Source organism: Kribbella alba (assembly GCF_039529635.1).
Lineage (GTDB): Bacteria > Actinomycetota > Actinomycetes > Propionibacteriales > Kribbellaceae > Kribbella > Kribbella alba.
On sequence record NZ_BAAANE010000011.1, the window covers coordinates 1 to 112,027 of the forward strand.

Genomic DNA, 112,027 nt, shown 5'->3' on the forward strand with positions numbered 1-112,027 from the left:
GCGAGGCGTTCTGGATGAAAAACGCCGACCACGGCCTGAAATTCGGCGGGTTCCTCGCCAACGAAAACGCAGAACTGCTCAACACCCTCATCGACGCCAACGCCAAACCCCACAAGACCATCGACGGCGAACAAGACCCCAGATCCCGTGAGAAGCGCCAAGCCGACGCGTTGACGACAGTGCTGAACGCCGCCGCCGGTGCCGGTACCACCGGTCACGGCGCCATCAAGCCCCACATCACGGTCACCATCGACCTCACCGACCTCCAAAACGCCCTCACCGCCACCGGCAGGCACGCCCGGAACGGCGAGAACGCCGAAGGCAGCGGGAACGGCGCGAACGACGGGCTCGGCGGGCTCGATGGAAACGGCGGGCACGCTGGAAACGGCGGGTTCGAGGGGTTCGAGGAGCTCGCCGGGCTCGGCGGGCCGGGCGGGTTTGATGGGCTGGGTGCCCTCGACCACACCAACCCGGGGTTCGGCCGGTTCGTCTACGGCGGCAACCTGTCCGCCGCCGCCGTCCGCCGACTCGCCTGCGACGCCGGCGTCGTCCCCATCATCCTCGGCACCGACTCCGAACCCCTGGATGTCGGGAAGGAGGAACGGTTCGTCAACCGGGCGATGCGCCGCGCGTTGAACTTCCGCGACAAGGGCTGCGTCGTGTGCGGAGCACCACCCATCCAGTGCGACGCCCACCACCTGATCCACTGGATCGACGGCGGACCCACCGCCCTGTCCAACCTGGTCCTGCTCTGCCGGGCCCACCACATCCAGATCCACCACGGCCACTGGAACATCACCATCACCCGCGGCCGCGTCACCGTCACCCGCCCCACCTGGGCCGAACCCCCACCAGCCCGCCTCAACCGGAAACGACCACCCGGCGCACCCGGCGCAACGGGCGACGAACGGCCACCCGGCGACGAGGGGCCACCGCGCCCGGCTCCGGCCTGGCCGCACACCAGCGACATCCCCTGGATCACCGCCGAGGAAACCGCACGCCTCAACCCCTGGGGCGACGAACCCCACCAGACCACACAGACACGCACCCTGACCCAACCGAAGAACGACACCACCTGGAAATCCCCATGGGACGACGACAACAACGCGGAATCCCCCGGCCCGTGACCCCGGTCAAAGCCGCCACGCCACACCCACTGCCCTCACCCCGCGACCTCACCACCCGCGGCGCCCCGGCCGCCTACAGCTACTTTCAGCTCTCGTTGCCCTTGGCATCTGCCGACCTCGGCCGCAGGAGTGGGCAACCTTGCCTGTTTCGTTCGAGAACTGATCGGCACCACCGCGTACCCTCGCGGGCCGACGGACGGAGCTACCGCACCTGTAGGACTACCAGGTGGCCCGACGAGCCGCCATGGTTGAGCGGTGCAGACCACCCCGGCGTCGCGCCGCCACCTCGGTGTACGAGTGATTCACGGCTGGAGCACGCGAAGCCACCTCCGCAGTGGATCGAGCTGCGACGGAGGAGCGGCGAGCCGAGGTGGGCCGAGGTAGCGACGAAGGAGCAGCCGTGTCGGCTGCTCCTTCGTCGTACTAGTGGAAGAAGTGTCGGGTACCGGTGAAGTACATGGTGATGCCGGCCTTGTTGGCGGCCTCGATTGCCTGGTCGTCGCGGATCGAACCGCCGGGCTGGACGACGGCACTCACGCCGGCCTCGATGAGGACCTCCAGCCCGTCCGGGAACGGGAAAAAGGCATCCGAGGCGGCGACGGATCCGGTCGCGCGGTCGCCGGCGCGGGAGACGGCGAGGCGGCAGGAGTCGACGCGGTTGACCTGGCCCATGCCGACGCCGACCGAAGCGCCGTCGGCCGCGAGCAGGATCGCGTTCGACTTGACCGCACGACAGGCCTTCCAGGCGAATTCCAGGTCAGCCAGCACAGACGCCGAGACCGCTTCACCAGCGGCCAGTTGCCAGTTGGCGGGGTCATCGCCCGGTGCCTGGAAACGGTCGCGGTGCTGCATCAGTACGCCGCCGCTGATCGGGCGGAACTCGACGGCGTCCGCGTTCTCGTCGGGCGGGCACACCAGCAACCTGATGTTCTTCTTGCCCTGCAAGATCTCAACGGCGCCGTCTTCGTACGCAGGCGCAACCAGCACCTCGGTGAAGATCTCCGCGACCTGCTTGGCCATCTCCACCGATACTGGCGCGTTCGTGGCGATCACGCCGCCGTACGCCGAGACCGGATCGCACTCGTGGGCGCGTCGGTGGGCCTCGGCGATGTCCTTGCCGACGGCGATGCCGCAAGGGTTGGCGTGCTTGATGATGGCAACAGCGGGCTCGGTGAAGTCGAAGGCTGTACGCCGGGCCGCGTCCGCGTCGACGTAGTTGTTGTACGACATCTCCTTGCCGTGCAGCTGCTCAGCGCCGGCAAGTCCCCCACGCCAGTGCCGGTAGAGCGCCGCCGGCTGGTGCGGGTTCTCGCCGTACCGGAGCACTGCGGCCTTCTCCCAGGTAGCGCCGGTCCAGGCGGGGAAGCCGGTGCCTTCGCTGGTGTCGGTGAGCACGCTGCCCATCCACGAGGCGACAGCGACGTCGTACGACGCGGTGTGGGCGAAGGCCTCGGCGGCAAGGCGCTGACGCTGCTCCAGGGAGAAGCCGCCGTCGGCCAGCGCGCCCAGGATTTCGTCATAGCGCGAAGGCGACACGACCACAGCGACGTTCGCGTGGTTCTTCGCGGCGCCGCGGACCATCGACGGACCGCCGATGTCGATCTGCTCGATGCACTCCTCGGTGGACGCGCCGGATGCGACGGTCTCCGTGAAGGGGTAGAGGTTGCTCACCAGCAGGTCGAACGGCTCGACGCGCATCTCGGCCAACTGCTCGACGTGCTCGGTCTTCCGGACGTCGGCGAGCAGACCGGCGTGCACCTTCGGGTGCAGGGTCTTCACCCGGCCGTCCAGGCACTCGGGAAAGCCGGTGAGGTCCTCCACCTTGGTCACCGGGACCCCTGCTGCGGCGATCCGGGCCGCGGTCGAGCCGGTCGACACCAGCTGGACGCCGGCGTCGGACAGCGCCTTCGCGAGCTCCTCCAGACCGGTCTTGTCGTAGACGCTGATCAGCGCCCGGCGGATCGGCCTGCGGTCGGTGCTCACTTCGTTCTGACCTTTCGTCCGGTGATGGTCCAGCCGTTGCGTACCAGTTTGCCGACCCAGTCCACCAGTTGGCGGCGTTCGACGTCCTTGATCCGCTCCGTCAGGGTTTCTTCGGTGTCATCGTCCTCGACGGGCACGACCACCTGGGCGATGATCGGCCCGGTGTCCACTCCGCCGTCGACGAAGAACAGGGTCGCGCCGGCCACCTTGACGCCGTACTCAAGCGCGTCGCGCGGTCCGTGGATGCCCGGGAAGGCCGGCAGCAGCGCGTTGTGGGTGTTGATGTAGCGGTCGCCGAAGCTGCCGAGGAAGTCGTCGCCGACCAGCTTGAGGAACCCAGCGGAGATGACCAGATCGGGCTTGTACTCCGCGACGGACGCGGTCAGGGCGCGATCCCAGTCAGCCCGCTCGGCGTGGTCCTTCACCTTGTGCACGAAGGTCGGGACTCCCGCGGCGGCCGCCCGGTCGAGTCCGGCGGCACCGTCCCGGTCCGCGCCGACGGCGACCACCTGGGCGCCGTACGCCGGGTCGGCACAAGCGTCGAGGAGCGCCTGCAGGTTCGAGCCCGAACCGGAGATGAGCACGACGAGACGTGCGGGCTCAGGGGCGGGCGCAACCGGGTCTGTCACGCCGCAAACCTTATCGCCCGGCGCCCGCCCCACCGTCAGCCGGTCAGTCCGGCCGCCGCTCGATGACGGTCAGCCGGTCGGTCCGGCGCCGCTCGGTGACGGTCAGCCGGTCAGCTCTGGCCGCCACGAGGTGAGGATCAGGGAATGGGTTGGGGACGGCGGGCAGCCACCAGGGCAGCTGTGACCGCTGCGCCGATCGCCATCCCAGCGGCGAGCACTCCGGCCGCAGGCAGCGCACCAGGGATCCCTACCTCGGCCATCCGCCCCGGACCGGCAGCACCGCCCGCCAGGACCATCAGCACCAGCAGAGCCAGCCCTGCAACCAGTGCAGCCATACCGCCACGCAGCGCGAACGCGTCCCAGCCCAGCGCATCCGAGTCCTCCGCCGCGATCCCCCGCCGAGCTACGACCAGCCCGGCTACCGCACCGGCGACCAGCGGAACCAGCGCAGTAAGAGCCAGCAGGTACGACGGGGTTGCCCCGTCAGCCGGTACTGCGGCAAGCAGCGGCAGCGCCGGGAGGTTCCCCACGTCCACCCCGGTCGGCGCGATCGACGTGCCCACGCCCAGCTGGAACCCCGGGCCCGCGATGAACGACACGACGTACAGGAGGACGTTCGGGAGCAGCATCAGGCAGATCGCGAACAGCACGACCGACCCGACCACACCGGCGTCCAGGAGTTCCAGCATCGAGGTGACCCGGGAGAAGTGCAGGACCAGAATCACGGCGTACACGAGTGAGGCAACAGCAACCACTGTCAGGACCGCAGCAGCAGCGGCCGGTACTGCGTCGCGCAGGCCGGCCGGGGTGGCGTCGGCGATGTCCTGCGCGGCACCGGACTCCACTAGGACCCCGGTGGTTCCGGCGACGATCGCAAGCGACGCCGCACCGAGGAAGGCCGACAGCGGGGAGACCTTCACGGAGCCGTTCGAGGTGAGCAACGCGATGATCAGGGCACCCAGGCCGTAGCTGACAGCGAGCACCGAGGACGCCAGGACCAACTCCTTGGTCCGGTCGGCGCCGCTCACCCGGGCAGTGAACCTGCCGCCGCGGTACAGGCACCAGGCCAGGAACAGTGTCAGGCCGAGCGGCGCGATCGTGATCGAGCCGCCACCAAACGTGGCACCGGCCTTGTGAGCGATCAGCCACACGGTGGCGCCCGCCCGGACTGCTCCGGACGCACCACCGAAGGAGGCGGCGAGCCAACCGACCACAGCGACGGCCGCGCAGGCGAGCAGACCTGTCAGCAGGCACGCACCCGCGCCGATCACCGCCGAAAGGACCACCGGCTTCGTCGGGACGGCCACCTCGGGGTCGGCGGGTCCGGGCGCCTGGTGTGGTCCGCCGTCACGGGCGCCCGGACGGCTCAGCATGTCGGTCATCTGGCTTCCATCGTCGCCCGCTGCCGGGGGACTGCTCGTTCTGACACGCCGGATATGGAAGACTTCGGGCCCTGCTGGCTCGCTGTTGGTGTCCAGGCTGGGATTGATCGCGCTGTGCCACCGGGTACCGTCGGGTGGAATCAGTCAGGAGGTCAAAGAAGTAGATGACCGGTTCCCACCGCGCACCGCGGGGCGGTAGCCGTGCCGCCGCGCGCGAGGCACGCCGTCAGCAGGCCCGCCGCCGGAACCAGCTGATCGGCGCCGGAGCGGCCGCCCTGCTACTGGTCGGTGGTGTCGGCATCGTAGCGGTGAACGCGTTCGGCGGTGGCGGCTCTCCCGGCAACGCGAAGTCCAGCTCCTCCGACGACAGGTCCGCTGGCGACTCGAACCTGCTCGGCGACGCGAAGGCCCTGATCGACGCCCCCACGGCCAAGACGCTCACCACTGCCGGCGCCTGGGCGATCTCCAGCACGGCCGACGGCAGCAGTGCGCCCGACCGGTCGTTCGTCTGCCAGCCCCAGCGGTTCGCCGACCCAGCCGGTATCCGGACCTGGGTGCGCACCTTCCGCAACGCCACTACCAAGGACACCGCGGTCCAGTACGTCGAGGTCTCCAACGACGCCACGGCCGCTGCGAAGACCTACACCACGATCACCGGCTGGCTGAGCCAGTGCTCCACCCCGCAGGTGCGCCTGGTCACCAGCTACACCACCAAAGGCCTCGGCGATCGCGGCGTCGTGGCGGTGTTCGGCCAGCCCACGGGCACACAGACCAGCAAGTACCGGACCGTCTCGGTGACGACCGCTGGTCAGGCCACGATGGTGCTCGAGCACGACAGCGCCGGTGCTACGCCGCCCAAGCCGGACGCGATCCTCAACACAGCGAGCGCCGGGCTCAAGCGGATCTGCAGCCAGGCCGGCGCGAACTGCAGCACGGGCACCCCGACTGCTACAGCGGCCCTCCTCCCCAGCAAGGAATCACCCGGCTTCATGGCGCCGATCGACCTTCCGGTCCTCTCGACCGTCGACAAGCCTTGGGTGAGCGCCAGCACGACGTCGAGCACCACCAAGAGCGGAACCGGCTGCGAGAAAATCGACCTGAAGAAGTCGAAGGCGACCAAGAGCAAGTCGCTGACCTACGTCACGCCGGACGCCACCGTCCCGCCCGAGTTCGGTCTTGACGCGCTCGTCACGGAGTTCGCCAACGCGACCTCGGCGAACGCGTTCGTCACCGGCACCCGCAGCAACATCGACGGCTGCGCGAAGACCAACTCCGTCGCCACGGTGAAGACGACCGGTGCGTTGTCTTCGGGTGGCATCAAGGGTGAGACGTGGCGGCTCGCCTACGACACCGGCGGCGGCAAGATCTTCACCTACCGGGTTGGTCTCGCGTCGAACGGCACGCACGCCGTCTACCTGGTCTATCCGGTGCTGAAGAACCTCGACATCACCAATACCGCCTTCGCGGAGGTCGTCACCCGCGCTGCCGAACGCTCCGCCCTCTACAAGTAGCCCGTCCGCACGCCCGGCGCTTTCGACTCGCGGCAAGCACGCCCGCAACCGGGGGGCACACGGAACTGGTGTGGGTTCCCCCGGTCATAGACCCGGGGCCCGAACGAGGGGTATGCCCCTCCAGCGGCGCGATCCGGAATTGAGAGGCGGCCCCGGAGCGGATGCTCCGGGGCCGCCTTCTGTGCCGGTGCTACTTCGTCAGGTTCTGCATGATCTCGCGCATCAGGTTGGCCGTCTCGGTCGGCGTCTTGCCGACCTTGACGCCGACGGCCTCGAGGGCGTCCTGCTTGGCGGCTGCCGTGCCGGAGGAGCCGGAGACGATGGCGCCGGCGTGGCCCATCGTCTTGCCCTCGGGCGCGGTGAAGCCCGCGACATAGCCGACGACCGGCTTGGTCACGTTCTCCTTGATGAACGCGGCCGCACGCTCCTCCGCGTCGCCGCCGATCTCACCGATCATCACGATCGCGTCGGTGTCCGGGTCGTCCTGGAACGCCTGCAGCGCGTCGATGTGCGTCGTCCCGATGATCGGGTCGCCGCCGATGCCGATCGCGCTGGAGAAGCCGAAGTCACGCAGCTCGTACATCATCTGGTAGGTCAGCGTGCCCGACTTCGACACCAGGCCGATCCGGCCCGCCCCGGCGATGTCCGCCGGGATGATGCCGGCGTTCGCCTCGCCGGGGGTGATGATGCCCGGGCAGTTCGGCCCGATGATCCGGGTGGTGCCGGAGGCCTGCGCGTGCGCGAAGAACGCGGCGGTGTCGTGCACCGGCACGCCCTCGGTGATCACGACCACGAGCGGGACGCCCGCGTCGATCGCCTCGAGCACCGCGCCCTTGGTGAACTTCGGCGGCACGAAGACGACCGACACGTCGGCGCCGGTCTCCTTGACGGCCTCGTCGACCGAGCCGAAGACCGGCACGGCCTTGCCCTCGAAGTCGACCGATTGGCCGCCCTTGCCCGGCGTCACGCCGCCGACGATGTTGGTGCCGGAGGCAAGCATCCGGGTGGTGTGCTTGGTGCCTTCCGAGCCGGTCATGCCCTGGACGATGACCTTGCTGTCCTTGGTCAGGAAGATAGACATTTCAGCGATCCCTTACTTCGCAGCCAGCTCGGCGGCCCGCTTGGCGGCGCCGTCCATCGTGTCGACCCGCTCGAGTCCGGCCAGGCCGGCCTCGTCGAGGATCCGGCGACCCTCTTCGGCGTTGTTGCCGTCCAGCCGGACGACCAGCGGCTTGGTCACGTGCTCGTCGCGGCCGGCCAGCAGTTCGAACGCCTGCACGATGCCGTTCGCGACGGCGTCACACGCGGTGATGCCGCCGAAGACGTTGACGAAGACGCTTTCGACCTGCGGGTCGGAGATGATGATCTCCAGCCCGTTGGCCATCACCTCGGCGGACGCGCCGCCACCGATGTCGAGGAAGTTCGCGGGCTTGACGCCACCAAACTCTTCCCCGGCGTAGGCGACCACGTCGAGGGTGGACATGACCAGGCCGGCGCCGTTGCCGATGATGCCGACGGAACCGTCCAGCTTCACGTAGTTCAGGCCCTTGGCCTTCGCCTTGGCCTCCAGCGGGTCCTCGGCGGACGCGTCGGCGAACTCGGCGTGATCCGGGTGCCGGAACTCCGCGTTCTCGTCCAGCGTGACCTTGCCGTCCAGCGCCTCGAGGTTGCCGTCCTCGAGCTTGACCAGCGGGTTCACCTCGACCAGCGAGGCGTCCTCGGAGATGAAGACCTCGTACAGCTTGGCGATCTCGACCGCCGCCGCGTCCAGTACGTCGGCCGGGTAGCCCGCGGCCTCGGCGATCTCACGGGCCTTGGCCTCGTCGACACCGGTGGCCGGGTCGATCGAGATCTGGGCGACCGCGTCGGGGTTGGTGTGCGCGACCTCCTCGATCTCCATGCCGCCGGCGGCGGAGGCGATGCACAGGTAGTTGCGGTTGGCCCGGTCGATCAGGAAGGAGAAGTAGTACTCCTCGGCGATCGCGGCGGCCGGGACGATGTTCAGGGTCCGGACGATGTGGCCCTTGATGTCCAGGCCGAGGATCTCCCGCGCCTTCTCCTCCGCCTCGTCGGGCGAGGAGGCCAGCTTGACGCCGCCGGCCTTGCCGCGGCCACCGGTCTTCACCTGGGCCTTCACGACCACTCTGCCGCCGATCTCCTCGGCGGCCGCGCGGGCTTCTTCCGGCGTGGTGACAACCGCACCGACGGTCGTCCGCACTCCGTGCTTGGCAAAGACCGTCTTCGCCTGGTACTCCATCAGATCCACGACTGTGGTCCCTCTCTCGCCTGTTTCGAGTAGGCCGCGGCAGGCTGCGGTGCGTTGAACAGGCACGGTCGCCGGCGCGTTCCGTCGGCCCGAGACTAGCCACCCCCGTGTGTGCCGCGACAGTCGGGGTACCACGCTGAGACGACCATCACAGCCTGCTTGCCGACTCGTGAAAGGCTGATGACCATGACAGAGCAACCGACCAGACCAGTGGACGACTGGTGGCGTAGCGCCGTCGTGTACCAGGTGTACCCACGGTCGTTCGCCGATGCGGACGGTAACGGGACGGGCGACGTGAACGGTATCCGGGCCCGGCTGCCCTACCTGGCCGACCTGGGCATCGACGCGATCTGGATCAGCCCGTGGTACCCGTCCCCGCTGCTCGACGGCGGCTACGACGTGTCCGACTACCGCGACATCAACCCGATGTTCGGCACTCTCGCCGACGCGGACGCGCTGATCGCCGAGGCACACGAGCTCGGACTGCGGATCCTGATCGACCTGGTGCCGAACCACTGCTCCTGGGAGCACCCGTGGTTCAAGGCCGCGCTCGCCGCCGGCAAGGGATCACCCGAGCGGGACCTGTTCTGGTTCCGTGACGGCAAGGGTGAGGACGGGTCCATACCGCCGACGAACTGGCCTGCCGCGTTCGGCGGACTTGCCTGGACCCGGATCGACGACGGGCAGTGGTACCTGCACCTGTTCGACGTCAGCCAGCCCGACTGGAACTGGGACAACCCGAAGGTGATCGAGGAGTTCGACTCGATCCTGCGCTTCTGGTTCGACCGCGGCGTGGACGGCTTCCGGATCGACGTGGCCGACTCGATGGCGAAGGACCCGTCGCTGCCCGACATCGTCCCGGCCGCGGATGGCGCCGTCACGCGGGACAAGTACGTCGGCCACCCGACGTACGACCAGCCCGCGGTGCACAAGATCCACCAGCGCTGGCGCCGGATCGCCGACGAGTACGCCGACACTCCGCAAGGCCCGCGGATCTTCGTCGCCGAGGCGTGGCTGTCCCCCGCCGACCGGCTGGCGATGTACGTCCGGCCGAACGAACTGCACTCGGCGTTCAACTTCGACGCCTTGCGCTGCCCGTGGGAGGCCGACGAGCAACGAGAGGTGATCGACCACACGACCGAGAACCTCTGGGCTGTCGGGGCCCCGGCGACCTGGGTGCTGAGCAACCACGACACGATCCGCCACCGCACCCGCTACGGACGGGACCAGAAGGAGGCCGGGGCGCCTGCGGGCACCGTGCCGACCGATCTTGAGCTGGGCCGGCGGCGGGCTCGCGCGGCCGCGCTCCTGGAGCTGGCGCTGCCTGGTGGCGCGTACGTCTACCAGGGCGACGAACTCGGCCTGTACGAGGTCGAGGACCTGCCCGAAGAGGTACTGGACGATCCCACCTGGGAGCGGTCCGGACACACCATCCGCGGTCGCGACGGGTGCCGGGTGCCGATCCCGTGGAGCGGCACCGAGCCGCCGTTCGGGTTCGGTCCCGGGCAGGGCCAACCATGGCTGCCGCAGCCGGCCGATTGGTCTGCGCTGACCGTCGAGGCCGAGGTGAAGGACCCGGACAGCCACCTGTCGCTCTACAAGGAAGCGCTCCGGATCCGCCGCGAGCAGGAGGCCCTGGGCGAGGGCCGGCTGAAGTGGGACCGCAATTGCCCGAGTGACGTGCTCTCATTCACCCGCGACCCGGGCTTCCGGTGTGTGGTGAACCTGGGCGCACAGCCGTATGACCTGCCGGCCCAGTCCGAAGTACTGCTGTCCAGTGAGCCGCTGGACGACGGCAAGCTGCCGGGAGACACGGCCGTCTGGCTGAAGGTCTGACACCAGAGACAGGAAGGAGGCCCGGGGTCAGCTGCCCCGGGCCTCCTTTTGGCTTTCCTGTCACCTACCGCCGGGCGCCGTCCTCCTGATCGCGACGGTCCTTCTCCTCGCGGTCGCGCTTGTCCTGCTCCTGCTGCTCGCTTGCGGCCCGGCGTTCCCGGTCCTGGCGATCGCGGCGATTCCGCTCGTCTCCGTAGCTCACTTCACACCTCCGGCTGTCAGGCCTGCGACGATACGCCGCTGGAAGACGAGCACCGCGATCACGAGGGGGATCGTGACCACCACACCGGCGGCCATCTGGCTGCCGAACGGCTGGTCCCGGCCGGTGGTGCCGGTGAACTGCGAGATGATCACGTTCGCGGTCTGGATCGACTTCTTGTTGGTCATGCTCAGCGCGATCAGGAACTCGTTCCACGCGGCGATGAAGGTGATGATCGCCGTGGTGAAAACACCTGGCGCCGCCAGCGGCAGGATCACCTTGCGGAATGCCTGCGCCGGCGTACAGCCGTCGACCATCGCCGCCTGCTCGAGCTCACGCGGCATCTGCCGGAAGAACGCGGTCAGGTTCCACACCGCCAGCGGCAGTGCGAACGAAAGGCTGGGCACGATCATCGCCTGGTAGGTGTTGATCCACTTGATGTCGATGAACAGCTTCAGCAACGGGATCACGAGCGAGATGCCGGGGAACATCGAGGTGGTGATGATGATCGCCAGGACGACGTTCTTGAAGCGGAAATCCAGCCGGGCCAGCGTGTAGGCCGCGACCATCCCGATGACCAGGGTCAGGATCGTCACGGTACCGGCCACGATCAGGCTGTTCAGCAGACCCCGGCCGAAGCCGTTGCCCGCGCTGAACACGTCCTTGAAGTTCTGGATCGAGAACGGCGCCGGGATGATCTTGTTCGAGAACTGGTCGCTCGGCCGCCGGAACGCCGAGACCGCCATCCAGTAGAACGGCGCCATGCAGTAGAGGATGATCACTGCGACGCCGACCAGCGGCGCCCACCGCCGGATCGGACTCGCCTCCGCAGCCCTGATCACCTCGGGCGGCGGCACGGTCTTCGTCTGCACCTCGGTGGCCATCAGACCCCACCTCCTACGCTGGTCAGGCCGGGCTCGGGCACAGCGGCCGGCGCCGCGGCCCGCTTACGCTGCTTACGGCCGCCGCCGCCGGGCTTCTTCGCGCGGGCCTCACCGATCACGTCAGCGCCGAGGAGCCTCACGAACACATAGGCCACTGCCGCCACGTAAAGGAACAAGACGGTCGCGTACGCCGCGGCCGGGCCGTATCGGGTATTGAACGCCTCGTCGTAGCCGAGCATCGACAACGTCTCGACCGAGCCCTTGTGCGGCCCGACCAGCACGAACGGCAGGTCGAAGATCCGCAGCGTGTCCAGGAGCCGGAAGAGCACCGCCACCAGCAGCGCCGGTTTCACCAGCGGCAACGTGATCCGGCGGAACGTCTGCATCACATTCGCGCCGTCCACCTTCGCCGCCTCGTACACCTCGGCCGGGATCGTCTGCAGGCCGGCGAGCACCAGCAACCCGATGAATGGTGCCGTCTTCCAGGTGTCGGCCACGATGATCGACAGCTTCGCCTGCCAGCCGTCGGTCGACCACAGGATCTGAGTCCCGAGGATGTTGTTCGCGACGCCGTCGGCCTGGAAGATCCACTTCCACAGCAAGGCCGACACCACCGTCGGGATGGCCCACGGCACCAGGATGCTGGCCCGGACGACCGAGCGGCCCTTGAACGCCTTGTTCATGATCAACGCCATCGCGACGCCGAGCACGGTCTCCAACACGACGCACGTGACCGTGAAGAAGGTCGTGTTGTAGAACGCGGTCCAGAACCGGTGGCCGGTGTCGCCCTTGAAGATGGCCGCGTAGTTGTCGAGCCCGACGAACGTCGAACCCTTCACGATGAAGCCGTTCGCGTCGAGCTTGGTCCCACTGGTGTAGAGGGACTCCCGTAGCGCGGACAGGATCGGGTACAGCACCACGAGGGCCAGCACGATCAGGGTCGGCGACAACAGGACCGCAGCGAGCCCGGCCGTCCCCTGGTTGAACCTCGTCTGACCCTTTCCTGGCTTCGGTTCCCGTCTGGTATTGACCGGGGCGATATCACTCATCTCTGCCTCCTTCTGATTCCCGGGCAGCCCGGGGTAGGGACAGGTCGGGGCCGGCGCGTAGCGGGATCGCCACACACCGGCCCCGTCCGGTTACGTCACTGAGTGATGAGTGAACTCAGCTTGGTCTGCAGGTCGGTGAGTGCCTGCTTGGGTTGCGTCTTGCCGCTCAGAGCGTCGTACGCCGACGCCTGGATCGCCGCGGTCACATCGCCGTACTTGACCACGCGCGGACGCGGCTGCGCGCCCAGGATCGAGGCCTTCAGCGGAGTCAGGTACGGGAACTGCTTGTTCAGTGCCGGGTCGTCGTACAGGGACGCCCAGGTCGGCGCCTGCGAGCTACCCGTGAGGTTCGCCTTCTGGCGGGCCTCGCTGGCCATGAAGTTGATGAAGTCGACCGCCGTCGCCTTGTTCTTGGCGAAGGCGCTGATCGCGTAGTCGTGACCGCCTAGCGACGAGACGCCGGGACCGGTCTTGCCCGGCAGCGGCGCGACGCCGAACTTGTTGACGATCTTGGACGAACCGTCGGTCTTGCTGGCCAGTGCGTACACGTAAGGCCAGTTCCGCAGGAAGAGCAGCTTGCCCTCCTGGAAGGCGCGCCGGCTCTCCTCTTCCTTGTAGGTGATCGCGGCCTTCGGGATCGCTCCGGTCGTGAAGCCCTTGGTGAGCTCTTCGAGACCGGCCAGCGCCTCGGGGGTGTCCACGTTCGGCTTGCCGTCCTTGCCGACGACAACACCGCCCGCCGAGTTGATGGCCTCGGAGAAGTTCACGGTCAGGCCCTCGTACTTCTCGAACTGCCCGGAGTAGCAGTTCATGCCCTTGCCCTCGGGAAGCGCCTGCACCTTGACGCAGGCGGCGAGCATCTCGTCCCACGTCTTCGGCGGCTCCACGCCCGCCTTGGTGAGCAGGTCCTTGCGGAAGTAGAGGAGGCCGCCGTCAGACGTGATCGGCACCGCGTACAGCTTGTCGCGGTACTTGGCCGTCTCGACCGTCGCCGGGATCAGCTTCGACAGATCCGGGAACTTGTCCTCCGGAAGCTGCACGATCCACTGGTTCGCCGCGAACTCCGAGGTCCAGACGACGTCCATGTTGAGGACGCTGAATGCGTCCGACTGGTTCTGTGCGTTCTGCACCATCTGCTGACGCTGGGCGTCAGCGTCTTCGGGCAGCTCCTTGATCTCGACCTTCTCGGTCGGGTGCTGCGAGTTCCATGCCGCGACCTGCTTCGGCAGGAATCCGGAGGTGTCCTTGCCGGTGGCAAATGTGATCGGCCCGCGACCCTCGAGCGCTGCCGCTCCACCCCCGGTCGTGCTGCTACCACTGCTCCCGCTGTCACCGCCACACGCGGACGCGAGCAGCACCAGGCTGCCCGCGACAGCCGCTGCTACGGCCCGCCGTGTGGTTGATCGTTCAAACCTCATCGTGTACCTGCCCTCTCCCGATGGGACGTTCACTAGGTCCTGCGCCGGCCGATCACAGTCCCCCACCGCACTGCGAGCGGCCCTGTCCGGACAGTAACCGAGATCCGCTTCGATGTGTCCTGAGCCACACATCCTTGTTACATCTCGGCGCGGTGAACAGACAACGCATGGCTGTATGCGACCGCGATTCGACAGCGGGCACAACCAGGTGCTTCTTAACGATTCGGTATTACCGATTAGTAACATCGCTGAAACCGGCAGAACCGTTCAGATCGACTGCACACGGTCGCCACTACGCTCCGGAACGGATCCGTCGCAGCACAAAGTCACAAAGAACCACCCGCCCGTACTACGCGCGCGGGCACGCTGGCGGCGGCGTCCGGGACGCGGGCTCAGGCGTCCTGGACGCGGGCTCAGGCGTCCTGCGTGGTCCCGGCTGACTCGGCACCGGCCGGCTCGACCGCGGTCGGCTCGGCCTCCTTGGACGCAGCCTCCAAGGGCTCAGCCTCGGTTGCGGAGGCGTCGCCGACGTTGGCGCGAACCCACGCGACGATCTCGACCGTGGTCGCCCCCGGGGTGAAGATCTTGTGCACGCCGAGCTCCGCCAGCGGCTGCAGGTCGGCCTCGGGGATGATCCCGCCGCCGAACACGACGATGTCGTCCGCGTCCCGCGCCGTGAGCAGCTCGCGGACCTTCTTGAACAGCGTCATGTGAGCACCGGACAGAACCGACAGACCGACCGCGTCGGCGTCCTCCGCGATCGCTGTCTCGACGATCTGCTCGGGAGTCTGGTGCAGGCCGGTGTAGATGACCTCCATGCCGGCGTCGCGAAGTGCTCGCGCGACCACTTTCGCGCCCCGGTCGTGGCCGTCCAGTCCCGGCTTGGCGACGACGACTCGCAGTGGGCTGGTGGCTGGCATGGTGATGGCCTTTCCGTACCGGGGCGCTGCGTTGCGTCCAGATTCGCAGGCTATCCGAGCCGGACCTCACGGATAAGACACGGAGGTGTGTGTTCCCGGCCACGCGGAGCGGGAACCGGTTACCGTGGAAGAGATCGGACCAGTAGCACGGGGGGTCTGATGCAGTGAGGAGACGCCGATGAGCTCCGAAGCCATCGAGCAGCCTGAGGAGTCGGCCGCTGACCTGGCGGAACAGGCGACCCGGAGCAGCATCCGGGAGGCCCTCGACGGGCTGCGCTATGGCGCCCAGGCGGCCATCACTCCCCGAGTCCTCCAAGGTGCGGCGGTCGAGCTCGGCTGGCTCACCACCCACCTGGCGATGTACCCGCTCGGCCTGGTCGGCGCCGCCCGGCACCGCGCCGACCGGCTCAACCTCAGCGGCCTCACGCCGGCCCAGCGCAGCCTGCTCGTCGGCGACGTCAGAGCCGCCGGTACGCCGATCCTGCTCGCCCACGGGATCATCGACAACCACACGGTCTTCACGTTGATGCGCCGCCAACTGCTCCGCCGGGGATTCACCCGGATCCACACGTTCTCGTACTCACCGCTCACGCTCGACGTCCGCAGTACGGCGGAACGGCTGGGCGCCGAGGTCGAGGCGCTCTGCGAGGAGTCCGGCTCCGAGCAGATCCATGTGATCGGGCACAGCCTGGGCGGGTTGATCGCCCGGTACTACATCCAGCGACTCGGCGGTGATCGCCGAGTCCACACCTGCGTAACGCTGGGGACCCCGCACGAGGGCACGGTCGCCGCGCGGCTGCTGGCTTGGCCGTTGGTCAAGCAGGTCCGGCCGGACAGCGACCTGATGATGGAGCTGGCTGAGCCGGCGCCCGGCTGCCAGACCAGATTCGTCGCCTTCTACAGCGACGTCGACCAGCTGATCGTGCCGCAGCGCAGGGCCCGGATCCGTCACTCTGATCTGACGGCGCGTAATGTCAGGGTCCGCGGCGTGGGCCACCTTTCCCTGCCGTTCCACGGCGAGGTCGTGCACCAGATCACCGGCATGCTGGCGCATCTCGACGAGCAGGACACCGATGCCTGACCCGGCAGCCGGTTTGTCAGGATCTGCGGATGCACGTGCAGCGGCTCGTGCAAAGGTTTCGTGAAGGAGACGCAGAAAAGGGGGTGGCGGGGTTTGTAGCCTCGTGACCCATCCGTTATGGTGCATGAGCCCCCGGGGGGAATAAATCTCCCGGGAGCGGACAGTGCCCCTCCCCTGTGACCGAAAGGCCACGTTGTGTCCCAGCACCGTGCCGCGGCTAGCCGCGTCACGCCAGGCAACGCTGCGCGGAAGACCAGCGCATCGCGTCACAGTGCGAAGCATCGTGTAGCCCGGCGTAACACCCCGAGTAGTACTCAGATCGTCGGTTTGACCGCAGCGCTGGCAGCTGCGGCAGGTGCTGTGGGCTTCAGCCACAGCACGCTGGCCTCGCCGACACAGGCCAACTCCGCGGTCAACCTCGCTGCGCTCAGCTTGGGCAACGGTCAACTCTCCGGCATCACCACCGCCCGGATCGAGGCCCGTCAGCTCGCCACCAGGGATTCCTCCCGCGTCGCCCTCACCGGCGCCGACGCGAACAAGAAGCAAGCCGCGGCCGATCGGTTCGCGAAGGCCCGGGCCGCCAAGCTCGACGCCACCAAGGCACTGACGGCCAAGCGCGCCTCCGCCCTCGCCACCGCCAAGGCCGCGGCCCAAGCCGCCGCGGAGAAGGCGCGGGCCTCCGCCAGCCGCTGCGAGATGATGATCTCCGGCTACCACATCACCGCCGGCTTCGGCCAGGGCGGCAGCCGCTGGGCCAGCGTCCACACCGGCACCGACTTCGCCGCCCCGATCGGTACGCCGATCCGTAGCGTGATGAAGGGTGTCGTGGTCGCCGCCGAGTTCGCCGGGCCGTACGGCCGGCAGGTCCGGATCCGGCACGTGGACGGCACCGAGACCTGGTACAACCACATGTCGAAGTTCAGCGTCACCGTCGGCGAGACCGTGTACGCCGGTGACCAGGTCGGCGCCGTCGGCGTCACCGGCAACACCACCGGACCACACCTGCACTTCGAGGTTCGCCCCAACGGCGGCAGCCCCATCGACCCGATGCCGTGGCTCCGCAACCACTGCGGCCTCAACCCCTGATCTCGGCCGGATCCCCCGGCTGTGATCTCTGGCCGGGAACCCTTGACCGACGCGGAAAGCCTTCGCGACGACGGCCGGGTTCTGGCTAGGCTGCCGCGCATGCGTCCGGCGCCTGGTGAAGTCCTGCGTTCTCCGAAGATCCGACCATCCGCGTCATCCGCCCGCACGTCGCTCCGACGGCGTTGCAGACCAACGCCTACGTCTGGGCGGTCGGCTATGACTGACGCCGCGGTCGTGGCAACCGCCGAGGTGACGCCACTGGGACCACCGGCGCGTGTCGGCGACATCTTCGCCCTGCACGCGGAGGCGGAGATCCGGCTTCGAGTTCTCCCGCACCTGCACGACTTCTGGGACGCGGTGATCGCGAGCACCCTCGAGTTCAGCGGCATCCGCCTGCGCAACGCCCTGCCGAGGACAGCCTGATGGCCGACGCGACGACCTACCGGGAGTTCGCTGACGCCGCCTGGCGCTGGGTGCTCGTGCAGGTCCGCTGGGACGACGGCCCGTGGATCCCCGAGTCGGTGCCCAGCGCCAAGGAGCCGGTGACGGCGGAGGTTCCGGAGCACCGGGACGGGATGCACAGCGGGACGGGTGGTCTCGCCCATGTGCTGTCCGAGATCCGGCTCAGCCGGCCGTGGACCGCCGAAGAAGAGGCCCTGGCGACCGCGATCGCCGACCGCATCCGCGCCGGGATTCCGGGCAGCACCGACTACACCTATTTCGACGGGCTCGTCAGCGACCTCGGCGTGCTCACCGCGCTGAAGGCTCCGGGCTCGGCAGCAGCCGTGGAGCGACTCAAAGAGCTGTCCACAGCCGACGGCTGGCCGCAGCCGTTCGTCGTTCCCCCGCGCTTCCTTCCAGACGCCCGGCTCAACGACATGACACTCGGTACCGCCGGAGTGCTACTGGGCGCGGTGTGGGCCCAGCGCAACGGCCTGACCGGCACGCGCGAGCTGGCCGACCACGCGGCCGCAGTACTCCTGGCAGAGGCCGTTCAAGTGCCGACCGGCACGGACTGGCCGTTCGTACCGGAACGGTTCTGCACGAAGCCCGGCACGCAGATGCCCAACCTCTCCCATGGCGTCGCCGGCATCGCCGCCACCCTGGCCGCTGCCGGCGCCGAACTCGACCGCCCGGACCTCATCTCGGCCGCCCGCAGCGGCGCAGAGCACCTCGTCGCTCTGGGACTCGTCACCAGGGGAAAGGGAGACGGCGACAGCTTCGTCGTACCGCGCTACATCCCCAGCGAGGGCTTGGACGAGGACGAGTTCACCTACACCTGGTGTCACGGTGCTTCCGGGACCTCCCTGCTCTTCGCCGCGCTGGACCATGCCGGTGTCGCCGAGGTCGCTGGTGAGCCACCGCTGACGTGGCACCGCCGATGCCTCAACAGCGTCCGTACTTCGGGTCTGCCCGAGCGGCTTCACCCTGGATTCTGGGACAACGACGGCAGGTGCTGCGGGACAGCGGGGGTCGGCGACATCTTCCTGGACTCCTGGCACCGGTCGGGTGACGGGCAGGACCTCGAGTTCGCGCTCCGGCTCGCTGACGCGCTGGTCGACCACGCCGTGCGGGACGGAGAGCACGCGTACTGGCAGTTCGTCGAGCATCGGAACCCGGACCCGCTGCTGCCACCGGGAGTCGGCTGGATGCAGGGAGCCGCCGGGATCGCGGCCTTCTTATTCCGGATCAGCCGCGTGCTGACCGACGGCCACGCGGCCGAGGTGGTCCCCCGGATGGACACCTGGTGGGCCGTCGGCAGGCCGTAGTACGGGCTAGCGGCGCCAGACCTCGGCGGTGGTGAGGAAGGCGGACGAGCCAGGGCGATCCGCGGAACCGTCGACCTGGACGAAGCCCGGGACCGAAGCGCCGCCGATGGAGACCGTGGCGGAGCGGACCGGCGCGATCACCACGCTGAGGCTGTGGGTGCCTTCGGCCAGCTGGAAGTTGTCGGTGGCGAACAAGCGGCGGTCGAGGACGCCGCCCATCTCGATCTGGATGTCGGCCGCCTTCGCGCTCAGCCCCTCCGCGAGGTTCATCGACACCTGCACCAGGTCGCGTTCGACCGCCGGCTCGTGCCAGGGCAGACCCTGGACCTCGAGGAACGAGCGGACGAAGTACCGCTCCAGCCAGGAGGCCAGATCCACGTCCTCCGAGACCACCCGGACGACGCCGTCGAACCAGAGCACGACCGCGGTACCGGAGCCGCAGATCGACCAGTCGACCATCCAGATCGACGCGAACGCGGTGACCTTGCCGTGCTCGTCGAACAGCCGCAGCCCAGGGTTGGCTCCCGCCAGGATGATCCGGCGGTTACTGCTGTCTGGTGCCTTGGGCATGGGCAGGGACCTTCGTCCGGGGAGGGCCGAAGGACCGATTGTCGCAGTCCGCAGTCAAATCGGCACGCCGTGGTCTGTTAAATCTTTTCGACCGGTGCGTACCTCAGCAGCAACCGCTTCACACCCTCGGAGCCGAAGTCGATGTCCGCCTGCGCCTGTTGGCCCTCGCCACGAACCACGACCACGGTGCCCATGCCGAAGCTGTCGTGCACCACCCGATCACCGGGGTTCAGGCTGAGCACCGGCTTGTCGGACGCCGTACGACGGGCCGGCTCCCAGCGGCTGGTGACTCCGCTGGACCCTGAGGTGCCGGTCCCGGACCAGCGAGTGATCGCGGACTCGTCGCGGCGCCAGTCGAGCAGTTCCGCCGGGATCTCGTCGAGGAACCTCGACGGCGGGTTGTGCTGCGGGGCGCCGTAGGCGCTACGGACCGCGGCCCGGGAGATCGCCAGCCGCTGTCGCGCGCGGGTGATCCCGACGTACGCGAGCCGACGCTCCTCCTCGAGCTCCTTCATGTCCGTGAGCGAGCGGGAGTGCGGGAAGACCCCGTCCTCCATGCCGGTCAGGAACACCACGGGGAACTCCAGGCCCTTGGCGGTGTGCAGGGTCATCAGCGTGACGACACCACCGTCATCCGCGGCATCGGGGATCTGGTCCGCGTCGGCGACCAGCGCGACCCGCTCGAGGAAGGCCTGCAGATCGGCGGGTTCGCCCGCGGCCGTGCGCTCCTCGACGAACTCACGGGCCACCGAGATGAACTCGTCGAGGTTCTCCAGCCGGGTCTCGTCCTGCGGATCCGGTGACTTCTGCAGCTCCTCGTAGTACCCGCTGCGGTGCAGTGCGACGTCCAGGATGTCGTCCGGCGGCGCACCCGAATCGACCATCGCCGTGAGCTCGTCGAGGATGTCGACGAAGGCCTGAACGGCGTTGACGGACCGGCTCGCCATCGCGGGGGCATCCTCGGCCCTTCGCACTGCTTGCGAGAAGGGAATTCGGTCGCGCTGCGCGAGCGCTTCGATCGCGGCCTCGGCCCGGTCGCCGATGCCGCGCTTGGGAACGTTGAGGATGCGGCGCAACGAGACGGTGTCCTCGGGGTTCACCAGCACCCGCAGGTAGGCCAGCGCGTCGCGGACCTCCTTGCGCTCGTAGAACCGGACGCCGCCGACGACCTTGTAGGGATGGCCCGTGCGGATGAAGACTTCCTCGAACACCCGGGACTGCGCGTTGGTGCGGTAGAACACGGCCACGTCCGAGGGCTTCACCCCGTCGGCATCCGTCAGCCGGTCGATCTCGTCCGCGACGAACTGTGCCTCGTCGTGCTCGTTGTCCGCGACATAGACGGCGATCTGCTCGCCCTGGCCGGAGTCCGACCAGAGGTTCTTCGCCTTGCGGCCCTCGTTGCGGCTGATCACCGCGTTCGCCGCGGTCAGGATCGTCTGCGTGGAGCGGTAGTTCTGCTCCAGCAGGATCGTCTCGGCGTTGGGGAAGTCCTCCTCGAACGCGAGGATGTTGCGGATCGTCGCGCCCCGGAAGGCGTAGATCGACTGGTCCGCGTCACCGACCACCATCAGTTCGGCCGGCGGTGCGGTCGGCCCGTTGCGGCCCGGCTCGTCCTCGCCGCAGAGCTCACGGATCAACGTGTACTGCGCGTGGTTGGTGTCCTGGTACTCATCCACCAGCACGTGGCGGAACCGTCGGCGGTAGTACTCCCGGACCTCGGGGAACGCCTGCAGCAGGTTGACCGTGGTCATCAGCAGGTCGTCGAAGTCCAGTGCGTTCGCCTGCGCGAGCCGCTCCTGGTAGATCCGGTAGCACTCGGCGTACGTCTCCTCGAGGTGGTTCGAGGTCTTCGACGCGGCCGTCTCGTGATCGATCAACTCGTTCTTCTGGGTGCTGATCCAGTTCAGGATCGCGCGCGGGTTGTACCGCTTCACGTCCAGGTCGAGCTCCCGGCAGACCAGCGTCATCAGCCGCCGCGAGTCGGTGTCGTCGTAGATCGAGAACGTCGAGCTGATCCCGAACCGCTTGATGTCACGCCGCAGGATCCGCACACAGGAGGAGTGGAACGTCGACACCCACATCAACTTCGCCCGCGGCCCGACCAGCTCCACCACCCGCTCGCGCATCTCGGCGGCAGCCTTGTTGGTGAAGGTGATCGCCAGGATCGAGCCGGGATGCGCATCCCGCGCCGCCAGCAGATACGCGATCCGCCGGGTCAGCACCCGCGTCTTGCCCGACCCCGCACCGGCGACCACCAGCAACGGTTTCCCGGAGTGCACGACAGCCGCCCGCTGCTGCGGGTTGAGCCCCTCGAGCAGCGATTCCGGGTCGGTCCGGTGCTTCTTGGGCTCCTCGAGCGGCATCGGGAGTTCATCTGGAGAGAAGAGCGTTGTCATCGTCACCCAGCCTAGGCGCTCCTTCCGACAGTCCGCGTACGACGGTCCACAGGCGCAGCCCGGCACCGTCCTGCCGGCGCGGACCACCCACTCGCCAGAAGCTCCTACCCAGCGACCCTCCGACAAGCCGACGATCCGGCCCGGCGAGTCGCGGATCTGGAAGTCGTTGTTGCCGCCCAGCGCGGCAGGCACTGCAAGAGTGGGGACCTGGGACAGGTAGTCGGGGCCTTGAACACGTTATTTCATGTCCGCGGTCCCCGTTTGGTGTTCAAGGCCGCCGCTTCTCGTCTTCCCTGCCGCGATCGGTGGACTCGGCACGCCAACCCTCTTCGACGGACCCGAACTGACCGACGGCGAGACGCCGGCCCGTCTCCGACTGCTCTTCGCCCACACCGGGAGCGACGGGATGCTCTGGCTGCGGTACGAGGTCATCCATCCCGGTTAGTGGCCGGCGCCGAGCTTTCCGGCCAGGCGCTGGTGTCGTTCGGCGCTGGAGGCGTTCGGCGCTGGAGGCGTTCAGGCCGACGATCTCCACGGTCTTGCCGTACCGCGCGTACTTGGTGGTGATCGCATCCAGCGTCGCGACCGTCGACGCGTCCCAGATGTGCGATTCGCTCAGGTCGATCAGCACCCGACCGGGATCGTTGACATAGTCGAACTGGTAGACCAGATCGTTGCTGGAGGCAAAGAAAAGCTCGCCGGTGACCGCGTAACAGGCCGGTGATCACGTTGGAGGCGCCCTGACCCCACGCTTCCCGGGTCTTGACCGAGTGGGTGTCGGTGACATCGTCGACGAGCTTGGCCGTCATCAGGGATTCCAGCAGTCCGACCAGCGCCACCGCCACGGCGTACGGCGCGATGATGCGCAGGGTGTCGAGGCTCAGCGGTACGTTCGGCCAGAACAGCGACGGCAGGCTGTCCGGCAGTTTGCCCTCGTCGCCGACGGTCGGCACGGTGACTGACGTCAGCAACACGAACCCCGTGACGCCGGTGGGGGCAGGTCGCCTGTGAGCAGACCTGCTAGGAGCAGAAAGGCTGGGGTTGGCCGGTCGTGGTCGGACACGCTGGGGACATGTCCGATGAGAACAAGGTCCTACTGTTCAACGAGCAGTCCCGGCAGCAGTTGTTCCGGCAGCGGATCGTCGTACTGGACGGTCAGCTGAACGACGACAACGGCACGCTGCTCGCCACCCAGATCCTCACCCTCGCGGCCGAGGATGCCGATACCGACATCGCTTTGTGGATCCACTCGCTCGGCGGTTCGGTGCCGTCGATGCTCGCGATCCGGGACGTCATGCGGCTCGTGCCCTGCGATGTCTCGACGCTCACGCTGGGGCTGGCGTGTAGCGCCGGGCAGTTCCTGCTGTCCGCTGGTACGCCGGGGAAGAGGTTCGCGCTGGCACATGCGCGGGTCCTGATGCACCAGGGGTCGTCCGGGATCGGCGGGTCGGCGGTGGAGATCGAGATCCAGGCCAACGACCTGCGCCACATCAGGGACACGGTGCTGGGCCTGATCGCCGCGGATACCGGTCAACCGATCGAGACCGTGTACGAGGACTCGCTGCACGACCATTGGTACACGGCCGAGCAGGCCCTCGAGTACGGATTCATCGACCACATCGTCGATTCCTTCGACCAGGTCATGCCCCTCCAACCGGCCAAGGTGAGCGTGGGGGTAGTGGCCCGATGAGCAGCTACACCATCCCTAACGTCATCAGTCAGCACCCGCGGGGCGAACGCATCATGGACGTCTACTCGCACCTGCTGACCGAACGCGTCATCTACCTCGGTACTGCGATCGACGCCGGCGTCGCCAATGCGCTGATCGCCCAGCTGTTGCATCTCGAGGCTGACAAGCCGGATCAGGACATCAACCTCTATATCAACTGCGAGGGTGGTGACATGACCGCGATGCTGGCGATCTACGACACCATGCAGTTCATCCAGTCCCCTGTCGCGACCGTCTGCGTCGGACAAGCCATCGCTGCCGGCGCTGTTCTGCTGGCCGCCGGCGAGCGTGGTCGCCGCTCGGTCCTCCCACACGCCCGGGTCGTGCTGCATCAACCGGCGGCGCGCGGGCAGGGCGCCATCCCGGACCTGATCCTCCAGGCTGACGAACTGGTCCGGGTCCGGAGCCAGGTGGAGTCGATCCTCGCCGTCCACACCGGGCAGTCCGTGGAGCGGTTGCGGCACGACACCGACCGGGACCACGTGCTCACGGCCGACACGGCCCGCGAATACGGCATCGTCGACGAGGTGATCCAGCACCGCGCGCCCGCGGCCGTCTTCCAACACCCCGGATCCCACCCAACAGCCGCAACCGCCTGACACCGCTCGACCACCGCCGGCCCGGTACGTCGTACGGGCGGAGCGGACTCGTTGACTGTGACCGGGGCCACGTCGGGGGGACGAATGGGATCCGGAAGCGCCGGGTACCGCGCGGGACGCATCACCTTCCACGGTGTTTCGGACGCCGGGGCGTGTGCGGCCAGTGGGGCGGGCCGGGTCACGCTCCGGCGTCTTTGCGGTGGTGAGCGGTTAGGACACTAAGGTCACTGGCGTGAGCGTGCCCGTAGCGAATCCCCGCCCTGATGCCGAGATCGAGCGTGTACTGGCTGTTGTCGCGCATCCGGACGACATCGACTTCGGTGGCGCCGGGACCATCGCGCAGTGGACCCGCGCCGGGATCGAGGTCAGCTACTGCATCGTGACGGACGGCCAGGCCGGCGGGTTCGAGGCGGACCGCGACCGTGCGGAGATGCCGGCTGTTCGTCGCGCCGAGCAGACCACCGCGGCGAAGCACGTCGGTGTCCACGACCTGCATTTCCTCGGGTATGAGGACGGATCGGTCGAGCCCACCAGGGACCTCGTTCGCCGGCTCGTCCGGGTGATCCGTGAGGTCCGCCCGCAACGCCTGCTCGGCCAGTCACCCGAGCGCAACTGGTCCCGCCTGCGGGTATCGCACCCCGACCACCTCGCCACGGCCGAAGCCACGGTCCGCGCGTTCTACCCGGCGGCGGGCAACCCGTTCGCGTTCCCCGAGCTCGAGGCCGAGGGCCTGAAGGCCTGGGACGTCGGTGAGCTCTGGATGATGGAGCACCCGGAGGCCAACCACTACGTGGACGTCACCGACACCTTCGACCGCAAGCTCGCGGCCCTGATGTCGCACGCCAGCCAGCACCCCGACCCGGACGGCCTCCCGGCCAGGATCCGCCGCTGGATGACGCAGAGCGCCACCGCGGCAGGCTTCCCCGCCGACCACCTGGCCGAACCGTTCACTGTCATCCGCCTCAGCTGACCGAAATCCACGAGCGTAGACCTGGCCGACTGAGAAAACGCTGTGAAATAATGCAACGGAACACATATTCACGCATAACTGTGTAACCGCTGAGAATGTATTGACCACAGTCCTTACAATTTAGGTATGCATGAAACCGTAACCCTGGCGATTACCAAGTCGGCGGCCGCTCTGAGCCGGGCGCTTGGCCGTGGCGGGGGGCACGCACTGCCCGGGCTGATTGCTGAACGGATCGACCCGAAATTGATCCGTAAACTAGCTTCCAGATTGCCCCACGGCATTATTCTGGTGACCGGGACGAACGGCAAGACGACCAGCACCAAACTCATCGCCGCCGCCCTCGAAGCCAGCGGTGAACGGGTGCTCACGAACAGTACCGGTTCCAACCTCGTGCGCGGCGTCACCTCGGCGCTGATCAGGGCAGCGGACATCCACGGCACCATCGACGCGACCATCGGCCTGTTCGAGGTGGACGAGGCGAACCTGCGACTGGTCGCACCGGACTTGCAGCCTCAGCACATCGTGGTGCTGAACCTGTTCCGCGACCAGTTGGACCGGTACGGCGAACTGGACACGACCGCGGCCATGATCGGGCAGGGAATCGCCGCGACGAAGGCGAAGGTCTACCTGAACGCGGACGACGCACTGGTGGCGAGCCTGGCCCGCTACGCGGCGTCGCCGGACCTGGTGAGCTACTTCGGGATCGAGGAACTGCCTTTGAAGGCGCCGACCCCTCATCAGGCGGCGACCGATTCGGACCGGTGTCCACTGTGCGGTGAGCGAATGAAGTTCAGCCAGGTGTTCTACAGCCATCTCGGGCACTACGAATGCCCGACCGGGGACTATTCGAGGCCACAGCCGGATGTCTCGATCGCCCACGTCGACGGCGCCGATCTGGAAGGGGCTCGATTCGAGGTCGCGATCGGCGGAAAGCGCAGCGAGGTGAGTTTCTCGCTGCCCGGCACCTACAACTTGTATAACGCCCTGGCCGCTATCAGCCTGACGGCCGGGCTGGGCATCGAGCAATCCGTCACGGCGAAGACACTGGAGACGACCGAGGCAGCTTTCGGGCGGCTGGAAAAGGTGCGGCTTGACGGCAGAACGTTGTATGTGCTGCTCATCAAGAACCCGGTCGGATTCACCCAGGTGCTGGACACGTTCTTGATCGGCCGGCCGAACCTGCGGGTGCTGATGGCGGTGAATGACCTGGCTGCGGACAGCCGCGACGTCTCCTGGCTGTGGGACGTGCCGCTGGAAGCCCTTGCCCAGAGTCGACCCAAGGTCATCACGGCCGGCACCAGGGGCGCCGACGTGGCCCTCAGACTTCACTACGCCGGCACGGAGGCCGAAGTCGCGACAAGCCTGGAGGACGCCGTGACGGAACTGGTCCGGGATACGCCGCCGGGCGGCGGCGCCTATATCCTGCCGACCTACACCGCGATGCTGCAGATACGCAAACTGCTGGCCAGGCGCACGCAATTGCAGGACGTGTGAAAATGACAAAGCTCAGGATCGCGCATTTGTATCCGCGTGAATTGAACACGTATGGCGACCTCGGCAATATCATCACGCTGGTGAAGCGACTGGAGTGGCGCGGTTACGAGGCCGAGGTGCTGAATGTGGAGCGCGGTGAGCCTTTCGACTTTTCCGGCGCCGACCTCGTTTTCGGCGGCGGCGGGCAGGATTCCGTCCAGGTGGCGATGGGAGAAGATCTGTGCCGGCGCGGCGAGGAGCTCCGGCAATTGGTGTCGGACGGCGTTCCGATGTTGCTGATCTGCGGCAGCTATCAACTGTTCGGCCGGGCATTCACGACGGTCGCCCGGCGGGTGGTGCCCGGGATCGGCGTCTTCGGAGCCGAGACTACCGGCAGTAGCAGGAGATTGGTCGGCAACATCGCGGTGGACAGCCCCTTCGGGCGCCTGATCGGATTCGAGAACCACTCCGGCGAGACGGTCCTGGAGCCGGGGCAGGCGGCCCTGGGCACGGTCCGGATGGGTTTCGGGAACAACTCGACCAGCGGCAAGGAAGGGGCGATCTCGGGCAACGCCATCGGCACCTACATGCACGGCCCGCTGCTACCCAAGAACCCCGCACTCGCGGACCATCTCCTGCTGTCGGCCCTGAGCCGACGCCACGGGGTGGAGGAACTCGAACCGCTGAACGACGAACTGGAGCACCTGACAGCCCGAGTAGCCGCCAGCCGCCCCCGCGGCCCCAGCGGACGCGGCCCAGCGGCGCTGCATCGCCCTAACCGCCTTCACCACACCGCCTCATAGCGAGATCATGGGTCAACGGGAACCAATCGCCACCCGCCCAGTTCGCCGTTGATGTGACCGCAGACAGCCACTGCGTCACTGCCCCGTTCATCGAGTGTGCGGACCTGGTTGCCTGTAAACGTTTACAGGCAACCAGGTCCGCACAGTCGCGGGCACAGCCGGCACAGTTGCTGATTCAGGAGGGCGGAGAAGGGTGTGGACAAAGGATTTGCGGGGGGTGGCCGGAGGGGTCACCCTTCTGGGATGACGATCTTTCATCGGGTGGTTGGGGATGGGCCCGCGGTGCTGCTGGTGCACGCGGGGGTTGCCGACGGACGGATGTGGGACCGTCAGATCGAGGATCTGAGCCGGGACCATCGGGTGATCGCCCCGGATCTGCGGGGGTTCGGCGAGACGCCGCTCGAGGTGGCCGAGAAGTACTCGGACGCAGGAGATCTGCTGGACCTGCTGGACGAGTTGCGGCTGGACAACGTGGCGGTGGTCGGCGCGTCGTACGGGGCGAACGTCGTCCTGCAGGCGGCGAGCAGGGCGCCGGAGCGATTCAGCCGGCTGGTGCTGATCGCGCCGCCGGTGTTCACGGTGGAACGGACCCCCGACTTGAAGGCGTTCGGCGCGGAGGAGGACCGCCTGCTGGAGGCGGGTGATGTGGACGGCGCGACCGAAGCGAACGTGCGGACCTGGCTCGGGCCGGAGGCGGACGACGAGGCCCGCGAACTCCTTCGGGTGATGCAGAAGCGGGCGTTCGAGATCCAGTTGGCCGCCGGGGACGACGTGGAGAACGAGGACTACGAAGTACGGCCCGAGCTGCTCACGATGCCGGTGAAGTTGTTCACCGGGGCTCATGATCTGCAGTTCTTCCGCGACTCGGCCGCCTACCTCGTGGAAGCACTGCCTTCCGTCGAACACGTGGAACTCGCCTGGGCCGGGCACCTCCCGACCCTCGAACGCCCCGCGGACGGGATCGAACTGGTCCGCACCGCACTCACCGCGGACGCCTGACCCCCGGCGCTCAGCCCGCAGTACGGGCTGCCGCCAAACCCACCGTCGCAACCACCGTCGGCAACTGCTGTGAGGCCCCTGGACGTGACGAAGGACCCCAGGCCATGCGGGCCTGGGGTCCTTGAGCGAAAGCGAGGTCAGTCGGCGAGGGCGCCCATCGGGTCCCAGGCGGGGAGGACGATCGGGGCGTCGTCGAGGCGGGCCTGCAGGTCCGCGGGCAGCGCGGACCGGCGGACGGCGATCTCGAAGACGTGCTCGCCGAACCACGAGTCGTTCATGGTCCAGAAGCCGTTGTCGGCCTTCTCGTCACCCCAGCTGTTCTCGACCCGCCAGCGGCGCGGCTTGCCGTCGACCAGGTCGACACCGGTGAAGAGCATCGCGTGCGTCATCAGCGTCTCGTGGTGCAGCAGGCGCTCGGCCTTGCTGAGCGAGAACTCGGTGTCGTAGACGGAGCCGTAGTCGTACAGCTTGGCGTCCCAGAAGCCGAGGTCAGCGTTCATCTGCTTGCCGACATCGCAGCCGAACCAGACCGGCTCGCCACCGACGATGGCGTCCTGGGCGAGCTGCTTCATCAGGTCGATCTCGACGTTCAGGTAGACCACCGGCGGCGCGTCGATGACGTTGCCCAGGTAGTCGACGGTGAAGGTCTTGCCGGTCGGGCTGGACGCACGCGGGTCGTGCACGATGCAGACATACTCGTCGACCGGCAGCGTGACGTACTCCGCGGCGAAGTCGGCCGGGGTGGTCCAGCCGTCGCGGTGGAAGCCCTTGTCGCTGTCCTTCCACTGCCACAGGAACTTCTGCGGCGGCGTGCCGAGGTGGATGCTCAGCACCCGGTGGATGCCGGTCAGCAGCTCCTGCTTGTGGGCGCGCTGGGCCTCGACGCCGTCGAGCTTGCGCAGGTCGCGGGCGCCCTGGCGGAGCAGCTTGCGCAGGGTGTCGTTCATCTGGGCGGTCGCCGAGGAGCTCTCGGTCTCCGGCATCGCGGTCTTCGGCACCAGACCGTGCTTGCGGACCAGCGCGACGAACATGTTCCACTGGCCGCCGTCACCGATCGGGTCGGACAGCAGGTGTGCCACCGTCCGGTCGTCGACGTCGCGGTCGGCGGTCTCGATGATCGCCTCGAGGAAGAAGTTGGCCCGCTCGAACTTGTCCCAGAACAGCAGGTAGTTCTGGGAGAACTCGAAGTCCTTGACGCCGAGCTTCTCGGCGGCGCCGGCCCGGAGCAGGTTCAGCCCGGCGAAGAGCCAGCACCGGCCGCTCTTCTTCTGGTTCGTGACCTTCCAGTCGTCGAGCAGGTTCGACACCGAATGGTCGATCCCGGTCACGACCTGGCGGTCCAGAGCGATCGTATTGATCGGCGTCTGCGTGACGGCGTTCTGCATCACCCGGTATGACGGGTGCGCTGCGAACTCCTTCTCGAAGAGCTCGAGTTGTTCGGCTGTGAGATTCCGCTCCATAGGAGACGACGGTATAACAGCGCCAAAGCTGTCTGCGCCTCTGTCTGCGTGGCGAATGTGTGACCTGTCCACAACCCGCCACTCCCAGCCGCTCGCCACCCCCCCGCCTTCCGCTGACCGGAAGGCGGGCCCGTCAGCCGAGTTGGTTCTGAGGCGGTCGGGTCAGACCAGGCGGCGGTCGGTGGCCCAGCGGGTCAGTTCGTGGCGGTTGGAGAGCTGGAGCTTGCGGAGCACGCTGGAGACGTGCGTCTCAACCGTCTTCACGGAGATGAACAGCTCGCGCGCCACTTCCTTGTAGGCGTAGCCGCGGGCGATCAGGCGCAGCACCTCGCGCTCGCGCTGGGACAGCCGGTCCAGGTCCTCGTCCACCGAGGCGATGTCGATCGCACCCGAGAACGCGTCCAGGACGAACCCGGCCAGCCGCGGTGAGAAGACCGCGTCGCCGTCGGCCACCCGGCCGATCGCGTCCACCAGTTCGGTGCCGCTGATGTTCTTGGTGACGTAACCGCGGGCACCGGCGCGGATCACGCCGATGACGTCCTCGGCCGCATCCGACACCGACAGCGCCAGGAACTTCACCTCGGGGTGCCGCTGGTGCACCTGCTTCATCACCTCGGTGCCACCGCCGCCGGGCAGGTGCACGTCCAGCAGCACGACATCCGGTTCGCCCGCGATGATCGCCTTCACGGCCGTGTCGACATCGGAGCCTTCGCCCACGATCTCGACCGCGGTACCGATCTCGCTGCGCACGCCGGCCCGGAACATGTCGTGGTCGTCCACCACGACCACTCGCCTCTGTGTCATCTGTCCATCTCCAGTCGCACTTCGGTGCCTGTTTCCGGGTTCGACCGAACTGTTGCGCGGCCGCCGTGCCGTTCCATCCTGCCCATCACGCTGTGCCGCAGTCCGAGCCGGTCCTCGGGCACACCGTCGGTGTCGAAGCCCTTGCCGCGGTCCCGGACGAACATCTCGGCCCGGTCCCCGTCGACCTCGACGAACACATCGATCTTGTCAGCTCCGGAGTGTTTCGCGGCGTTGACCATCGACTCGCGAGCCGCGCGGACCATCGCCGACAACCCCTCGGTCAGCTCGCAGTCCCCGACGGTCACCACCTCGACCGGGACGCCGTGGGAATCCTCGACCTCGGCCGCCGCCCGCTTCGCCGCACCGGCCAGGGTCTTGTCCGTGTCGTCGTCCTCGTCGTACAACCAGGACCGCAGATCGCGCTCCTGCGACCTGGCCAGCCGTACTACGGCTCGCGGGTCGTTCGCCTGCTTCTGGATCAACGCCAGCGTCTGCAGCACCGAGTCATGCAGGTGGGCCGCCATGTCAGCGCGCTCCTGGGACCGGATGCGCTCGCCGCGTTCCGCATTGAGGTCCCGGCTCAGCCGGTGCACCCAGGGCCCCGCGATCACGCCCAGCCCGACCACGGCGAGCAGCAGAGCAACCAGTACGTCCCCGACCATCGACAGCCGGTTGTTCTGCACCAGGAACACCGTCACGGCGGTCCCCATCAGGATCAGGCCGACGGCCACCCGGATGATCGACTTCAGCCCGCCCTTGCCGAACAGCACACCCAACGTGGGCGCCTTGTTGGTCCAGGCAGCCTTCTGGCCCTCGTCAGCCTGCCGCCAGATCAGCGCAAGACCAGTCCCGGCGAACACCAGCGGCCAGAACATCTTCCCGGCGATCCCGAGCCCGGCCACCTGGAGCAGCAGCAGCGCACCGATGCCGACGACGACCAGAGCCGTCACCTGGCCGCGGTTCTTCTCTCGCCTGCGCGCCTTGGCCTCGGTCAACGGCGGCGGCTGATCCGACCGGAGTCCGCCGCGGGTATGCGCGGCCAGACCAGGTGCAGCCGGCACGGTCGGAGCCGCCAGCGGCATCAGGAACCACAGCGCCGCATAGATCAGTACGCCGAACCCGCCGAACACCGTGGCAGCAATGAACACCAGCCGTACGACGGTGTCGGACACGCCCAGGTGGTCCGCGACGCCACCGGCCACTCCGCTGATCACCCGTCCCTCGGCGCGGCGGTAGGCCCGGCGTACGGGAGGTGGTTCGTAGGAGGTCGCCTGCTGCTGACCTGGTTGCCCCGGCTGCCCTGGCGGACCCGGCCGCCCCGGCTGGGTCGGGCCGTGCGGACCCGCGGAGGGGTTCCCAGGGATCGGGGACCCGCCCGTGGGCGCGGCAGCAGCTGGTTGAGTCATCTCCACGATCGTCACACGCGGACAGGGCCGACACCAGCAGGCTTGTCCCGGGCCGTCACCTCACCGCCGGTTCACAGCGCTCAGGGTCTGGCCGGGGAGAACCCCTAGCCGACCGCAGCCCTGTCCGCTGTACCGGCCCGACCGGGGGTCACCAGAGGGGGATCCCCGATGTGCGAGCGGCTGGTTCGGGACACTATCGGTGTCATGGAGCAGAACTCGAGCGGCCAAGGACCGGCCGATGGCTTCGACCCCACGCCTCTGCGCGATGTGCAGAGCTGGCGCCGAAGCCGGTCCGACCGGATGGTGGCCGGTGTCTGCGGCGGGATCGCCCGCGCGCTGAACATCGACCCGGTGCTGGTCCGGGTGGTGATGGCCGTCCTGGTCCTCAGTGGTCCCGGACTGCTTTTCTATGCGGCCGCCTGGATGCTGATGCCCGACGAGGGCTCCGACCGCTCGGCCGCCCAGAGCCTGCTCGGTGACCGCGTCCGGCCCGACCACCCGTGGATGTGGCCGATCGTCATCGGCATCTGTGTGTTCGGCGCGATCGCGATGATGTCCTCCTTCAACTTCGGCAAGCTCGTGCCCGGGCCGCTGGTGGTGCTCGGCCTGCTGTGGCTGTTCGTGTTCCGCCGCAAGGGCACGAACTGGACGGGCCGGGCCTCCCGCCCGCAGGACACGCCCACCGCGCCCGCGTACCCGCCGGCTTCCGGGCCCGCGTCCTCCCCGGCCGGCCCGCCACCTCCCCCGGCGGGTCCGTCGTCCTCGGCCACACAGCGCCCCCAGGACCGCACCGTCGAGCCGGTCCGAGCTGTGTGGACCGAGGACGACCCCTTGGGCCTGTACGTCGACGAGCCATCCGGCCCGGCGCCGAGCACCACCGCACCGGCAGCTCCTCCCTGCAAGGGCTACCGCGGCGTGAAGCCGGCGATCGTCCTCCTGACCGGGATCGCCATCGCGATCGCCGCTGCCGCCGGTGCCCCGACCACGCTCATGTTGGCGATCGGCCTGGCCACGCTCGGCCTGGGGATGCTGGTCGGCGGGTTCCTCGGCCGGACCCTCGGACTGCTACCGCTCGGCATCCTGCTCGCTCTCGGCGTCGCCGCGAGCACCCTCTTCCCGACGATCCCGCGCCACTTCGTCGACACGACCGTCGTCGCCACCCCGGCCACCCAGCTCACCGCCACCAGTACGCCGTACACGTTCGACGCGGGGTCCGTGCATCTGGACCTGACCAAGGCGACCTTCGCCCCCGGCGCCAAGGTGGTCGTCGACGGCGGCGCCGGCGATGTCATCGTCACGCTTCCGCCGAACGTCGACGTGACCGGCATCGTGAGCGCCGAGCTGGGCGACGTGGCCGTCTTGAACCAGCAGAAGGACGGGCATAATGCGAGCGTGTCCCTGAACGACCTGGGTGCCGACGGCAAGGCCGGACCGTCGAGCGTCGTCCTCGACCTGAAGCTCAAGCTCGGCAGCATCAAGGTGGAGCGCGGATGAGGAAGCCCAAGCCCGACGTACCAGGCGTCATCGCCGGCACCGTGATGGTGGGCACCGCGACGATCTGGATCCTGAACGACAACGGCATCATCCAGACCGACGACCTCGGCCTGACCGGCGCGCTGCTGCTGGTGGCCGCCGGCATCGTCGGCCTGGGCGCCTCACACCGCAGCTGACCTCCCTGGCCGGCTGTCGACGTCGACCGTCGCTGAGGAGCGACCGAGGCTGGGCTAGGCTTGTTGATCGCTCCGGTGGTTGCCAGGGCACCCGAGGGATCCGGGTGAAGCGGGTCCCGTTGAAGGTCACAGGAGTTCCGATGGTGCGCGGCACCGTGAAGTGGTTCAACGCCGACAAGGGCTACGGCTTCCTCGCCGTCGACGGCCAGGACGATGTCTTCGTCCACTGGAGCAAGATCGTCTCGGACGGCTACAAGACCCTCGAGGACGGCCAGCAGGTCGAGTTCGAGGTGGTGGACGGCCCGAAGGGGCGCGAGGCCGATTCCGTGCAGGCGATCTGAGGTTTCCGACTCGGGATCGCTTTTCCGGACTGCGCGGAGAGTGGGCAACCGATAACCTGACCACTCACCGTGGGAGGGGTAGGACGTGACCGAGCCGGTTCATGTGATCAGGAAGCTCGAGCAGGCGCTCGCGGACGACGACTTCGCCTGGTCCCTGCTGCTGGTCGGTGAGGACCAGACCGACAAGCTCGCCACCCTGACCGGCGACCTGCGCGGTTCGTTCTCGACCAGTGGCGAAGGCAAGCAGATCACCTCCGGCTTCTCCTACTGGGGCATCGGCCCGACCATCGCCTGGGCGAACGCCACCAACGACCCGTTCTACCTGGTCATGAAGGCCGGCACCGAGTCGTTCCTGCGGCACTGGCGCAAGGTGAAACCGCATGTGGACAAGGGCGGATTCCACCTGGTCAGCCTCGGCATCGGCACCGGGGTCAAGGACCGCACGATCCTGGAGGACCTTCGGCGCGACAACCGGGACATGTTCTACATCCCGGTCGACATGAGCTCGGAGATGCTCCGGATGGGCACCCTGGAACCGGTGCGCGGGGCAAGGTTCCCGATGGCGCAGGTGCTGCCGGTGCAGCTGGACTTCTCCATCGCGGACAACATGATCGAGCTGGCCCAGATGCTGACCAGGTTGGTCGGCGGCGAGCCGCTGCTCTACACGCTGACGGGCAACACCCTGGCGAACTTCGACAACGACGAAGAGCTGCTCGAGGTGATCACCCACGTCCTGCGCCCGCAGGACCGGCTGCTGCTGGAGGTGGCGAGCACTACGCGGCTGGACGACGAGACCGCGAAGGCGGCCGCGGACGAGTATCACCAGACACGGGCGTTCGCGGAGTTCGTCACCAGCGCGCTGCGGTACAACACCGATCTGAAGATCGACAACGAGCGGGTCAAGTTCATCGGCGAGGTCGAGGACGACGACGCGCTGCTGGTCAAGATCCTCTGGCAGAACGACACCGACGAGCAGATCCGCATGGGTCTCCCGGACCACACCGAGGTGCTGCTGCCGGTCGGCGACACGATCCGCCTCTACACGACCAGGAAGTACTCCACCACGCGGCTGAAGAAGCTCACCACCGCGTGCAACCTCACCCCGGTCGAGGCGATCCAGTCGCAGTTCCGCTACACCCGCCGGCCCAACCCCTTCGGCCTGGAGCTCCTGCTGCTGGCCCCGGCATCAGCCAACGCCGCCCACACCCTGGCTGACGACATCTGGTCGCAATGACCCCATCCGGTACGCCGGACTTCCCCGGCCCGCTTGATCCCCGGCGCTCGGCCGACAGGATGCCCGGCGAGCCGGACGATCCAGCCGCGGATGAGGTCGGACACCTCGCCGCAGATGAGGTCGGGGACGTTGCCGGGGATATCGCCGGGCGCCTTGCCGGCCAGGCCGCGGCAGACCCGGCCGGGGGTGCGGCCGGCGACCTCGCCGGGGATCGCCCGACGGAACAGGTGAGGCGGCAGCGGTTGTTGGCGCGGGCTCGGGTTCGGGTGCTCGCGCGACTGCGCGTGTTGACGAAGGCGCTGCGGTCCTCCACGGGGAACGCGGGCTGGGCCGCGTACCGGCGTACGGTCGTGACGGCTGTCAGCTACGGGTTGCTGGCGTTGGCCTTCGTGCTCGGCGTGATCTGGTTCATCTGGCCCGGCAACAGCCGATGGGAGCCGGCGGTGAACTCGCTGACATTGGTCGCGGGGCTCACCGGCATCTTCGTGGAACGCCTGACCGCCGAAGCCGAGCGGCGGAACGAGATCCTCCGCGCGGTCGCGGACGAACTGCAGGAGAACACCCGGCTGCTCTCCGACGAGAGGTTCTCCCCGAACCAGTCGAACCACCGGCAGGTGTACCCGCGGCTGGTGGTCTCGGCGGTCGACCTCGCGCTGGTGTCGGGCGCGCTCGGTCGGCACCGCGACGCCGAACTGGTCGGACTGCTCCATCGCTGGCGTGACACGGTCCACCTGTTCAACCGTCGGCTCGACCTGACCGAGATCAGCACGTTCTCGAACACGATCTCCCCCGCCGAACTGGCCGCGTTCCACCGCGCCCTGCATCGCGAGAATTCTTACTTCGCCGCCACCCGCGAAATGCTCGAAGCCCTCCTCACCCGCCTCCCACCCCAGTAGACCCGGACCGCCGGCACTCACCAACGCTCATGAGTCGGGCGTCTCCACGCTCAGCACGCAGGCACACGCGCGGGTTAGTGAGTGTTGGCGGTCCGCTGGACGGGACGAGGAAGGCGTCAGGGGTGGATGACGGTGACGCCGGCGGGGGTTGCGGTGGTGAGGGCGGCCAGGGCGGCCGGGGCTTGCTCCAGGGTGATGCGGTTGGTGATCAGGTCGGCCGGATTGAGGTTGCCTGAGGCAACGAGATCGAGCATCTCGGGATACGCGTGGGCCGGCATGCCGTGGCTGCCGAGCCACTCGAGTTCCTGGCCGATCAGACGGGAGACGTCAAGCTGTACGCCTGACGGGAGCAGGCCGACCTGCAGGTGACGCCCGCGTGGGCGAAGCGAGCGCAACGCCTGCTGGACAAGCTCGTTCGAGCCCAGCGCATCCATCGTCACCTGAGCCCCGCCGCCGGTCAGGTCGAGGATCTCCCGCACCACGTCGGGCGATGCCTGCCCTGCATCAGCGGCGCCATACGTCGATGCGTGCCCTGTATCAGCGGCGCCATACGTCGATGCCTGCACTGTGTGGGCGGCGCCATACGTGCGGGCGAGCTTGAGCGCCTCGGGGTTGGTGTCTACCGCGATCACCCGGGCGTCGAGGGCAGCCGCGATCATCACCGCGGAGAGGCCGACACCACCGCAACCGAAGATCACCACGTTCTCCCCGGCGCGCACCTTGCCGACCTGGCGGATCGCGCGGAACGAGGTGGCGAAGCGGCATCCCAGTCCGGCGGCCGTGTCGAAGTCGAGGGACTCCGGGAGGCGGATCAGATTCACCTCGGCGTACGGCAGAGCGACGTACTCGGCGAAGGAGCCCCAGTAGTTGAAGCCGGGCTGCAACTGGTTGGGGCAGACCTGGTGGTTGCCCTCGCGGCACTGCTCGCAGGTGCCGCAGGCGCAGATGAACGGGGTGGTGACGCGATCGCCGACCTGCCAACCCGTGACGCCCGCGCCCACGGCGGCGATCGTGCCGGCAAGTTCGTGCCCTGGGACGTGCGGCAGGACGATGTCGGAGTCATGCCCCTGCCAGCCGTGCCAGTCACTACGGCAAAGACCGGTGGCCTCGACCTTGAGGACGACACCGCCGGCCTGCGGCTCCGGTGCGGCAACTTCCTGGACCGTGGGCAGGACGCCGTACTGCTCGATGACAATCGCGCGCATCCGGACATCCTGCCTGCTCGGCCGACCGGCCGCGAGATCACCCGCGGCCGGCGCTACGCAGTACGGGTCAGCAGCCGCCGGCGACGGCCGGGATGATCGAGACCTGGCCGCCGTCCTTGATGGAGGTCTGGAGGCCCTCGGCGAAGCGGACATCGTCGTTGTCCACGTACACGTTGACGAACCGGCGCAGCTCGCCGGAATCGTCCAGTACCCGGCCCTTGATCCCCGGGAACGACGTGTCGAGCGACTCCAGCACCTCGCTCAGGGTCGCCCCCTCGACGGAGACCTCGGACGCCCCCTGGGTGTAGGGCCGCAGGATGGTCGGGACGCGCACGCTCACACTCACTGCAGACCTGCCTTCACGAAGGCGTCGTACGACGCGGGGATGGTCACCTTCGGGCCGACCCGGTCGGCCACGGCGTCGAGCGTCTTCAGCCCGTCGCCGGAGTTGATGATCACCGTCTCGGCCTCGGGGTCCAGCTGGCCGGTCTCGATCAGCTTCTTCAGCGTCGCAACCGTCACCCCGCCCGCGGTCTCGGTGAAGATGCCCTCTGTCCGGGCGAGCAACTGGATGCCTTGGATGACCTCTTCGTCGCTGACGTCTTCGATCACTCCACCGGTACGCCGGGCGACGTCGAGCACATACGGCCCGTCGGCCGGGTTCCCGATCGCCAGCGACTTCGCGATGGTGTCCGGCTTGACCGGCTTCACCACGTCGTACCCGTCGCGGAACGCCTGCGCGACCGGCGAGCAACCGGTCGCCTGGGCGCCGTAGATCTTGTAGTCGGTCGCGTCGACGAGCCCGAGCTTGCCGAGTTCGGTGAAGCCCTTGTCGATCTTGGTCAGCTGCGAACCGGACGCGACCGGGATCACGACCTGCTGCGGGATCCGCCAGCCGAGCTGCTCGGCGATCTCGAAAGCGAGTGTCTTCGAACCCTCGGAGTAGTACGGACGGACGTTCACGTTCACGAACGCCCAGCCCTCCTCCTCGCCGGCGATCTCGGAGGCGAGCTTGTTCACGTCGTCGTAGTTGCCCTCGACGGCGACCAGCGTGCCGCCGTACACGGCGGTGGTGATCACCTTCGGGCGCTCGAGGTCGTGCGGGATGAAGACGACCGAGCGGATGCCGGCCCGGGCGGCGGCAGCGGCCACGGCGTTGGCCAGGTTGCCGGTGGAGGGACAGGCGAAGACCTTCATCCCGAGCTCGCGGGTGGCGCTCAGGGCGCTGGCGACCACGCGGTCCTTGAAGGAGTGGGTCGGGTTGCCCGAGTCGTCCTTGACCCACAGCTTGCGCAGGCCGAGCTCTCGGGCCAGGTTGCCGGCGTCGATCAGCCGGGTGTAGCCGGGTTCGGTGTTCGGGAAGCTGGCCACGTCCACCGGGACGGGCAGCAGCGGTTGGTAGCGCCAGATGTTCTTGGGTCCGGCCTCGATCTCTTCGCGGGTGATGGTCGGGAACTCGTACCCGACCTCCAGCGGACCGAAGCACTCCATACAGGCGTAGAACGGACCGAGTTCGGACTTCGCGCCACAGGCGCGACAGCTCAGGTGCGTTCCGTTGCCGAAGGCGCCTTCGCGGATGGTGTGGGCGGTCGGCGCGGTGCTCAGGCTCATGGCGGAGTTTCCCTCCTCATCTTCCCCGGACCGGATCTCGGTGCGGGACGGATTTGGCACCGTTCCGCCGCGAGCGCCTCGGATCGAGACGTCAACGGGGAGGGTTGCCGGGACTTCAACGGGCCGTTTCCCTCAGTCCCTCTGGATGAGCACTGACGAGGTTACCCAATCTCGTCCATATCGTGTCCTCCGATACCACCATCCGAGACACCGGATCTCAGCTCCGCCCGTACTACGAGACGCCGCGGTTGCTGCCGGCGCCCGAGCTTCCGCGGCGCAGGTCCAGCATCCGCATCAGCGGGGTCGCAGCCACGCCGTGGACGACCACGCTGAGGACGACGGTGAACGCGACGGTCGCCCACAACCACGGTAGATCGGCGCCGAAGTCCGGCCCGGCATAGGCGAGGTAATAGACCGACCCGACTCCCCGTACGCCGAACATCGCCGTGACCCATCGCTCGGATCGCCTCATCGGCGTTCCACTGAGTGAAACCCAGGCGGTCAGCGGCCGGATCACCAACACCAGCAGTACGCCGATCGCCGCGCCGGCCAGGGTCAACGGCTTCAGCAGCCCGCCGGTGATCGCGACACCGAGCAGCAGCAGGATCCCCCAGGTCAGGATGTGTTCGAGCTGCTCGACGAACCCGTGCAGCTCCTCGTGGAAGTCGTGACTGCGCTCAGCCGCCCGCAAGGTCAGCGCCGCCACGAACACGGCGATGAAGCCGTAGCCGTGCAGGACCTGCGCGATGCCGTAGACACCGAGCGTCATCGCGAGGGCCAGCACCGGTTCGCGCGAATCTGCCAGCCGGAAGCTCGGCAGCGGCGCGGAGAAGGCCATCCGGCCGAGCAACCACCCCGCACCGACTCCGACGGCAACCCCGATGACGGTTCTGCCGATGAGATCCCACGCCAGCCACTCCAGCGCCCAGCCGCCCACCGCGCCCTTGGTCGCGGCGAAGACCGCCGCGTAGACGAACGGGAACGCCAGGCCGTCGTTCAGGCCGGCCTCCGAGGTCAGCGCGAAGCGGACCTCGTCGTCCTCCTCCGGCTCGGCGCCCTCGCCGGTCGTCGGACCCTGAACTTGTACGTCGGACGCGAGCACCGGGTCGGTCGGGGCCAGGACGGCTCCGAGCAGCAGAGCCGTGGCAGGGGCCAGCCCCAGCAGCCAGCCGGCGCCTGCGACGGCGGCCACACAAGCGGGCATTGCAACCAGCAGGAGTCGCCAGGTCACCTTCCACCGGCGCCAGCCGATCGGGCGATCGATCGCCAGGCCGACACCCATCAGCGCGACCAGGATGGTCAGCTCGGCGAGGTGTTCGGTGAGAGCAGGCTCGGCGATCGGACTCAGCCTGCTCCGGTCGACCGCCAGCCCGAGCAGCAACCCCGCACCCAGGAAGGCGATCGGAGCGGAGATGGCGTAGCGGCGCAGCAGCCGGGGCAGGATCGCGCCGACCAGCAGGGCAGCACCGGCGACCAGGTAGAGGCCGTCCCCGTCGATCCGCACCCAGCCGACACTAGCCGTCAGCGCAGGCGATGCGTGGCCCCCGGCGTGTGGGTGGGCAAGGATTTGCGCGGTCCGTAGCGGGGATGGCCAGGGCCGGAGAGTTCCAGCAGGCGTTGGACCCGGAAGCGGTGGCCGCGGTACGGCTCGATGAGTTCGGCGCAACCATCGTCATCGAGTTCCTCGCCGGTCAGCGCATACGAGACGTTCCGCGAGACGTGGTAGTCGGCGAAGGAGAACGCGTCGGCATCACCGTGGGCGCGTTGCCGGACCTCCGCCGCCGTCCACACCCCGACACCCGGCAGCGACCTCAGTCGCCGCTCGATCTCCGCGGAATCCGTCAACTGCAAGGTCCGTTCGAGCGCGCCCGCACGACTCGCCGCCGTGATCACCACCCTGGATCGGCGCCCCTCGACACCCGCGCGCAACCACTGCCAGGACGGAATCAGCCGCCACTCCTGCGGCGCCGGGGGAACCATCATGGTCCGCCCATCGGGAACAGCCGGGCCCGGCGCCGGTTCGCCGTACTCGCGCAGCAGCAACCGCCACGCCCGGAAAGCCTCCTTGCCGGTGACCACCTGCTCGATGCCCGCGGCCGCCATCGCCTCGAAGACAGCGCGGGTCCTCGGCACGCGGAAGTGCGGGAATCGCCGCGCCGCGACGACCAGCGGCTGGTGCTCAGGCAGCGGTTCGAACCCGTCCCAGCTGTCCGATTCACCGAGCAACTCCGGCACGCCGTCCAAGGCCCAGGCCGAACCAGGCCCCCACGCTTCGGCTTCCACCTCCGCCACCCCGGAGTACGGCGTGAGCCTGAGCAGGACCGGCCCGTCGGGCGTCCTCGTCGCCCGCCACACCGTCCGGCGCCCGGGGTCGACCGCATACGCCGGATCGCCCGGGCCTTTCCGCAGACCACCGATCACCATGTGCGGATCCACCGGCCGCCCGGGCCGCCACCGTCGTACCACCGAACTCACGCCGGCCAGTCTGACGCACCCCACCAACAGGCATCACAACAGCCGCCTCAATGTCCTAAGAATTGCGACATCGGGACATCGTGGCGGGAGGCCGCGGCACGCGAGTGACTCGGCGCGGTTGAAGGCGCGGGCGGTTGGCGTCCCCGGGCTGCGTGATGGTGCTAGTCGTGCCGGTACGCGTCAACCGCCCAGAGGTATTGGGCCGGGGTGGCGCGTTCGGCTCAGACCGCAGCCGAATCCCCATCCTTGTGCATGGCTCAGCCACTTCCCGGCCTGCGCAATGGCTGGGACGCGCACAAGGACGCGGCTGGGGGCCGGTTTCGGGGGTTCAGGTGTACCGACCGACAGGAAGTCGTCGCCGCCAGCCGGCGTACCACCTGCAGCACCGGCACAGTGACCCGATCGAGCGGACCACTACCTGTCGGTCGGTTACGGCAACCGCCCTGCCCATGCCGCCAGTCCCCCCGCCGCAGGCCAGCGGATAGCCCCGTACAGGTCCTGCGGCAGGCGCGGCTGATACTGAGGTATGGGTGAGGGGATGTCGGGGTGGCAGGCGGTGAAGCTTGTCGTGAATACGCTGAACCTGTCGACGCTCGCGGGAGTCCTGGTGGGGCTCGTCGGGCGGGCTCGGTTCAGTCGGGGGCCGCGGGGGTTGTTCTACGCGACCGGGTACAAGCTCCGGTTTCCGGTGGCCGGTGCGTTCACGATCGGCAACCTGATCCTGACCAAGCACGACCGGGCGTACTTCGACCAGCAGCCGATCCTGGTCAAGCACGAGGAGCGGCACTCCTGGCAGTACTTCTGCCTGATCGGCCTGCCGATGCTCCCGCTCTACCTCCTCGCCGCCGCCTGGTCCTGGCTCCGCACCGGCGACCCGGCCTCCCGAAACCTCTTCGAACGCCTCGCCAGCCTCAAGGACGGCAACTACACCGAACGCCCCGTCCAACCCTTCGGCCGAACCCTCGCCCAAACCTTCCGCCGCCGCTGACCTTCCTGCGGACGGAGACTGCTCAGCGGGTTGCGATGGCGTCGGCTAGGGCGGTTAAGACTGTTACTACGCCGGCAGGGTCGTCTACGACGATGTCGGCCGCGTCGGCGAGCTCGGTGGCGCCGGAGGAACGCGCGGCGACCAGTACTGCGCGTAGGCCCTCGCTGCGGAGGTCGTTCAGGGCTCCGAAGGCGGCGAGGTCGCCTAGGTCATCCCCGGCGTACAGGACTGAGCGGGCGCCAGAGGACTCGAGCAAGGTGCGCAGTGCTACTCCCTTGTCGATGCCGGGTGGACGCAGCTCGAGCACGAGGTTGCCCGGCTCCAGCCGGAGGCCCACGGACTCGGCCAGCCCCGACAGCGGAGTACGCAAGGCCTCTAGTGCACCCACCGGATCGGGCAGTCGCCGGGTATGAACGGCTAGCGAGCTGTCCTTGTCCTCCACGAAGGCGTCCGGGAAGCCGACGTCCCGCAGCAGCGCCGGCAGCTTCGCGCGCGCCACAGCGACCCCAGGCGGGACAGGTTCACTCGTCACGGCTCCGGTGGAGGCCTCCCACCGCTCAAGCCCGTAGTGACCCAGTACTACGAGTCGCCCGAGCCCCGGGTGGCCGCTGACTCCGGACAGCTCGGTGGCTACCAGGGCCGGTCTGCCGGTGACGATCGCCACCTGGCCTACGTAGCGGGCCAGCCGGGCCAGGGCGTCCAGTGCTCCTTCGGCGGCGCGGGACATCGCCGGGTCCTCGACCAGGGGTGACAGCGTGCCGTCGAAGTCGGTGGCGATCACCGCCCCGGCTGGATCCCCGACGATTGCTTCCCAGCCCTCCCGCCCGGCTGCAGTCGCCAGTACGGGAGTGCTCATCCGGTGTAGTCCGTCGTGAGAATGACGGTGAGCCGGTCCTTCTTCATGTTGTCCAGCGCGTCCTTGATCCGGTTGAGGCCGATGTCCTTCGCGAGCTGAGCGGCCTCGGCCTGCATCCCGGCCGGGAAGTACACGGTGCTGGTGACGATCTTGCCGTGCCAGTTGTCGGCACCGGCGACGGTCCAACCTGCCTGCCGGGCGCGGTTCGCCACGTCGTCGGCGAGGCCCTTGCGGGGAGTGTTGTTGAACACCTCGACCGCGGGCCGGTCCGATGGCGGAATGGAATCAGCCTGGGTCGGCATCGAGGAAGGCTCCGAGCTCGGTTCGGAGGTCGGCGCGGATGTGGGTGCTGAGGTTGGCCCAACTGTCGGCCCGGAGGTCGGCCCAGGTGTCGGCGCAGCTGTCGGCTCAGAGGTCGGCGTTGTGCTCGGTCCAGAGGTCGGAGCCGTCGCGGAAGTCGACGGCTTCGTCGATGACTTCTGGGCGGCGGCGGGCTGGGAGTCGGCCGCGCTGCTGTTGCCCCTGGTCCCGAACAGCACCAGCAGACCGCCGACGATCGCCACGACGGCAAGCACGGCGACGAGGGACGAGAGGACCTGGCCCCTCTCATCTCCCAAGGCAGACGAGCCATCCCCCGGGGGAGACGAGTCGCCCTGCGAGGGGGCCACGTTCCTCAGACCTCGATGCCCAGTCGACGGGCGGAGCGGGCGCGTTGGCGGGCGGCGCGCAACCGGCGCAGCCGCTTGACCAGGAGTGGATCGTGCGCGAGGGCCTCGGGCCGGTCGATCAGGGCGTTGAGGACCTGGTAGTAGCGCGTGGCGGACATCTGGAACTGGTCCCGGATCGCCTGCTCCTTGGCGCCGGCGTACTTCCACCAGTGCCGCTCGAAACCGAGGATCGCACCGTCACGGTCGGACAACCCAGCGACGGCCGGCTGGGCTGCTTCGGCGGGGCCGGAAGAGCTGGCGTTGGCGCTGTCCATCTGCTGGTGACTCCTGTGCGGTCGGTGATCGTCCGTCCGCATGCCACTGTACGTGCTGAACAACAGCGATGTCATTCACCGGCCTGCGACATCTCACGTGTCGCTGAGCGGACGCCCGGACCCGGCCAACTCTGGCAGGATCGAGGGTGTGAGCTCAACTCGACAGGGGCCCGGCGACATGTCGCCCGGCCCGCGACCCGCCCTCGCGACGGTCGAAGAGCTGCAGGCAAGGATCGATGAGGTCAACCCTCTCATCGATGCGGTCTGCACGCCCAACCCCGCTGCATTGACCGAAGCCGCCCGTCTGGACACAGAGCGTGACGATGGCCGGATCCGTGGCCCGCTGCATGGCATGGCGGTGCTGGTGAAGGACAACATCGACACCGCCGACCTGCCGACGACGGCCGGCTCGCTGGTGCTGGCCGACCAGCCGCCGCCACCCCACGACGCCCCGCTGGTACGCCGGTTGCGCGAGGCCGGCTGCGTCATCCTGGGCAAGACCAACCTGAGCGAGTGGGCCAACTTCCGCGGCTCCGCGTCCTCCTCCGGCTGGAGCGGGTACGGCGGCCTGACGCGGAACCCGTACGCCTTGAACCGCTCCGCGGGTGGTTCGTCCAGCGGTTCGGGCTCGGCGGTCGCCGCCGGGCTCGCGGACCTGGCGGTCGGCACCGAGACCAACGGCTCGATCGTCTGCCCGGCCGCGCTGAACGGAGTCGTCGGGCTCAAGCCCACGGTCGGTCTGGTGCCGCAGCAGGGCATCGTGCCGATCTCCCACTCCCAGGACACCGCCGGACCGATGACCCGGACGGTCAGCCAGGCCGCCGCCCTGCTGACCGTTCTCACCGGCAGCAGCACGGACTACCTGGAGAACTGTCGCGGGGAGGACCTCAGCGGCGTGCGCATCGGCGTACCGCGGGGGCCGTTGTGGGGATACTCTCGCGGCCTCGACCGGGTGACCGAAGAGGCGCTCGAGCTGCTGAGCCGGTGCGGCGCGACTCTGGTGGATCACCTCTCACTGCCGACGCCCGGGAGCGACGAGGACCAGCTGAACGTGCTGTGCCACGAGCTGAAGGTCGACCTCGCGGCGTACCTGGCGACTCGCAAGGACGGCGGACCGCGCACGCTGGCGGACCTGATCGCCTTCAACCAGGAACACGCGGACGTCGAGTTGCGCTGGTTCGGCCAGGAGTTGTTCGAGCGCGCGGAGACGACCGAGGGGCTGGACTCGCCGGTCTATGTCGCCGCCCGGCTGGCCGCGCTCCGGGCGGGTCGGGACGGAATCGACAACCTGCTCGCGGAGAATCAGCTCGACGCCCTGGCCATGCCGTCGTACTCGCCGGCCTGGACGATCGATCTGATCAACGGCGACCACGTCCTCGGAAGTTCGTCCTCACACGCCGCGCTGGCGGGCTATCCGCTGATCTCGGTGCCGTCCGGACTGGTCGAGGGACTGCCGGTCGGGATCACCTTCAGCGGTACCGGCCGGAGTGATGCCACCCTCATTCGCTTGGCGCACGCGTTCGAAACCGCGAGAATCAAGGCTCACGGCCCGTTCCCGACCCCGGAGTTCAGACAGTGGGTATAGATCGCGTCCGCTGGGGAATCGTTGCTACTGGCAACATCTCCACCTCGTTCACCAAGGACCTCGCCGTCCTCGACGACGCGGTGGTGACCGCGGTCGCGTCCCGCTCGCTGGAGTCGGCGAACCGGTTCGCCGACTCCTTCGGCATCGAGCACCGTTACGACGACTACCGCCGGTTGATCGAGTCCGGCGAGGTCGACGTGCTTTACATCGGCACGCCGCACCCGCAGCACTACGCCGTCGCCCGGGCGGCTCTGCAGGCCGGGGTCGCAGTGCTCTGCGAGAAGCCGGTGACGCTGACTGCCAGGCAGGCGCGGGACCTGGTCGCCGTCGCACGCGAGCACAACACGCTGTTCGCCGAAGCGATGTGGATGCGGACCAATCCCGTCGTCCAGGCGATGTTCGAAGACCTGGCCAAGGGCGTGGTCGGCGAGCCGATGGAGGCGCTGGCGGACTTCGGCTTCCACAAGCCGCAACTCCCGGCCCGCCTCCTGGACCCGCAGCTCGGTGGCGGCGCCCTGATGGACGGCGGCATCTACCCGATGACGTTCGTGCACATGGCGCTCGGCAAACCGGCCGAGGTCAAGGCCGTCGGTTCGGTCAACGACGACGGTGTCGATCTGAATGTGGCGATGGCCTGGCGCTACGACACCGGGGCAGTCGCGGCCCTGACCTGCGGGCTCCGCTCGCAGAACCCGTGGACCGCCTCGGTGAGCGGTCCCGAGGGCAGCCTGATCCTGCCGCACCGGTTCCACCACCCGCCGTACTACCTGCGCAACACCGCCGCGGGCGAGGAGCGGGTCGACATACCGACGCATGGCCTTGGGTACCACTATGAGGCAGCGGAGGTGATGCGCGCGCTGCGCGACGGGCTGGTCGAGTGCCCCGCGCTTCCGCACGCCGCAACCATCGAGATCCTCGAGCTGCTCGACGAGACGCGCAGACAGATCGGGGTCAGCTACCCCGGCGACGACGAATACCTGGGTGGATAACAGCTGATGCCGAGCGGACGCAGTTCCTTCGTGGTGGTGGCCAACCGGCTGCCGGTCGACCGGATCGAGATGCCCGACGGCAGTACTGCGTGGCGCCGCAGCCCAGGTGGGCTCGTCACCGCCCTGGCACCGGTGATGCAGCGCCACCACGGCGCCTGGATCGGCTGGACCGGCGGCGCCGACGAGAAGCTGGACCCGTTCGACGAGGGCGGCATGCACCTCGTCCCGGTGACGCTGTCCGCAGAGGACATCCAGCTGTACTACGAGGGCTTCTCCAACGCGACGCTGTGGCCGCTGTACCACGACGTGATCGTGCCGCCGGAGTTCCACCGCGAGTGGTGGGAGGCGTATGTAGCCGTCAACCGGCGCTTCGCCGAGGCCGCCGCCGAGGCTGCCGACGACAACGCCGTGGTCTGGGTGCACGACTACCAACTGCAGTTGGTCCCGGCGATGCTGCGCCGGCTGCGACCCGACGTACGGATCGGCTTCTTCCTGCACATCCCGTTCCCGCCCACGGAACTGTTCGCGCAGATGCCGTGGCGGCGCCAGATCCTGGACGGCCTGATGGGCGCGGATCTGGTCGGCTTCCAAAGACCGGGGGCCGCGTCGAACTTCGCCCGGCTGGCCCGCAACCGGATGGGCCTGCGCACCCGGGGCGACCGCATCCATCTGCCCGACGACCGGATCGTGCGGGCCAAGGCGTTCCCGATCTCGATCGATGTCGGCGAGCTCGAGCAGCTCGCCCGCCAGCCGGAGACCGACGCCCGCGCCCGGGAGATCCGCGAGGAGGTCGGCAACCCGCAGCACATCCTGCTCGGCGTGGACCGGCTCGACTACACCAAGGGCATCCGGCAACGACTGCGCGCGTTCGGCGAACTGCTGGACGAGGGACGTGTCTCGGTCGACGACGCCGTCTTCGTCCAGGTGGCGACGCCCAGCCGCGAGCGCGTCGAGCAGTACCGCGTGCTGCGGGACGAGATCGAGCTGCTGGTGGGACGCATCAACGGCGAACACGGCCGGATCGGTACTCCGGCGATCAACTACCTCCACACCTCCTACTCGCGCACCGAGATGGCCGCGTTGTTCCGCGCTGCCGACGTGGCCGTGGTGACGCCCCTTCGTGACGGCATGAACCTGGTCGCCAAGGAGTACGTGGCCTGCCGGTACGACGACACCGGCGCCCTGGTGCTGAGCGAGTTCGCCGGAGCGGCCGACGAGTTCCGGCAGGCTTTCCTGGTGAACCCGCATGACATCAACGGCATGAAGGACACCATCGTCGACGCGATGAACACCGACGACCGCCAGCTGGGCCGCCGGATGAAGGCGATGCGCAAGCACCTGGCCGCGCACGATGTGAACGTCTGGGCGGCTTCCTTCCTGAAGGCGCTGCATGCCGAGGACTGACGGCCGGATCCTCGCCCTGGACCTGGGCACCTCGTCGGCCCGTGCGCTCGTCCTGTCCGCCGACGCCTCACCGGTGCCCGGCGCGCTCGCGCGACACAAGGTCGCGATGGCGTACGGCGCGCAGGGCGAAGCGACGCTGGGTCTGCACGACTACGTCGAGGGACTCCTCGGCTGCCTGGACGAACTGCAGCAGAACGGGCATCTCGAGGACATCGGCCACATCGTGCTGTCGTCGCAGTGGCACTCGATCGTGGGCCTCTCGGCCGGCGGGGAGCCGCTGACCCCGGTGATCCCCTGGGTGGACACGCGGTCCGTGCCGGTGTCGGTCGGCCCTGACTTCGACGAGCGTGCCTTTCACGCCCGGACCGGCGCCTGGTTGCATCGGCTCTACTGGACGCGGCGGATCCCCTGGCTGAGGACGGTCGCGAACGCGTCCGCCTTCGCCGGGTTGCCGGATCTGGTGCTGGAGCGGTTGACCTCCCACCGCGTCAGCTCCGTGTCGATCGCGTCCGGCACCGGCACGCTCGAACTCGCTAGCGGCCAGTACGACGACGAGGCGCTCGCGGTGGCGGGGGTCACCGCCGCACAGCTGCCGGAGATCGTGCCGACCGGGTGGACGGGTGTGCTGTCGTCAGCTTTCGAGCGGCGGTGGCCCGCGCTGGCCGGAGTACCGATTCATCCGCCCACCGGTGACGGGGCCGCGTCGAACGTGGGCACTGGCGCGTACGACGAGAGCACCGCGGCTGTGACGGTCGGTACTTCGGCCGCGGTACGGGTGGTTCACCCCATCGAGGGAGCGCCGGACTTGCCGTGGGAGTTGTGGCGGTATCGCGTGGACGACAAGCGTGCCGTGACCGGGATGGCCTTCTCTGCCGCGGGGAATCTGCACGCCTGGCTGACCGCCGTACTGCAACTCGACGCGGCCCATCAGGAACCGACGGGCGTCGAGATCGGGTCGTCGCGGGTGATCGCCGTCCCGTTCCAAGCGGGCACCCGGCCGCCCGAGACGGTGCCCAGTGGATCGGGTGCGTACTTCGGCCTGTCCTTCGACGACACCGGGGCGGATCTGCTGGCCGCTTCCCTGCTGGGCGCTTCGCTGGAGATCGATCGAGGGCTCCGGATGCTCGACACGGTGTTCGGGCACTCTTTGCAGGTCGTGCTCGGTGGTGGCGGTATCGACGCGTCCGGTTGGTGGCGCCGCTGCCTCACCGCGACCTTCGCCCGGCCGACCGATGTGTGCGCCGAGGCCGAAGTGGGTGCCCGGGGCGCCGCCGCGATAGCCCTCGGCCTTTCGCCTGCGCCCGGCGGGGAACATCTGGAGCCGCCGCCGGCCGACGTGGAGCGAGTCGCCGCGATGCGTCCCCGCTACGAGGCGCTGCGCGGTCTGGCCGTTCAGGCGTCAGCCCTGTGAAGCAGCCCTATCTGGTCGAGCAGCCGGCCGGCTACCTCGAGTACCAGCTTCCCGTTTCCTTGAAGGCGGTTCTGGTGTGGCGTGGGCGCGTGCCGCTGCTGCTGAACGAGCGCGACGAGTGGGAGCTGCCCGGCGGCAAGCTGGAGCTCGGCGAGGATCCTGCGACTTGCCTGGCTCGTGAGATCGAGGAAGAGCTCGGCTGGACCGTGGAGATCGGGAACCCGTTGCACGCCTGGGTCTACGAGATCCAGCCGGACCGGCATGTGTTCATGCTTGCTTACTCCGCCGACTACCTGGGCGAGGTGGAGCCGGTCTACAGCCACGAGCACAAGGCGTTGCGGCTGGTGCCGTTGGATGAGGTGGACGGCCTGCCGATGCCGGCGGCGTACAAGCAGGTCATCCGGCTCGGCGCCGCGCGCTGACACCGTGATCACTGCCACTGACAGTCGTCGGAGCTGCCTGGATGATGGCCGCATGTTGATCGAGTTGATGAAGTCGAAGGTTCACCGGGCCACCGTCACCCAGGCGGACCTGGACTATGTCGGGTCCTGCACGCTGGACGCGGCCCTGATGGAGGCCGCGAACCTGCTGCCGGGCGAGAAGGTCGACATCGTCGACATCACCAACGGCAATCGGCTGTCCACCTACCTGATCGAGGGGCCGCGCGAGTCCGGCGTGGTCGGCATCAACGGCGCGGCCGCGCACCTGATCCACCCCGGCGACCTGGTGATCCTGATCGCCTACGGGATGTTCGAGGCCGGAGAAGCGAAGGTCTTCTCCCCGAGCGTAGTCTTCGTGGACGAGCGGAATGCGATCACGCGCATCGGCTCGGACCCCGCCGAGGCGTTACCCGACACAGGTACGCTGCGCGGCGATCAACTGCACACGCGCTGACGATGAGGGCGCTGAGGACGAGGACTGGTCGACGATGACGGAAAGCACCGAGAAGGCTCCCAAGACCGCGACTCACGACAATGAGCCGAAGGAGAAGCTCCGCCAGTTCATGAACTCCGGCTGGGGCGACACCGAGCGGACCGACGTCACCCTCAGCGACGTCGGTGCCTGGGCGGCCAAGCGCCGCGACGCACTCTCGCAGGCCTTCCCGGGCGAGCGGCTGGTGATCCCGGCCGGCACCTACAAGGTCCGCTCGAACGACACCGACTACGCGTTCCGCCCGCACACCGACTACGTCTGGCTGGTCGGCGACCAGACCTCCGACGCGGTCCTGGTGCTGGAGCCGAACGGCACCACCGGTCACGACTCGGTGCTCTACTTCCGGCCGCGCTCCGACCGCAGTGAGGGCGAGGAGTTCTGGCGGGACCGGATGTACGGCGAACTGTGGGCCGGCCGCCGCCCGTCGCTGACCGAGACGGCCAAGGAGTTCGGCATCGAGACCCGGCATGTCGACCGCCTTGCGGACGTGCTCAAGAGCGACGTGCCGACCCGGGTGCGCCGGGGTGAGGAGAGCTCGATCGCCTCCCTGCTGAGCGGCACGGGCATCGACGAGGCGCGGGACGGCGAGCTCGCGTTCGTCCTGTCGGAGCTTCGGCTGGTCAAGGACGCCTTCGAGATCGAGCAGCTCCGCGAGGCCTGCGCGATCACTCACCGCGGCTTCTCCGACGTGCTCAGCGAGATGGACCAGGTGCGCAAGTACGGCGAGCGCTGGATCGAGGGCACCTTCTGGCGACGGGCCCGCGCGGAGGGCAACGATGTCGGCTACACGTCGATCGCCGCGGCTGGTCCGCACGCGACCACGCTGCACTGGATCGAGAACGACGGCCCGGTGGTCGACGGCACCCTGATGTTGCTCGACATGGGCGTGGAGAACCGCAACCTCTACACCGCGGACATCACCCGCACACTGCCTGTCAACGGCGAGTTCACCCCGCGCCAGCGTGAGCTCTACCAACTCGTGCTGGACGCGCAGAACGCAGGAATAGCCGCGCTCCGGCCCGGCGTGCCGTTCCGGTCCGGGCACGTGGCCGCGATGGAGGTCATCGTCCGCGGGCTCGACGCGATGGAGCTGCTGCCGGTGTCGGCCGACGAGGCGCTCGACCCGGACAGCATGATCTACCAGCGCTACACCCTGCATGGCGTCAGCCACATGCTGGGGATCGACGTGCACGACTGCGCGGCAGCCCGCAACGAGAAGTACAACAAGGGCAACGTCGAGACCGGTTACGTCCTCACGGTCGAGCCCGGCCTCTACTTCCAGGCCGAGGACCTGACCGTGCCCGAGGACCTGCGCGGGATCGGCATCCGGATCGAGGACGACATCCTGATCACCGACAACGGCACCGAGAACCTCTCCGGCGCGATGCCCCGCGACATCGAGGGCATCCAGAACTGGATGGCCCCTTAACTCCTGACAGCTGCAGGACTCCTGACAGCTGGAGGACTCCTGACAGCTGAAGGCGCCCCACCACTGCGAAGTGGTGGGGCGCCTTCGGCTTCACCAGATCCGGACGCGGTCCTCCTGCGCCAGCCACATCTTGTCGGCCTCGGTCACCTCGAACGCGGTGTGGAACTCGTCGATGTTGCGAGCCACCGCGTTGCAGCGGAACTCCGGCGGCGAGTGCGGGTCGAGCGCCAGCCGGCGGATCACCTCGGCCTCGCGCGTCTTCGTCGACCACGCGTGCGCCCAGGACAGGAAGAACCGCTGCGGCCCGGTCAGCCCGTTCACCACCGGCGCCTCTTCGCCGCCGAGTGAGATCTCGTACGCCGTGTACGCGATCGACAGGCCGCCGAGATCCCCGATGTTCTCGCCCAGGGTGAGCGCGCCGTTGACGTGGTGTCCAGGTGCTTCCGTCGGCTCCAACTGGTTGTACTGCTCGACCAGCTTGTCCGTGCGCTGCTCGAAGGCGGCCCGGTCGTCGTCGGTCCACCAGTCGTTGAGGTTGCCCGCGCCGTCGTACTTCGAGCCCTGGTCGTCGAAGCCGTGCCCGATCTCGTGCCCGATCACCGCACCGATCGCGCCGTAGTTCACCGCGTCGTCGGCGTCCAGGCCGAAGAACGGCGGCTGCAGGATCCCGGCCGGGAAGACGATCTCGTTCATCCGCGGGTTGTAGTAGGCGTTCACAGTCTGCGGGGTCATGTGCCACTCGTCGCGGTCCACCGGCTGCCCGAGCTTGGCCAGCTCCCTGGCGGTCTCCACCGCGACCGACCGGCGTACGTTGCCGACCAGGTCGTCGGCGCTGACCTCGAGCTTGCTGTAGTCGCGCCACTTGTCCGGGTACCCGACCTTCGGGGTGAACCGGCCGAGCTTGTCGAGGGCCCGCTGCCGGGTCTCCGGGCCCATCCAGTCGAGCGCATCGATGCGTTGGCGATAGGCCTCGACCAGATTCGCGACCAGCTCGACCATCCGTGCCTTCGCGACCGGCGGGAAGTACTCGGCGACGTACAGCTGGCCGACGGCCTCACCCAGGGCGGACTCGACCACGTCCAGACCGCGCTTCCACCGCTCGCGCAGCTCCGGTGCACCCGTCAGGGTGCGTCCGTAGAAGCCGAAGTTCTCGTCGACGAAAGCCCTGCTCAGCAACGGCGCCGCGGTGTGCACGATCCGCCAGCGGAGCCACTCCTTCCAGTGCTCGAGCTCGATCTCCTGCAGGGCCTCGGCCGCTGCGGTCAGGAAGTCAGGCTCGCGAACGACGAGTTCCGCGAAGGCACTGTCCGCAATCCCCGCCGCGGACAGCCAGACGGACCAGTCGAAGCCCGGAGTCAGCTCCTCCAGGGCGGCCCGGTCGACCTTGTTGTACGTGCGGGTGACATCGCGCTCCTTCACCCGGTCCCAGTGGCTCGCGGCCAACCGGGTCTCGAGCGCCAAGATCCTCGTCGCCGAGCCCTCGGGATCGGGCAGCCCCGCCAGCTCGAGCATCCGGGCCACGTGCGCCAGGTACTCCGTGCGCTCGGCGGCGAAGGTGTCTTCGCGGTAGTACGACTCGTCCGGCAGGCTCAGACCGCCCTGCGTGACGTAGACGATGTACCGCTCGGAGTCCTTGGCGTCGGCGTCCACCCAGTAGTGGAAGACCCCGGGCACTCCTTGGAGCTCGAGTGCGCCCAGCGCCTCGACGAAGCCGTTCAGGTCCTTGACCGAGGAGACGAGCTCCAACTGGTCCGCGATCGGGTCGGCGCCGAGGGCCTCGATCTTGTCCTCGTCCATGAAGCTCGTGAACAGATCACCGATCTTGCGCGCCTCCGTGCGCTCGGGTTGCTCCCCGCCGGCCGTCTTCTCGACGATCGTCCGGACGTTGGCCTCGGCGGTATCCCGGAGCGCATGGAAGGCGCCGTAGATCGCCTTGTCCGCGGGGATCTCGTGGCGTTCCAGCCACGTTCCGTTCGCGTGCCGGTACAGATCGTCCTGCGGCCGGACCGTCTCGGACAGATCCGAGGGGTCGATCCCTGCTGTCATCGATGCTCCCGCTTGTCTGATTCGTCCATCACAACACTGTCGGTGACAGTACCCGGTGAGTCGGGCGTGTCCCGAGCGGTTTCCCGACGGGCTCGGGAACGGGATGAGACCACCGGGTCTGAACCGTTCAGGTCATCGGGACGTTGTCCTAAGTTGAACGCACAACGATGTGACAGCACGCGAGCCGCTGGTCGGCGATCGAGAGCGGCTCCAGATCAGGAGGAACCCGCTCATGCCTCGCCCGCCGTTCAGACGAACGAGCCGCGCGATCACCGCGCTGCTCGCCCTCCCCGCACTGCTCCTAGGCAGCCTCACCGCCTCCGTGCTCACCACCGCGAACGCTGCTGCACCCGATTCCGTCTCAGCACCCGCATCGGCAGCCGTCGCCAACCTGCCGGCCGCCACAGGAAACACCCACGAAGACAAGTGCGACCCGATCCGGTTCGGTACGACTGTCGACGCCGCCTCGGCCGCCGGTGTCAGCGGCTCCGCCAGCTTCCCCAAGCGGTTCGAACTGCCCAACGGCTTCCCCCCGGAGGGCATCGCGATCGCTCACGGCAAGGCGTACTTCGGGTCGCGGCTGGATGGCGACATCTACCAAGCTGACCTGCGCACCGGCCAGGGGCGGGTCATCAGTCAGGGACCGGGAACGGGCTCGCTCGGGATGAAGATCGACAACCGGGGCCGGTTGTTCGTGGCCGGTGCGACCGGCGGCAACGGTCGGGTGATCGACACCAAGACCGGCAAGGTGCTCGCCAGTTACACCTTCACCACCAAGACGCCGACCTTCGTCAACGACGTCATCCTGGGCAAGAACGGCGCCTGGTTCACCGATTCACAGCAACCGGTGCTCTACAAGGTCCCGCTCGGGCAGAACGGCAAGCTGGCCAAGAAGTCGGCGGTCCGGACGATCCCGCTGACCGGCGATTACAAGCACGTCGCAGGCGTCAACGCGAACGGCATCTCCCTCACCCCGGACGGCCGAGCCCTGATCATCGTGCAGTCCGCGACCGGGTTCCTGTTCCGCGTCGATCCCCGCACCGGCGTGACCCGCAAGATCGACCTCGGCGGCGCGGTGATGACGGCGGGCGACGGCCTGCTGCGCTCGAAGGACATCCTGTACGTCGTACAGAACCGGCTGAATCAGATCTCCGTACTTGACCTGAACAAGTCCGGCACCAGCGGCAGGTTCGTCCGCAATATCACCAGCGGCGACTTCGACACACCCACCACGGCTGCATTCTTCCGCGACCGGATCTACCTGCCCAACGCACGGTTCGGCGTGAACGCACCGACTCCGACCACGCCGTACTGGGTCACCGCCGTCCACCGCTGAAGCCGGGACGCCGGGTGCCTCTCCTGACGGGCCAGGTGGTCCGTCAGGAGATGGTGCGGAGGTTGCCTCTGGCTGCGGCCTTGAGGCGGCTGCCGCAGGACAGTCGGACGGAGTAGCCGGCCGGGATCGACAGCGGCTCGCCGGTCTGCGGGTTGCGGCCGGTCCGCGGCGCGCGCAGTACGCGCTCGATGCTGAGCAGGCCGGTCAGCGAGACCTTGTCCCCCTTGTGCACGGCCTCGGTGACGACGTCGCCCAGCGCGTCGAGGACCTTCTCGGCCTGGTTCCGCGGGATGCCCGCCTTCGACGCCACGCCGGCGACCAGCTCGTTGCGATTCACGGCTCTCCTCAGACTCGTACCTCCGGTCGACACCCCAAACGTCGGCCCGGTCGGTCGGGAAAAACCTTAACCGAAATGAATATCGTTAGCGAGAGCGTTCCGATTTTCGGTCGATTCCCGCCGGGAACAGGGCCGGGAACCGAATCGCGGAATCAGCCGACCAGTTCGCGCAGCCGCGCCTTGGCGTCTCGTTCGATGAACAGCGGGATGAAATCCCTGATCGGCGCGTGGTCGAACTCGGGCCGCGTCTCATTGACGGCTGCTGCCACGTCGTCGGCCGGAAGCTGGGGGAACTGCTGGGCCAGCCGGTCGATGACCTCATCGATGGCACGGTTCTCCTCTGACCTGTCCATGCGTCCACCGTTGCGCACGTCGGAGCGCGAGACAAGGCGAAGCCGCAAAACTGCGGGTCAGAGGCCGTCTCGGTCGTGCCAGTCGGACTGCCAGCGGGGGTCGGTGGGCGCGTCGGCTCGCTGGTAGCGGATGTCGGTGGATAGGCGGAGGGTGCCGGTGGGGTCGACGTTGTCGAGGGCCGCGTGGACCGTGTGGGCGGTGTGGATGACGACATCCCCGGCGGCGTAGTCGGCGGCCAGCCAGCGCGCGTCGTACTCGTCGGCCAGTCCAGGCAGATCCGCGGTGATCGACGCGGCCGGGCGTTTCAGTCGCCCCTCGGCCTCCTCGCGCAGCACCCGGTGATGACTGCCCTCGAGGTAGACCAGGCCGCCGAGTTCCACCGGACAGTCGCCGAGCGGGATCCACGCGGACAGCACCCGATCGGTCCCTTCCCGCAGGTAGACCAGGTCGTAGTGCGCCTGCGTGGCCGTGCCGATCCCGTTCTCCCCCGGCGCTGTCTGCCGGATGATCTTCCGCTTGTGCAGGAAGGTCTCCCCGCCCAGGAACCACGCGAACCACTCCCGCAACGCCGGCTGCGTGCAGAACGCGGCGTACTCCGGCCCTGGCACGATCTCGCCGAACAGCACCTTCCGGAACCCCGCGCGATCGACCGTGCCGCCGGTCCGCTCGAAGTAGTACCGCCGGAACGCCAGCACCTCCTCACGATCGAGCAATCCGCGCAGGTACAGGTACCCGTCCCGCCGCAACCGCTCCCGCAGCGTCACCCGATCGCGGACCTCCCAATCCGGTACTGCGACCAGCGGCCCGAGGCGGTTCGCCGCCTCATCCAGCACATACCCGTTAGAAGTCAGCACAGCACCATTCCAGCCGTCCGGGACACCCGCTGGAATGGACTCGAGCCACCAGTTCTTGGATTCTTGTCAACATGTCGAACTGGTCGAGTTACTTCACGCCAAGCCCGGTCCATCGACAACTTGGACTCTTCTGCCTGGGGACGGGCGAGCAACGGAACCCCCCGGGCCCAACGCCGGAACGTGCCCTCGGCTGCCACGCCGCGGTCTTCCTCAGCCAAGGTCGTGGACACCTACTGCACGGCCCGGACCGGACCCTGCACGAGGTGCACGCGCCCGCGCTGCTGTGGTTGTTCCCGGGCGTCCTGCACGGATACCGCCCGACTACTGAGTGGCACCAGTCCTGGACACTCTTCGGTGGCCCTGCCACCGGCGCCCTCACCGCCCTCGGCCACCTGGACCCCACTCAGCCCGTACGCCGGTATGCGGATCCGCGCGCGATCGAACGCCCGTTCGCGAGGTTGCTCCGCATCACCCGCGCGGGCGGGCCGGCCTCCGCAGTACAGGCGGTGGCGGCTCTCCTCGACCTGATCACGGCGGCGTCCGCGGATGACGGGAGCGACGAGCTCGTGGACCGGCTGGAACAGCTCGCTCTTCGGTCGTCCTCGATCCACGGATATGCCGCTGACCTGGGGTTATCCGTCGGCGAGTTGCGCGAGGCGACCCGCCGGGCGACCGGCTCCACGCCGCAGGAAGTCGTCCTGACCGCCCGCCTCAACGAGGCGAAGGCGTTGCTCGCCGAGTCGGATCTGCCGGTGGCGACGATCGCGCGCGAGGTCGGGTATGACGACCCGGCGTACTTCAGCAGGCTCTTCAGCGCGCGCGTCGGTCAGTCGCCACGCGAGTTCCGGCGATTTGGTTCGGTCACGGGGCGGAAATCGTCCTTTTGACCGAGGTCGGGTCGCTCGGCGGTCTGAAAGTATCGGGACAGGACCATCCGTCGGGGTGACGCGGCGGTTATCGCCTTCCCGATACGGTCGGGGGCATGAGCCATTCCCAGCCCATCGACCGGAGCTACGTCAGCCGGCCGCCCGTTCGCAAGAAGAGGCGCAACTGGGTCGTCCGGATCATCGGACTGATCGTCCTGCTGTTTCTGCTGGTGCTGATCTCCGTCCCGCTGTACGCGTGGGGCCGGATCAGCAAGGTTGACGCGTTCCCCAGCGGACAACGCCCTGCGGACACCCCCGGCACGACGTACCTGCTAGTCGGATCGGACAGCCGCGCGGGCCTCAGCGCGGCAGACAAGAAGAAGCTCGGCACCGGTAGCGCCGCGGGCCAGCGAACCGACACGATCATGATGCTGCATGTGCCGCAGTCCGGCCCGACCGCGTTGATCAGCCTGCCGCGGGACAGCTACGTGCCGATCCCGGGCCATGGCAAGAACAAGCTCAACGCCGCCTTCGCATTCGGCGGGCAGAAGTTGCTGATCCAGACCGTCGAGGACGTCACCGGTCTGCGAGTCGATCACTATGTCGAGATCGGATTCGGCGGCTTCGCCTCGGTCATCGACAGCGTCGGCGGCGTCCAGATGTGCTTGCCCAAGGCAATGAAGGACCCACAGGCGCACATCAACCTGCCGAAGGGATGCCAGCAACTCGACGGCACCAAGGCCCTCGGCTACGTTCGGTCACGGCACACCGACGCGACCGGCGACCTCGCCCGGGTGCAGCGGCAACGCGAGATGGTCGGCGCGGTCGCGAAGAAGGCGCTCTCACCCGCGACCTTCCTCAACCCGGTGCGGTACTACAAGGTCGGCACGGCGGGCGCGGACGCCCTCACCATCGACACCACGATGAATCCACTGGACTTGTTCAAGTTCGCCCGAGGCATGCAGGCAGTCTCCGGCGGCAGCAACGGGGTCACCCTGACCGTGCCGATCTCGAACAGCAACCTGAGCACACCGGCCGGTTCGGCGGTCAAGTGGGACACGACGAAGGCCAAGGCGCTCTTCCAGGCCCTGAAGGAAGACAAGACCACCGGCCTGAAAGCCAGTTGATCATCCTCGTCCACCTGGTGGTGAGCCTGGGCATGCTCGTGATCGTGCCGCTCGGGCTCACCCTCATGGACGTTCCCGCCCGTCCTGCGCTCGGCCCCTCCAGCCGTCCAGCACCGCGCTGGTGGTTCGCCTTCGCCGTGCCCGGAGCGGTTTCACTCTGGCTGCCTCGCGGAGCACTTTCCATCACGCTGGCGTCGATCTACCTGGCGGGGACGCTCGCGCTCGTAGTACTGGCTGCGGTTGATCTGGTCCGTCGGAAACGTCTGCGGGCAAGGGAGATCGCGCTCTACACCGCATTGGTGACACCGTCGATCGCGGCGCTGTCGCTGGTTGCGGAACGGTCCTCGTACGAGTTGTTCGGCTTCAACCTGACGGTGTTGTCGTTGACGGTCGCGCACTTCCACTTCGCCGGATTCGCGGCCGCCCTCATTGCCTTCCTCGTCGCCGGCACGAGCACCGCGACGAGCACTGCCCCGAGAACCGGCACCGGGGCACTCGCCGACTCGAGCAGCGCGGCTGCGAGAACCGGCACCGGGGCACTCGCCGACTCGAGCAGCGCGGCTGCGAGAACCGGCACCGGGGCACTCGCCGACTCGAGCAGCAGGGCTGCGAGTGCTGCGAGTGCTGCGAGTGCTGCGGCGATCAGTGTGCCGCTCGGGACCGGGATCGTGCTGCTCGGCTTCTTCCTCGGGGATTCCGTCGAGCTCGCCGGCGCCGCAGTACTGACTGCCGGCATGTGGCTGGTCGGCTGGCATCTCTGGCGGCGATCGCGCGAGACCGACCGAACCACCGCGACCCTGTTGGTCGTCTCGGCATCGGTGCTGGTGGTCACCATGCTGCTGGCGCTCAGCTGGGCACTGGGGCATGTCGTCGCGACGCCCTATCTACCGTTGGAGTGGATGGTCGCCACGCACGGCCTGGCGAACGCAGTTGGGTTCGGGTTGTGTGGCTTACTGGCCAGGAGACGGCTGCAGGCAGCGGAAGGGGTCAGATGAAGCTCGCGGATCTTGTCGAACTCAGGTTCAACTACGACGTGATCGGGTCCACGAGGTACGACGAGACGCCGCCCGGCTACCACCGGCTCGAAGTACGTGAGCAGATCAGCACCGGCGACCAGGTGTTCCTCACCGCGGGCGAAGCCCTGATGACCTGGAAGATGCACAACGCGGCCGGAGTCCGGATCGAGACGACCGACAGCCCCGCGGTGATCGGCACGAACTCCCTCGGCCGCCTCGGCGTCGGCCCGGTGGGCATCCCGATCCCGTGCCGCGTCGTCTGGGTCGTCGACGAACCTGACGGCACCGGCTTCGCCTACGGCACTTTGCAAGGTCACCCGGAGTCCGGCGAGGAATCCTTCCTGGTCACCCGCGAGGGCGACGACGTCTTCTTCACCCTCCGCGCCTACAGCCGCCCGGCCACCTGGTACGCCCGCCTAGGCGGCCCCGCCACCCGCACCGCCCAGTCCCTCTTCGCGCACCGCTACGCCCACGCCCTCAAACGCCTCGCCACCTGACCCCCTGTCTCCCCCAACCACTTGCGTCCGAACAACCGAGGGTCCTGCCCCACGCCCCTTCGGACCCAACGACACGCAAAGGCCCCGCAAGCTCATACCTTTGCGGGGCCGACCACTTTTCTACCCGGTCAACGCAAACCACGGCCTCACCGACACGCGAACTCTGGGTGACGAGGGCAGCCTTCGATGTAGGGGGCTTGAGGTGCCTCTGTCGCCGGCTTGATGACGTCGAGTCGTGATGTCGCGCGGCGGAGGGGCGGCCCGCTGGCGGGTTCTTCGGCCACTAGCGGCAAATTGGGCGCTACCGGACGAAGAAGCCGTTACCGGTGGCCGGGATCCACCTGTACTGCGAGCCGATGCCGAGTCGGCCGGACCTCGAGACGCGGCCACATCCACCGGCAGGCCAGAGGGCCGCGCGCACGATCCAGCACGACGTGTTGAACCAGATCTAGGGAGCTCGGACATCATCTGGGGACCACGGTCACGATATTTGCTGACCGAGGCCCCCAGATGGTGTCCGAGGTCCCCACACCGGTGTCCGAGGTCCCCAGTTGGTGTCCGAGGTCCCCACCACTGGTGTCCGAGGTCCCCACACCGGTGTCCGAGGTCCCCAGTTGGTGTCCGAGGTCCCCACCACTGGTGTCCGAGGTCCCCACACCGGTGTCCGAGGTCCCCACCACTGGTGTTCGGGTCCCCACCGGGTGTCCGTGGCCGCCACCCACCCCGATCACACTCACCGCTGGCCGGGTGCCCAGTAGAGCTCAGGGTGGGTCGGGTGCGGAGTGGGGGCGAAGGGTGGGAGGCTTGGGCGGGTGAGTCCTAAGACGTTGAATGATCTGGTGACTGCGGACTGGGCCGAGGCCTTGGCGCCGGTTGAGGACACCGTGTCGAAGATGGGCGAGTTCCTGCGCGGTGAGATCGCCGCCGGGCGGCCTTATCTGCCGGCCGGGGAGAACGTGCTGAAAGCCTTCACCCAGCCTCTGAACGACGTGAAGGTGTTGATCGTCGGCCAGGACCCGTACCCGACACCCGGTCATCCGGTCGGCCTGAGCTTCTCCGTGGCGCCTGACGTGCGGCCGATCCCCCGCAGCCTGGCGAACATCTATCGCGAGCTGATGGCCGACGTCGGCGTACCGGCGCCTTCCAATGGCGACCTGACACCGTGGGCGAAGCAAGGTGTGCTGATGCTGAACAGGGTGCTCACCGTGCAGCCCGGCAAGTCGGCCTCGCATCGCGGCAAGGGCTGGGAAGAGGTGACGGAGCAGGCGATCCACTCGCTGGTGAAGCGCGGTGGCCCGCTCGTCGCCATTCTGTGGGGCCGCGACGCCCAGACGCTCAAGCCGATGCTCGGCAGCACGCCTTACATCGAGAGCGCGCACCCCAGCCCGATGTCGGCCGACCGCGGTTTCTTCGGCTCCCGCCCCTTCAGCCGCGTCAACGCCCTGTTGGTCGAACAAGGCGCCACCCCCATCGACTGGCGCCTCCCCTAAGCCACCGCCCAACCAACCAGCCGCTGCGTCCGAAAGGGTGCGGGGCCCGCCCCACGGCCCTTCGGACGCAAGGGCTCCGGAACCACGCTTGCGTCCGAAAGGGTGCAGGGCCCGCCCCACGGCCCTTCGGACACAACCATCGGGAACCACGGAGCGGTTGCGTCCGAAAAGGTGCTGGGCCTGCCCCACGGTCGCTCGGACGCAATCTTCCGGAACCACCAGCCGTTGCGTCCGAAAGGGTTCGGGGTCAGCCCCACGGTCCTTCGGACGCAAGGGCTCCGGAACCACAGAGGCGGTTGCGTCCGAAAGGGTGCTGGGCCTGCCCGGCGGTCCTTCGGACGCAAGGGCTCCGGAACCACAGAGGCGGTTGCGTCCGAAAGGGTGCGGGGCCTGCCCCGCGGTCCTTCGGACGTAAGGGGGCTAAGGAGCCACGGTTGCGCGGTCGATTGACAGTGCGCTCCGACACCCGTACGGTCTCGCCGTAATAGGAAACTTTCCTAACAGTTGGCGTGGTCGCCGGCTTCCCGGCACGGCGACCCGGGCTGAGGGCGGAAGGAGGGCAGGGTTAGCTCATGGCCAGCACACCCGGTACTCCGCGCCTGCTCCGCGCGATGAACGACCGCGCCGCGCTCGATCTGCTGCTCGCACAGGGCCCGCTCTCGCGGACCGCTCTCGGCAACCTCACCGGCCTGTCCAAGCCGACCGCATCCCAACTGCTCTCCCGCCTGGAGAGCGCCGGGCTCGTCCGGGCCAGCGGGACCAGCGCCGGCCGCCCCGGGCCGAATGCCCAGCTGTACGAGATCAACGGCGGCATCGCGTATGTGGCCGGCCTCGACGTCACCCCTATCCGCATCCGGTCCGCCGTGGCCGATCTGACCGGCAAGGTCGTCGGCTCGTACGAGCTGCCGACTCCGGGCCGGAGCGCCAGGGGAACTGTCGAGCGTGTGGTCAAGGCGATCGACGGCGCACTAGGCGAAGCGGGGCTGAGGCGGGACCGGTTGCACCGTGTTTCCATCGGCACGCCGGGTGGGTTCGACCCGACCACCGGGCGGCTGCGCTACGCCATGCACCTACCTGGGTGGCACGCGGCCCGCCTGCTCGACGAACTGGCCGCGGCGATCGCAGTACCGCTGGAAGTCGAGAACGACGTGAACCTGGCCGCGGTGGCCGAGCAGCGCGTCGGTCACGCACAGGGCAGCGACAATTTCGTCCTCCTCTGGGGCGAGGATGGCATCGGTGCCGCAGTGGTGATCGGTGGACGGCTCGTCCGCGGTGCCACCGGGGGTGCGGGCGAGGTCGCCTTCCTGCCGCTGCCCGGCACCCCGCTGGTCCGCAACGTCGGCCGCAACAACGCCGGCGGCTTCCAGGAACTCGCCGGTGGTGAAGCTGTACTCGCACTGGCCCGCAGCCACGGCCTGAAAGCCCGTACTGCGGAAGCCGCGGTCGCCGCGGCACTCCAGACGCCGGGCGGGGGTGACACCGTGCTTGCAGAGTTCGCGCATCGCCTCGCGGTCGGCCTGGCCGCGATCGTTGCCGTGGTCGACCCGGAGCTGATCGTGCTCTCGGGCGGCGTGATCACGGCCGGCGGCGAGCGGTTACGCGGTCTGGTCCAGGACGAGCTGTCCGAGCTCGCCGTGCCCCGCCCCCGGCTGCTGATGAGCGCCATCCACACCGACCCGGTGCTCTCCGGGGCCTTGCAGTCCGCCCTGAGCACCACCCGCGACGAAGTCTTCGACACTGCCGGTCCGCCGACCGGGAGCACCCCCGACTAGAGCCCAAACCCAGCCCCAAACCCCTCCCGACCGGGAGGACCCACCCGGCCCGGCCGATCCGCACACCCTATGGACTCCAGCTCAGCCAGGAATCACTCACCCAGTCGTGAAGGCCAAAAGGCGGGTTGCAGGCCCGGGTGAACTGACCCCTTCTTCGAGTGTGTCGGGTATGCCCCGGGCAATCGATTACAGGCGACACAGTGCTCACACTCGAGCACTCACTCCTCACAGTCGATGGCTGAGGAACTCCGGAGGGGCTGGTGAGGAGGTGAGTGGCGGGTGGCGGCGGGAGAATCCAAGGCGGGTGTGCTCTCAGTCATCGACCGGACTAGTCGGCAAGCGATTGCAGAGAACGGAACCACCCGACTCGCCAGGGACTCGACGGCTTTGGCCAGGAGGATGCACCGGTGGTTCGTGCGGTCTCGCTTGCGCTCCGCTTAGCTGCCCTTGACTTGAGTGTAATCATGATTACATGAATACATCGCACAAAGGTGAGCGAGTGAGGGGTTGGCTGACCGGCCGGCTCCCCTCGGACTGGTTCGAAGGCGAACCAGAGGTGAGCATCGACCGCGACGAGATCCTCGTGGTCGGCAGGATCCCGGCTCCGCAGCAGGACGGCGAGGCCAGCGCGGCCGCGCGGTCCGCCGCCGAGGAGGGCCGGATCAAGCAGTTCCGCGAGGACACCCGGGAGCGGCGGATCGAGATCGCCCGCGAGCTCGAGCACGCGACCGGCAAGAAGGTCGCCTGGGGCGTCCAGTGCGGCGACACCAGGACTGTTTTCACGTCGTTGTCGGCGCCGGTGATGACGCGGCTGCGTCAGCCCGAGCGGCAGGTGCTGGACACGCTCGTGGATGCCGGCGTCGCCCGGTCCCGCAGCGACGCACTGGGCTGGTGCGTGAAGCTGGTCGCCCAGCACAGCGAGAGCTGGCTGGCCGAGCTGCGCGACGCGATGGCGAAGGTCGAGGACGTCCGCCGCGCCGGCCCCGATGCCCAGCCCCCGACCCCGACCGACGAGAGCCCCTCGACCCCGACCGAAGAGAGCTGAGAACGAACGGGGCGGGTTCGACCCGATCCGATCGAACCCGCCCGTTCTTCTCAGGCCGGAGGTGACCCCGTCCGGCCCGAGGGTCTACCGCCGACCCTCGGGACCGCTCCAGCCGCTCTCGCCGCCGGAGTAGTTGCCGTTCGAGCCGTTCGAATACCCGCCCTGCGGCGAACCGTGCGACGCCGGGTACGGCGCTTCAGGCATCTCCTGGTCACCCGCATATCCACCCTGGGGCTGCTGGCTCTGCGCGTAACCTCTCTGCTGGCTTTCCTGTCCCTGGTAGCCGCCGTCGGCAGCGCCGTTCGAACCACCTATGCCATTCGAACCACCCAGGCCGCTCGAACGACCCATGCCGCTGGAGCCCGCAGTACCGGACGAACCCGCAGTACCGGACTTCATCGCGGAGCCGCGCTCGAACAGGGTCTGCAGCGCCTGGCCGGCCAGCTCGCGGCCCCCGAGGCCGAAAGCGAGGCCGAGCGCCAGCGCGGCACCACCCAGCACGATCAGCAGGGTGTTGCCGGTCAACTGGACGGCGATGCCGAGTTGCGTCAGCGCGGCGAACGCGGCGTACACGAGGACGGCGTACTTGCCGACCTTCGCCAGCGTCTCGTTGCCGGTCGCGCCCCGGATGATCGCGGCCAGGAAGTTCGCGAACAGCGCGGCCAGGCAGACGATCACGATCGCGGCGAAGATCCGCGGGATGTAGCCGAGCATGTCGCTCATGAAGTTCGAGATCTCCGGCACGCCGAGCGCCGAGGCGAACATGGTGAAGCTGATCAGGAAGACGAACCAGAAGACGACCTTCCCGAGCATCGCCGAAGCGGTCAGCCCCGTGCCGGACCGCTGCAGGACGCCGGAGACGCCGGCTCGTTCCATCCACTGGTCGAAGCCGACCTTGCCGAGCAGTTTGCCGACAAGCTTGCCGAGCACCTTGGCGACGAAGTAGCCGATCACCAGGATGACGATGCCGCCGAGCAGATTGGGGATGAACCCGAGAAGCTTGCTGAAGGCATCTTCAAAGGGTTGGGTGAAGTCGATCGCCAACACAGCCATCGGAGGAGTTCCTTTCCGGACTGGCCCGCACCCGCCGTCACGCATCGGTCCGCGCGACCCCGGCCACGGGCGGATGCAGTGGTGTCTGATTGCCTCGTGCCCGGTCCGGCGGGCCGCAAACGCTGTTTCCTAACGCAATGTGATTGCGTAAGGCAATTACCGTGACGATCCGACGCTGCTGACCCGGCCGCCGTACGGCCGGCCTGGCTTGAGAAACTGACCGGTATGACCGATGCCGTGATCCGCCGCGCCACCCTTGCCGACGTTGCCGGAATCGTCGCGATGATCGCCGACGACCAACTCGGCGCCACCCGCGAGTCGCTGGACGACCTGACGCCGTACCACCGTGCCTTCGAGGCGATCGACGCCGACCCGAACCAGCTCCTGGTCGTTGCCGAACGCAACGGCGAGCTGATCGGCACGCTGCAGCTGACGATCATCCCCGGCCTGTCCCGCAAGGGCTCGTCCCGCGGTCTGGTCGAGGCCGTCCGAGTCGCCGAGTCCGCCCGCGGCAGCGGCCTCGGCACCGCCCTGATGGAGTGGTCGATCGAGGAGTCCCGCGCCCGCGGCTGCTCCCTGGTCCAACTCACCTCCGACAAGACCCGCACCGACGCACACCGCTTCTACACCGACCGCCTCGGCTTCACCAACAGTCATGAAGGCTTCAAACTCAAGCTCTAGCTGACCCGCTCCGACGAACTCCTCGCAGTGGTCGGCTTGGCGAAGCCCGGCGGGGTGTTGGAGTGGTCGGGCATCAAGAGACTTTGGAGGCCGGCGCGGTGTAGGTGTTGCAGGAGGCGGGGTTGGTTGTTTTGAAGGCGGGTCCGGCCCAGAGCCACTGGTTCTTGCGGGAGCCGTGGTCGTGGACCTTCTTGGGGTCGTACTCGTCGCCGCTGTGCTGGATCTGGTACTCCCACATGTGCAGCTTCGGGCCGGTGAACCCGAGCGACTTCTGGTTGGCCCCCAGGAAGGCGGCGCCGAAGCAGGTCGCCTGAAGCTCGAGCCGCCGGTTCTCCTCGAGCTTCGCGGCCTGCGTCTTCGCCCAGCCCTCGCGGGACTGCGAGGAGATCGAGATGTTGGTCAGGTATTGCACGTGATGGCCGTACTCATGAACGATCGTGTCCATCATCCAGGTCCGGCCGGCCAGCGCGTTCTGCTTGTAGAGCTTGAGATCGCCCTGCCAGTCCATGTTGATGCTCTCGTCATCACCGCAGTAGTAGGCGCGATTCGTCTCACCCGTGCAGGTCGACCCCGTCTGCTTGCTCAGCAGCGTCAGCTTCGGTGCGCGGAACGGGTAGCCCGCCTTCTTCACCAGCGGTTCCCACGCCTTGTTCAGGCAGGGCAGGAGCGCCTGGTAGTACCGCAGGATCGCCGACTGGCTGTTCGGCTTGATGCTCGGCTCGACGCAGTTGACCGACGACACCTTGCCGACCGTGTAGAGCTTGTTCTGCTTCACCCGTACTTCGTCCGGCACCGGCTTGACGGTCACCGTGACGGTCGGCTGGGCTGGAGCAGGCAGCGGCTCGTCCGACTGCTTGACCGACGGCCTGGCGAGCGGGTTCTCGACGGTGTTGTCGAACGAGGCGATCAGCTTGAAGCTGGCGACAACTCCGCCACCGAGCACGACCAGTACGAGCGCGGTGATCCCGGCGACCAATGGCTTCGAGAACCGCCGGGGAGGTTTCACCGGCGGCGCCTCGGAGGTGAACTGGGAGGCGGCTCGCGTCGAGGTCGAGTGCCAGCCGACCGGCCGCGCTCCGCCGACCTGACGGGTTCCCTGCAGCGGCGCGGCGGGAGCCCCGGGCAGGGGAGCCGCCGGCGGCGCGCCGTACCCGGCGACTTGCTCGGAGCCCGCGGACTGCGGCTCCTTCCGCAGCGACGGATCCAGCTGGGCGTTGACCGGGCGGGCCTTGCCGAGGCCGGGTTGCTGACGATTGACCGGCCGCGGTCCCGCAGTACCGGCGTCGTCTGTCTCGCCGGCGCCTCCGGGCAGAAAGTGCCCAGGCTTCGGCGCGCCGGGCGCCGCCTCCTTGTCCGCCATCAGTCCCCCAGTCCCTCAGTGATCAGCCATCGGGTCAGCTGACCTTGTTCGCCGCCGCGGCGAAGGTGTTGCAGGAGCCGGGGTCCCCGGTAGAGAACCCGCGACCCGTCCACAGTTCGACGCTCTTGTTCGAGCCGTGGTCGCGCACCTTGTCATCGCTCAACTCGTCGCCATTGTGCTTGGTGCGCCACTGCCACCACTTGAGCAGGTCGCCCTGGATCGGGAAGGCGGCCTTGTTCGCGCCAAGGAAGACCGCGGACAGGCAACCCGCCTGCAGGGCCTGCCGGCGGTCATGCTCCAGCCGGTAGCCCTCGTTCGGCGCCGCGTCGCTCAGGTTGCTCGCCGCGTCGAAGATGCCGGTCAGCTTCTGGACATGAACGCCATAGACGTAACCGAGGTTGTCGGCGAGGTCGATCCGGCCGAGCGGCTTGTTCTTGGGGTAGTCGTCCACGATGCTCTGCCAGGGCATGGCGACACTGCCGCCGTCGGCGTCACAGTACGACGAAACCTTTTTCTGTACTCCGCAGGCGGTCTCCTGGCCGTCGTCGAAGATGATCAGCTTCGGCGGGTGGAACGAGTACCCCGCCTTCTTGACCACCGGCTCCCACGCCTTGTTCATGCAGGTCAGCAGCACCTGGTAGTACGAGCGGACGCTCTCCTTGGAGGTCGGCCGGTACCCGGGCTCCTTGCAGCCGCCCGTCAGCTTGCCGACCGCGTAGAGCTTGTTCTCCTTCTCCACCACCGAGTCGGGGATCGGCTCGCTCGTCGGATCCGCGGTGGACGGATCGTCGGCGGGAGACTCGGTGCTCTTGAGCGACGGGGGGCCTAGCGGGTTCGCCACGATGTCGTCGTACGACGACAACAGCTTGGCGGCCGCGGCCACACCGCCGCCGACCACCAGCAGGGCACCGACGACGATCGCTGCGATCAGACCCTTCGACCTCTTGCGCGGCACGAACGGGACCGGATCGGGCGAGAAGCGCGCCTTGAACGCGGCCGCCGCAGGATCACCGGGCGGCGGTGGACCAAGCCGCGAACCACTGAGCTGCGGCGGCCCTGCCGGGGCGTTCGTACTGCTGCCGATGCGCGGGGTGGGCGCGGTCAGCGGGGTGCTCTCCGCCGGGACCGTCGGCCTGCGCTCCGGCGCGGGGGCCACACCACCCGCGCCGCCGGGCAGGAAGTGTCCGGGCTTGGGAGTCTCGGGGTTCGCGGGGCCCGGGTCGGCCGCGCCGGACTTCGGGGCATCGCCCGCACCCCCGGGCAGGAAATGCCCAGGTTTCGGCGCCGACTCGTCTGCCATCTGCGTTCCCCGCTTCTCCCGGCCCGTGCCGGATCGCTCGCTTGGACAGGTGGCAGCCGTATCCCCCAGGCCGGACCTGCCGCAAGATGGTACGGCCCGAAGGATCGTTGGGTGAACTCGATTACAGCTATTGACATCGATTCGCTACCCCAGGTAAGCCGCCTTCACTTTCCTCCCGTCTGATCGGTCGTCTGGTCCTCGTGGGACGTAGCATCGCGGCGTGACTGTGGACTTGGGTGAGGCGGCGCGTCAGTTGGTGGACGGGGTCAACACGGGGGTGTTGGCGACGAACAATCCGGATGGGAGTCCGCAGATGTCGGTGGTGTGGGTCGGGCGGGACGGGGACGACCTGCTCATCTCGACCGCGGCCGGCCGGCAGAAGGACTCGAACCTGCGCAAGGATCCCCGCGCCAGCCTGCTGGTGATCGACAAGGAGTCCGCCGACCGGTACGCCGAGATCCGCGGCATCGCGACCGTCACGGAAGACCTCGGCCGCGTGGTCGCCCAGCAGCTCGCCGAAGCCTATGCCGGTCCGGGTGCCGGCCAGGAATACGTCGACCTACCGCCTGAGATCATCCGAACCGTCATCCGAATCACCCCGCACAAGGTCATCCTCCACGTCTGACTGACCACCCTCCGGTGCGAGCAGGCAAGGCCGGAACCCAGGCTTCGGGCAGCAGCAGTCAGGCCGCGGGCCCAACGCGGCCGAAGGCCAGGAAATGCAGGCTGGCCGACATCATCAATGGATCCGCCTCGAGCATGCGGGCGAGAAGGACCGCGGACGGCATCAGGGTCGACACCTCCTCGGGGGACGCCTTGTCCATAGTGGGCGCGGCCGGACCTTCGACACCCAGTACGACGATGTCGCGCAGCCCGGCTGCCTCGAATTCGGACCGCAGCTCATCCGCATGATGAAAGTACGCGTTCGTGAACCCGGTGGGGTCGTCGTGATTCCGTCCCGTCGCCAGTGACGCGGTGAACTCCTGTGCAGTCTCCTCGTTCAGCAGCCCGGCATTCCCGTACTCCAGCAGTCCGGCGTACCGACTGATGCCAGCGGCAACCACCAGCCCAGCCGGCCGGGTCACGCGGCGCGCCTCGGCCAACGCCTGCGCACGATCGGCTGCCTCCACCAGGTGATACAGCGGCCCGAGCAGCAACGTCACGTCCACACTGGAATCACCCTGCTCCAACTTGCGCGCATCGCCCACCGAAGCAGCGAATCCACCAACAGCGGCAGCCTTCTCGACGTGCTCGACGACCGGATCGACCAGATGCACGGAATACCCGTCACCCGCGAGCCACTTCGCATGCACACCCGTCGCGCCACCGACATCCAGAACAGTTGCTGGCGGCAACGGGAGATATCGGCGTACCAGCTCCTGCGTCCGCAGGAACTCCAGCTGCCCGTGCCCACTCCGGCTCAGCCGATCGTCCTCGACATACCGATCCCGATAGAACCCACGAATCAACGGATCCAGTTCAACCATCGCCCCATGATCACCGATCTGCCGACTCACCGCCGCTCAATTTCCCGCCCCGGTCGAGGAAACGGCGTTCCCGGCAGGTGGTCCGTCGCTCCACTGGCACGAGCGGGTCGGCTGACGGGTGTTTCGTCGACTGGCGTCAAATGAAGCCGCTATCGGTCGAAGAACCCGGCATCGGGTCGGCGCGGCCGGACTCGGCGCGGCCGGACTCGGCGCGGCCGGACTCGGCGCGCTGGTCAATCAGCTTGCGGCGGACGGGCCGGCGCGGTTGGCTGGCCGCGTGGCTGACCTGACGCGTGCCGAATATCCGCGCTCCTCGAAGTACGACGCCGACTGGCTGCTCGAGAACGACATGGGCCCCCATCCGCTGTGGTTGCTCGAGGATCTGGCCAAGGATCTCGACCTGCGGCCCGGCCTGCGGGTGCTCGACCTCGGCTCGGGCAAAGGGGCGACCAGCGTCTTCCTGGCGAAGGAGTACGGCGTACAGGTGTGGGCGGCCGACCTCTGGACCGACCCGACCGAAGCGACCGGGAACTTCGCGAAACACGGCGTCGAGGTGACGGCACTCAAGGCCGAGGCCCACGCACTCCCCTTCGCGCGCGGCTTCTTCGACGCGATCGTCTGCATCGACGCCTACGAGTACTTCGGTACTGCGGACAGCTACCTGGCCTACATCACCAGCTTCCTCAAGCCAGGCGGGCAGCTCGGCATCGCGACGCCCGCCATGACGCGGGAGATCCGCGATCTCGGGTACATCCCCGAGCACATCAAGCAGTTGGTCGGCTGGGAGGCGACAGCCTGGCACACGGCCGACTGGTGGAGGTTCCACTGGGAGATCACCGAACTCGTCGAGGTCACCTCGGCCCGGCTCCAGGAGTCCGGCTGGCACGACTGGCTCACCTGGGCCCACGCGATCTCGGACCGCAACGGCACCCATGACCCCACCATTGAGATGCTCGAGAAGGATCAGGGCGAATACCTCTCCTTCGCCCTCGTCACCGCCCGCAAACCGAGCTGACCCCGGCAGCCCGGGAGGTGCCGGGCGCCCTGGTCGTGAGTCCGCGAACCCGGCTGAGCCGCGCCCCGGGTGTGCGCGGATCACCGGTGCTGAGCAATGCTGTGGGTATGAGCTGGGCTATCTACGCGATGCGAGGTCCGGGCGGCGTCCGCCGTCTCGAGGACATTCCCGATGGGTACGAACCACCGACACTTGGTACTGCGGACGAGGTGGTCAAGCTGGTCCGTGAAGTGGCGCCGGGGGTGGACGCGAGCAGACGCTCCTGGCTGTTGCTGAAGAGCGACCAGTACGACGTCGAGATGACGATCGGCAAGGGCGTCGACGTTCGCGACGTCACCTTCTACCTGAACGACGGGCCCCGCTCGATCCCGGTCGTGATGGAGATCAGCGCCCGCCTGGGCGTCACGCCGTACGACACCGAGTCGGGCAACTTCCTCACCGAGGAGTCCAAGCCCCCGGTTCCACCGCCGCTCACGGAGGACGAGATCAAGGCCAACAAGCCGAAGTGGTGGAAGTTCGGCCGCAGCTGACCGGACCTGGTCCGTACTCCGCGGCGCCGGCCACCCACTCCCGCAGCCGGCCGCGCGAGAGCCGTGATCCGAGGTCAGGTAGCGGGGCGGGTGGCGACCAGGGCACCGATCTTGTCGATGCGGTGTTCGGGGTTGTCGAGCTCGTCCTTCCAGTAGTTGCCCTGAGCGTGGTCCTCGGTGGTCGCGCAGGTTGAGAGCGTGATCATCGCGCGGGTGGGGACCTCACCGGGGCGCCCTGGGACCACGGCGTTCTGCTGGGCCTTCTCGGCCGGTTTGCGGAACGAGATCACCATCGTCCGGACCACCACGTAGTCGTAGACGTATCCGTTGTGCGTGACCAGGATGTGGTCGCCGTTGCCCAGTTGAGGGACCTTCCCGAACGGCCGGCCGTGGGTAGTCCGGTGCGCGGTGACGATGAAGTTCCCGATCTCGCCCGGACCGACTCCGCCCGCCGGACCCCGGGGGCTGGCCGCGACCCGGCGGTTCTGGATCACCGTGCCCGGGCGGTCGTCCGCGGTGCCGTTATAAGCGACCACCCGGAGACTGGTCACTCCGATCGCCGGGATGCCCAGACTCGTTACAGCCGTCGTCCGCTGTTTGCTGGGCGTCGGGCTCGTCGGCTGCGGCGTTGACGACTGCGCCGACGACCGGGACGGCTTCGGGGAAGGTGTTCTCTCGGGAATCGGCGACGTCGCCGGGCCCGTCGCGGACGGCGTACTGGCTGTATTCTCGGCGGCGCTCGAACAGCCCACCAGGGCAGCCACCAGCGCCACCGCTATAACCAACCGCCGGACCATGCTCGAAAAGGTAGCTCGCGCCACAAACCCCACTAAGCGGGAGCGTGCTCCTTCAGCACTGTCATGAAAGCCCGCATCCAGCCCGGGTGATCCGACCAGGCGCGGCCTGAGACCACGTTCCCGTCGACCACCGCATCCCCGTCGACCCACTCACCACCAGCGGCCCGGATGTCGGGCGCGAGAGCGGGATATGCCGACGTCTTGCGTCCTTTCAGTACGCCGGCAGCGGCTGCGAGGAGTGGTCCGTGACAGAGCTGCGCGACGGGTTTCGACTCGCCGTAGAAGTGCTGCACGATCCGCTGGGCGTCCTCGTCGTTCCGGATGTACTCCGGCGCTCGGCCGCCCGGGATCACCAGCGCGACGTATTCCGTCGGGTCCACGTCCGCGAAGGCGAGATCGGCCTGCCAGGTGTGTCCCAGGTTCTCGGTGTAGGTGTCGAAGCCGTCGACGAAGTCGTGCACCACGAACTGCAGCTTCTTCGCCGTCGGCGCGGCCAGATGAACCTCGTAGCCCTCTTCCTGCAGCCGCTGGTACGGGTAGAACACCTCGAGCGTCTCCGCGGCGTCCCCGGTCAGAATCAGCACCTTGGTCATAACGCAGCATCTCCTCGCAGCCGGTCCCCTTCGCCAGCCTCCGCCGCTCGCTATAACGGGTCAAGACCGCAGCCCGGCCGACGCCAACCGTTGCACCAAGTCGGGCTCCCGGTCAGACGTGTTTCGGGGCGCGCCAGACGAGGGTGTTGCGGAGATCGGTGGCGGGGCGTTCGACGCTGTTGTTGTGCTTGGGCCGGTCGGTCCGCCCCCACGCGTCGTCACCGAGCCAGGGTGGAACGCCGAAGGGCAGATCGCGGGCCGGGATCCGGGCGTAGTCGGTCTCGAGGAACTTCGGGCCGTAGTTCGGCACGGTCGCATCGCCGTCGGGATCCGGCGTGACGACGGTCCGGAGCTCGGTCACCGCGGCGCGCCAACTGTCCAGCAGAACCTTCGGACTCCGGCTGGACGGATGCGGGACCTCGAAGACCGGCACGTCAGGCTGCCCGTCCCACAACCTCACGGCCGCTCGGGCCTGCCCACCGAAAGCGACGATCGCCTGGAGACTCGGCCCGGTGATCAGGTCGAGCAGCGTGTTCCGCCACTCCAACTGCTCGGGCTCGGACAGCAGCGGCGTGGCCGACTGGGCATGAGACGGCAGCAGTGCATAGGCGAACGCGTTCACCAGGCTGTAGCTGGAAGTCAGCCCGAGCTTGGTCAGGAAGCCTTGAACGCGCTGGCCGGCGTCACCGACCAGCGTGCGCCCGGCGATCCGCTCGGTCGGCCCGGGATCGGAGGCGATCCCCAGCAGCCGGGCCGAGCGATTCAGCCTGCCGCGGTAGAAGATCGGGCCCCAGTCGTGCCAGAACATTTCCCGGTGCTCGGCATAACTCGGCACCTTGGCGAAATGCCGGGCGACGACAGCCGGCGGTCCCCCATCGAAATCCACCATCGAATACCTCCCCGAAGAGGATCAATAGCCTACGCTCGTGATCACCCGGCCGGGGCGGAGATTTCGGAGGTGGACCATGTTCGTTCTTCGCGGCACGGTTGTCACGATGCGACCCGGCGGTGAAGTGCTCAGTCGCGGCTCGGTTTATGTCGGCGATGACGGACTCATTGCCGCCGTCACCCCCGGCGACTCAGTACCACCGGGATTCGACGACGCCCCGCGCGTCACGGCCGGCGGAGTGATCTACCCGGGCCTGATCGACCTGCACAACCACCTGATGTACAACAGCCTGCCGCTGTGGACTGAGCCGTCGCGCACGACACCGTGGACCTCCCACAACCAGTGGGGCCGCGCCCCGTCGTACAGCGGCACGATCAGCGCACCCGCGAGGCTGCTGGGTGCTGCCGCGGGCCGGGCCCTGCTCCGGTACGCCGAAACGCGCGCGATCGTGGGCGGGACCACCTCGATCCAGGGCAATCCGCGCGGCGCAGTGCCGCCGGACAACGACCTGATCCGCAATGTCGACTCGGAGAAACTCGGCACCCACGACGATTTCATCCGGGTCAGCACCCTCGTCGCCGACAACGCGGAAGCACTCGCGCCGTACGCCGAGGCAGTGCGGCAGGGACGCGGATTCATCGCGCACACCGCCGAAGGCTCCGACCCGAAACTCCGGAAAGAGTTCCAGCTTCTCGGTGAAGTCGGCGTGGTCAAACCTCAGCTGGTGGCAATCCACGGCGGCGCGTTGAATGCTGCCGATTTCAACCAGCTGCGGGACGGAAACTCCAGCCTGGTCTGGTCGCCGTTCTCGAACTATTGGCTTTACGGCGCGACGGCGGATATCTCGGCGGCCAAAGCGGAGGGTGTCCGGCTGTGCATCGGTTCGGACTGGGGGCCGTCCGGCACCCGCAATGTGCTGTGGGAACTCAAAGTTGCCGACCTGTGGAACAAAGCCCAGCCGACCAAGGTGTTCACCGACGAGGACCTGGTGCGAATGGCCACAGCCAATCCCGGCGAGGCCTTGTCGGGGCTTTGGCCACACCCGGTGGGCCGGATCGAACGCGGCGCGCTGGCCGACCTCATCGTGGTCTCCCGTAAGCACGACGACGTGTATCGCAACGTCATCGACGCGACCGAGGCACACCTGCGGCTCGCGGTGGTGGGTGGAAGAGCGCGCTATGGAGTGCGCTCGCTGATGTCCGCCTTGGCGCCGGCCGCGACGCGTATCGCCGTCGGCCGACTCAGCCGAGCCATCGACTACGGCGACCCCGCGGTGACGTGGTCGTCGGTGGTCGCCGATCTCGAGAAGGTCCGCAAGAACCCCACCGCCGCGGCGGAACGTGCCGCGCTGGTCCTCGATGCGCTGACGGCAGCGGGCCTGTCCGTAGACGGCCCCAGCCCGGACGGCTTGAACGGTTCGGACCTGAGCACTGACGGCCTGAGCGCAGACGGCAGGGCTGCCCTGGCGGATTCGTTCATCCTGCTGCCGGACATGCCGGCACCGGAGCTGGACCTCGAGCTCCGCAGCCGCGGGGCATCCGGCGCTGCGCCTGCACCGGTCACCGTGCCACCCGCTGAACCACTCACAACGGGCAGTTCCTGGTTCGACGCCGTCGACGCCAACCCCTTCCACAGCGGCCTACTTTCCGGCCTCCGCAGCTACGCCTGACCGACCGCGCTCGCATCGTTCGGGCCGACCAGCTTGTACTCGTCCCCATCAACCCGACGGACGGCCCTCAGTCGCGGTTGGTGACCTCGAAGGCGACTACGGCCGCGGCGACTGCGACGTTCAACGACTCGACGCCGTTGTGCAGCGGGATCTCGAGATCCTCGTCAGTCGAGACGGAGATGCCGTTCGTCTCCCCGCCGAGCACGAACACGGCCCGCGGCGCCAGCTCCGCCTTGAACAAAGACTGCGAGGACCGCGCCGACAACCCGTAGATGCGGTAGCCGGCGGACCGCAGTTCGTCGACCGCCGCACGCGCGGTCGGCGAATTCACGATCGGCGCCTGGAACGCGACACCCGCCGAGGCCTTGATCACCAGCGGCCCGACGTGCGGAGTACCGGCTCGCGGCAGGATCACCCCGTCGAAACCCGCGCCGGTCGCGGTCCGCAGGATCATCCCCACGTTGCCCGGATTCGTCACCCCGTCGAGCAGGAACACGTTGGTCGGACGCTTGCCGCGATCCCGGACGAAGTTCTGCAAGGGCGTCATCCGCGGAGCGTTGATGTCGGCGACCACGCCCTGGTCGTGGCGGCTGTTCCCCGCCAGCCACTGGATCCGGCTCGGCGAGGCCCGCTGAACCGGAGTACCGGCCCGATCGGCGGCCCGCAGGATGTCGTCCAGCGACCGGCCGGTGGCGTTGTCCGCGACGACCACCTTGGCGACCGACAGTCCGGGATCGTTGAGCGCCTCGAGCACCGGTTTCCGGCCGAAGATCGTGATCCACTTGTCCCGCGGCGACAGCCGCTCCTCGTCCGATTCCCTCCTCGAGTTCACCCCGGCACCCTACAACCGGCCGCCGCACCGCGGGGTGACGCCAGGAGTACCGGCCTCACTCGCGGGCATGATCAGGCGGAAGGAAGTCTCACCTCGACCACGGCGCCATCGTCCGTGCTCTGGCCTAGGCGGACGGTGCCGCCGTGAAGCCGGACAACCTCGGCCACGATCGCGAGGCCCAGGCCGCTCCCGCCGTCATCCCTGCCGCGGGCGGTCGTCAAGCGGACGAACCGGTCGAAGACCCGCTCACGGTCGGCTACCGGTATGCCCGGACCGTCGTCGGACACGGTGAGTAGCACCTCCCCGTCCTCTTCCTGCAGCGACAGAACGATCCGTCGCCGCGCATAGCGGCCGGCGTTCTCGCCGAGGTTGAGAATCACCCGCCGCAGCGAGGTCTCGTCGCCGAGCACCTGGCCGCCGGACACCGCAGAGGTGTCGATCTCCAGATCCGTTGCCGTGCGCAACCGCTGCGCCTCGGCGAAGACCAGGTCGTCCAGATCCACCGGCACCCTCGGCAGCGTGAAGTCTTGTTCGTCGGCCCGGGCGAGCAGGAGCAGGTCGTCCACCAGCCGCTGGATGCGAAGGTCCTCGGCCAGGACCGTGCTGGCCAGGTCGTCCAGCGACGACCGCTCCGGATGGGCCAGCGCGACTTCAGCGTGCTGGCGGATCGAAGCGACCGGGGAACGCAACTCGTGCGAGGCGTCGGAGACGAAGCGCCGTTGACTTTCCTGCGCCCGTTGGAGCCGGTCGAGCATCCGGTTCATCGTGGCAGCCAGCCTGCCGATCTCGTCCCGGCTGTGCACCGCGGGGACCCGCCGATGCAGTTCGGCGGCGGAGATCGCGTCCACCTCGCGCCGGATCGCGCCCACCGGCGCCAGCATCCGCCCGGTCACGATCCAGGTGACGCCGCCCACCACCAGCACCATCAGCGGCAGTCCGATCAGCAGAACGCGGGTGACGAACCTGGTGGAATCCAGTACGTCGACCAGCGGTCGACCCACGATCACCTGAACCCCACCGTCACCGCCGGCCTGATCCACCCCACCCGGCTGGTTCACCGGTGCGGCCGCGAAGACGAAGTCCTCGCCGTATCCGGGGGGCTCGACCGCCACACATCGAGTGCCTGGATCGGCCAACCTGCGCTGACCCGGCGCCCCCACCACCTGACCGGAGCTGCCGATCACCTGCACGAGCTCAGACGGTGTCGACGACAGCCCACGGGAGACGCCGGCGCTCGAGGCCAGCACCGAAGCCCGCTCCCTGGTATCCGCACAGACCTGGTCCGTGAGCACCGAGCCGAGCAACGCGACCAGCACCAATGCCCCGGCCACCAGCGCAAGACCGACGACGAGCACCGCGGCAAGAGTCACCCGCACTCGCAGCGTCATCGCGCCGGCCTCCTATCCGCCATCGGCCGCCAGCCGGTAGCCCGAACCACGCAAGGTCGCGATGGCGGACCTGCCGTAGGGCCGGTCCAGCTTGTTGCGAAGGCGCCGAACGTAGACCTCGACGATGTTGGGATCGCCTTCGAAGTCGTAGTCCCACACATGTTCCAGGATGGTCCGCTTCGACACCACCACACCTTGCCGCCGGATCAGGAACTCCAGCAACGAGAGCTCCCGCGCGGTCAGGTCGAGTTCCGCCTCGCCACGCCAGGCCCGACGAGCCGCAGGGTCCAACCGCAGATCGCCCGCTTCGACGACAACGGGACGCGCGACCGCCCCGCGGCGTACCAAAGCGCGCAGCCTGGCGACCAGTACGGCGTACGAGAAGGGCTTGGTCAGGTAGTCGTCGGCGCCGGTGTCGAGGGCCTTGATCTGGACGGTGTCGTCATCTCTTGCCGTCAGCATCAGAATCGGCGTCCAGACGTTCTCGGTCCGCAGCGTCGCGCAGATCTCGAAGCCGTCGATCTCCGGCAGCATCAGGTCGAGCACCAGCACGTCGTAGCTGTGTTCGCGGGCGAGCCAGAGGCCGTCGGTGCCGGTGAGCGCGACGTCGACGGCGAAGCCCTCGGCCTCGAGGCCGTTCCGCAGGCCCGCGGCGAGCCGCTTCTCGTCCTCGACCACCAGCGCGCGCATCTGACACCTCCTCCGAGGTGATCCTGGTCCATTGTCGCTGAACACCGGCTGAATCCGCCGTTCAGGCTGGATTCAGGACCGCGGCCCTACCGTCGGGCCATGTCGACCCTCGAAGTAGTCCGCCTCAGCAAGCGGTACGGCGAACGGACCGCCGTCGACGACCTGAGTTTCACCGCCCGCCAGGGCGACATCATCGGCCTGCTCGGGCCCAACGGTGCCGGGAAGACGACCACGATCCGACTGCTGACCACTATCCTCCGCCCGAGCGGCGGCTCGTTCGCGGTGGCGGGGATCTCCGGCGATCACCCAGCACAGATCCGGCAGCGGATCGGCGTACTCCCCGAAAGTGCCGGCTATCCCGGCCGGCAGACCGGTCGGGACTACCTGCGCTACGCGGCGCGGCTCTTCGGTCGCGATCGCCGCGATGCCGGTGCCGCCGCCGATCGGCTGCTCGCCGAGGTAGGTCTCGGCGAACGTGCCGGCTCGCGGATCTCGACGTACAGCCGTGGCATGCGGCAACGACTGGGAATCGCCCGGGCGCTGATCAACGAGCCGGTGGTGGTCTTCCTCGACGAGCCGACCCTCGGCCTGGATCCCGCGGGCCAACGGGAGATCCTCGCCACCGTCGAACTGATCGCCCAGCAGCGCGGCGCGACGGTCGTGCTGTCGACCCACACGCTGACCGAGGTCGAACAGATCTGCAACACCGTGCTGATTCTCGATCATGGCCGGCTGCGCGCGGCGGGTTCGGTCGCCGACGTCCTGACCGCCGCGGGCACCACCAGCCTGGGGGACGCGTTCCTCAGCCTGACCGGGGAGAACCGGCCATGAAAGAGAACAAGTCCCGTACTGCGGCACGTTGGCCGGTGGTCGCCGAACAGGAGTGCCGGGATCTGTGGCTCGGTGGCCGCGGGCCCCTGCTGGTCTTCGCTTTCAGCGTGTTACTGAGTGCGATGACCTACCTCGCCGCCACGAACCAGGCGATGAACTTCCTCGAACAACGCGAGGCCGTGAACCTCACGCTGCAGGTGGCCCTGACTGTCGGCGTACTGCTCACCCTGCTGGTCAGCGCGGACGCGATCAGCGGCGAACGGGAGCGCAGTACCTTCGAGGCACTGTTGCTCACTCCGGTGTCCAGACGGGCGATCGTGGCCGGGAAGTTGTTCGCGGCAACGACCTTGTGGCTCGCCTGTCTCCTCGTCGCCCTGCCCTACCTATGGGTCCTCGGGCGAGGTGTGGCCGTAGCCGGGCAGGCAGCACTTCTCGCCTTGTCCGTCGGCAGCCTGGTGGCGATCGGGCTCGGCGGTCTGGGGCTGCTGATCAGCGCCCTCACCAACTCCAACAAGACCAGTCTGGCGTTCAGCCTGCTGATGCTGCTGGTCCTGTTCGCTCCGACGCAGTTGCCCGCACTTCCGAAGACCGGCTTCGGCGAACTGCTGGTCCGGATCAACCCGATCGGATCCGCCCTGCACTACATCTCGCAAGTTCTGGTCAGCCGCCGCAGCTGGTCTCATGACCTCGCCTACCTGATCTCACCCGCACTGGTCGCCCTCGTCGTCTGCGGTCTGCTGATCGCGGCCGCACCTCGCATCGTCAAGCTGGAGGTGCATTCCGAATGAGTCGGCTCAGCCTTCTCGCCGGCGCGATGCTCGCCGCAGCACTGGTTTCAGCGCCGGCCGCGGCCGCTGCTGCCCCGCCATCACCGGTCATCACGATGAACAAGAACCAGCTCACCGCTGTCGTCGGCCAGAACCTGACGCTGGAGTCAACCATCACCGGCGATCGGGCCGCGCCCGCGATCGCGCACCTCAACGTCACCAGTCTCGACGGCGTGTACGTCGACCTGGAGGACTGGACCCATGACGTCACCCAGCCGGTGCCGCCGGGAGAGGAAGCCCCGCTGGACTGGGAGGTCCAGGCAGTCAACTCAGGCCACTTCGCGCTCTACGTCGTCCTGATCCCTCAGGACGGCCCGCTGGTCGTCAGCTCGCCGGTCCACGTCACCGTGGCAGCTCGCCAAACCCTCGACACCGCGGGCGCAGTACCCGTTGCCCTCGCAGTCCCCACCCTCCTGGGCCTGGCAGCCATCGCAACCCGCCGCCCCTGGCGAAGGCCCTGAGCGCAACCTACGAACGCGGCGACCTAGTACGACAGCCGTAGTTCGTGATGATGCCTTCGGCAGGGGGCCGCGGGAGGGTGCCGCCCTGACCAAGAGTGGGGACCTGGGACAGGTAGTCGGGGCCTTGAACACGTTATTTCGTGTCCCCGGTCCCTGTTTGGTGTTCAAGGCCGCCGCTTCGTGACCGCTGCGCAGTCCGGGCCGTCCCCGCAACATCACAAACTCCGGCTGTAGCACTAGGCAGTGGCGTCGTACATGTGCAGGCCGATCAGGACGCCGGTCGGGTCGGAGATGTAGGCGCCGCGACCGACGCCACCGATGGCAAAGGGCGGTACGACGACAGTGCCGCCCTCCTTCTCGACCGACGCCAGCACGGCGTCCAGTTCGGGCACCCGGATCACCGGCACAACTCGAGGCTGCCCATCGCGCGACGGCAGCAGGGCAGTGTCGATCCCCGGACCGTCACCGTGCGGCGAGACCAGGTAGTCGGGCGCTGCGAACGGCTGCGGCGACCAACCGAAGACAGAACTGAAGAACTGCTTCGACGCGTCCAGATCGGCTGTGTTCAGCTCTAGATAAGTGACGGGTGCGTGCATGTCGACTCCTACTGAGTGTGCTGGGATTTCTTGCCGGCGCGCCGGTCGGTGGTCAGGGTCGGTGCCGCAGTCCAGCGATCGACCAGGATGGCGATCCACTGCTCCACCTCCGACAAACCGCCTGGAGCGAGTTCGTGCCAGTGCTCGCGCCCTTGGACCGTCGTGCTCAGCAACCCCGCATCGGCCAGCACCTTGATGTGCTGCGAGACCGCCGGACGGCTCATCGGCAGTAGATCTGCCAGCTGCCCACTGGTCGCCGGCCCGTGCGCCAAGCGCTGCAACAACGTGCGTCGCGACGGATCTGCGAGCGCGACGAGAACTGCCTGGACCACCTGAGGATTCACCTGCATTACCGAAGCGTAAGCCACAGCTTATACATCGGCAAGGTCGGCGGCCCTGGCGAACCGGGGCAGGTCCCCCGGTCGGATTCGCTGACGATGAGCTGCCATGGGGGACTCTAAGACCGGGGTTGGGTGTAGCCGGACCTCCGCCGACGCCGCGCAGTACCGGATTCTCAGCAGCTACTCAGCCAGGAGCGGGCAGAATCGCGAGATGGGCGGAGAGCAGGGTGGGGTCTCGCGTCGCCGGGGGCACTGGGTGTGGGCAGCGGTGACGGCCGGGGCCGTCGGATTGGTCCTGGTTGTCGTCATGGCAGTTCGGCTGACCGACAACCAGCCCGTCAGCCAACCGAAGGTTCCACCGGGCACAGGCACGCCCAAGGCGCACTGCACGCTGTCCGCTCTGCTGGTGCCGTCGTGTGGAGCACTCTTCGGGGTGGCCGCGAATCCACTCGGTGACGAGTCGTGGGACACCGCTCTGACCGCGTTCGAGGACGGCATCGGCCGGACGGTCGACATCGCGCACTACTACAACTCGAGCCCGGACCTGTTCCCGACCGCGGAGATGATCAAGCGCGCCCGGGAGCCGGGCAAGAAGAGACTGTTGCTGCTCAACTGGAAGCCCGAGCTGGGCAAGACCTGGGCACAAGTAGCCAGGGGCAACAAGAAGGTGGACGCGGCGATCGACGCCGAGGCCGAGTACCTGAAGACGACGTTCCCGGAGAAGTTCTTCCTGACCATCCACCACGAGCCGGAGGACGAGGTCGATCCGAGTCCTGGTTCGGGGATGACCGCCGAGGACTACCGGGCGATGTACCGGCACGTGGTGCAGCGGCTGCGCCAGAACGGCGTGACCAACGCGGTCTTCGTGATGAACTACACCGGCACCGCGAAGTGGGGATCGCAGCCGTGGTTCGAGAGCCTCTATCCGGGCGATGACGTGGTCGACTGGATCGCCGAAGATCCTTATATCTTCGGAGACTCGCCGGACTATTGGACCGACTTCGCCTCGGCCGTCGATCGGCGGGACGCTGCGAACCACCCGGAGTGGCCCGGTTTCTACAGCTGGGCGGTGGCAACCCATCCGAGCAAGCCGATGATGCTCGGCGAGTGGGGAGTCAACGAGCAGACCAAGGACTCCAAGACCAAGGCGGACATGCTCGGCACGGTCCGCGACGGCCTGAGCCGACGCCCCCAGCTCAAGGCCCTCGTCTACTGGAACGAGACCAAGTTCGACCCTGTCGGTGAAACGCGCCTCGACTCATCCCCGGCCACCCGAGAAGCTGCCCACGACCTCGTCACTACCGGCCCCCTCGCCCGCCAACTGGGCTGAATCCAGCTCCGCGGCCCGCCCGAGCCGGCTGCTGGTCAGCTGGCGCAGTTGATGCAGGTGCGGGCAGCGGGTCGCGCCAGCAGGCGTTCAGGGGCGATCGGCTGGCCGCAGAGTTCACACCGGCCGTAGTCGCCGGCTTCGATTCGTTCCAGCGCGCTGTCGAGATCGTCCAGGTGCTTGCGAGCGTCGGCGAGGAAGGCCGTGGTCTGCGAGCGTTCGAACGCGATGGTCGAGCCTTCCGGGTCGTGCTCATCGTCAGTGGCGACCAGCCGTGCGGCCTCCACGATCGCCTCGATGTCCTGACTGAGTGCCGCGACGCGATCCGCGGTTACAGCACGATCAGCCGCCAGTAACGCACGCAACTGCTGATCGGAGGACGCCATCGACCCAGTCTACGAGCCCTGAACGAGGCGGGGCCGGCCAGCACTCAGGCCCACACGCAGTGACCGAACTCAGCTCCAGACCAGGCCGAGTGGGTTGCCTGTCTCGATGCCGTCGAGCTCTTGGTCCTGCCGTGCCGCGGGAAGGGGTTCGTTGGTGATCTCCAACCCTGGGAACCGTCGCCGCATGGCCGCCTCATAGCGATCCGCGTAGGCAGACTCGCCGATGTAGTCGGCAATCTGATACCGCCCGAACCAGGTCCGAACCCGCCGCCGCTCCGACGACCCACCAGCTGTCACCCCAGGGACGCTACAAGTCCCAATTGTCGTCCGTGTTACACGCGGTTACGAGCTCAAGTCCATTGCCATGAGCAACCACAGGCCCCCGCGAGGCAGCGGTCAGCCGGCTCGGACGCCGTTCCAGGCGGCGTTGCGAAGGAGGCGCAGCCCGTTGAGTCCGACGATGACGGTTGAGCCTTCATGCCCCGCGACACCGAGCGGCAGTGGGAGGTGACCGAACAGGTCCCAGATGACCAGCCCGGTGATGAAGGTTGCCGCGATCACGAGGTTCGCGATGACGACCCGGCGAGCGCGGCGCGACAAGGCGATCACCGCCGGGATTGTGGACAGGTCATCGCGCACCACGATCGCATCCGCAGTCTGAAGCGTCAGATCCGAACCAGCGCCACCCATGGCGATCCCCGCCTGCGCTACGGCGAGCGCAGGCGCGTCATTGATGCCGTCCCCGACAACCGTCACCCGCTCCCCAGCGCCCTGAAGCTCCTGTACTGCGGCGACCTTGCCGTCAGGCAACAAGTCCGCCCGAAGGTCGGTGATCCCGACAGCGGACGCCACCTGCTTCGCAGTCACGGCGTTGTCACCCGTGAGCAGCACGGGCGTCTTGCCCGTCAGGCGAGCCAGCTCCTCAACCGCCTCAGCCGCCTCAGACCGAACCTCGTCAAAGATGCCAAGCACCGCGACCGGATCCCCATCAATCAACACCACCACCGCAGTCGCCCCGGCTCCCCGAAGATCCTGAACCTCCACCAGCGCAGTACGCCCGGCCTGCGCAGCCGGTCGGGCGTTGAATGTTGCGTCAGGCAAGAAGGCGGCTGGGGTTCCGATTCGCACCTTCAACCCATCGACTACCGCGGTGACACCGCTGCCGGCGGTAGCGGTGAAGGAGTCGACCGGCTTCAGGCGAAGTCCGCGCTCGCGGGCGGCGGCCACTATCGCAGTACCAAGTGGATGTTCGCTGGGGTGCTCGGCCGAGGCTGCGAGCGCCAGGATCTCGTCGCTGCTGAATCGCGTGCCGGCTACAAGCCTGATCTCGGCCAACTGTGGTGTACCGCGGGTGAGGGTTCCGGTCTTGTCGAGCGCGACCTGGCTGGTGGCTCCTAGCTGCTCCATCACGACGGCTGACTTGACCAGTACGCCGTGCCGTCCGGCGTTCGCGATCGCCGCGAGCAAAGGCGGCATGGTTGCCAGCACAACCGCGCAGGGCGACGCCACGATCATGAACGTCATCGCCCGGAGGAGGGTCGGGGTGACCGGTTGCCCGAACAGCAACGGGATCAGGAACAACGCGACCGTTGCGACGACCATGCCGATCGAATACCGCTGCTCGACCTTCTCGATGAAGAGCTGCGTCCTGGCCTTTGTCCGAGCGGCTTCCTCAACCAGTCCGGCGATCCGCGCGACCACCGACTCCTCCGCCGGGCGGTCGACCCTGACCCTCAGCGCGCCGGTGCCGTTCAAGGTGCCGGCGAACACCTCGTCACCAGCCGCCTTGTCCACCGGCAAAGGCTCACCGGTGATGGTCGCCTGATCCACCTCGCCGGCACCGTCCAGCACAGTCCCATCGGCCCCGATCCGTTCCCCCGGCCGCACGAGAATCACCTCCCCGACAGCCAGCTCGGCAACCCGCACCTTCTCCTCACCAGCTGCCCAGACAATCTCCTCCCACGCGACGGGTGGCCGGGCGGTCTTCCCTGGTGGCGGGGCGGCGTGTTCTTCCGCCGGGGACGGGCGGGTGGTGCCTACGCGGGTCGCGGTATCGGGGGCGAGGTCGAGGAGGCCTCGGACGGAATCCTCGGTGCGTTTGGTCGCCACGGCTTCCAGCGCTCCGGAGGTGGCGAAGATGACGATCAGCAAGCCGCCGTCGAGCACCTGGCCGATGGCGGCGGCACCGATCGCGGCCGCGACCATCAGCAGGTCGACATCCAGCCGCTTGTTGCGCAACTCCTGCAGTCCTGCCCAGCCAGGCTCCCAGCCACCGGCGACGTAACAGGCGATGAAGAGCGACCAGCTCACCCCGCCAGGACCACCAGCCAACTGCACCGCCAGACCTGCAAGGAACAGCGCGGTCGCCGCCGCGGCCCACCGGACCTCAGCCAGCGACCACGCGCTGCGCCACCACCCGTCGGTCGGCAACAGCCGGGCGGCTGAATCGGTTCCGTCACGTGCGATCGTCTCGACAGTCACCAGCACATGCTATCTGCGCAAACATGCATACACGCACCCAAGCAGATATTTGGGACGGAAGCACAAAGGCGACGCGGCCTGATGGTTAGGCTGCGAGCATGCACTCGTCGATCGAGAACTTCGAGATGCCGAACGAGGAACAGGTCCACCTCGCCGCGGAGTCGTTCCGCCTGCTGGCCGATCCGACCAGGATCAAGGTCCTGTGGGCGCTCCTGCAGGGCGAATCGTCGGTCGCGTGCCTGGCCGAACTAGCCGGCGCGGCGCCCGCCGCGGTGAGCCAGCACCTAGCCAAACTCCGGCTGGCAGGCCTGGTGAAAGGCCGCCGCGAGGGCACCTTCGTCTACTACTCCGCCGCGGACGACCACGTCCAACGCCTCCTGGACCAGGCCCTCTTCCACGCCGACCACCTGGACCGAAACCTCCCCGCCGGCCACAGTTCCGCCCGACCCGCTGACGCCCCGTCCGCACACCCCACCCCCCACTGATCACCCGTCCGCACACCCATCCCCGCCGACCCCGCGTCTTGCCACCCCGGCCGAGGCGGTCAGCCGGTGGGTTGGGGTGGTTGATCGGTTGGTTCTGCGAGGTGGCGCGGGACGGTCAGAGCGCTCGCGGCACCTGCGACGCCGATCAGCGCCGCGACTACGAAGCCGATCCGGTAGCCGGTCATCGGTGCGGCGGTTGCCGCGAGCGGTGAGACGAGGGCGAGCCCCAGAGCCGTGCCCAGCTGGGCTGTTGAGTTGAGCAGACCCGCGGCAACTCCACGCTCGGCCTTCACGACTGCGATCAACCCGGCGGTGGTGGACGCGACAGATGCAACGCCAAGGCCCACACCCATCAACGCGAAGGCGCTGAGTAGTAGCGCCCTCGGCAAAGCCTCCTCGGGCAGCATCAGCAGCAAGCCCGTACCGCTCACGACTGCAGCGAATCCGCCCACCAGCATCGGCCGAATCTCCCAGCGAACAACACCGATCGGGCCCAGCAGAGAACCGCAGATGACTGCGACGTTGAAGGCTGGGAAGAGTAGCGCACCTCGAGCCGGTGGCAGTTCGAGCGTGTCCTGCACGTACAAGACGACCATGAGCATGGCCGGCGTGGTCGAGCCGGTGAGCGCGGCCGCGGTGAGGTTGCCTCCCAGCACGCCGGGCGCTCGAAGCAGGCTTCCGGGCACGAGCGGCTGCCGGGCACGTCGCTCGAGGCGCACGAACCAGGCCAACGCCGCCGAGGACAACCCAACGGCGACCCATCCGGCCCAGCTCCCGGCCCCCTCGGAGATCAACGACAAGCCAAGCGCTCCGAGCGCGATCCCAACCGTGACCAGAACGGCGCCACCCAAGTCCAGCGACGCCACCAGGCCGCGCGGCCGACGGACCCCGAGCCGGGCGCTCACAGCCGAGAGTGGGAGGAGGTGGCTGAGGAGGAGCGCGGCCAGGCCGATGGGGGCGTTGACGGCGAAGACCCATCTCCAGCCTGCATACTCCGTGATGAGTCCGCCGAGCACCCAGCCACTCGCACCGCCGCCCGCTGCTGCGGCGGTCCACCAACCGAGCGCCCGGCGCCGCGCGTCCGACTGGACGAGCTCGTTCAGCGCGGCCAACGCAGCTGGTGACAGCAGCGCTGCCCCGACGCCCTGAGCCCCTCGAGCAGTGATCAGTACGGTGGGCGACCAGGCGAGGGCACAAGCCAACGACGCGACCGAGAACGTGACCAGCCCGGCGCGGAAGATCCGGCGGGCGCCGACCAGATCCGCCGCCCGGCCACCGAGGATCAGTAGACCCGCGAGGACGACCGTGTACGCCGTGATGACCCAGGACAGGTCGGCAGCCGCGAACCCGAGGTCGGCGCCGATCTTCGGCATCGCGGTGGCCACGATCGTCACGTCGAGTACGACGACGAACTGCGCCGTGCAGAGCACCGCGAGGCCGATCCGAGTGTTCCCAGTCAAACGGCTCATGCTGGTAACAGTGCCCGGCATCGCCGAAACCATTACTGGTAAAGTGCGTTTCGATGGAAACAGTGCAGCGGACGAGCCAGCGGCCGCCCGGAATCCGGGAGCTGCCGATCGTCGCCGGTCAGCTCGCGCTCGATTTCGCCAATACCGTCGACGATCCGCTGGGGCCCGAGCGCTTCGACCACGTGATCGACTACGAAGGCCTGCTCAACTGGTCCGAGCGGGTCAGGATCGTGCCGGCCGGGTCGGTGACCGCACTCCGCAGTACGGCTGAACAGCATCCGCGCCGGGCAGCCACGGTGGTCGGCCGGGCCGATTCGCTGCGGTCCGCGATCAACGAGACCTTCGCCGCGGTGATCGACGGTCGCGCGCCGACCACTGGATGGGACGAGCTGCAGCAATTCGTGGCAACCGCGATCCAGCAGGCCCGCCTGGTTCCCGTCGGCCCTCAGCTGGCTCCGACGTGGGATTTCAACGAGCTCGAGTCACCGCTCTGGCCCGTCGCGGAAAGCGCGTACGCGCTACTCAAGAGTCCCCTGCTGGGCCGGTTGAAACGCTGCGCGGGCTGTCCGTGGTTGTTTCTCGACCAGTCCAAGAACAGCAGTCGGCGCTGGTGCTCGATGGAGATCTGCGGCACTGACCAGAAGGTCCGCCGCTACGTAGCCAAACGAGCCGACCGCCGCACCGCCTGACCCGCCACGACGTCCACGCGAGGCACCAGGACGGTCATGACGGTGGCGTCACCGCTCCACTCCACAGGGTCACCAGCAGCCTCGTCCGCAGACTGGCTGGGGGTTCCGATTCCGCAAGAATTGGGCGGTGACAGGATCAGCGGGCGCGGGCGCGGAGAGCAACCTTGGACAGAACTCCGCGATCTGGGGCCGTACAGTGCATCATTTGGGCATGGATCACTCCGGAGAAGTGGGTGCTCCCGACGTTGCCCCATGTCTGGAGCCCGCATTGACCGCGCTTGACCCTGCAGCCGCCGAGGCTGCGAACACGTTCGCCCGGCTGGCCATCGAGCTCCATGATGCGTCAGGCGTGGGCGAGACCATCGACACCGTGGTGGAGTTCGCCCTCCAGGCACTGAACTGCAGCTACGCAGGAGTCGCGCTGTCGATGCGTGGCGCGCAGCCCGAGGTTGCCGCAGTCACCGATCCAGTCGTGGCCGAGGTCTATGGCCTGCAGCTGAGCTCGGACAAGGGTCCGCTCGTCACGGCGATGAGGGAACGCCGCACCGTACTGATCCGGGACACGACAGCCGACGATCGGTGGCCGGAATGGGCCGCCAAGGTGGCCGCCCTCGGCGTGCGCAGCGTGCTGGACGTACCGCTCGTCACCGGAAGAGATACGACCAGGACGGTGGGGGTGCTGGGGCTGTACAGCCCTCAGCCGGACGCATTCGGCGAGGACGATGAGGCGATCGCGCACATCCTGGCGCGGCACGCATCGGTCGCGGTGGCGTCGGCGCGGCACGAGGAGACCATGGCGCAGGCGGTCGACGCCCGTAAGCTCGTCGGCCAGGCGATGGGGATCCTGATGGAACGCTTCGACCTCGACGCCGACCGTTCGTTCGCGATCCTGAAGCGCTATTCCCAGGACACGAACACCAAGCTGCGTGACGTCGCTCAGCAACTCATCGACACCCGAAAACTCCCGCACTGATCCGATGGCGGCGCTGGACGAACTCCGTCGATCCAAGAGAGTGCTGGCGTTGCTGGGGGCAACCGTTGCCGCCCTCCTGCGCTGTTCCGCCTGAAGCTCGGAGAGAGATCAGGACGGGCCGTGAGGCAGGTTTGCGGCGTGTTACGGGCCGGGTACCGGGGCCGCGGCAAGGGCGGAGCCGCTGCGGGTCGCCCCCGATACAGAAGGGACCACTTTGATGGCCGGCGATGTTGTTGATCTGATCATGCAGGACCACCGCGAGGTCGAGCGTCTGTTCGACGAATTGAAGGAGAATCCGGAGAAGCGCAAGGGCCTCGTGCCCGTGCTGACGACGTTGCTGTCGGCACACAGTCGCGCCGAGGAGGCCGAGGTCTACCCGGCCGCTGCCGCGGAGGCCGGCGAGGCCGACGACGTCGCGCACAGCCAGGAAGAGCACGTCGAGGCAGACCAGTTGCTCGAGAAGCTCGCCGGCACCGATCCCGACTCGGCGAACTTCGACAAGGTGCTGCAGGACCTGATCGACGCGGTCAGCCACCATGTCGAGGAGGAGGAGTCGAAGGTCCTGCCAGGCATGCGGTCCAACCTCAGCGCAGAGCGGCTCGCCGAGCTCGGCGAGGCATTCGCAGCCAGCCGCAAGGAACACCTCGGCGAGCAGCCGGACGACATCACCCGCGAGGAGTTGTTGCAGCAGGCCCGCAACGCCGACATCTCCGGAACATCCTCACTGGGCAAGGAAGAGCTGAAGGAGAAGCTGCGGGAGCAGGCGAGCGAGTAAACAGGGCAACAGCCGGCAGGAGCCCGCCAAGCGCGGGCACCTGCCGGCTGCATCGACTGACAGTGAGGCGGCGACGAGCGATCGCCTTCGGCATCTGTTTCGCCTTGTCCAGCTGGCTGCACGCGGCCACCGGTACAGGCTCCTACAGCGAGCAGCAGCGGTCGTCGGCGCCTTCAGCCGGCTACGGCGTACAACTGCGACGCCGGATCGGCTGAGTTCCACAGGTGCGGATCCGGGTCCAGCAAGCGGATGCAGGTGCCGGTCCGGTCGGCGAACACCGCGTAGCGGCCCAGCGCAGTACGGACAGGAGCGATCAGCCAGTCGAGGTAGCGGTGGTCCTCGAAGAAGGTGTCGACGTCTCGCACGTCGTAAACACCTCCCGGGCCCAGCGCCGCCTCGGCTGGATCGCAGACGAGGGCAATGGTCGGCAAACCATCGCTCGGTGCCAGCAAGGCGGTGTCGTCATCGGGCCAGGCGAACGGGTCCAGCCCGAGGCCGCGGTAGTAGTCCACGGTGGCTTCCAGGTGTTCGACCGGACGGAGTTCGAACAGCAGCTTCATCATGTTCCCTCCTGCTTCGTCTGATCTGCGCGTTGCTTGCTGGTCGCACGCACCTCGTCGGTCCGGTCCGCGATCTCGGAGATGCGGCCCGCCAGGTTCGGGTGGTCGCGGGTGAGCCTGGGACCCGCTTCGGCCAGCGGCGCGAGCAAAGCCGCGGTGTCGTTGCTGCCTAGAGCAACATGGATCCGGTCCACGCTCGCCTGGGTCGGGTGGTCGAGGCCGTCCAGAGAGGTAACCTGCCCCGCGAGCCGGCGAAGGTCAGCAGCGTTTTCCCTCGCCCAGGCTGCAACGGCCCGGTCGCTCGCACGTTGGTCCCGAGCCGCCTGGACTCGCTGCTCGCCGGTCATCGCGGGGCCGGTCGCATTGGGGTTGAGTCGCAGATACCTGCGTTCGGCCGCCTGCCTGCTGGCCACTCCGAGCGCCGGGGCAAGCTGCGTCCAGCTGATGCCGGCGGCGCGGGCCGCGTCGATCAGCCGGGGCTCCCAGTCGGTCAACCGCTCCCTGAGAGCCCGCAACCGCACGAGCGCTTCGAGCAGGTCCTCCGGATCGCTGCTCCCGAGCTCGGTCAGTACTCCGCTGACGAACGCCTGCGCGTCGGTTGCTTCTGCCAGCCCGAGTTCTTCTTGCTGCATCCGGGATCTCCTGCGTCGAAGTGGCCGCAGGCAACGCGGCGTTGGTCAGGCGTTGAGCTGCTTCTGCTCAGACGCCGTGTCGTTGATGGTGATCTTGCGCGGCTTGGCCTGGGCGGCGACCGGGATCTTCACCGTCAGCACACCGTTGTGGTACGCCGCCTCGATCCGCTCGGCGTCGAGGGTGTCGCCGAGGAACAGCTGCCGGGAGAACACCCCGAGCGGGCGTTCGGCCACCTGCATCTCCACCCCGTCCGAGACCGCGACCGGACGGCGTTCGGCCTTGACCGTCAGCACGTTCCGCTCGACGTCGAGGTCGATCGCGTCCGGCGCCACCCCGGGGAGGTCGAAGACGACCACATACTCGTCACCCGAGCGGTAGGCGTCCATCGGCATCGGGTTCGGCCTGGACCACGTCCCTGGCGTCGAGCCACCGGTGAGCTGCTGGGTCAGCTTGTCCAGCTCCCGGAACGGGTCAGTGCGCATCAACATCGTTCCCACCTCCTGATGATCGACTGCCGGTGTCAACACGCATCACTGTTCTAGCATGTCATCGACTGGACGACAAGACCCCCGTCATCAATCCGATGACAACCTCCGAAGCGCTCGGCCAGGGCCAGCCCATCGAACCGACGAACACGATCCGGCTGCCGTCGCGCGGCCGGGCCCGTCGCAACAGTCGCAGAGCCCGTTTCCGCAGACCCGCGACAAGGCGCCAGGGGTCTGCTTACAGTGAAGTTGGAGGGGTACCGCAAGGCGCCGATCCGACGAGGAGGTCCCCGTGGTCAGTGTCGACGAACGCAGGGTCGTGAGGGTGCCCATCGCCGAGCCGAGCCGCCCGCGGGAACTGGGACGGTTGGCGGTGCGGCTGCTGACCACTACCGACCACAAGGTGATCGGTCATCTTTACCTGATCACCTCGTTCGCCTTCTTCCTGATCGGCGGCGTGATGGCCCTGCTGATCCGGGCGGAACTGTTCTCGCCCGGGCTGCAGATCGTGAATGAGGAGGTCTACAACCAACTCTTCACGATGCACGGCACGATCATGCTGCTGCTGTTCGCGACACCGCTGTTCGTGGGCTTCGCGAACGTGATCATGCCGGTCCAGATCGGCGCGCCCGACGTGGCGTTCCCGCGGCTGAACATGTTCAGCTACTGGCTGTTCCTGTTCGGTGGTCTGATCACCCTGGGCGGATTCCTCACCCCGGGCGGCGCCGCGGACTTCGGCTGGACGGCCTACACGCCGCTGTCCGACCGCGTTCGCTCGCCCAACATCGGCGGCGACCTGTGGGTGATGGGGCTGTGGATGGTGGGCCTGGGCACCATCCTCGGCGGGGTCAACTTCATCACCACGATCATCACCATGCGTGCCCCCGGCATGACGATGTTCCGGATGCCGATCTTCACCTGGAACATCCTGTTCACGTCGATCCTGGTACTGATCGCGTTCCCGATCTTCGGCGCCGCACTGCTGATGCTGGAGGCCGACCGCAGGTTGGGAGCGCAGGTCTACCTGGCGGCCAATGGCGGGCCACTGCTGTGGCAACACCTGTTCTGGTTCTTCGGGCATCCCGAGGTCTACATCATCGCGCTGCCCTTCTTCGGCATCATCACCGAGATCCTGCCCGTCTTCAGCCGCAAGCCGATCTTCGGCTACCTCGGCCTGGTCGCCGCGACGATCACAATCGCCCTGTACTCCGTGGTCGTCTGGGCGCACCACATGTTCGCCACCGGCGCGGTGAACCTGCCGTTCTTCTCGCTGACGACCTTCATCATCGCCGTACCGACGGGGGTGAAGTTCTTCAACTGGATAGGCACGATGTGGGGCGGGTCGCTCTCGTTCGACACCCCGATGCTGTGGTCTGTCGGCTTTCTCACCACCTTCTTGTTCGGTGGTCTGACCGGCGTCATCCTGGCCTCGCCGGCGCTGGACTACCAGGTCACCGACACCTACTTCGTGGTCGCACACTTCCACTACGTCGTCTTCGGCACGGTCGTGTTCGCGATGTTCGCGGGCTTCTACTTCTGGTGGCCCAAGATGACCGGCCGGATGCTCGACGAGAAGCTCGGCAAGCTGCACTTCTGGCTGCTGTTCATCGGCTTCCACACCACGTTCCTGGTGCAGCACTGGCTCGGGGTGGAAGGCATGCCGCGCCGCTACGCGACGTACGGTGCGAACGAAGGCTTCACCACCCTTCACCAGGTGTCCTCGGTCGGCGCGATGCTCCTGGGCGTGTCCACGTTGCCGTTCCTGTACAACGTCTACAAGTCCAGGCGAAGCCCGCTTGTCGCGGTCGACGATCCGTGGGGGTGGGGTCGCTCGCTGGAGTGGGCGACCAGTTCCCCGCCGCCGCGGCACAACTTCGTCAAGCTGCCGCGGATCCGCTCGGAGAGTCCGGCGTTCGACCTGCACCACCCGGACGTGGCGCGATCGGAGTACCCGGACAGCGGCGCGCCCCGCGACAACCTGCTGGACGCCGGCGAGGACACCGGCCGGGCCGAGCACCTCGAAGGCCTGACCGGTCCGCAGGAGCAGCCCGGTCAGGGCGATGGCCCCGAGCGGGACGAGCGTTAAGTCCGCCGGCCCCCTGGCCCGCCTGATCACGTAGATGAGCGAGGAGCCAAGGTCGAACTGGCCGAGCCGGACGGTGACGGAGCTGCGGCCGGCAGTCGTCGGCATCCCAGCGTCAGAGCAGCACAACGGCTCCCCCGTGGAGGTGTTCCAGGACGAGGCCTATGACACCCTCGACCTGGAACACCTCGACGTCCATCCCTACGGCTACCGCTGGTGAGAGACCATCACTTGGGCAGCTTGTCGTAGGCGGTTTGCTGGATCTCCAGGTAGCGCTTCAGGCCGAGGCTGTCCAGGCCCTTCACGTAGGCGTCCCAGTCCTTCGTGATGTCCTTGGAGCCGGTGATGAACTGCAGCGCGTTCTGCTGCACGTAGTTCTCGATGTTGGTCTGCAAGGTCGCGACCTCGCTGCCGAGCGACGGGTCGATCCAGACCTTCCAGTACGGATAGATCTGCGCCTTGTCCTCCTTGCCGTCGTACAGCTTCGTTGCCTCGAACAACCGTCGCTCGTAGCCCGCCTGGGCGTAGAGGTCGGTGCTGATCGACTCGGCGTTGCGGAAACCGGCGGTATTGTTGTACTGCGCGATCGCCTGCCAGGCCGCGTTCGGAGGGGTCGCGCCGGCCTTCAGCGGGATCTGCCGGTAGAGCGGCTTCACCGACTTGTCCAGCGCCACCTCACCGGCCTGCGGCTTCGTCCAGGTCTTGCCCTCGGTGCCGAACATCCCGTTGATCTCGCCCTCGGGGGTGAACAGATAGTCCAGCATCTTGATCGCCTGGATCTGCACCTCGGGGGTGGCCTTGTTGGTCAGCACGAAGGTTCCCCCGGGCACACTCGGGAAGTTGTATCCGGAATAGGCCGCGCCACTCGGTCCGGTCACCGGCGACACCGCGTCGTACTGCTTGTCGCGGCCGTCCGGGGACCCGATCGTGACGAAGATGCCGGGGTGCAGCACCGTCGCCGAGCCGAGGATCACCGTCTTGGCGTTGTCACCCTGCTGTTGCAGCGCATCCGCGTTCTGGGTGAACGCGCCCTTGTCGATCAGGCCTTCCTTGTAGAGGGAGTTGAGGTAGCTGAGGCCTTCCTTCCAGCCGTCCTTGTTCGCCTGGATGTCGACCTTGCCGTCCTTCAGCACCAGAGCGGAGTTGTTGTTGCCGCTGGTGCCCTGCGGGTCGTAGATGAAGGAGTTCATGAAGTACGGGATCAGCGTGTCCCGGACATCCGCGCTCAACGGGATTTCGTCCGCCTTGCCGTTGCCGTTGGGATCCCTGGTCTTGAAGGCCTGCAAGACCTTGCGCACGTCCTCGGTGGTCTTCGGCTGTTCGAGGCCGAGCTTCTTCAGCCAGGTGGTGTTCATCCACAACTTGCCCTGGTACGAGCAGTGGTAGCAGTCGACCCACTGCGGCATCCCGTAGATCTTGCCGTCCGGGGCGGTCGCCATCGCCTTGTAGTCGGGGTTCGCGTCCAGCGCCTTCTTGATGTTCGGCGCGTACTGGTCGATCAGCTGGTTCAGCGGCAGTACGACGCCCTGCTTCCCCAGCTTGAGCAGGTCAGCCTGGGTGAACTGGTCGACCCATGGGATCAGCAGGTAGAGGTCCGGGTAGTCACCGCTGGCCAGCGAGATCTGCCGCTTCTCCTTCGCGGGACCGGCGTCGTACGTGCTGGTCTGCCATTTGAAGGTGATGTTGAACTTCTTCGTCATCGCCTGGGTGAACGCGTTGGTGGCGAGATTGAAGTCCGGGCCCTGGGGCGCGAACACGTTGATGGTCACGGCCGGGTTGCCGGTGATGGTCGGCAACGGATCCCCCGCCTTGGCCGCCGTCCCCGAACCGCCGGAGCAGGCGGCCAGGGCCAGGGCCGACAGACAGAGGCCGGCGATCACCGCGGACCGGGTCTTTCTGGCGCGAACAGTCATCTTTCTTTCCTCACTCGGTCGAGAGGTGACACGGAGGCGAACTGAGCAACTCTGGGGCAACTCTGGGGCAGCTCTGGGACAGCACCAAGGTGCGTCAGCCCTTGACGGCGCCGATCAGGATGCCCTTGGTGAAGTAGCGGGCGACGAACGGATAGATCACCAGCACCGGAACGCTGGACACGACGATCAGGGAGTACTTGAGCAGGTCGGCCAACTGCTGGCGCTGCAACATCACCGACGCATCGACCGCGCCGCCGCTGTAGGTGTTGAGGATCAGCACGTTCCGCAGGACGAGCTGCAGCGGGAACAGGTCCGGGCTCTTCAGGTAGATCAGCGCATCGAAGTACGAGTTCCACTGCAGGATCGCGTACATCAGCGCGACGACCGCGATCATCGGTTTGGCCAGCGGGATCACCACCGACCAGAGGAATCGCAGGTCGCTGCAGCCGTCCAGCTGGGCGGCCTCGGCGAGCTCGTCCGGGATCGCCGTCCGGAAGTAGGTGCGTGCGATGATCACCTGCCACACCCCGATCGCCTGCGGGATGATCAGCGCCCACCGGGTGTCCAGCATGCCGAGCGACTGGACCACCAGGTACGTCGGGATCAGGCCGCCGGAGAACAGCATCGTGAAGAGGATCAGGCTCATCACCAGGTTCCGGCCGACCAAGGTCTTGCGCGACAGAGGATAGGCGATCGCGATGGTGAGCGTCACGCTGATCAGCGTGCCGAACACCGTGTAGAACAAGGAGTTCGCGTACCCCTGGATCACCTGCGGGTTGCTCAGCGCGACCTGGTAGCCGCGGATCGAGAAGTCCACCGGCCACAGCAGTACCCGGCCGGACGAGACCGCCTCCGGACTGCTGAACGAGCTCGCCACGATGTACAGCAGCGGCAGCAGAACGATCGCCAGGAACACCAGCAGCAGGAGGTAGACGAAGAACATGAAGAGCTTGTCGCCGCGGGACTCCCTGATCCTGCGGGTCGGCAGCTCTCTGACCTTGATCCGCCGAGCCGGCAGGACCCTGGCACGACGCGGCGACACCACCCGGGTGCTCATGACCACAGTCCGTTTCCGGTGACGCGCTTGGCGATCACGTTGACGAACAGCAACAGGAGCAGGTTGATCACCGAGTTGAACAACCCGACCGCGGTGGCGAGGCTGAAGTCCGCGTTCAGCAACCCGGTCTTGTAGACGTAGGTGGCGATGATCTCCGACTGGCTCAGGTTCAGCGGGTTCTGCAGCAGGAACGCCTTCTCGAACCCGATGGCCATGATGTTGCCGACGCCGAGCACCAGGATGATCACGGCCGTCGGCAGGATCCCCGGGATGTCGACGTGGATGATCCGGCGGAGCCGCCCGGCCCCGTCCATCTTCGCCGCCTCGTGCAGCGCCGGGTCGACACCGGCGAGTGCGGCCAGGTAGATCACCGCCGAATAGCCCGCGGTCTGCCAGATCTCCGACCACACGTAGATGTGCCGGAAGTACGACGGGTCGCCCAGGTAGTCGATCGCCTCGACCCCGAAGAAGCCGAGGCCGCGGTTGACGATGCCGAGTCGAGGGGCCAGCACCAGGATGGTCATCGACACGACCACGACGGTCGAGATGAAATACGGCGCGTAGGTGACCATCTGCACGGTTCGCTTGAAGATGCCCTGCCGCACCTCGTTCAGCGCGAGCGCGAGGATGATCGCGATCGGGAAGCTGGCGATCACCGTGTAGAAGGACAGCAGGAAGGTGTTCCGCACCAGGCTGAAGAACACCGGATTGTGGAAGAACGCCGAGAAGTTCGCCCAGCCGACCCACTCGCTGCCCCAGATGCCGGCGACCACGTTGTAGTTCTTGAACGCCAGCACGCCGTTCGACATCGGGATGTACTTGAAGATCGCGAAGTAGAGCAACGGAAGGACAAGCAGCAGGTAGAGCTGCCAGTGGTAGCGCAGGCTCTTCCGAAGTGCGCGCAACCGGCTGCCGGCGGGGCGGCGGCGCGACGGCGTACTGCGGACTTGTGGTGGCGGTTGCATCGTCAGGGTCATCGGGACCTCCTCATGGGCTCAGCTCCAGCTGAGACGGCTGGCGACACCTGCGGACAAGGTCACCGGAGTGCGGTCGTCGCCATGACGAACCACCACCTCCTGGTCGCGATCGGCCGTCAGGATCGCCTCGACCTCACCTGTCTTGGACCAGCGGACATCGACGGTGACGCCGCCGCGCGCTCTCAACCCCGACACGCGGCCGGACGGCCATTCGGACGGCAGGGCGGGGAGCAGGTCGATCTCGGAGTTGTGGCTTTGCAGCAACAGTTCGGCGATCCCGGCGGTGGAGCCGAAGTTGCCGTCGATCTGGAACGGAGGATGGGCGCAGAACAGGTTCGGGTAAACGCCGGCTCCGCTCCCGACATAGTCGGTTCCGGTGTCGTTGGCCGGCGTCAGGAACTCCTTGATCAAGCGGTAGGCGGCCGCACTGTCCCGCAGCCGGGCGCGCAGGCAGATCTTCCAGGCCAAGGACCAACCGGTGGCTCGATCGCCGCGCAGGTCGAGGGTCCTGGTCGCGGCTGCCGCCAGGGCCGCGGTACCGTCCGGCGTGATCGCGTCGCCGGGGTAGAGGCCGACGAGGTGGGAGACGTGCCGGTGGTGCGGCTCCACCTCGGGCAGATCGTCGGCCCACTCCTGTAGTTGCCCTCGGCTACCAATTGCCGGCTCGGGGATCCGCTTCCGGGCGGCCGACAGCTCGTCGACCAGCGGATCCATCAGCTCGAGCAGCTCCGCCACCTGTGCACAGCGAAGGAACAGGTCTGAGATCAGCGCGAGGTCCATCGTCGACGAGGTGGTGACCGAGGCCGGTCCGCCGTCGGCAGCGAGGTAGTCGTTCTCGGGCGAGGTCGACGGTGAGGTGCCGAGGCTCCCGTCGGGGAGCTCGACCAACCAGTCGAGGCAGAACTCCGCGGCTCCGCGCAGCACCGGCCAGACCCGCCGCAGGAACTCCAGATCACCGGTGAAGGCGTAGTGATCCCAGAGGTGGCGGCACAACCATGCCCCGGCCATCGGCCAGTTCGCCCACTTGGGATCGCCGTCGACCGGGATGGTCCAGCACCAGGCGTCGGCGTTGTGGTGCGCCGTCCACCCCGCACGCCCGTAGCGTTCCCGCGCAGTACTGCGACCCGCCTGGGCTAGCTCCTCGACATAGTGCAGCAGGGGTTCGTGGCACTCCGAGAGCGAAGTGGTCTCGGCGTGCCAGTAGTTCATCTCGGTGTTGATGTTCAGGGTATAGTTCGAGCTCCACGGCGGCCGGAGCTCCTCGTTCCAGATTCCCTGCAGGGTGGCCGGAAGCCCGCCGGGCCGGGAGCTCGCGATCAGCAGGTAGCGGCCGTAGTTGTACACCAGCGCGGAGAGCCCCGGGTCGTCTTGCCCGACGGCGTTCGCCAGCCTCGCGTCGGTGGGCAGGGCTCGCCGCGCCGGATCGGAGTCCAGTTCGAGCACCGATCGACGGAACAGGCCGCGATAGTCCTCCACGTGCTCCTCGAGCAGTTCGTCGTACTCCCGCGCGAGCGCGGCGACGACGCGTGAGTCGGCCGACGCCCAGCATTCCTCCGCCGTACGAGTCGGTGCGACGTACGCTCCGTCGTAGCCGGTGGCCGTGGACAGAACCAACGTCACCTCTTGCGCTTGCTCGACGACGACCTCCTCCGCTGTCGCCCGGACCAAGCCGTCCGATGCGACCCGCAGAGCGATCGCCGCGTTCATCCCCTGCTCGGCGTCGTCCGAGTAGAGAATCGCATCAGTGTCCGAGCCATGCGGCGGTGCCACGTTCGCCGGGCAGCGCGCCAGCAACGCCAGCCCGTTGTCTCCATCCGCCCGCGTCGACGCCTGCAGCTGCGAAGTCAGTCGTACGCCGACCGACAGCGCGCCGGCCCGGGATGCCCGCCAACGCAGGGCCAGAACTCCAGCCGGCGCGCTCACGAACACCTCTTGCCTGACGGTGATCCCGGCAGTCTCGTACTCCGTCACGGCCGTCGCGGAATCCAGGTCGAGCACGCGCCGGTAGCTCGACACCTCAGCCGGGACCCGGCCGTCGACCTTGACCTCCAGCAGCAGGTCCCCGAGCGGCAGATACGCCTGGGAGTGGCCGGCCTGGAACCCTCGCGCCAGGGCCTGGGCCCTCCGCACGTCACCGGCCGCGATCGCCGCGCGAACTTCGTCGACGGCCTCGGCGCCCACCTCACCCAGCGGCGTCGACAATCCGCGAGTGGTCGCGGGGCTCCCCGACCACAGGGTCTCGTCGTTAAGGCCGACGCGGTCGGGTCCGATCCCGCCGAAGGCCATCGCGCCGATCCGGCCGTTCCCGAGTGGTAGTGCCTCGAGCCAGACGGTGGCCGGGCGGTCGTAACGCAACTGCGTCTCGCCCTGCCCCTCAGCGCGCACCAGGTCGCTCATACAGGGGACCTCCTCAGTCATTGATGAGACAATCATCATATGAATTCTGGGGATCGTAGCTCCGCTGACGCTGCTGGTCCAGACCGTGGAGCACTGGACCTTGAAATTCATCTGCTCTATTCTGATCACCTTTCGCCCAGGAGGTCTCATGCCACGCATCACGTCGGTGGAAGTCGTCGATGTCCGTTTCCCGACCTCGCTGACCCGGGACGGCTCGGACGCGATGAACAAGGATGGGGACTATTCGGCCGCCTATGTGGTCCTGCACACCGACGACGCAGACCTCAGCGGGCACGGGTTCACCTTCACCATCGGACGCGGCAACGACCTGTGCGCGGCCGCGGCTGCGCAGCGAGCCGAACCGCTGGTCGGCCGACGGGTCGACGAGTTGGTGACCGACCTCGGCGGGATCTACCGCGAACTGCAGTCCGACACCCAACTGCGCTGGCTGGGTCCTGACAAAGGCGTGGTGCATCTGGCTCTGGCCGCGGTGATGAACGCGGTGTGGGATCTGGCCGCGCGCCGGGCCGGAAAGCCCTTGTGGCGGCTGCTTTCCGAGATGTCACCCGTGGAGTTGGTCGACGCCGCGGACCTGCGGTACCTGTCCGATGTCTTGACCCGGGACGAGGCGATCGCCTTGCTCGCCGCCAAGCAGGCCGGCCGGGCCGACCGGATCGCCGAGCTCGAGGCGAGCGGATATCCCTGCTACACAACGTCCGCGGGCTGGCTCGGGTACTCAGATGACAAGCTGCGCAGGCTTTGCGAAGAGGCCGTTGCCGCCGGCTACAAACACGTCAAGCTGAAGGTCGGCGCCGACCTGGCCGACGACATCAGGCGGTGCGGCATCGCCCGCGACGTGATCGGCCCCGGCGGCAACCTGATGATCGACGCCAACCAGGTCTGGGACGTGCCGGAGGCGATCGAGTGGGTGCGGGCGCTGGCGGCCTTCGATCCGCTGTGGATCGAGGAACCGACCAGTCCCGACGACGTGCTCGGGCATGCGGCGATCCGGGCCGCCGTCGCGCCGATCGGCGTGGCCACCGGAGAGCACGGCATGAACAGGGTGTTGTTCAAGCAGCTGTTCCAGGCCGGCGCGATCGACTTCTGCCAGCTCGACGCGGCCCGGCTCGGCAGCGTGAACGAGATCCTCGCGGTCTACCTGCTCGCGGCACGCTTCGGCGTACCGGTCTGTCCGCATGCCGGTGGGGTCGGGCTCTGCGAGCTCGTCCAGCATCTGTCGGTCTTCGACTACGTGGCCGTGTCCGCCAGCTTGGAGAACCGGGTCACCGAGTTCGTGGACCACCTGCACGAACACTTCGTCGATCCCTGCATCGTGCGGGACGGGGCCTATCTGCTGCCGACGGCCGCCGGATACAGCGCCGAGATGCACCGGCGGTCGTTGGCCGCGTATACCTTCCCGACCGGGACCTACTGGGCTTCGCGCGGTGCTTCGGAGTCAGTCGCCTGAGCGGCCTGACCGCGGTGGGAGATGATGTCCGGATGACCAACGCGTCCAACCGATCCCAGCCCGATGTGGTCGTGCAGGGCATCAAGAGACTCATCGTCGACGGCATGCTGAAGCCCGGCGACAAGCTGCCGGTCGAGAAGGATCTCGGCGAGGAGCTCGGGGTCTCCCGCGGCCCGTTGCGCGAGGGCGTTCGCGCCCTGTCGATGATGGGCGTGCTGGAGACCCGCCAGGGCGACGGCACCTACGTCACCGCGCTCGACTCTTCGTTGCTGCTGGCACCGATGGGTTTCGTGGTCGACCTACAGGACCGCAGCGGCGCGCACCACCTGCACGCAGTACGGCGGATGCTCGAGACCGAGGCGGCCGCGATGGCGGCGACGCGGATCAGCGCGGAGGCGGTGGCCGGGGCCGAGGCAGTGCTGCAGCAGACGGAGGCGCAGCTTGCCGGCGGCGAGCCGGATCACGAGGCGCTGATCGACAACGACATCGCCTTCCACCGGCTGATCGCGCAGGCGTCGGAGAACCCGGTGCTCGAGGCGCTGATCACCGCACTGGCCGGCCGGACGCTGCGCGACCGGCTCTGGCGGTCGATCACCCAGGACGGTGCGGACGAGGCCACCCATGCCGAACACCGCGCGATCCTCGCGGCCCTGGCGGCGCACGATCCCGACCGCGCGAGGGCACGGATGGCAGCCCATCTGTTCGCCGTCGAGGACTACCTGCACGAGCGCCCGCCGGCCGCCGAAGACCTGCAGCCGGGCTAGCCGCCCCTCAGTCACCGAACTGCCGAGCGCCTCCGCCCTCAGTCCGATCGCACCACCGCCTGAGCTCCTGCCTGCAGGAGCAGCGATCCGCGGACCTGCTCACCCGTGATCAGCTCCATCCCGTCGGCCGGTACGACGGCCTCGGTCGCGGAGTGGTTGAGCAGGATGGTCCACGTGGTCCCACCTGCGTGCCGGCGGACCACCTCGACTCCGGGCAGGTCCGACCGCGCGACATCCGCAGCGCCGAGGACCCGGCTGACCAGCGCCGCGGAGGCCGCGTCGTCGAGCTCCGTCGACACATACCAGGCCGATCCCGTGCCCACCGCGCGCCGGGTGATCGCCGGCCTCCCGTCGAGCACGCCACCGACGTACCGGTCGATCACCTCGGCGTTTGTCGCGCGGAGGTGCTCGCTCCAGAGCCGCCCGCGACCGCCGGAGGACAACTGGATGAAACCGTCCGCCGGCAGCGGATGGAACTCCTCGACCCGCACCCCGAGCAACTCCGCGAACGCGCCCGGGTATCCCCCGAGTCGGACCCGCGCAGCAGTGTCGGCGATCCCGCTGAAATACCCGACCAGCAGCTGGCCGCCTCCCTCGACGTACCGGGCGATCGACTCCGCGGCTGCATCGGAGACCAGGTAGAGACTCGGAACCACAACCAGCTTGTACGCCGTGAGGTCGGCCTCCGGGTCCGCGAAATCCACCGTGACTCCGGCGCGCCAGAACTGCCGATGGGCGGCCTGCACCGTCGTCAGGTAGTCGAGCTCTCCGGAGGGCAGTTGCGTCGACTGCATGGCCCACCAGGACTCGGCGTCCCAGAGCAGCGCGACCTCTGCCTCGACCGTGCTTCCGTCGAGCTCGGCCAGCTTCGGCAGCAGCGCACCGAGTTCGCTGATTTCGCGGAACATCCGGGTATCGCGGCCGGCGTGCGGCACCATCGCCGAGTGGAACAGCTCGGCGCCACCCCGAGACGCCCGCCATTGGAAGAACATCGCCCCACGCGAACCTCGGGCCACGTGCGACAAACTCTGCCGCGCCATCCGACCGGGCTCCTTGGTGTGCAGCCGATGGCCGTCGTTGAGCGTTCCCGCGGCCTGCTCCATCAACAGCCAGGACCGCCCGCCGGCCCACGAGCGCGCGAGGTCCGCGCCGAACGCGGTCTGCTCCTCCGCACCGATCCCGGTCTGGCCGGGATAGTGGTCGATCGCGACCAGATCCACCTCGGCGGCCCAGCGGCTGTGGTTGACGGGAACCCACCCGCCGAACACGAAGTTGGTGGTGATCGGCATGTCCGGAGTGAGCTCGCGCAGGATCGCCTTCTGTTCTTTGTAGGCGGCCAGTAGCTCGTCGGACCAGAACCGGCGGAAGTCCAGCGCCTGCGTCGGATTGACCAGGTACTGCGTTCGCCTAGGTGGCTGGATATCCTGCCAGTCCGAGTACCCCTGGCTCCAGAACGCCGTCGTCCAAGCTGCGTTCAGCCGGTCGAGGTCGCCGTACCGGGCATGCAGCCAGGTGCGGAAGGCGGCTGCGGCGTGGTCGCAGTAGCAGGTGGTGCCGTACTCGTTGTGGACGTGCCACATCGCCAGGGCTGGGTGATCTGCGTACCGCTCAGCGAGCACTCGGGCGATGCCGCTGGCCGCTTCCCGATAGGCGGGAGCGCAGGCGCAGTACGTGTCGCGGCTGCCGTGCGTCAGCCGCACGCCGTCTGCCGTGACTGGCAGGGCATCGGGGTGGAGGCGGCTGAACCACGGTGGTGGTGAGGCGGTCGGCGTAGCCAGATCGACCTGCACGCCACCCTCGTGCAGGAGGTCCATCACCTGGTCGAGCCAGCCGAACTCGTAGCGGCCTGGCGCGGGTTCGAGGCTCGACCAGGAGAAGACCCCGACCGTCGCGAGGTTCACCCCGGCCTGCCGCATCAGGGCGACGTCTTCCTTCCAGACCTCGGGATCCCATTGCTCAGGGTTGTAGTCGCCGCCGAACCAGAAACCGCTCATATCGAGTCACGCTACCGTGACCACTCCCCGTCCCTGCCTGGCCGCGGAGCGGCCCGGGCACGGATGGGCCGACGGTCGACCTCGGCCCGGCTGGCCTAGGGTTGGTCGCATGCGCGTGATCGTCATCGGAGGTACAGGGCATATCGGCACCTATCTGGTGCCGGAGTTGGTGCTGGCGGGGCATGAGGTCGTCGTGCTCAGTCGCGGACGGCGCGAGCCGTACCGGTCGAGTGGCGCGTGGCGCCGGGTCGAGGTGCTGACGGTCGATCGGGAGGCGGAGGAGGCGGCCGGCACCTTCGGCCGGCGGGTCCGCGAGTTGCAGGCGGACGTGGTGATCGACCTGATCTGCTTCACCGAGGCCAGCGCCCGCCAGCTCGCCGAAGCACTCGACGGCCAGGTCCGGCACCTGCTGCACTGCGGCACGATCTGGGTGCACGGCCCGAGCGCCTCGGTGCCGACCCGGGAGGACGCGCCCCGCGCGCCGTTCGGGGAGTACGGGATCGCCAAGGCGGCGATCGAGCGGTACCTGCTGACGCGTGACGGCGTCCCGGCGACGGTGATCCACCCCGGGCACATCAGCGGTCCGGGCTGGACCCCGGTCAACCCGGCCGGCAACCTCGACCTCGGCGTCTTCGAGAAGCTTGCCAACGGCAACGAGCTGGCGCTGCCCGACCTCGGTCTCGAGACCGTCCAGCACGTCCACGCCGCCGACGTGGCAGGCCTGTTCCTGGCCGCGATGGCCAACCGCTCCGTCGCGGTCGGCGAAGCCTTCCACGCCGTGGCCAACGGCGCGATGACGCTTCGCGGGTACGCCGAGGGCGTGGCCCGGTGGTTCGGCCGGGAGCCCGACCTGACCTTCCTCCCCTGGGACGAGTGGCGCGCCACTGTCTCCGCTCGCGATGCCGAGATCACCTGGGATCACATCGCGCACAGCCCGCACTGTTCGATGGAGAAGGCGGCCCGGTTGCTCGGTTTCCATCCCCGCTACACCGCGCTGGAAGCCACCCTCGAAGCGATCACCTGGCTCGTCGACAACGGCAAGGTCAGCGTCAGCGAACCGGCAGCCGGATAGAAACCTCTGTCCCACCCTCGGGCGCGGTTCGGATCGTGAACTGTCCGCCGAGGTCGTCGACCGCATCCCGCATCAGCTGCAGCCCGAGGTGACCGGTCTCGGCAGGCGCTCCGACGTACCCCCGGCCGTCGTCGGCGACCCGGACCACCAGGCGCTGCTCGTCACCGTCCACTTCGATCCAGGCGTGCGCCGCCTCGGCATGCTTCGCGATATTCGTGCTGCACTCGCGCGCACAGCGGTAGGCCGCGGCCGCCAGCTCGGAGCTGAGCTCGGTCCGCACATCGATCCTCGTCTTCACCTCCACACCTTCGTGGCTCAGGCGCTCGGCCAGCTGATCGATCGCCTCCGGCAGTCCGTCCCCGGTCAGGTCGGGCGGGTAGATGTCGACCATCATCGTGCGCAACGACCCGACCGCGTCGCGAACGGCCTCGGACGCCTTCTCCACCATGTCCAACCGCGGCTGAGTGTGTGACGCCACCGCGTTCCGCACCGAGGAGAGCACGAAGTTCGCACCCGCCAGGCTCTGGACGACGCCGTCATGCAGGTCACGCGCGATCGCCCGGCGCTCCCGCTCGGATGCCGTCAGAGCACTCCGCAGCAGCCGGCCGCGTTCAGCATCGGCGCGGCTCACCCGCCGGAGCAGCCAGGCCGACACCGGCAACTGCGCAAGGACCAGTACCAGGAGTGCGAGCAGTGCGAACGGGACCAACGTGCCGGTCAGCTCCGCTCGCGCGGCGGCCACGCCGGCATCGGTCGAGTAGACCTCGAGGGCGAGCCGCTGTCCCGAGTCCAGCGTCAGCGGCACATAGACCTCGACCAGTCGGTGACTGGGCCGCTCGGTGACGTTCTCGGCATTGGACAGGTCCGACAACTCGGCGGTGCTGGCCTGCTGGTCGATCGTCGCCTGCACCTCGGTGTTGTTCGGGAACCGCAACCCCATCGCCTTCGGCTCGTTGGAATACAGCACTAGTCCGTCGTGGGTCCACACCTTCACCCTGATGATCTCGCCATCGCGTTGGCGCGCGAGTACGGCCGCATCGAGCCGGTTGCGCGCGGCCACGTCCCCACCCATCACGTCGGGCAGCGTCGGCACGAAGATCACCTTGCCGAGCCCCTCCGCGGATCGCGCCGCCTCGGTCAGCGCGGTCTTCTCCGCGATCGATCGCGCGGCAAGCACAGCGCCGGCACCGACCACGAGGAAGGCAGCGAGCGCTGAGACGACCAGTCCGACCACGGCCCTTCGCACCGCGCGGCCGCTGGGTCCATCAGCCCTCATGGTCCGGCCCGAGGATCCCCAGCTGTTGCGCCTTCAGCACGGCCGCGACCTGGGAGCGCACCCCCAGCTTGAGATGGATCGACTTCACGTGACCACGACAAGTGCTCACCTTGATGCCGAGCTTCCGGGCGATCTCCCCTGGCACCAAGCCCTGGCCCATCAGGGTCAGCACCTCGGTCTCCCGGAAGGTGAGGCTGTCGGCTTGCGGCTCGGCCGTCGGCTTGGCCGTCGCCGGGCCGAACATCGAGGCCGACACCAGCATGGATCCCGGCCTGGCCTTTCGCAGCACCGAGAGCATCTCCTCGAGCGATCCGTACTTCGGCATGTAGGCGCTCGCGCCCGCCTGGCCGGCCCGGACCACCCAGTCCGCCTCGCGGTGTGCCGAGACGATCACCACCGTGCTGTCCGGGACCGCCTCGCGCAGTTGCCGGGTCACCTCCAGGCCGTTCTCAGAACCGAGTGCGATGTCCATCACGACGACGTCGGGTCGCAACTGCAACGCCAGCTTGAGCGCGACCGCGCCATTGGCCGCTGTCCCGACACAGTCGAAATCGGGTTCGCTGTCCAGCGCCATCTCCAGTAGTTGAGCGAACGCTTGATGATCGTCGACGATCATCACCCGCTTCATCGTCCGCTGGCTACTTCCTACCCCCATATGCCCTCCCCCGGGCGTGCAGTAATCGTCAAGCAGCAGGCGGGGGGTCAGCTGGCTCACCCCATGTAAGCACGTTCAGGGGCTGTCCGTCACGGGTGTAGTTGAAGATTCACCACCCAGAGCACCACTCCGAGCACGAGGACCGCGTTGAACGCCCGGCGCCGCAGGACGCCTTCCAGCCCGCGCAGCACGAACGCCACCGCGCCCAGCTGAGCCACCGCGATCGCAGTACGGAGCCAGTCGGACTGTTCAGGCTGCTGGTGCGGACCGATCGTGAGGCCTGCGGCCACCACGACGACGTACAGGGCGACCATCGCGCACAGGATCGCGGCAGCCGACAGCAGTCTGCCGGGGTAGACGGCGCCCAGGACGACGCGTGCGAGGACGAGTTGGAGGACGGCCGCGCCGACGAATGGCAGCACGTAGGCGATGCCGTGGTCGAGCTGCTGCTGGACGACCACCAGGTGACCGATGCCCGCGGCTGCACAGAGCACAGCCGCGGGCCTGGTGGTCGTCGACCGCCGCAGCTCGACCGCCGCGACCAGGTCAGTCGACATCGCCGGCACCCAGATCGCCGGCAGGCAAGGCCTTCGCCGGATCCGCGTAGACTGGGTGGTCGTGGTCGTAGGCCACCTTCGGACCGACGCGGAACTGCGCCATCATGTCGTGGTCCTCGTGCACCAGGTTGTGGCAGTGAATCATGTACTTGCCCACGTGAGGACCGAACTTCATCACCACCCGGACCGTCTCGTTCTCCCCCACGTAGACGACGTCCTTGCTGCCGAGTTCCCAGGGCGACGGCGGCTTGCCATTGCGGTCCAGGACCCGGAAGTCGACCAGGTGGACGTGCACGGGATGCGCCCAGCCACCGGATTTGTTGACGAACTCCCAGACCTCGACGTCGCCGAGGTTCGGATCGGCCCAGACGTACTCGTAGTCGGAAGCGACCACGTCCGCCCACGTCCTGCCGTTGATGGTCCACGCACCGTCCTTGCGGATGAACTCGAACTTCCGGGTCCGCTTGGCCATCGCCGCGGTCAGGTCCATCGCGGGCGCTTCGGGGTTGAGCAGGTCCGGGATCGCGTTCCCGGACAGGTCGGTCGGCTCCGCGGCCACGTCGAAGGCCATCACGCTGCCGGTGGTGTCGTAGTCGACCGAGTTCGGCACCCCGAGGTTCTTCAGTACGACCCGCTGGCCGATCTTGTACTTCGCGAAGTCGATCACCACCTCGTAGCGCTCGGCGATCCCGTGCCGGTAGCTCGTCGCCGACCGGGGTTGTTGCATCAGGCCCGCATCGGTGCCGATGAACACGAACGGGTCACCGGTGCTGAGCGCGAACCGCAGGTTGCGGGAGATCGAACAGTTCAGGATCCGGAACCGGTACTTGCGCCGCTCCACCTTCATCACCGGCCAGGGCCGGCCGTTGACGAGCATCACGTCGCCATAAATGCCCGAGTGCCCGCCGTCGTCGTACAGCAACTGGCCGTTGCGGTCGAACATGGCGTCCCGGATCAGCAGCGGTACGTCGTACCGGCCGTGCGGGATCGGGAGCAGTTGCTCCTGCTCGTCGTGCAGCGTGTACATCGCCGCCAGGCCCATGTAGGCGTTCTCGGCGGTGTGGTGCACGCCGTGGTCGTGGTACCAGAGCGTGCGCGCGTTCTGCCAGTTCGGGTAGTGGTAGTCCTTGTACTGCCCCGGCCGGCTGATGTCGCTGGCGTAGCCGTCGTACTGCGGTAGTGATCCCGAACCGTGCAGGTGCACCGAGGTCCAGGGCTCGTAGCCGAGCTGCGGGTGCCTGGCCGGGAGCTCGTTGGTCTGGCGGATCACTGCGGGCCGGCCCTTGGTGGCCCGGATGGTCGGGCCGCCGAAGGTCCCGTCGTACGACCAGGTCTCGGTGCTCAGGCCCGGCAGGATCTCGGTCTGGCTGCTGCGCATGGTCAGGTTGTAGTAGTCGGTGGTGCTGGTCCGCTTCACCGGAACCGCGACGGACGGCACGGTGAACGGCACCGTGAACGGCTTCGGGAACTTGCTGACGGCGATCCGGTCGGACGCGGTCTTGGCTCGGGCGACGCGCTCGAACGGCAGCGCCAGAGCCGCCGAACCGAGCACCCCCAACTTCATCAGGTCGCGCCGGGACAGAGTGTTGTCGGACATGCTTGTTTTCCCCCACGGAAAAGAAGGTCACGGTGATACTGAGCAGCCGGCGCCAGCCCGCCGGCTTGTTTCCCCCACGGAAGCTCAGGTCGATCGGTTGAGCAGCCGGCGGAGGCGCGCCGGCTGCTCCTCGGAGGCCGGATCAGTTCGGAACGGTCAGGGGCCCGAGGGTGCCGCCCTTGTCGGAGGAGATGAACACAGGCGAGGGGTTCCGGGTGGCCGCGCTGCCGGCCCGGACCCGGATCGACCAGGTGCCGTTGATGGTCCCGGCGGCCGGTGGCTGGACGATCACGTTGCTGGCGAACACCGTGCCGGTGGCCGACCCCGACCGGAAGGTCAGCGAGGCGCCGGCGATGTTGCCGGTCCCGTCCATCCGCAGATCGCCGCTCTTCCACTTGGAGAAGGTCACCGCGAGCGTGTCGACAGCCGGTGCCACCGGGGTGACGGTGACCGGATTCGACGGATCGCCCGAGCCGACGGCGTTCACCGCGGCCACGGTCACGGCGTACGAGGTGCCGTTGGCCAGGCCGTTCAGTTGCGTCGTCGACGTGCTCGCTCCGGAGTTCTGCTCGAGCGGTGCGCCGGCTGCCGGTGTCGCTGTCACCTTGTAGCCGGTGATCGGCGAGGTGCCGGGATTGGCGGGCGCGCTCCAGCGGACCGTGGCGGCCCCGTTCAACGGTTGAGCTGTCACCCCGGTGGGCGCAGCAGGTGCCTGCTCCGCACCGAAGGTGTACTTGTCCACCTTGGCCAGGGACGCGTTACCCGCGGGATCGAACGCGACGTAGCGCAGGGTCACCGGACCGGAGGCCGCGGCGAGGTCGATCGGCGCGGAGTACACGTTCGCCGACGGGCCGGCGGTACCGGCCTCCAGCGGGTCCGAACCGTCGAGCGTGTAGTAGATCTGCGAGCCCGCTTCGTTCGCGCTGAGCGCCACGCTCACGTCCGCTGTGTAGAAGCCGCCGGCCGGGGCCGCGGTGACGGTCGGCGCGGTGACGTCGCCCGACGGAGTGTTTCCGGGCACCGCGGGCGGCCAGGACTCACCGGTCTCGCTGAACGCCCGGACCTCGATCCGCTTACCGGCCAGCGTGGTCGGCAAGGTCGCCGCGTGGGCGTCCGGGTCGTTGATGCGCCGGCCGATCTCGGCCTGCGAACCGTTCGTGCTCAACTGGTCGACGGCCCTGACTGTGTAGCCGAGGATCGGCGCCGAGCCCGGCGTCTGGACCGCCTGCGTCCAGGTCACAGAGACGTTGTCACCGTTCTGGTCCGCGCTGACATTGGTGGGCGACGCCGGTCCCTGCTGGACCGGTCCGGCGGGACAGCCACCCATGCCGGGTCCGCCGACCTCGCCGAACTCGCTGATCGTCACACCCTGGCGGTTGCCATCGGCATCCTGGTCCTGCCAGGCCATCGCCCGGAACCCGCCACCGAGCGCGATGTCGGCCGCCTCCGGGGTCAGGAACTCGTACGTCGCGGTAAAGTTGCCCCCAGCAACATCCAGTCCCGACGAGTAGCCGCC

General features: G+C 67.9%; 110 protein-coding genes, 1 pseudogene and 1 riboswitch (1 of these 112 cut by a window edge). Of the genes and pseudogenes, 53 read left to right on the plus strand and 58 right to left on the minus strand.

Annotated elements, in window-relative coordinates; translation table 11 throughout:
* Positions 1 to 1,127, plus strand: a 1,127-nt coding sequence (locus tag ABD210_RS28640) for an HNH endonuclease signature motif containing protein (RefSeq protein WP_344115612.1), incomplete at its 5' end; no start/stop codon positions are given.
* A gap of 423 nt (positions 1,128 to 1,550) precedes the next feature.
* Here the strand turns inward: ABD210_RS28640 and purH are convergent.
* The 3 genes from purH to ABD210_RS28655 all read right to left on the minus strand — a co-directional run bounded on the left by purH (position 1,551) and on the right by ABD210_RS28655 (position 5,121).
* Positions 1,551 to 3,110: a bifunctional phosphoribosylaminoimidazolecarboxamide formyltransferase/IMP cyclohydrolase gene (gene purH, locus ABD210_RS28645; RefSeq protein WP_344115615.1), complete on the minus strand. Its 1,560-nt coding sequence runs from the start codon at positions 3,108 to 3,110 to the stop codon at positions 1,551 to 1,553.
* A complete protein-coding gene (gene purN / locus ABD210_RS28650) occupies positions 3,107 to 3,739 on the minus strand; it encodes a phosphoribosylglycinamide formyltransferase (protein WP_344115617.1) in 633 nt (210 codons plus the stop codon). The genes purH and purN overlap by 4 nt, the downstream gene beginning before the upstream one ends.
* Before the next feature lie 137 nt (positions 3,740 to 3,876).
* Positions 3,877 to 5,121, minus strand: a complete 1,245-nt coding sequence (locus tag ABD210_RS28655; protein WP_344115618.1) for a cell division protein PerM — start codon at positions 5,119 to 5,121, stop codon at positions 3,877 to 3,879.
* 164 nt (positions 5,122 to 5,285) lie between these two features.
* On the opposite strand from ABD210_RS28655, the gene ABD210_RS28660 reads away from it, so the two are divergent.
* Positions 5,286 to 6,632 (plus strand): hypothetical protein, encoded by a 1,347-nt coding sequence (locus ABD210_RS28660; RefSeq protein ID WP_344115620.1) that lies wholly within the window; start codon positions 5,286 to 5,288, stop codon positions 6,630 to 6,632.
* 190 nt (positions 6,633 to 6,822) lie between these two features.
* Here the strand turns inward: ABD210_RS28660 and sucD are convergent, their stop codons facing one another.
* Positions 6,823 to 7,713, minus strand: coding sequence for a succinate--CoA ligase subunit alpha (gene sucD / locus ABD210_RS28665; protein WP_344115622.1), 891 nt, complete (start codon positions 7,711 to 7,713; stop codon positions 6,823 to 6,825).
* 12 nt (positions 7,714 to 7,725) lie between these two features.
* Positions 7,726 to 8,898: an ADP-forming succinate--CoA ligase subunit beta gene (sucC, locus tag ABD210_RS28670; protein ID WP_344115625.1), complete on the minus strand. Its 1,173-nt coding sequence runs from the start codon at positions 8,896 to 8,898 to the stop codon at positions 7,726 to 7,728.
* Between the two features lie 186 nt (positions 8,899 to 9,084).
* On the opposite strand from sucC, the gene ABD210_RS28675 reads away from it, so the two are divergent.
* Positions 9,085 to 10,734: a glycoside hydrolase family 13 protein gene (locus tag ABD210_RS28675; RefSeq protein WP_344115628.1), complete on the plus strand. Its 1,650-nt coding sequence runs from the start codon at positions 9,085 to 9,087 to the stop codon at positions 10,732 to 10,734.
* A 64-nt stretch (positions 10,735 to 10,798) separates the two neighbouring features.
* Here the strand turns inward: ABD210_RS28675 and ABD210_RS28680 are convergent, their stop codons facing one another.
* From ABD210_RS28680 to ABD210_RS28700, 5 genes are all read right to left on the minus strand, one after another.
* Positions 10,799 to 10,936 (minus strand): hypothetical protein, encoded by a 138-nt coding sequence (locus ABD210_RS28680; protein ID WP_344115630.1) that lies wholly within the window; start codon positions 10,934 to 10,936, stop codon positions 10,799 to 10,801.
* Entirely contained in the window at positions 10,933 to 11,805 is an 873-nt protein-coding gene (locus ABD210_RS28685; protein ID WP_425552761.1) for a carbohydrate ABC transporter permease, read from the minus strand. Before ABD210_RS28685 ends, ABD210_RS28680 begins: the two co-directional genes overlap by 4 nt.
* Positions 11,806 to 11,816: 11 nt before the next feature.
* The gene (locus ABD210_RS28690; RefSeq protein WP_344115633.1) at positions 11,817 to 12,866 is read right to left on the minus strand and encodes a carbohydrate ABC transporter permease; all 1,050 of its coding nucleotides are present in this window, start codon (positions 12,864 to 12,866) and stop codon (positions 11,817 to 11,819) included.
* Positions 12,867 to 12,961: 95 nt separating this feature from the next.
* Positions 12,962 to 14,284, minus strand: coding sequence for an ABC transporter substrate-binding protein (locus ABD210_RS28695; RefSeq protein ID WP_344115635.1), 1,323 nt, complete (start codon positions 14,282 to 14,284; stop codon positions 12,962 to 12,964).
* Between the two features lie 413 nt (positions 14,285 to 14,697).
* Positions 14,698 to 15,204 carry a cobalamin B12-binding domain-containing protein gene (locus tag ABD210_RS28700; protein WP_344115637.1) on the minus strand — a complete coding sequence of 169 codons (507 nt, stop codon included), beginning with the start codon at positions 15,202 to 15,204 and terminating at the stop codon, positions 14,698 to 14,700.
* A 178-nt stretch (positions 15,205 to 15,382) separates the two neighbouring features.
* Between ABD210_RS28700 and ABD210_RS28705 the strand changes: the two genes are divergently transcribed.
* From ABD210_RS28705 to ABD210_RS28725, 5 genes are all read left to right on the plus strand, one after another.
* Positions 15,383 to 16,285, plus strand: coding sequence for an esterase/lipase family protein (locus tag ABD210_RS28705; protein WP_344115640.1), 903 nt, complete (start codon positions 15,383 to 15,385; stop codon positions 16,283 to 16,285).
* Positions 16,286 to 16,612: 327 nt separating this feature from the next.
* The gene (locus tag ABD210_RS28710) at positions 16,613 to 17,371 is read left to right on the plus strand and encodes a M23 family metallopeptidase (RefSeq protein ID WP_344115643.1); all 759 of its coding nucleotides are present in this window, start codon (positions 16,613 to 16,615) and stop codon (positions 17,369 to 17,371) included.
* A gap of 155 nt (positions 17,372 to 17,526) precedes the next feature.
* Positions 17,527 to 17,595 (plus strand): hypothetical protein, encoded by a 69-nt coding sequence (locus tag ABD210_RS28715; RefSeq protein ID WP_344115881.1) that lies wholly within the window; start codon positions 17,527 to 17,529, stop codon positions 17,593 to 17,595.
* Positions 17,588 to 17,794 (plus strand): DUF6886 family protein, encoded by a 207-nt coding sequence (locus tag ABD210_RS28720; protein ID WP_344115644.1) that lies wholly within the window; start codon positions 17,588 to 17,590, stop codon positions 17,792 to 17,794. The genes ABD210_RS28715 and ABD210_RS28720 overlap by 8 nt, the downstream gene beginning before the upstream one ends.
* Positions 17,794 to 19,140, plus strand: coding sequence for a lanthionine synthetase LanC family protein (locus ABD210_RS28725; RefSeq protein WP_344115646.1), 1,347 nt, complete (start codon positions 17,794 to 17,796; stop codon positions 19,138 to 19,140). The genes ABD210_RS28720 and ABD210_RS28725 overlap by 1 nt, the downstream gene beginning before the upstream one ends.
* Positions 19,141 to 19,146: 6 nt before the next feature.
* Here the strand turns inward: ABD210_RS28725 and ABD210_RS28730 are convergent, their stop codons facing one another.
* The 4 genes and pseudogenes from ABD210_RS28730 to ABD210_RS32560 all read right to left on the minus strand — a co-directional run.
* Positions 19,147 to 19,710: a hypothetical protein gene (locus ABD210_RS28730; RefSeq protein WP_344115647.1), complete on the minus strand. Its 564-nt coding sequence runs from the start codon at positions 19,708 to 19,710 to the stop codon at positions 19,147 to 19,149.
* A 77-nt stretch (positions 19,711 to 19,787) separates the two neighbouring features.
* Positions 19,788 to 22,106, minus strand: a complete 2,319-nt coding sequence (pcrA, locus tag ABD210_RS28735; RefSeq protein WP_425552762.1) for a DNA helicase PcrA — start codon at positions 22,104 to 22,106, stop codon at positions 19,788 to 19,790.
* Between the two features lie 268 nt (positions 22,107 to 22,374).
* Complete coding sequence (locus ABD210_RS28740; protein WP_344115885.1) at positions 22,375 to 22,776, minus strand: sodium-independent anion transporter; 402 nt, start codon at positions 22,774 to 22,776, stop codon at positions 22,375 to 22,377.
* Between the two features lie 94 nt (positions 22,777 to 22,870).
* A pseudogene (locus tag ABD210_RS32560) lies at positions 22,871 to 23,080 on the minus strand (SulP family inorganic anion transporter); the annotation flags it as partial.
* A gap of 98 nt (positions 23,081 to 23,178) precedes the next feature.
* Here ABD210_RS32560 and ABD210_RS28750 point away from each other — a divergent pair.
* The 6 genes from ABD210_RS28750 (at position 23,179) to ABD210_RS28775 (ending at position 28,679) form a co-directional block, all read left to right on the plus strand.
* Complete coding sequence (locus ABD210_RS28750) at positions 23,179 to 23,796, plus strand: ClpP family protease (protein ID WP_344115651.1); 618 nt, start codon at positions 23,179 to 23,181, stop codon at positions 23,794 to 23,796.
* A complete protein-coding gene (locus tag ABD210_RS28755; RefSeq protein WP_344115653.1) occupies positions 23,793 to 24,434 on the plus strand; it encodes a ClpP family protease in 642 nt (213 codons plus the stop codon). Before ABD210_RS28750 ends, ABD210_RS28755 begins: the two co-directional genes overlap by 4 nt.
* Positions 24,435 to 24,666: 232 nt before the next feature.
* A complete protein-coding gene (locus tag ABD210_RS28760) occupies positions 24,667 to 25,404 on the plus strand; it encodes a PIG-L deacetylase family protein (RefSeq protein WP_344115654.1) in 738 nt (245 codons plus the stop codon).
* Positions 25,405 to 25,530: 126 nt separating this feature from the next.
* Entirely contained in the window at positions 25,531 to 26,898 is a 1,368-nt protein-coding gene (locus ABD210_RS28765; protein ID WP_344115656.1) for a MurT ligase domain-containing protein, read from the plus strand.
* Positions 26,899 to 26,900: 2 nt separating this feature from the next.
* Positions 26,901 to 27,680, plus strand: a complete 780-nt coding sequence (locus ABD210_RS28770) for a type 1 glutamine amidotransferase (RefSeq protein WP_344115657.1) — start codon at positions 26,901 to 26,903, stop codon at positions 27,678 to 27,680.
* A 243-nt stretch (positions 27,681 to 27,923) separates the two neighbouring features.
* Positions 27,924 to 28,679, plus strand: coding sequence for an alpha/beta fold hydrolase (locus ABD210_RS28775; RefSeq protein WP_344115658.1), 756 nt, complete (start codon positions 27,924 to 27,926; stop codon positions 28,677 to 28,679).
* Between the two features lie 137 nt (positions 28,680 to 28,816).
* On the opposite strand, the gene ABD210_RS28780 is transcribed toward ABD210_RS28775, so the two are convergent.
* From ABD210_RS28780 to ABD210_RS28790, 3 genes are all read right to left on the minus strand, one after another.
* Positions 28,817 to 30,139 carry a C1 family peptidase gene (locus ABD210_RS28780; RefSeq protein WP_344115659.1) on the minus strand — a complete coding sequence of 441 codons (1,323 nt, stop codon included), beginning with the start codon at positions 30,137 to 30,139 and terminating at the stop codon, positions 28,817 to 28,819.
* A 162-nt stretch (positions 30,140 to 30,301) separates the two neighbouring features.
* Positions 30,302 to 30,943: a response regulator gene (locus ABD210_RS28785; RefSeq protein ID WP_344115661.1), complete on the minus strand. Its 642-nt coding sequence runs from the start codon at positions 30,941 to 30,943 to the stop codon at positions 30,302 to 30,304.
* Positions 30,940 to 32,349 carry a PspC domain-containing protein gene (locus tag ABD210_RS28790; protein WP_344115663.1) on the minus strand — a complete coding sequence of 470 codons (1,410 nt, stop codon included), beginning with the start codon at positions 32,347 to 32,349 and terminating at the stop codon, positions 30,940 to 30,942. Before ABD210_RS28790 ends, ABD210_RS28785 begins: the two co-directional genes overlap by 4 nt.
* 204 nt (positions 32,350 to 32,553) lie before the next feature.
* Between ABD210_RS28790 and ABD210_RS28795 the strand changes: the two genes are divergently transcribed.
* From ABD210_RS28795 to ABD210_RS28815, 5 genes are all read left to right on the plus strand, one after another.
* Positions 32,554 to 33,843 carry a PspC domain-containing protein gene (locus ABD210_RS28795; RefSeq protein WP_344115665.1) on the plus strand — a complete coding sequence of 430 codons (1,290 nt, stop codon included), beginning with the start codon at positions 32,554 to 32,556 and terminating at the stop codon, positions 33,841 to 33,843.
* The gene (locus tag ABD210_RS28800; protein ID WP_344115666.1) at positions 33,840 to 34,019 is read left to right on the plus strand and encodes a hypothetical protein; all 180 of its coding nucleotides are present in this window, start codon (positions 33,840 to 33,842) and stop codon (positions 34,017 to 34,019) included. Before ABD210_RS28795 ends, ABD210_RS28800 begins: the two co-directional genes overlap by 4 nt.
* A 140-nt stretch (positions 34,020 to 34,159) precedes the next feature.
* On the plus strand, positions 34,160 to 34,360 hold the full coding sequence (locus tag ABD210_RS28805) for a cold-shock protein (protein ID WP_344115667.1): 201 nt from the start codon (positions 34,160 to 34,162) through the stop codon (positions 34,358 to 34,360).
* Positions 34,361 to 34,445: 85 nt separating this feature from the next.
* Positions 34,446 to 35,594, plus strand: coding sequence for an L-histidine N(alpha)-methyltransferase (locus ABD210_RS28810; protein ID WP_344115668.1), 1,149 nt, complete (start codon positions 34,446 to 34,448; stop codon positions 35,592 to 35,594).
* Positions 35,591 to 36,490 (plus strand): hypothetical protein, encoded by a 900-nt coding sequence (locus tag ABD210_RS28815; RefSeq protein WP_344115669.1) that lies wholly within the window; start codon positions 35,591 to 35,593, stop codon positions 36,488 to 36,490. Before ABD210_RS28810 ends, ABD210_RS28815 begins: the two co-directional genes overlap by 4 nt.
* A gap of 116 nt (positions 36,491 to 36,606) precedes the next feature.
* Here ABD210_RS28815 and ABD210_RS28820 read toward each other — a convergent pair whose 3' ends face one another.
* From ABD210_RS28820 to ABD210_RS28840, 5 genes are all read right to left on the minus strand, one after another.
* Positions 36,607 to 37,695 (minus strand): zinc-dependent alcohol dehydrogenase family protein, encoded by a 1,089-nt coding sequence (locus ABD210_RS28820; RefSeq protein ID WP_344115670.1) that lies wholly within the window; start codon positions 37,693 to 37,695, stop codon positions 36,607 to 36,609.
* 67 nt (positions 37,696 to 37,762) lie between these two features.
* Positions 37,763 to 38,041 carry a ubiquitin-like small modifier protein 1 gene (locus ABD210_RS28825; protein ID WP_344115672.1) on the minus strand — a complete coding sequence of 93 codons (279 nt, stop codon included), beginning with the start codon at positions 38,039 to 38,041 and terminating at the stop codon, positions 37,763 to 37,765.
* Positions 38,038 to 39,306 carry a threonine synthase gene (gene thrC / locus ABD210_RS28830; protein ID WP_344115674.1) on the minus strand — a complete coding sequence of 423 codons (1,269 nt, stop codon included), beginning with the start codon at positions 39,304 to 39,306 and terminating at the stop codon, positions 38,038 to 38,040. The genes ABD210_RS28825 and thrC overlap by 4 nt, the downstream gene beginning before the upstream one ends.
* Positions 39,307 to 39,319: 13 nt before the next feature.
* Positions 39,320 to 39,458: riboswitch (SAM riboswitch) on the minus strand.
* Positions 39,459 to 39,538: 80 nt separating this feature from the next.
* Positions 39,539 to 40,810, minus strand: a complete 1,272-nt coding sequence (locus tag ABD210_RS28835) for a cation:proton antiporter (RefSeq protein WP_344115675.1) — start codon at positions 40,808 to 40,810, stop codon at positions 39,539 to 39,541.
* A 17-nt stretch (positions 40,811 to 40,827) separates the two neighbouring features.
* The gene (locus ABD210_RS28840; RefSeq protein ID WP_344115677.1) at positions 40,828 to 41,781 is read right to left on the minus strand and encodes a DNA-3-methyladenine glycosylase family protein; all 954 of its coding nucleotides are present in this window, start codon (positions 41,779 to 41,781) and stop codon (positions 40,828 to 40,830) included.
* Between the two features lie 556 nt (positions 41,782 to 42,337).
* Here ABD210_RS28840 and ABD210_RS28845 point away from each other — a divergent pair.
* Positions 42,338 to 42,769: a hypothetical protein gene (locus ABD210_RS28845; protein ID WP_344115679.1), complete on the plus strand. Its 432-nt coding sequence runs from the start codon at positions 42,338 to 42,340 to the stop codon at positions 42,767 to 42,769.
* A gap of 22 nt (positions 42,770 to 42,791) precedes the next feature.
* On the opposite strand, the gene otsB is transcribed toward ABD210_RS28845, so the two are convergent.
* The 3 genes from otsB to ABD210_RS28860 form a co-directional block, all read right to left on the minus strand.
* A complete protein-coding gene (otsB, locus tag ABD210_RS28850; RefSeq protein ID WP_344115680.1) occupies positions 42,792 to 43,625 on the minus strand; it encodes a trehalose-phosphatase in 834 nt (277 codons plus the stop codon).
* On the minus strand, positions 43,622 to 43,927 hold the full coding sequence (locus ABD210_RS32565) for a LytR C-terminal domain-containing protein (RefSeq protein ID WP_425552757.1): 306 nt from the start codon (positions 43,925 to 43,927) through the stop codon (positions 43,622 to 43,624). Before ABD210_RS32565 ends, otsB begins: the two co-directional genes overlap by 4 nt.
* A 371-nt stretch (positions 43,928 to 44,298) precedes the next feature.
* Positions 44,299 to 44,607 carry a DUF3263 domain-containing protein gene (locus tag ABD210_RS28860; RefSeq protein ID WP_026162776.1) on the minus strand — a complete coding sequence of 103 codons (309 nt, stop codon included), beginning with the start codon at positions 44,605 to 44,607 and terminating at the stop codon, positions 44,299 to 44,301.
* 148 nt (positions 44,608 to 44,755) lie between these two features.
* On the opposite strand from ABD210_RS28860, the gene ABD210_RS28865 reads away from it, so the two are divergent.
* The 7 genes from ABD210_RS28865 to ABD210_RS28895 are packed head-to-tail and all read left to right on the plus strand — an operon-like array spanning position 44,756 to position 52,358.
* Positions 44,756 to 46,192 carry an amidase gene (locus ABD210_RS28865; protein ID WP_344115686.1) on the plus strand — a complete coding sequence of 479 codons (1,437 nt, stop codon included), beginning with the start codon at positions 44,756 to 44,758 and terminating at the stop codon, positions 46,190 to 46,192.
* Complete coding sequence (locus ABD210_RS28870) at positions 46,183 to 47,181, plus strand: Gfo/Idh/MocA family protein (protein WP_344115688.1); 999 nt, start codon at positions 46,183 to 46,185, stop codon at positions 47,179 to 47,181. Before ABD210_RS28865 ends, ABD210_RS28870 begins: the two co-directional genes overlap by 10 nt.
* A gap of 6 nt (positions 47,182 to 47,187) precedes the next feature.
* Positions 47,188 to 48,585, plus strand: a complete 1,398-nt coding sequence (locus ABD210_RS28875; protein ID WP_344115690.1) for an alpha,alpha-trehalose-phosphate synthase (UDP-forming) — start codon at positions 47,188 to 47,190, stop codon at positions 48,583 to 48,585.
* On the plus strand, positions 48,572 to 49,996 hold the full coding sequence (locus tag ABD210_RS28880; RefSeq protein WP_344115692.1) for an FGGY family carbohydrate kinase: 1,425 nt from the start codon (positions 48,572 to 48,574) through the stop codon (positions 49,994 to 49,996). Before ABD210_RS28875 ends, ABD210_RS28880 begins: the two co-directional genes overlap by 14 nt.
* Positions 49,993 to 50,418 carry an NUDIX hydrolase gene (locus ABD210_RS28885; protein ID WP_344115694.1) on the plus strand — a complete coding sequence of 142 codons (426 nt, stop codon included), beginning with the start codon at positions 49,993 to 49,995 and terminating at the stop codon, positions 50,416 to 50,418. Before ABD210_RS28880 ends, ABD210_RS28885 begins: the two co-directional genes overlap by 4 nt.
* Positions 50,419 to 50,470: 52 nt before the next feature.
* Positions 50,471 to 50,890 (plus strand): aspartate 1-decarboxylase, encoded by a 420-nt coding sequence (gene panD / locus ABD210_RS28890; RefSeq protein WP_344115696.1) that lies wholly within the window; start codon positions 50,471 to 50,473, stop codon positions 50,888 to 50,890.
* 34 nt (positions 50,891 to 50,924) lie between these two features.
* A complete protein-coding gene (locus ABD210_RS28895; RefSeq protein WP_344115698.1) occupies positions 50,925 to 52,358 on the plus strand; it encodes an aminopeptidase P family protein in 1,434 nt (477 codons plus the stop codon).
* Between the two features lie 90 nt (positions 52,359 to 52,448).
* Here the strand turns inward: ABD210_RS28895 and ABD210_RS28900 are convergent, their stop codons facing one another.
* Entirely contained in the window at positions 52,449 to 54,404 is a 1,956-nt protein-coding gene (locus ABD210_RS28900) for a M13 family metallopeptidase (RefSeq protein ID WP_344115699.1), read from the minus strand.
* 232 nt (positions 54,405 to 54,636) lie between these two features.
* On the opposite strand from ABD210_RS28900, the gene ABD210_RS28905 reads away from it, so the two are divergent.
* Positions 54,637 to 55,740: an SMP-30/gluconolactonase/LRE family protein gene (locus ABD210_RS28905; protein ID WP_344115701.1), complete on the plus strand. Its 1,104-nt coding sequence runs from the start codon at positions 54,637 to 54,639 to the stop codon at positions 55,738 to 55,740.
* 43 nt (positions 55,741 to 55,783) lie between these two features.
* Here ABD210_RS28905 and ABD210_RS28910 read toward each other — a convergent pair whose 3' ends face one another.
* The 3 genes from ABD210_RS28910 to ABD210_RS28920 form a co-directional block, all read right to left on the minus strand.
* Positions 55,784 to 56,077, minus strand: a complete 294-nt coding sequence (locus ABD210_RS28910; RefSeq protein WP_344115703.1) for an HU family DNA-binding protein — start codon at positions 56,075 to 56,077, stop codon at positions 55,784 to 55,786.
* A gap of 152 nt (positions 56,078 to 56,229) precedes the next feature.
* A complete protein-coding gene (locus tag ABD210_RS28915) occupies positions 56,230 to 56,430 on the minus strand; it encodes a three-helix bundle dimerization domain-containing protein (protein WP_344115705.1) in 201 nt (66 codons plus the stop codon).
* A gap of 57 nt (positions 56,431 to 56,487) precedes the next feature.
* Positions 56,488 to 57,285, minus strand: a complete 798-nt coding sequence (locus ABD210_RS28920) for a phytanoyl-CoA dioxygenase family protein (RefSeq protein WP_344115707.1) — start codon at positions 57,283 to 57,285, stop codon at positions 56,488 to 56,490.
* A gap of 71 nt (positions 57,286 to 57,356) precedes the next feature.
* On the opposite strand from ABD210_RS28920, the gene ABD210_RS28925 reads away from it, so the two are divergent.
* From ABD210_RS28925 to ABD210_RS28955, 7 genes are all read left to right on the plus strand, one after another.
* Complete coding sequence (locus ABD210_RS28925; RefSeq protein WP_344115709.1) at positions 57,357 to 58,172, plus strand: helix-turn-helix domain-containing protein; 816 nt, start codon at positions 57,357 to 57,359, stop codon at positions 58,170 to 58,172.
* Positions 58,173 to 58,267: 95 nt separating this feature from the next.
* Positions 58,268 to 59,278 carry an LCP family protein gene (locus tag ABD210_RS28930; RefSeq protein WP_344115710.1) on the plus strand — a complete coding sequence of 337 codons (1,011 nt, stop codon included), beginning with the start codon at positions 58,268 to 58,270 and terminating at the stop codon, positions 59,276 to 59,278.
* Entirely contained in the window at positions 59,275 to 60,273 is a 999-nt protein-coding gene (locus tag ABD210_RS28935; RefSeq protein WP_344115712.1) for a YndJ family protein, read from the plus strand. Before ABD210_RS28930 ends, ABD210_RS28935 begins: the two co-directional genes overlap by 4 nt.
* Positions 60,270 to 60,791: a DUF1990 domain-containing protein gene (locus tag ABD210_RS28940; RefSeq protein WP_344115714.1), complete on the plus strand. Its 522-nt coding sequence runs from the start codon at positions 60,270 to 60,272 to the stop codon at positions 60,789 to 60,791. The genes ABD210_RS28935 and ABD210_RS28940 overlap by 4 nt, the downstream gene beginning before the upstream one ends.
* 782 nt (positions 60,792 to 61,573) lie before the next feature.
* Positions 61,574 to 62,281, plus strand: coding sequence for a uracil-DNA glycosylase (locus tag ABD210_RS28945; RefSeq protein ID WP_425552758.1), 708 nt, complete (start codon positions 61,574 to 61,576; stop codon positions 62,279 to 62,281).
* Positions 62,282 to 62,853: 572 nt separating this feature from the next.
* A complete protein-coding gene (locus tag ABD210_RS28950) occupies positions 62,854 to 64,053 on the plus strand; it encodes an ROK family transcriptional regulator (protein WP_344115718.1) in 1,200 nt (399 codons plus the stop codon).
* A gap of 499 nt (positions 64,054 to 64,552) precedes the next feature.
* Positions 64,553 to 65,098 (plus strand): hypothetical protein, encoded by a 546-nt coding sequence (locus tag ABD210_RS28955; protein ID WP_344115720.1) that lies wholly within the window; start codon positions 64,553 to 64,555, stop codon positions 65,096 to 65,098.
* 84 nt (positions 65,099 to 65,182) lie between these two features.
* Here ABD210_RS28955 and ABD210_RS28960 read toward each other — a convergent pair whose 3' ends face one another.
* Positions 65,183 to 66,151: a mechanosensitive ion channel family protein gene (locus ABD210_RS28960; protein WP_344115722.1), complete on the minus strand. Its 969-nt coding sequence runs from the start codon at positions 66,149 to 66,151 to the stop codon at positions 65,183 to 65,185.
* A gap of 225 nt (positions 66,152 to 66,376) precedes the next feature.
* On the opposite strand from ABD210_RS28960, the gene ABD210_RS28965 reads away from it, so the two are divergent.
* Positions 66,377 to 66,832: a GNAT family N-acetyltransferase gene (locus ABD210_RS28965; RefSeq protein ID WP_344115724.1), complete on the plus strand. Its 456-nt coding sequence runs from the start codon at positions 66,377 to 66,379 to the stop codon at positions 66,830 to 66,832.
* A gap of 73 nt (positions 66,833 to 66,905) precedes the next feature.
* On the opposite strand, the gene ABD210_RS28970 is transcribed toward ABD210_RS28965, so the two are convergent.
* Together ABD210_RS28970 and ABD210_RS28975 are read right to left on the minus strand one after the other, a co-directional pair.
* Positions 66,906 to 68,192, minus strand: coding sequence for a neutral zinc metallopeptidase (locus ABD210_RS28970; RefSeq protein ID WP_344115726.1), 1,287 nt, complete (start codon positions 68,190 to 68,192; stop codon positions 66,906 to 66,908).
* A gap of 34 nt (positions 68,193 to 68,226) precedes the next feature.
* Positions 68,227 to 69,492, minus strand: coding sequence for a neutral zinc metallopeptidase (locus tag ABD210_RS28975; protein ID WP_344115728.1), 1,266 nt, complete (start codon positions 69,490 to 69,492; stop codon positions 68,227 to 68,229).
* 220 nt (positions 69,493 to 69,712) lie between these two features.
* Between ABD210_RS28975 and ABD210_RS28980 the strand changes: the two genes are divergently transcribed.
* Positions 69,713 to 70,117 carry a PPOX class F420-dependent oxidoreductase gene (locus tag ABD210_RS28980; protein ID WP_344115730.1) on the plus strand — a complete coding sequence of 135 codons (405 nt, stop codon included), beginning with the start codon at positions 69,713 to 69,715 and terminating at the stop codon, positions 70,115 to 70,117.
* Between the two features lie 58 nt (positions 70,118 to 70,175).
* Here the strand turns inward: ABD210_RS28980 and ABD210_RS28985 are convergent, their stop codons facing one another.
* Positions 70,176 to 70,979, minus strand: coding sequence for a class I SAM-dependent methyltransferase (locus tag ABD210_RS28985; RefSeq protein WP_344115732.1), 804 nt, complete (start codon positions 70,977 to 70,979; stop codon positions 70,176 to 70,178).
* Between the two features lie 277 nt (positions 70,980 to 71,256).
* On the opposite strand from ABD210_RS28985, the gene ABD210_RS28990 reads away from it, so the two are divergent.
* Positions 71,257 to 71,994, plus strand: a complete 738-nt coding sequence (locus tag ABD210_RS28990; protein WP_344115734.1) for an SAM-dependent methyltransferase — start codon at positions 71,257 to 71,259, stop codon at positions 71,992 to 71,994.
* Between the two features lie 107 nt (positions 71,995 to 72,101).
* Positions 72,102 to 72,524, plus strand: coding sequence for a hypothetical protein (locus ABD210_RS28995; RefSeq protein WP_344115736.1), 423 nt, complete (start codon positions 72,102 to 72,104; stop codon positions 72,522 to 72,524).
* Positions 72,525 to 72,598: 74 nt separating this feature from the next.
* Here the strand turns inward: ABD210_RS28995 and ABD210_RS29000 are convergent, their stop codons facing one another.
* The 3 genes from ABD210_RS29000 to ABD210_RS29010 form a co-directional block, all read right to left on the minus strand.
* A complete protein-coding gene (locus tag ABD210_RS29000) occupies positions 72,599 to 73,321 on the minus strand; it encodes a class E sortase (protein ID WP_344115738.1) in 723 nt (240 codons plus the stop codon).
* A gap of 32 nt (positions 73,322 to 73,353) precedes the next feature.
* Positions 73,354 to 73,914 carry a DJ-1/PfpI family protein gene (locus ABD210_RS29005; protein WP_344115740.1) on the minus strand — a complete coding sequence of 187 codons (561 nt, stop codon included), beginning with the start codon at positions 73,912 to 73,914 and terminating at the stop codon, positions 73,354 to 73,356.
* Between the two features lie 112 nt (positions 73,915 to 74,026).
* On the minus strand, positions 74,027 to 74,803 hold the full coding sequence (locus tag ABD210_RS29010) for a uracil-DNA glycosylase family protein (protein WP_344115741.1): 777 nt from the start codon (positions 74,801 to 74,803) through the stop codon (positions 74,027 to 74,029).
* 76 nt (positions 74,804 to 74,879) lie between these two features.
* Here ABD210_RS29010 and ABD210_RS29015 point away from each other — a divergent pair, with 76 nt between their 5' ends.
* The gene (locus ABD210_RS29015) at positions 74,880 to 76,472 is read left to right on the plus strand and encodes an amidohydrolase family protein (RefSeq protein WP_344115743.1); all 1,593 of its coding nucleotides are present in this window, start codon (positions 74,880 to 74,882) and stop codon (positions 76,470 to 76,472) included.
* A gap of 67 nt (positions 76,473 to 76,539) precedes the next feature.
* On the opposite strand, the gene ABD210_RS29020 is transcribed toward ABD210_RS29015, so the two are convergent.
* The 3 genes from ABD210_RS29020 to ABD210_RS29030 all read right to left on the minus strand — a co-directional run bounded on the left by ABD210_RS29020 (position 76,540) and on the right by ABD210_RS29030 (position 79,382).
* Positions 76,540 to 77,304 carry a TrmH family RNA methyltransferase gene (locus ABD210_RS29020; protein WP_344115745.1) on the minus strand — a complete coding sequence of 255 codons (765 nt, stop codon included), beginning with the start codon at positions 77,302 to 77,304 and terminating at the stop codon, positions 76,540 to 76,542.
* Between the two features lie 71 nt (positions 77,305 to 77,375).
* Positions 77,376 to 78,692, minus strand: a complete 1,317-nt coding sequence (locus tag ABD210_RS29025) for a sensor histidine kinase (protein WP_344115747.1) — start codon at positions 78,690 to 78,692, stop codon at positions 77,376 to 77,378.
* A gap of 12 nt (positions 78,693 to 78,704) precedes the next feature.
* Positions 78,705 to 79,382 (minus strand): response regulator transcription factor, encoded by a 678-nt coding sequence (locus ABD210_RS29030; protein WP_344115748.1) that lies wholly within the window; start codon positions 79,380 to 79,382, stop codon positions 78,705 to 78,707.
* A 99-nt stretch (positions 79,383 to 79,481) separates the two neighbouring features.
* Between ABD210_RS29030 and ABD210_RS29035 the strand changes: the two genes are divergently transcribed.
* Genes ABD210_RS29035 through ABD210_RS29045 form a run of 3 tightly spaced genes read left to right on the plus strand, consistent with a single transcriptional unit; the run spans position 79,482 to position 81,501 of the window.
* On the plus strand, positions 79,482 to 80,213 hold the full coding sequence (locus ABD210_RS29035) for an ABC transporter ATP-binding protein (RefSeq protein ID WP_344115749.1): 732 nt from the start codon (positions 79,482 to 79,484) through the stop codon (positions 80,211 to 80,213).
* On the plus strand, positions 80,210 to 81,001 hold the full coding sequence (locus ABD210_RS29040; protein WP_344115751.1) for an ABC transporter permease: 792 nt from the start codon (positions 80,210 to 80,212) through the stop codon (positions 80,999 to 81,001). Before ABD210_RS29035 ends, ABD210_RS29040 begins: the two co-directional genes overlap by 4 nt.
* Entirely contained in the window at positions 80,998 to 81,501 is a 504-nt protein-coding gene (locus ABD210_RS29045) for a hypothetical protein (protein ID WP_344115753.1), read from the plus strand. The genes ABD210_RS29040 and ABD210_RS29045 overlap by 4 nt, the downstream gene beginning before the upstream one ends.
* Positions 81,502 to 81,737: 236 nt before the next feature.
* Here the strand turns inward: ABD210_RS29045 and ABD210_RS29050 are convergent, their stop codons facing one another.
* Positions 81,738 to 82,097, minus strand: a complete 360-nt coding sequence (locus tag ABD210_RS29050) for a VOC family protein (protein WP_344115755.1) — start codon at positions 82,095 to 82,097, stop codon at positions 81,738 to 81,740.
* An 8-nt stretch (positions 82,098 to 82,105) separates the two neighbouring features.
* On the minus strand, positions 82,106 to 82,447 hold the full coding sequence (locus ABD210_RS29055) for an ArsR/SmtB family transcription factor (RefSeq protein ID WP_344115757.1): 342 nt from the start codon (positions 82,445 to 82,447) through the stop codon (positions 82,106 to 82,108).
* Between the two features lie 202 nt (positions 82,448 to 82,649).
* On the opposite strand from ABD210_RS29055, the gene ABD210_RS29060 reads away from it, so the two are divergent.
* Positions 82,650 to 83,768, plus strand: a complete 1,119-nt coding sequence (locus tag ABD210_RS29060) for a glycosyl hydrolase (RefSeq protein ID WP_344115759.1) — start codon at positions 82,650 to 82,652, stop codon at positions 83,766 to 83,768.
* Positions 83,769 to 83,803: 35 nt separating this feature from the next.
* Here ABD210_RS29060 and ABD210_RS29065 read toward each other — a convergent pair whose 3' ends face one another.
* The 3 genes from ABD210_RS29065 to ABD210_RS29075 all read right to left on the minus strand — a co-directional run bounded on the left by ABD210_RS29065 (position 83,804) and on the right by ABD210_RS29075 (position 86,632).
* Positions 83,804 to 84,151: a TraR/DksA family transcriptional regulator gene (locus ABD210_RS29065; protein WP_344115760.1), complete on the minus strand. Its 348-nt coding sequence runs from the start codon at positions 84,149 to 84,151 to the stop codon at positions 83,804 to 83,806.
* 69 nt (positions 84,152 to 84,220) lie between these two features.
* Positions 84,221 to 84,448: a hypothetical protein gene (locus ABD210_RS29070; protein WP_344115761.1), complete on the minus strand. Its 228-nt coding sequence runs from the start codon at positions 84,446 to 84,448 to the stop codon at positions 84,221 to 84,223.
* Between the two features lie 99 nt (positions 84,449 to 84,547).
* Positions 84,548 to 86,632: a heavy metal translocating P-type ATPase gene (locus ABD210_RS29075; protein WP_344115762.1), complete on the minus strand. Its 2,085-nt coding sequence runs from the start codon at positions 86,630 to 86,632 to the stop codon at positions 84,548 to 84,550.
* Between the two features lie 98 nt (positions 86,633 to 86,730).
* On the opposite strand from ABD210_RS29075, the gene ABD210_RS29080 reads away from it, so the two are divergent.
* Complete coding sequence (locus tag ABD210_RS29080) at positions 86,731 to 87,117, plus strand: ArsR/SmtB family transcription factor (protein ID WP_344115765.1); 387 nt, start codon at positions 86,731 to 86,733, stop codon at positions 87,115 to 87,117.
* Between the two features lie 59 nt (positions 87,118 to 87,176).
* Here the strand turns inward: ABD210_RS29080 and ABD210_RS29085 are convergent, their stop codons facing one another.
* Positions 87,177 to 88,586, minus strand: coding sequence for an MFS transporter (locus ABD210_RS29085; protein WP_344115766.1), 1,410 nt, complete (start codon positions 88,584 to 88,586; stop codon positions 87,177 to 87,179).
* 53 nt (positions 88,587 to 88,639) lie between these two features.
* Here ABD210_RS29085 and ABD210_RS29090 point away from each other — a divergent pair, with 53 nt between their 5' ends.
* From ABD210_RS29090 to ABD210_RS29100, 3 genes are all read left to right on the plus strand, one after another.
* Positions 88,640 to 89,275 (plus strand): CGNR zinc finger domain-containing protein, encoded by a 636-nt coding sequence (locus tag ABD210_RS29090; RefSeq protein WP_344115768.1) that lies wholly within the window; start codon positions 88,640 to 88,642, stop codon positions 89,273 to 89,275.
* Between the two features lie 268 nt (positions 89,276 to 89,543).
* The gene (locus ABD210_RS29095) at positions 89,544 to 90,248 is read left to right on the plus strand and encodes a GAF and ANTAR domain-containing protein (RefSeq protein WP_344115770.1); all 705 of its coding nucleotides are present in this window, start codon (positions 89,544 to 89,546) and stop codon (positions 90,246 to 90,248) included.
* A 217-nt stretch (positions 90,249 to 90,465) separates the two neighbouring features.
* Positions 90,466 to 91,023: a hemerythrin domain-containing protein gene (locus ABD210_RS29100; RefSeq protein WP_344115771.1), complete on the plus strand. Its 558-nt coding sequence runs from the start codon at positions 90,466 to 90,468 to the stop codon at positions 91,021 to 91,023.
* A 173-nt stretch (positions 91,024 to 91,196) separates the two neighbouring features.
* On the opposite strand, the gene ABD210_RS29105 is transcribed toward ABD210_RS29100, so the two are convergent.
* Genes ABD210_RS29105 through ABD210_RS29115 form a run of 3 tightly spaced genes read right to left on the minus strand, consistent with a single transcriptional unit; the run spans position 91,197 to position 92,704 of the window.
* Complete coding sequence (locus ABD210_RS29105) at positions 91,197 to 91,586, minus strand: hypothetical protein (RefSeq protein ID WP_344115773.1); 390 nt, start codon at positions 91,584 to 91,586, stop codon at positions 91,197 to 91,199.
* Positions 91,583 to 92,215, minus strand: coding sequence for a hypothetical protein (locus ABD210_RS29110; protein WP_344115775.1), 633 nt, complete (start codon positions 92,213 to 92,215; stop codon positions 91,583 to 91,585). The genes ABD210_RS29105 and ABD210_RS29110 overlap by 4 nt, the downstream gene beginning before the upstream one ends.
* A 45-nt stretch (positions 92,216 to 92,260) precedes the next feature.
* Positions 92,261 to 92,704: an Hsp20/alpha crystallin family protein gene (locus ABD210_RS29115; RefSeq protein ID WP_344115777.1), complete on the minus strand. Its 444-nt coding sequence runs from the start codon at positions 92,702 to 92,704 to the stop codon at positions 92,261 to 92,263.
* A 316-nt stretch (positions 92,705 to 93,020) separates the two neighbouring features.
* On the opposite strand from ABD210_RS29115, the gene ctaD reads away from it, so the two are divergent.
* Entirely contained in the window at positions 93,021 to 94,787 is a 1,767-nt protein-coding gene (ctaD, locus tag ABD210_RS29120; RefSeq protein WP_486326949.1) for an aa3-type cytochrome oxidase subunit I, read from the plus strand.
* A 34-nt stretch (positions 94,788 to 94,821) separates the two neighbouring features.
* On the plus strand, positions 94,822 to 95,004 hold the full coding sequence (locus ABD210_RS29125) for a hypothetical protein (RefSeq protein WP_344115778.1): 183 nt from the start codon (positions 94,822 to 94,824) through the stop codon (positions 95,002 to 95,004).
* 7 nt (positions 95,005 to 95,011) lie between these two features.
* Here ABD210_RS29125 and ABD210_RS29130 read toward each other — a convergent pair whose 3' ends face one another.
* The 4 genes from ABD210_RS29130 to ABD210_RS29145 form a co-directional block, all read right to left on the minus strand.
* Positions 95,012 to 96,697, minus strand: a complete 1,686-nt coding sequence (locus tag ABD210_RS29130; protein ID WP_344115780.1) for a type 2 periplasmic-binding domain-containing protein — start codon at positions 96,695 to 96,697, stop codon at positions 95,012 to 95,014.
* Between the two features lie 94 nt (positions 96,698 to 96,791).
* Entirely contained in the window at positions 96,792 to 97,754 is a 963-nt protein-coding gene (locus ABD210_RS29135; protein ID WP_344115781.1) for a carbohydrate ABC transporter permease, read from the minus strand.
* Entirely contained in the window at positions 97,751 to 98,731 is a 981-nt protein-coding gene (locus tag ABD210_RS29140) for an ABC transporter permease (protein ID WP_344115782.1), read from the minus strand. Before ABD210_RS29140 ends, ABD210_RS29135 begins: the two co-directional genes overlap by 4 nt.
* 18 nt (positions 98,732 to 98,749) lie before the next feature.
* On the minus strand, positions 98,750 to 101,128 hold the full coding sequence (locus tag ABD210_RS29145; RefSeq protein ID WP_344115784.1) for a glycoside hydrolase family 95 protein: 2,379 nt from the start codon (positions 101,126 to 101,128) through the stop codon (positions 98,750 to 98,752).
* 148 nt (positions 101,129 to 101,276) lie between these two features.
* Here ABD210_RS29145 and ABD210_RS29150 point away from each other — a divergent pair, with 148 nt between their 5' ends.
* Together ABD210_RS29150 and ABD210_RS29155 are read left to right on the plus strand one after the other, a co-directional pair.
* On the plus strand, positions 101,277 to 102,596 hold the full coding sequence (locus tag ABD210_RS29150; RefSeq protein WP_344115785.1) for an L-fuconate dehydratase: 1,320 nt from the start codon (positions 101,277 to 101,279) through the stop codon (positions 102,594 to 102,596).
* Positions 102,597 to 102,628: 32 nt separating this feature from the next.
* Complete coding sequence (locus ABD210_RS29155) at positions 102,629 to 103,360, plus strand: FadR/GntR family transcriptional regulator (protein ID WP_344115787.1); 732 nt, start codon at positions 102,629 to 102,631, stop codon at positions 103,358 to 103,360.
* A 38-nt stretch (positions 103,361 to 103,398) separates the two neighbouring features.
* On the opposite strand, the gene ABD210_RS29160 is transcribed toward ABD210_RS29155, so the two are convergent.
* On the minus strand, positions 103,399 to 105,354 hold the full coding sequence (locus tag ABD210_RS29160; protein ID WP_344115788.1) for a beta-galactosidase: 1,956 nt from the start codon (positions 105,352 to 105,354) through the stop codon (positions 103,399 to 103,401).
* Positions 105,355 to 105,463: 109 nt separating this feature from the next.
* Between ABD210_RS29160 and ABD210_RS29165 the strand changes: the two genes are divergently transcribed.
* Positions 105,464 to 106,426 carry an NAD-dependent epimerase/dehydratase family protein gene (locus ABD210_RS29165; protein ID WP_344115790.1) on the plus strand — a complete coding sequence of 321 codons (963 nt, stop codon included), beginning with the start codon at positions 105,464 to 105,466 and terminating at the stop codon, positions 106,424 to 106,426.
* Here ABD210_RS29165 and ABD210_RS29170 read toward each other — a convergent pair.
* The 5 genes from ABD210_RS29170 to ABD210_RS29190 form a co-directional block, all read right to left on the minus strand.
* On the minus strand, positions 106,404 to 107,702 hold the full coding sequence (locus tag ABD210_RS29170; protein ID WP_344115791.1) for a sensor histidine kinase: 1,299 nt from the start codon (positions 107,700 to 107,702) through the stop codon (positions 106,404 to 106,406). The two genes, ABD210_RS29165 and ABD210_RS29170, sit on opposite strands and share 23 nt — an antisense overlap.
* Positions 107,692 to 108,330, minus strand: a complete 639-nt coding sequence (locus ABD210_RS29175; RefSeq protein WP_344115792.1) for a response regulator — start codon at positions 108,328 to 108,330, stop codon at positions 107,692 to 107,694. Before ABD210_RS29175 ends, ABD210_RS29170 begins: the two co-directional genes overlap by 11 nt.
* A 116-nt stretch (positions 108,331 to 108,446) precedes the next feature.
* Positions 108,447 to 108,914: a hypothetical protein gene (locus ABD210_RS29180; RefSeq protein WP_344115793.1), complete on the minus strand. Its 468-nt coding sequence runs from the start codon at positions 108,912 to 108,914 to the stop codon at positions 108,447 to 108,449.
* Positions 108,904 to 110,511 (minus strand): multicopper oxidase family protein, encoded by a 1,608-nt coding sequence (locus ABD210_RS29185; protein ID WP_344115795.1) that lies wholly within the window; start codon positions 110,509 to 110,511, stop codon positions 108,904 to 108,906. The genes ABD210_RS29180 and ABD210_RS29185 overlap by 11 nt, the downstream gene beginning before the upstream one ends.
* A 142-nt stretch (positions 110,512 to 110,653) precedes the next feature.
* Positions 110,654 to 112,027 carry the 3' portion of a fibronectin type III domain-containing protein gene (locus tag ABD210_RS29190; protein WP_344115796.1) on the minus strand. It continues 615 nt past the right edge of the window, so 1,374 of the gene's 1,989 nt are visible here — the last part of the coding sequence; its start codon lies beyond the right edge, outside the window — the gene reads right to left on this strand; the stop codon is at positions 110,654 to 110,656.

What these genes read in the sequence shown, in the direction of transcription:
- ABD210_RS28655 (WP_344115618.1), bottom strand. Translation starts at nt 5,121, where the DNA reads ATGACCGACATGCTGAGCCGTCCGGGCGCCCGTGACGGCGGACCACAC.
- ABD210_RS28660 (WP_344115620.1), top strand. Translation starts at nt 5,286, where the DNA reads ATGACCGGTTCCCACCGCGCACCGCGGGGCGGTAGCCGTGCCGCCGCG.
- sucD (WP_344115622.1), bottom strand. Translation starts at nt 7,713, where the DNA reads ATGTCTATCTTCCTGACCAAGGACAGCAAGGTCATCGTCCAGGGCATG.
- ABD210_RS28675 (WP_344115628.1), top strand. Translation starts at nt 9,085, where the DNA reads ATGACAGAGCAACCGACCAGACCAGTGGACGACTGGTGGCGTAGCGCC.
- ABD210_RS28690 (WP_344115633.1), bottom strand. Translation starts at nt 12,866, where the DNA reads ATGAGTGATATCGCCCCGGTCAATACCAGACGGGAACCGAAGCCAGGA.
- ABD210_RS28695 (WP_344115635.1), bottom strand. Translation starts at nt 14,284, where the DNA reads ATGAGGTTTGAACGATCAACCACACGGCGGGCCGTAGCAGCGGCTGTC.
- ABD210_RS28700 (WP_344115637.1), bottom strand. Translation starts at nt 15,204, where the DNA reads ATGCCAGCCACCAGCCCACTGCGAGTCGTCGTCGCCAAGCCGGGACTG.
- ABD210_RS28705 (WP_344115640.1), top strand. Translation starts at nt 15,383, where the DNA reads ATGAGCTCCGAAGCCATCGAGCAGCCTGAGGAGTCGGCCGCTGACCTG.
- ABD210_RS28720 (WP_344115644.1), top strand. Translation starts at nt 17,588, where the DNA reads ATGACTGACGCCGCGGTCGTGGCAACCGCCGAGGTGACGCCACTGGGA.
- ABD210_RS28725 (WP_344115646.1), top strand. Translation starts at nt 17,794, where the DNA reads ATGGCCGACGCGACGACCTACCGGGAGTTCGCTGACGCCGCCTGGCGC.
- ABD210_RS28730 (WP_344115647.1), bottom strand. Translation starts at nt 19,710, where the DNA reads ATGCCCAAGGCACCAGACAGCAGTAACCGCCGGATCATCCTGGCGGGA.
- pcrA (WP_425552762.1), bottom strand. Translation starts at nt 22,106, where the DNA reads ATGACAACGCTCTTCTCTCCAGATGAACTCCCGATGCCGCTCGAGGAG.
- ABD210_RS28750 (WP_344115651.1), top strand. Translation starts at nt 23,179, where the DNA reads ATGTCCGATGAGAACAAGGTCCTACTGTTCAACGAGCAGTCCCGGCAG.
- ABD210_RS28755 (WP_344115653.1), top strand. Translation starts at nt 23,793, where the DNA reads ATGAGCAGCTACACCATCCCTAACGTCATCAGTCAGCACCCGCGGGGC.
- ABD210_RS28765 (WP_344115656.1), top strand. Translation starts at nt 25,531, where the DNA reads ATGCATGAAACCGTAACCCTGGCGATTACCAAGTCGGCGGCCGCTCTG.
- ABD210_RS28770 (WP_344115657.1), top strand. Translation starts at nt 26,901, where the DNA reads ATGACAAAGCTCAGGATCGCGCATTTGTATCCGCGTGAATTGAACACG.
- ABD210_RS28775 (WP_344115658.1), top strand. Translation starts at nt 27,924, where the DNA reads ATGACGATCTTTCATCGGGTGGTTGGGGATGGGCCCGCGGTGCTGCTG.
- ABD210_RS28780 (WP_344115659.1), bottom strand. Translation starts at nt 30,139, where the DNA reads ATGGAGCGGAATCTCACAGCCGAACAACTCGAGCTCTTCGAGAAGGAG.
- ABD210_RS28785 (WP_344115661.1), bottom strand. Translation starts at nt 30,943, where the DNA reads ATGACACAGAGGCGAGTGGTCGTGGTGGACGACCACGACATGTTCCGG.
- ABD210_RS28790 (WP_344115663.1), bottom strand. Translation starts at nt 32,349, where the DNA reads ATGACTCAACCAGCTGCTGCCGCGCCCACGGGCGGGTCCCCGATCCCT.
- ABD210_RS28795 (WP_344115665.1), top strand. Translation starts at nt 32,554, where the DNA reads ATGGAGCAGAACTCGAGCGGCCAAGGACCGGCCGATGGCTTCGACCCC.
- ABD210_RS28800 (WP_344115666.1), top strand. Translation starts at nt 33,840, where the DNA reads ATGAGGAAGCCCAAGCCCGACGTACCAGGCGTCATCGCCGGCACCGTG.
- ABD210_RS28805 (WP_344115667.1), top strand. Translation starts at nt 34,160, where the DNA reads ATGGTGCGCGGCACCGTGAAGTGGTTCAACGCCGACAAGGGCTACGGC.
- ABD210_RS28815 (WP_344115669.1), top strand. Translation starts at nt 35,591, where the DNA reads ATGACCCCATCCGGTACGCCGGACTTCCCCGGCCCGCTTGATCCCCGG.
- ABD210_RS28820 (WP_344115670.1), bottom strand. Translation starts at nt 37,695, where the DNA reads ATGCGCGCGATTGTCATCGAGCAGTACGGCGTCCTGCCCACGGTCCAG.
- thrC (WP_344115674.1), bottom strand. Translation starts at nt 39,306, where the DNA reads ATGAGCCTGAGCACCGCGCCGACCGCCCACACCATCCGCGAAGGCGCC.
- otsB (WP_344115680.1), bottom strand. Translation starts at nt 43,625, where the DNA reads ATGAGCACTCCCGTACTGGCGACTGCAGCCGGGCGGGAGGGCTGGGAA.
- ABD210_RS32565 (WP_425552757.1), bottom strand. Translation starts at nt 43,927, where the DNA reads ATGCCGACCCAGGCTGATTCCATTCCGCCATCGGACCGGCCCGCGGTC.
- ABD210_RS28860 (WP_026162776.1), bottom strand. Translation starts at nt 44,607, where the DNA reads ATGGACAGCGCCAACGCCAGCTCTTCCGGCCCCGCCGAAGCAGCCCAG.
- ABD210_RS28875 (WP_344115690.1), top strand. Translation starts at nt 47,188, where the DNA reads ATGCCGAGCGGACGCAGTTCCTTCGTGGTGGTGGCCAACCGGCTGCCG.
- ABD210_RS28880 (WP_344115692.1), top strand. Translation starts at nt 48,572, where the DNA reads ATGCCGAGGACTGACGGCCGGATCCTCGCCCTGGACCTGGGCACCTCG.
- panD (WP_344115696.1), top strand. Translation starts at nt 50,471, where the DNA reads ATGTTGATCGAGTTGATGAAGTCGAAGGTTCACCGGGCCACCGTCACC.
- ABD210_RS28895 (WP_344115698.1), top strand. Translation starts at nt 50,925, where the DNA reads ATGACGGAAAGCACCGAGAAGGCTCCCAAGACCGCGACTCACGACAAT.
- ABD210_RS28900 (WP_344115699.1), bottom strand. Translation starts at nt 54,404, where the DNA reads ATGACAGCAGGGATCGACCCCTCGGATCTGTCCGAGACGGTCCGGCCG.
- ABD210_RS28905 (WP_344115701.1), top strand. Translation starts at nt 54,637, where the DNA reads ATGCCTCGCCCGCCGTTCAGACGAACGAGCCGCGCGATCACCGCGCTG.
- ABD210_RS28915 (WP_344115705.1), bottom strand. Translation starts at nt 56,430, where the DNA reads ATGGACAGGTCAGAGGAGAACCGTGCCATCGATGAGGTCATCGACCGG.
- ABD210_RS28925 (WP_344115709.1), top strand. Translation starts at nt 57,357, where the DNA reads ATGTCGAACTGGTCGAGTTACTTCACGCCAAGCCCGGTCCATCGACAA.
- ABD210_RS28930 (WP_344115710.1), top strand. Translation starts at nt 58,268, where the DNA reads ATGAGCCATTCCCAGCCCATCGACCGGAGCTACGTCAGCCGGCCGCCC.
- ABD210_RS28940 (WP_344115714.1), top strand. Translation starts at nt 60,270, where the DNA reads ATGAAGCTCGCGGATCTTGTCGAACTCAGGTTCAACTACGACGTGATC.
- ABD210_RS28950 (WP_344115718.1), top strand. Translation starts at nt 62,854, where the DNA reads ATGGCCAGCACACCCGGTACTCCGCGCCTGCTCCGCGCGATGAACGAC.
- ABD210_RS28960 (WP_344115722.1), bottom strand. Translation starts at nt 66,151, where the DNA reads ATGGCTGTGTTGGCGATCGACTTCACCCAACCCTTTGAAGATGCCTTC.
- ABD210_RS28965 (WP_344115724.1), top strand. Translation starts at nt 66,377, where the DNA reads ATGACCGATGCCGTGATCCGCCGCGCCACCCTTGCCGACGTTGCCGGA.
- ABD210_RS28970 (WP_344115726.1), bottom strand. Translation starts at nt 68,192, where the DNA reads ATGGCGGACAAGGAGGCGGCGCCCGGCGCGCCGAAGCCTGGGCACTTT.
- ABD210_RS28975 (WP_344115728.1), bottom strand. Translation starts at nt 69,492, where the DNA reads ATGGCAGACGAGTCGGCGCCGAAACCTGGGCATTTCCTGCCCGGGGGT.
- ABD210_RS28985 (WP_344115732.1), bottom strand. Translation starts at nt 70,979, where the DNA reads ATGGTTGAACTGGATCCGTTGATTCGTGGGTTCTATCGGGATCGGTAT.
- ABD210_RS28995 (WP_344115736.1), top strand. Translation starts at nt 72,102, where the DNA reads ATGAGCTGGGCTATCTACGCGATGCGAGGTCCGGGCGGCGTCCGCCGT.
- ABD210_RS29000 (WP_344115738.1), bottom strand. Translation starts at nt 73,321, where the DNA reads ATGGTCCGGCGGTTGGTTATAGCGGTGGCGCTGGTGGCTGCCCTGGTG.
- ABD210_RS29005 (WP_344115740.1), bottom strand. Translation starts at nt 73,914, where the DNA reads ATGACCAAGGTGCTGATTCTGACCGGGGACGCCGCGGAGACGCTCGAG.
- ABD210_RS29010 (WP_344115741.1), bottom strand. Translation starts at nt 74,803, where the DNA reads ATGGTGGATTTCGATGGGGGACCGCCGGCTGTCGTCGCCCGGCATTTC.
- ABD210_RS29015 (WP_344115743.1), top strand. Translation starts at nt 74,880, where the DNA reads ATGTTCGTTCTTCGCGGCACGGTTGTCACGATGCGACCCGGCGGTGAA.
- ABD210_RS29025 (WP_344115747.1), bottom strand. Translation starts at nt 78,692, where the DNA reads ATGACGCTGCGAGTGCGGGTGACTCTTGCCGCGGTGCTCGTCGTCGGT.
- ABD210_RS29030 (WP_344115748.1), bottom strand. Translation starts at nt 79,382, where the DNA reads ATGCGCGCGCTGGTGGTCGAGGACGAGAAGCGGCTCGCCGCGGGCCTG.
- ABD210_RS29035 (WP_344115749.1), top strand. Translation starts at nt 79,482, where the DNA reads ATGTCGACCCTCGAAGTAGTCCGCCTCAGCAAGCGGTACGGCGAACGG.
- ABD210_RS29040 (WP_344115751.1), top strand. Translation starts at nt 80,210, where the DNA reads ATGAAAGAGAACAAGTCCCGTACTGCGGCACGTTGGCCGGTGGTCGCC.
- ABD210_RS29045 (WP_344115753.1), top strand. Translation starts at nt 80,998, where the DNA reads ATGAGTCGGCTCAGCCTTCTCGCCGGCGCGATGCTCGCCGCAGCACTG.
- ABD210_RS29050 (WP_344115755.1), bottom strand. Translation starts at nt 82,097, where the DNA reads ATGCACGCACCCGTCACTTATCTAGAGCTGAACACAGCCGATCTGGAC.
- ABD210_RS29055 (WP_344115757.1), bottom strand. Translation starts at nt 82,447, where the DNA reads ATGCAGGTGAATCCTCAGGTGGTCCAGGCAGTTCTCGTCGCGCTCGCA.
- ABD210_RS29060 (WP_344115759.1), top strand. Translation starts at nt 82,650, where the DNA reads ATGGGCGGAGAGCAGGGTGGGGTCTCGCGTCGCCGGGGGCACTGGGTG.
- ABD210_RS29065 (WP_344115760.1), bottom strand. Translation starts at nt 84,151, where the DNA reads ATGGCGTCCTCCGATCAGCAGTTGCGTGCGTTACTGGCGGCTGATCGT.
- ABD210_RS29080 (WP_344115765.1), top strand. Translation starts at nt 86,731, where the DNA reads ATGCACTCGTCGATCGAGAACTTCGAGATGCCGAACGAGGAACAGGTC.
- ABD210_RS29085 (WP_344115766.1), bottom strand. Translation starts at nt 88,586, where the DNA reads ATGAGCCGTTTGACTGGGAACACTCGGATCGGCCTCGCGGTGCTCTGC.
- ABD210_RS29090 (WP_344115768.1), top strand. Translation starts at nt 88,640, where the DNA reads ATGGAAACAGTGCAGCGGACGAGCCAGCGGCCGCCCGGAATCCGGGAG.
- ABD210_RS29100 (WP_344115771.1), top strand. Translation starts at nt 90,466, where the DNA reads ATGGCCGGCGATGTTGTTGATCTGATCATGCAGGACCACCGCGAGGTC.
- ABD210_RS29105 (WP_344115773.1), bottom strand. Translation starts at nt 91,586, where the DNA reads ATGATGAAGCTGCTGTTCGAACTCCGTCCGGTCGAACACCTGGAAGCC.
- ABD210_RS29110 (WP_344115775.1), bottom strand. Translation starts at nt 92,215, where the DNA reads ATGCAGCAAGAAGAACTCGGGCTGGCAGAAGCAACCGACGCGCAGGCG.
- ABD210_RS29115 (WP_344115777.1), bottom strand. Translation starts at nt 92,704, where the DNA reads ATGTTGATGCGCACTGACCCGTTCCGGGAGCTGGACAAGCTGACCCAG.
- ABD210_RS29125 (WP_344115778.1), top strand. Translation starts at nt 94,822, where the DNA reads ATGAGCGAGGAGCCAAGGTCGAACTGGCCGAGCCGGACGGTGACGGAG.
- ABD210_RS29130 (WP_344115780.1), bottom strand. Translation starts at nt 96,697, where the DNA reads ATGACTGTTCGCGCCAGAAAGACCCGGTCCGCGGTGATCGCCGGCCTC.
- ABD210_RS29135 (WP_344115781.1), bottom strand. Translation starts at nt 97,754, where the DNA reads ATGAGCACCCGGGTGGTGTCGCCGCGTCGTGCCAGGGTCCTGCCGGCT.
- ABD210_RS29140 (WP_344115782.1), bottom strand. Translation starts at nt 98,731, where the DNA reads ATGACCCTGACGATGCAACCGCCACCACAAGTCCGCAGTACGCCGTCG.
- ABD210_RS29145 (WP_344115784.1), bottom strand. Translation starts at nt 101,128, where the DNA reads ATGAGCGACCTGGTGCGCGCTGAGGGGCAGGGCGAGACGCAGTTGCGT.
- ABD210_RS29150 (WP_344115785.1), top strand. Translation starts at nt 101,277, where the DNA reads ATGCCACGCATCACGTCGGTGGAAGTCGTCGATGTCCGTTTCCCGACC.
- ABD210_RS29155 (WP_344115787.1), top strand. Translation starts at nt 102,629, where the DNA reads ATGACCAACGCGTCCAACCGATCCCAGCCCGATGTGGTCGTGCAGGGC.
- ABD210_RS29160 (WP_344115788.1), bottom strand. Translation starts at nt 105,354, where the DNA reads ATGAGCGGTTTCTGGTTCGGCGGCGACTACAACCCTGAGCAATGGGAT.
- ABD210_RS29165 (WP_344115790.1), top strand. Translation starts at nt 105,464, where the DNA reads ATGCGCGTGATCGTCATCGGAGGTACAGGGCATATCGGCACCTATCTG.
- ABD210_RS29170 (WP_344115791.1), bottom strand. Translation starts at nt 107,702, where the DNA reads ATGAGGGCTGATGGACCCAGCGGCCGCGCGGTGCGAAGGGCCGTGGTC.
- ABD210_RS29175 (WP_344115792.1), bottom strand. Translation starts at nt 108,330, where the DNA reads ATGAAGCGGGTGATGATCGTCGACGATCATCAAGCGTTCGCTCAACTA.
- ABD210_RS29180 (WP_344115793.1), bottom strand. Translation starts at nt 108,914, where the DNA reads ATGTCGACTGACCTGGTCGCGGCGGTCGAGCTGCGGCGGTCGACGACC.
- ABD210_RS29185 (WP_344115795.1), bottom strand. Translation starts at nt 110,511, where the DNA reads ATGTCCGACAACACTCTGTCCCGGCGCGACCTGATGAAGTTGGGGGTG.